Here is a 115,343-nt window from a genome sequence, read left to right on the forward strand (position 1 = left end):
TGTAGTTCATCAGATAAGAAACTCTTTAAAATTTGTCTCTTACAAAGACAGAAAAGAAATTGCAAAGGATTTAAAATCAGTATATCAAGCTGATACTGAGGATTTAGCCATTCAAAATCTTGAATATTTCAATGAAAAATGGGGCAAAAGATACCCTCATATTTATGATTTATGGAAAAGAAACTGGGATGAGCTTGCTACTTTTTTTAAGTATCCAAAAGAACTTAGAAAGCTTATTTATACAACAAATCCAATTGAATCTTTAAATTCTATCATAAAAAGAAAACAAAATCTAAAGGCTCATTCCCTTCAAAAGAAGCAGCTTTTAAAGTCCTTTTTACTTCAACACAGGAGGTTATGCAAAAATGGAAAAACAGTAGGATTAGAAACTGGTCGGAAATTTATCCTCAACTTGTGATATATTTCCAAGATATTTTAGTAAAATATCTTTAAAGTTTTAGTCTTTGGTTTTTATTTACACAGTTAATTTGATGGGCTCAAAAACTCCGCTTTTAAATATACCTGTCCGATTCCATCAACTCTGCAAGATACATGCCCAGGTACATCACACATTCTTATATTTTTTATAACTGTTCCTCTTTTTATAGTTTTTCCAGCGCCTTTTACATCCAAATCTTTTATAACTGTTACATTATCTCCATTTTTTAATTCATTTCCATTTGCATCTAAAATTTTTTCTTCTTTTTTATTAGCAATTGCCATTTCTTCATCTGTTAGATACATCATATCTGTTAAATCGTTTCTTCCAAGTATATTTAAAATTTTGTAACTCAAAATTTTTACAGCTGGAACTTCACTCCACATTGCATTATTTAAACAATTGAAGTGACTTTCATCATAATTTTCTGATTCTATTTGATTTCTACAGGTTTCGCAAAGTACAACATATCCGTCATTATTATCACTTTTAAAGACTTCGTATATAGAAAGGTTATTATCACTTTCACATAATTCACATTTATTGTTAGCTCTATTAAAGATTTCTTTTTCGTTCATTTATTTCCTTTTTTAAGCAAAATTATATCAAATCAGAACTAAATTAAATTATAAAACATAATTAGACTTAAAATTATTGTTACTACTAAAGTAAACAGGGTAAAAGCATTATTAAAAAACGTATTTTTATATTCTCCCATTATTTCTTTATTATTAGAAAGCATTAAAATTATTATAAGTAAAATCGGCAATAAAACACCGTCTAAAACCTGTGAATAATAAAGGGCGTCAACTACTGATAAAGGTGAAATAACAATAATATCTCCAAAAAGCATAGCACCTAAAAACACAATATAAAATCCTTTTGCGTCACTTACTTTATAATCCATTCCTTCACGCCATCCGAAAGCATCTGCTACAGCATAAGCAGTAGAACCTGCTAAAACCGGAATGGCAAGAAGTCCTGAGACAATTACGCCAATAGAAAATAGGGCAAAAGCATATTTCCCGGCTACCGGTTTTAAAGCTTCAGCTATACTTTGAATTGTATCTATATTGTTATGACCAAAAAGCATTACCGCTCCACTAATTATCATTGCATACGATAAAAGATTAGAATATATCATCCCAATAATTGTATCTATTGTAGCAGTTTTTGCTTGAACGACTGTTTTATGTTCTTCTTTTTCTTCTGCAGCTTGCCAAAATAATAAATAAGGGGAAATTGTAGTTCCTAAAAGCCCAAGTGCCGCTATAATCCAAGCTGTTTTCATTTCAATATGAGGAATAAAAGTATTTAAAAGAACTTCTTTAATGTTTGGATGGGCAATAATAGCATTTATAATATATACCGATAATATTAAAGTAAAACCAATAAGAACTTTTTTAATAGTTTTATACGAATGATAAATTACAAGATATCCAATAAATGCCGTTATTGGAATAAGAAAATAAAGTTGATTTTTACCTGTAATAATGCCTAAAATAGCAGCTAATGCGTCTAAATCTGCCCCTATTGTTAAAATATTAGCAACAGATAATATCAAAATCATAAATATTGTAACTTTTTTATTATAAAACGCATTTGTAAGTTCAGGTAAACTTTTACCCGTTACAAGAGCAATTCTTACAATTGTATTTTGAACACCAATCATCATAGGAGTTGATAATAAAAGTAGCCACAGCTGAGAAAATCCGGTAGTAGCTCCCACCATCGTATAAGTTACAATACCCGCAGGATCATCACCTGCGCCTCCTGTAATAATGCCAGGGCCTAATTCTTTAATTCTTTCACGGTTTTTTGCTATATCCGATTTGATTTTTTCTTTAAAATTTTCAAATTTAGACATATAGTTTTCCTAATTTTCAATATCTTTGTAATAATATTAGCATAGTTTTGTATATTTGTTTTGTATCTTTTACAAAAATAATAAAAAATTTAGAATAATTAAATATTTATAATTTTTATGTACTTTTATAGAAATAAAAATTTAATTTATTATTTAGTTAACATAATGTATATTCTCTTAAAAATTATTTTACAGCTTAATAAACCTCTGTGCATCTTTAAATGCACTGTTATCATCAGTGTTATTAAAATAAACAAAAGATTCATCTAAAAGTTTTAATTTAATACTTTTTAAAATATCATCAGGATAAGAGCCTACATATTTTCCGCTAAATCCGTGAAATCTTACATAATTAAAATCAGCAGTATACTCAAAAATAAAATCCTGATTAAAATCGTGCCAAACCAAACAAATATTAGCGTTCTTCATAATTTCATATACTTCATCGTTATACCAGGTTTTATTTCTGCATTCTATTGCATATTTTAAATTTTTATCCAAAGCATTTACAAAATTTAACAAAAGTTCTTTTTTATATTTTAAGCTCGGAGGAAGCTGAAAGAGAATCACCCCTAATTTATTTTCCAAAACAGAAACAACATCTAAAAACCCTTTTAATTTATCCGTATTTTTTAATCTTGATGTATGGGTTATTGTTTTATTTGCTTTAATCGAAATTTTAAAATCATTTTTTATTTTATATTTCCAGTTTTTTATTGTTGTAGTTTTAGGAAACCTGTAAAAAGTTGAATTAAGTTCAAGTGAATTAAAAAACTGTTTATAATAATCAAACCATTTAGAAGTTGGAAGCTCAGGGGGATAAAAATCCCCCTGCCAGTTACGGTAAAAATAACCGCTTGTTCCTGTATATACCATTACTTAACCATTATATGTACCAAATGCGGATAAAAAATCAGTATCAAAAGGGCAATAACCTGAAAAATAATAAAAGGAATTACACCTATATATAAATCCTTTGTCTGAATTTTATCCCCGGCTGCCCCTTTCAAATAAAACAGGCTGAATCCGAAAGGCGGTGTTAAAAAGGATGTCTGTAAGTTGACAGCTATAAGCAGTGCAAACCAAAGAGGGTCTATTCCAAACTGTTGAACAATAGGAATTAAGATAGGAATAACAATAAATGTAATTTCAACAAAATCTACAAAAAATCCTAAAATAAAAATAACCAGCATTGTAATTGCGACAAATATATCCGGATTTGAAATGTCCTGGGTAAAAAACTGTGTAATTAAATCCCCTGCCCCGCTTTCGTTAAATACCAATGAAAATGCCCTTGCGCCGATTAATATCATAAATACCATAGCGGTGGTTTTTACTGTTTCAACGCTTGAATATCTCAAAAGTTGCCAATTAAATGTTTTATATACAATTGCCAAAATAATTGAACCAAGAGCACCTATTGCCGCTGATTCCGTAGGTGTTGCAAAACCTGCAAATATGCTTCCCAATACTAAAATAATCAAAATAGAAGGGGCGATTAATGATTTTAGAGCATTAATTATTACTTTTGAATATTTTTCGTCTGTCTCAATGGCCGGAGCAATTTCAGGTTTTATAAAAGCCAGAATTAAAACATATATAATATAAAGTCCGACTATAATTAATCCCGGAATTACGGCCGCTTTAAATAAATCACCCACACTTATCTGCATAACCGCCCCTAAAATAATTAAAACAATGCTTGGAGGAATAATCTGACCAAGAGTACCGCTTGCCGCAATTACACCGCTTGCAAGACGTGGAGAATATCCGTGTCTAATCATTAAAGGAAGTGATATAACCGTCATCATCACGACGCTTGCACCTACAATTCCCGTAGATGCGGCTAAAATTGCACCGACCACGACAATTGCTATTGCAAGCCCTCCCCTTACGGGTCCAAATAATTTTCCAATTGATTCAAGCATATTTTCGGCAATTTTGCTTTTTTCCAAAATAAATCCCATAAAAATAAACAAAGGAACGGCCATAAGTGTAAAATTCTGCATAACACCGTATATTCTATAAGGCAAAAGTCCAAAAACGTCAAGTCCTATGTTTGGATCGATAAATGCAACAAAAATCGCACTTGCGCCAAAAGCAAAAGCAACTGGAATACCGAGCATTAATAAAACAAATGCCGCTGCAAAAAGAATTATACCTGTCATTTTACACCTTTTAATTTATAATATGCTTTTCTAAGTTCGGCTACACATTGTATTATTACCACTAAAAAAGCCCATATTATCGCCGATTTAATAATCCATCTGCAGCAAAGCCCGCCCGGGTCACCTGATTGTTCATGCATAGAATAACTCATTTGAACAAAAGGAATAGCTTCAATCACTATTAAAGTAGATAGGGGGATTACAAAAAAAATAATTGTAATTATTTGAATTACCGCCTTAATTTTTATCGGAAACTTGTCATAAAATATATCTACCCTTACGTGCTTATCTCTAGCTAAAGTATAAGCTATGGAAAAAAGAAATGTTATATCAAACAGATGCCATTCAAGCTCCTGCATAGCAATGCTTCCGCCATGCCACAATTTCCTTGCAATTACATCATAACTTACGATTAGAGCCATCGCTATAAGAGCAATTATAGAAATAATCATAAAAAATTTGCTTAAATTTTCAGCCATTAAATCAATTTTGGGAACAAAAGAAAGAATAATTACAGCTGTTGCTACACCGATAATACTTAAATCGATGTGATTACTTAAATTTAATAAAAAATCCATTTTTTTCCTTTAACTTTTAACTTTTCATTTTTAACTTTTAACTTTTATAGGTATTCGGGCAAATCATTGCTAAAAAGAATTAAATCCCCCGTTTTTGTAACATCAGCCAATATTTTTTCAAGATTATTTTTATCTTTAAGAATTATTTTTTTTATTGTTAAATTTTCACAAAGCGTTTTTCTGTTAGCTTCTCCCGTAATAATTGCAATATCAAAAACCTGATTAATTTTTTTTGCAATTTTTTCATTCATCTCTTTTGTGCCCTCTATAATTCCGGGGGTCACAATAATTTTTCTGCCTTTAAATTCTTTTACCAAATCATATGAGCTCAACATTCCTTCGATATTACCGTTAAAACTGTCATCAATAATAATTTTTCCACTTACTTCTATTTTTTGAAGTCTGTGGGGTACGCTTTCTAATTTTAGCACTTTGTTTTTTATTTTTTCAATATTTTTTATAAAATCCAATGCACAAAAAACAGCAAGTGTTACATTTACGGCATTGAATTCACCTAAAATTTGTGATTTAAAATGATGAAGTTCTCCGTTTATTTCAATATCCCATTCTATTCCATTTAGAGAGGATTTCACATTTTTAATTTTATTTTTTATTACGATTACTTTTTTATTGTTTACTTCTTCGTACGAAAAACCTTTTTTTAATTTTGGGGATTCAAATATTTCAAGTTTTGTTTTTTTAATATTTTCCATTGTTTTAAAATATTCTATATGCTGAGGCCCTATTTTTCCAAGAATCGAATATTCATTTTCCAAAAATGTCACTATCTCTTTAATATCTCCTTTTTCCCTTGCCCCGGCTTCAGCTATATAAATTCCCGTATTTTCAGGCAGATCTCTGTTTATATCTAAAACAATACCTTTTATTGTATTTACACTTCTCGGAGTTTTATAAGTTTTATAATCATTTTTTAATAACTGATATAAAAAATTTTTTATTGAAGTTTTTCCGTAACTTGCAGTTATTGTAATAATTGCCGGATTTATTTTATTTAATTTTTCTTTTGCCTTTCTTTTGTATGCTAAAAAAAGAATATATTCAATCAATTCAGAAAACATTACACTTAATATTAAAACACACAAAACACCGATACCCGGATTTATTTTAAGTTTATATATAAAAAGCAGATTTATTGTTTCAAGCAGCCCTAAAATTAAAAAAAATCTTTTTGCCCTTTTTGTAACATTTAAACCTTTGGTTCTTCTGGTCCATAAAAATACTGCGGGAATTAAACCGAAAAAAAGATATATCCAAAAAAATTTATAAGCTGCAATATAAGTAACAACAGGAACAATAAAATATATCAAATGCCAAAGAGGTTTATGAAAATGAAATATAATTCTTTTAACTTTATAGTTATACCATTGAAGCGTGGTAATTAAATAAAATCCCAAAACATAAGCAGTTATAAAATTAACAATCAATTCAAACATAGATTTCCTTAATATCTGATTTCAAAATCACTAAATTTAATTTCAGGTATTTCCTGATATTCGATATTCTCTACAATAGAATAAGGAGAGCCTTCCTTTAATATTTCTAAAAATTCTTTTAAACTTTTCTCATTTTCAATATTTGCAACTGCTTCAACCATTCCGTCAGGAAGATTTTTCACATATCCTTTAAATCCTCTCTTTCTTGCCCTCTCACTTACAAATTTTCTATACCAGACACCCTGAACCCTGCCTGAAATTAAAAATTTATAAGTCATTTATTTTCCTTTTGCCATTTGAATTTTGTTAATATACTGATAATCAATTATTATTTTTTCTTCCAAAGTTACACTTTTTGCAAGCATTTCCAATTTGTTTTCAAAATTGTCAAACAGATAATTAGCCATACTTCCAGGAATTGGATTTATTTCATTTAAATATATAATTCCGTCTTTCTCAAAAAAGTCACATCTAATCAGTGCGTTTTTAAAGGTGCTGTTGTAAATTTTTGTAAATTTTTCTTTTATTTTTATTTCGAAGTTTTGTTCAATATTACTTAACATAATATTTTTTCTACTGAAATCTAAATATTTTTTTTCAAAATCAAGATATTCTTTTTTTTCAACTTTTTCTATTTTTGAGAATATAAATTCTTCATCTGACAAAAAACCGGCAAGATTATATTCATTAATCCCTTCTATAAACGGCTCTGCTATAATTAAATCATCAAATTCCCTTGCAACATCGAACGCATAATCAAGTTCATTCTGATTTTTTGCAACGCCGACCCCTATGCTGCTGCCAAGTCTTGCCGGTTTTACAATTACAGGAAAATTAAACTTTGTCTTTGGCGAATTTATTATTTCATATTCAATTACTTCGACACCTATTTCTTTAGCATAAGCTTTAGTTAAAACTTTGTTATAACTTATTGCACTTGCCTCAATATTCGGAGATATGGCTTTTATACCAAAGAATTCAAGCATTGCCGGTATTTTCCCGTCTTCACCGTCTCGCCCGTGTACAAGATTAATCACAATATCAAAACTCAATTTTTCTTCTTTTTTCAAAAATCCTTTTTTGTAAAAAAATCCGCCCTTTTTTATTTCCAATTTTTGTGATTTTTTATATTCACCGCTTGCAAAAAACTTACTTTTCATATTTTCTTTTTCTATTAAGTAAAAATCTCTTGTCTGATCTATAAAAACGAATTTTAGATTATTGTTTTTTATTTTCTCTTTCAGTGTTATTGCACTTACAATTGAAATTTCATGTTCAAAACTCTGCCCTCCGAATATAATAAGAAAAGTCATTTATTTTACTCCTTTGCTAAGTCTTTTAAGTCCTTCTTTAATCATTTCTTCAACACTGCCGCCTTCTATCCCGTTAAGTGCTTTTAAAATATCTTTTTTATTAAAGCCCAAATTTTCAAGGGCTGTTAAAGCCTGATTAAAAACGGGATTTACATTTTCTATTTCAAATTCGCTCATTTCCATTAATATTCTTTTAGCACTCTTAGGGCCTATTCCAGGGACTTTTTTAAGTGCTTCGATATTTTTGGTTGAAATTATATCCATAAAAGTTTCGGGAGTGTAGGTTGAGCAGATTGCAAGAGCTACTTTTGGGCCGACTCCGTTTAATTTTATAAGCCGCTCAAAAAGTTTTTTTTCATTTTTATCTGAAAACCCATATAAGCTGTATTCGTTTTCTTTGATAATTTCAGTAATATAATATATTCCGTCTGATGCATTTGAAAAAGTCAGCATACTGACATTCAGTTCATAAATTACCCCGTTTACTTCCAAAAAAATTTTACCGCCCTCTTTTTCAAAAATCCTGCCCTTAAGAGCCGCTATCATTATTTTCCTTTATTTTTATTTTTACTATTTTTTTTATATTTCCAAAATCTTTAAGTTTAAATCCGCAAACTCCTTCGTTGCCTTTAGTGTCATATGTCAGTTTTATCGGGGGTTCTACAAAATCAAATTCTATTCTGTTATAAGGTGTCCACGGGCTTAAAGAAATAATTTTTGCATATATTATGGCATTTTGTAATTTATCGATTGTTTCTTCCATCTCTTTTATTTCCTGTTTTAATCCCTCGATTTTTTCTTTTAATTCAACCGTTTTTTGTTTAAAAGAATTAAATTCTTTTAATTTTTTTATTATAGCGGGTGAAGTTTTTATACCTTTTGTTTTATTTTGTAAGTATAATTTTTTCAGTTCATCAACAGAACTTTTATTTTCTTTCAAAACCCTTAATCTTTTATTATATACTTCTATATTTATTCTTAAATCCCTTTTTATTTCTTCCAGTTTTTTTTGTAATTTGTCTGTATCAATGTTTTCACCCAATACCTCGGCAGGAGAAATAATTAATTTATTTTCACTTCCTTTTAAAGTATGTATTTTAATCTCTTCCAATGCATAACATTTTAAATGGGAACCCAAAATTTCTATTTCTACTTTTTTAGCAAAAATTTCCCCTCCCACCACCTGGGAAATTACCGCCTTATTGGCTCTTACTATTCCGTTTTCAAGCCTTGTTATTTTTATTTCATCTGCTTCAACATATCCTTTATGAATATTTATTTCACCTTTTTGGGTATAAATTTTACTCTTTTGATGAGTCTGCCCCATTATTTTTAAATCTTTACATTTAATCAATGCGGAATTTCCGACGTTTCCCCTTACAATTAATGTTGTTGTTTCAACCGTGGTGTTGTCCCCTATGGCCTCTTTGAGCGCATCAGATTCTTTTACGTCAATTTTAATATCACTTTCTTTGGCACCTGTAACATCACCTGTTTTTATATTAATCTGTTTTATCTCCATTTCATCTTTTATTATGAACACTCCGGAATCATTATACAAATATCCGTTTTTTAATGCTATAAAAACTATTTTTTCATTATCTTCCTCTTTTTTTATTGTTTTTTGATCATATCCAATACTCGGAATTTCAAAATCTTTAACTTTTTCGGCCAAAATTATTTTTCCCCTGCAGTTTCTGCCGTTTTTACCAGGTTTGGGTTTTTTTATCTCTATTAAAACCTCTCCTTCTTTTACTGGATAAATAAGCTCTTTTTTTACAGCAGTTTCATTCTTTTTATAATGATAAACCACTTCTCCCTGAACAGTGGGAATTTCATCTATCCCTTTACATAACAATATTTCTTCTTCACTTTCCAAAGAACCTATTATCCTTAATTTTGCAACTATTTTTTCAACCGATTCATCCATTTTTTCATCAAACAAATCTATTAATAAAGAGTTTTTTATTTTTTTCTTGTTAAGTTCGGCTTTAAATTTTTCAAGCAGAATGTCACTGTATACAATAAGTGATTTTGGCGAAAGAATAAATTTTGCTTCGGTAAATTTTTCATTTATTTCCATTTTCCCTGTTAATTCAAAGTCACTTACTTCATATTTTATTATTTTTATCTCATACACCTGCTTTATCTCGTTTTTTTCATTTCTCAAAAAGTTTTCGTTTTTAAGTAACATTTTTGAATTTTCATCAATTTCTATAAACTCATGGTCGTTTTCTGTTTTTATAAAAGTTTTAACTTCCATTACTTCAAAATCAAGATTTGAAAGAGGAATATTGTATTTGGAGGAAATTTTGGCAAGAGTGTCATTAACATTTTCAGTTCTTACAACCAGAGGCAAAACTTGTATCTCTTTTTTTCCCACATTTTCTTTTTTAAAAAAATCAAACAGACCCACATTAGACCTTTTTTGATATAATACCGCTTATGATTAAAGCAATAATTATAAATTTTTTAGGTATTTTCAATTCGAGAATTCTCGGATTTATCAGGGATTTGCTGAGTGCCTCTATACTCGGGGCAAATATGTATTCCGATATCTTTTTTGTCGCTTTCAAATTTCCCAACCTTTTTAGAAGAATTTTTGCCGAAGGAGCCTTCAGCCAAAGTTTTCTGCCGACATTTGCAAAAACTAAAAACAAAGCACGGTTTGCATATGTAATTTTTATCAAGTTTTTTATAATTATACTTATTTTAAGCCTGTTTGTAACTATTTTCAGAGATTTTGTCACCGATATTTTAGCATACGGTTTTAGCAATGAGGCAAAAAAAATAGCTTCCCCTCTTATTGCCGTTAATTTTTGGTATTTGGATTTTATATTTGTAGTAACTTTTCTTGCGAGTTTACTTCAATATAAAAATCATTTTGCGGTTAGTGCTTTTTCAACCGCTCTTCTTAATATTTCGTTGATAGCGGCTTTAATCATTTCAAAAAATCTGCCTAAAAAAGAGATTATCTGGTATTTAAGTTTCGGAGTTTTAATAGGAGGATTTGCCCAGTTAATAGCTCATTTGATAATGGCCAAAAAGAAAAAAATTTTAAGACTGCTTCTTATCGGATGTAAAAGAGAGGAAAAAATTGACATAAGTGAATTCAAAAGACATTTTTTACCTTCTGTATTTGGAAATTCCACCGCACATATTTCAGCATTTTTGGATACATGGCTTGCCACTTTTTTAGTATCCGGAAGTATAAGTTATTTATATTATGCAAACAGACTTTTTCAGCTTCCTTTTGCTCTGTTTGTTATTGCAACTTCAACTGTGTTTTTCCCAAAAATCACTAAACTTTTACATAGTAAAAAAGAGGATAAAGCAATTGCGATGATGAAAAAAATATTTTGGATACTTCTTTATTTACTAATACTCGCAACAATTGTGGGAATAATGGATTCAAAAGATATTGTTAAAGTTTTATTTGAAAGAGGTGCATTTACAAGTAAAGATACTTTTTTTACAGCAAATGTTTTAATTATGTATTTAATAGGACTTATTCCTTATGGAATTAGCAAACTTTTTTCAAGTTATCTATATGCTGTGCATAAACATTTAAAAGCGGCAAAAATTTCTGCTATTGCACTTGGAGGAAATATTATTTTTTCAATTATTTTAATTTTTCCACTTAAAGTTTACGGCTTAGCTCTTGCAAGTTCATTATCCGGGTTTATTATGCTTTATTTATACATAAAAGAGTTTTCATTTAAACTTTTTTTTAAGTTTTTTGAAAAAAAGTATTTGCTTTATTTGATATTATCTGTAATAGCAAGTATAATTGCTGCTATAATTTTTAAAAAAATTCTTTTATTATTTTAAAGGAGCAAAATGAAAATATATGATTCACATTTAAAAGAAAAAGTTGAATTTAAACCAATAAAAAATAATGAAGTTAGAATTTATGTATGTGGTCCCACAGTATATGATGATGCACACTTAGGACATGCTAGAAGTTCCATCAGTTTTGATTTATTAAGAAGAACTCTTTTAACACTTGGATACAAAGTAACTTTTGTAAAAAATTTTACTGATATTGACGATAAAATCATAAATAAAATGAAAGCCACTTCTAAGAGTTTAAAAGAATTAACCGAATATTACATAAATTCTTATTTGAGAGACATGGATGAGCTTAATATACTAAGAGCGGATATAGAGCCAAAAGCGACCGAAACACTTGAAGAAATGTTTGATTTGATTGAAAAGCTTGTAAAAAACGGATGTACCTATACACTTCCTAACGGGGATATATATTTTGATACATCCAAAGACCCCCAATACTGTTCTCTTTCGAACAAATGCCAGGACAGTGAAGAAAATATTCAAAGAATAAAAACCGAAGGCAAAAAAAACCCAAGAGATTTTGCCCTGTGGAAAGCATGCAAAGGAGAAGATGATGTCTGTTTTGATTCTCCTTTCGGTAAAGGAAGACCCGGATGGCATTTGGAATGCTCCGCTATGATTAAAAAACATATTGCTTATCCTGAGGGTGAATATCAGATTGATTTACACGGAGGGGGAGCGGATCTGTTTTTTCCCCATCATGAAAACGAAGAAGCGCAGAGCTGGTGCGCATACAATCAGCATTTGGCAAAATACTGGATGCACAACGGTTTTGTAACAATTAACGGTGAAAAAATGAGCAAATCTCTTGGAAACAGTTTCTTTGTAAAAGACGCCCTAAAGCATTATCCCGGGGAAGTTTTAAGATTTTATTTGATGAGTACTCACTACAGGGCACCTCTTAATTTCTCTGAAGAGGATTTAATTGCCAGCAAAAAAAGACTGGATAAATTATACAGACTTAAAAAAAGGGTTTACGCAATAGTTAAAAAACAAAAAGATGAAGAGTTTGAAAAAAATCTGCTTCTTGCAATGGAGGACGATTTAAATATTTCAAAAGCCCTGGCTGCTATAGACGAATTTGTTAAGCTCTCAAATGAAAAACTGGATAAAAATCCAAAAGATAAAACATTAAAACAAAAAATTATAAGCAATATTGATTTTATTGATAAACTCCTCGGTGTCGGCGGAAGCGATGCTTATAAATATTTTCAAAGTGGCATAGATGAAAATTTAAAAACAAAAATTGAAGAATTAATTCAAAAAAGGGAATATGCCAGAAAAAACAGAGATTTTACCCTTGCCGATAAAATAAGAGATCAACTAAATAAATTGGATATTCAAATCCAGGATACTCCAAACGGAACTGTCTGGGAAAAAAATTAACAATGGAGAATGGATAATGGAAAATGGAAAATTATTTGATATGATAAAGCCTTTAATTTATAGAACCGACCCGGAATTTGCACATGATGCAGTTGAGGCAATTTTCAAAACTGCAAGACGCTGCCCTCTTTTTTTTAATCCTTTAACAAAAAGAAATTTTATTGATAACCCTATATTAAATCAAAAAATATGGGATTTGGAATTTAAAAACCCCGTAGGTGTTGCGGCGGGATTTGACAAAAATGCAACTATGGTTTCAGCCTGGCCCGCACTTGGTTTCGGATGGGGAGAAATCGGTGCTGTAACACCTCTGCCACAGCCTGGCAATGAAAAACCCCGTTCATGGAGGCATGTCGAACATGAGGCGGTTCAAAACGCTTTCGGATTTAACAACGAAGGAGTTGAAGTTATAAAAAAAAGACTTTCCAAGATATATCCTTTTATTTTACCGATAGCGGCAAATATAGGCAAAAATAAAACCACACCTGAAGATAAGGCGATAGAGGATTATAAAATTTTGGTAAAAGAACTTAAAGATGTAGTCGATTTTTTTGTAATCAATATTTCATCTCCAAACACGCCAAATCTCAGGAATTTATTAAACGAAGAATTTATAAATAATATTTTTAATGAATTAAAACCGCTTACTAAAAAACCGATTCTTATTAAATTTTCTCCGGATATGGAAGATGCTGATATTGTAAATCTGGCAAACATAAGCGTGGAAGCCGGGGCTGATGGTATAATTGCCACAAACACCACAATAAATTACGATATTATAAATTCCCCTATAAAAAGAGGTGGAATTTCTGGAAAACCGCTGGCAAAAAGAAGTTTTGAGGTTTTAAGAATTATTGCAAACGAAGTTTTTGGAAAAGTACCAATTATCAGTGTGGGAGGCATAGACAGTGCCGAAGAAGCCTATAAAAGAATAAGAATGGGAGCAAGTCTTCTTCAGATTTATACGGCAATAATTTACAAAGGCCCCGGAATTGTAAGGGAAATAAATAAAGGATTGATTGAACTTTTGAAAAAAGACGGGTTCAATCATATTTCTGAAGCAACAGGTATAGATATTCCAAAAAAAATTAAAGGATAAAAATGCTTCCAAAATTTTATTCTCATAAATTAAAAAACGATTTGGAAATTATAGCAATACCTTGCAACAAAGGAAGTAATGTAATTACAAGCAATATATTTTATAAAGTCGGAAGCAGAAACGAAGTTTTGGGAAAAACGGGAATAGCCCATATGTTGGAACATATGAATTTTAAATCAAGCAAAAATTTAAAAGAAGGCGAATTTGATAAAATTGTAAAATCCATAGGAGGTGTAGATAACGCTTCGACAGGTTTTGATTATACACATTATTATATTAAAACGTCTTCAAATTATCTTGACAAAACATTTTTCCTTTTCAGTGAAGTCATGCAAAATTTGAATTTAAATGATGATGAATTTCAAAGAGAAAGAAAAGTTGTTTATGAAGAAAGACTCTGGAGGGTCGATAATAATCCGGTGGGATATCTTTATTTCAGACTTTTTAACAATGCATTTGTTTATCATCCGTATCACTGGACACCTATCGGTTTTAAAGAAGATATATTAAGCTGGACAATAGACGATATAAGAGATTTTCATTCAACATATTACCAGCCTAAAAACGCTGTTTTACTTGTTGCGGGAGACATTACACCAAAAAGCGTATTTAAAGAAGCGCAAAAATATTTTTCAAAAATAGAAAATACAAAAGAAATTCCAAGTTTTCATTATAAAGAACCGGAACTTGACGGAGACAAATTTATTGAAATAAAAAGACAAACCGAAGTAAATATCGTAGCCCTTGCTTTTCATATACCTGAATTTAATCATAAAGACCAGATAATTTTAAGTGCATATTCAGAAATATTAAGCGGGGGGAAAAGTGCTGTTTTAAAAGAAAAACTTCAATATAAAAAAGAATTGGTCAGTGAAATATATGCATATAATATGGAGCTGATTGATAAAGGCATATTTTTAACCCTGGCTGTCTGTAACCCTGGGGTTAATCCTCAAAAGGTCGTTAAAGAAATTAAAAAAATTTTATTAAATACAAAACCGACTAAAAAACTCTTAAACAAAATAAAAAACGCCACAAAACTCGATTTTATAACATCTATGGAAAGCAGCGGCGGAATTAGTAATATATTTGGAGATTATTTTGCAAAAGGGGACATCAATCCTCTTCTTAATTATGAAGAAAATATATCCAAATTAAATATTAAAGATTTCGAAGAAATAAAAAAATATTTTGAAAAAGGGGTTAGTGTTATTTTACATTCTTAATTATCAATATATTTATCAACTATAACTCTATTTTTCCCACTCTTTTTTGCCATATACATTAATTTATCTGCTTTTTCTATTAAATTTTTTACAGGCACTCTATTTTTTAATTTTACAAAAAGGCCTCCAATGCTAATTGTTACGTTTATTGTAAAATTTTCAAAATTAATTTCTTTAGAAGCTACAGCTTCTCTAATTTCTTCCAATTTATTTTTTAAAGTATTGATATCTTTTATTGCGGAAAAAACAATAACAAATTCTTCTCCTCCATATCTGAATAAATAATCTGAAAGTCTTATTTTGTTTTTAACAGTATTTGCAACATTTTTTAATACTTCATCACCAGCTAAATGGCCATAAGTATCATTTACTTTTTTAAAATTATCAATATCAATAAAAGCTATTGCAAAGGGTTTTTGTGATACAATAGAGACATCTTCGATACCTAAAATTAAATTTTCCAAACTTGCTCTTGTTAACGTTTTTGTAAGAGGGTCTAATTTTAATTTTTTAATTTCCATTGCAGTTATATTTGTTATCAAAAAAGATAAAAACATTAAAGAATTTTTTATAAATTCGTTATATTTTTCAATTAATAACAAATAATTTTCTTCCTCTTTTAAAACAACTATTTGTTCAATTATTTCATTTAAATCATTTAAAAGTTTTAAAATTTTTTCTTTTTTATATTTTTTATCAATTGTTTCTATTCTGTTTTCAATATTTGCCAAAAAAACTTTTTCCTGGAATTTATTATCACTGTCAGTTAAATAGTTTAAAAAGTTTTCAGTCAAATTTAAAAAATAATTTACATATTTAAAAAGTTCCCTATCACTGTTTTTTAATGTATTTAAAATATAATCACTAAACAAAATTTTTTCTCTGTCAATATAATCTTGCAAATAACTAAGTGCCGAATAATTCCTAAGTAAATTAAAAAAATTGTTTGTTTGTATAAAAAGTTTTTCAATATCACAAAAATCAAATTTATCTCTATTTTTAAAAATATTTTTTAAAAAAGAAAGCTCCAAAAAATTTACATTTTCTAAATATGTATAATAATCTATTCCAAAACGGTCCAGTTTTTTTACGAATGTTTTTATTCTATCTTTTATTTCTTCATTTTTTTCATTTAAAAAAAACTCAAAATTTATTTCTAAATTATTTTTATATTCCTCTATCAAAAGCAAAAAATCTTTATTATTAAAAAATCTTTTAGTGTAATAGTCACTTTTTAATTTTTCAATTAAATTATCATAAGCTTTTTCTAATAATTGATTAAAATAAATTTTTAGATTGTTCTTATCCATATCAGTACTTATAAATAGCTGTTTAACAAAGCGCTTCCGACCCTTATCATATTGCTCCCCTCTTCTATTGCTATTTCGAAATCATTGCTCATACCCATTGAGCATATTTTTGCCCCGTATGGCATTAATTTTTCAAAAATATTATAAGTCAGTTTAAAACTTTTTCTAATCTCTTTTTCATCATCGCTGTGAGCACCTATTGTCATAATGCCTTTAAGCTCTATATTTTTTAAATTTTCTTTAATTTTTAAATATGTTTCAATTGCTTTTTCAGGTTCTAAGCCGTGTTTTGTAGGCTCCCCTGAAGAATTAATTTCAAGCAGGCACTTAACAGGTTTTTCAGCTCTTTTATCAATTGCTTCGGCTAATTCATAAGAATTAATTGACTGAATCATAAAAGGGTCAAGTGAAAGTAGTTTATTAATTTTATTTTTTTGTAAATTACCTATAAAATGCCATTCAATTGGGTATTCTTCTAAAGCTTTTACTTTTTTTTCCATATCCTGTACTCTATTTTCTCCAAACGCTCTTTGTCCTTCGTTATATAATTTAAGAAGTGGTTCAATTTTATCCGTATATTTTGTAACGGCTACAATCTGAACAATTAAATGCTCGCTTCTTTTGAGCCTTGCAGCTTCAACTTTTTGTATCAATTCATCCAATGTCATTATTTCTCCTTAATGAACTATTCTCATAATATCGTTAAATATTCCAATTATCATAAGAGCGCCTAAAACAGCCCAGCCTCCTATTGTGAGTTTTATCATAATTTCTTCGCTTATTTCTTTTTTAAACAAGGCCTCATATAAATTGAACATAATATGACCACCGTCAAGTGCCGGAATAGGCAGCAAATTTAAAACTCCCAGATTCACACTCAAAAGCGCCGTTAAAAACAGAAGGGGAATTATTCCCATATTTGCAACTTTAGCCGTCACATCCACTATTCCTATCGGTCCGCTTATTGTATTTAACCCTATCGCACCGGTTATCAGTTTTTCAATACTTTTGAAAATAAGCCCTGCATCATTTAAAAATTTTTGCCATGCAACAACAGGGGCTTTTATTATAGAATAATGAATTTTTATAATTTTCCCGCTGGGGGAGATTCCTATAATTTTTCTTTTTACAGGTTCGTTAAAAATATTTTTAGTAAAAATTATTTTGGGCTGAATAGTTAACATAATAATTTTACTATTTCTTTTTACTTCCAAATTAACTTTATCACTGTTTTGTATCAACACCGGAATTTCATCCCACGATTTTATTTTTACCCCGTTTACTTCAATAATTTTATCACCTTTTTTCAATACATAAAAAGCCGGTGTGTCTTTCATTACATTTCCAACCACAGGTGCAAGTTTTGGCCATCCTGCAACTGCAACAGACAAATAAATCAAATAAGCAAGCAGAAAATTAAACCCAGGCCCGCCCAAAAGAATTAAAATTCTCTGCCATGGATTTTTAGAAGTGTATGAATCCGGATCATTTGATTTCAAAGCCGGATTTGAATCATCCTGACCTTTCATCTGAACATAACCGCCCAAAGGAACAGCACTTAAACACCAGTTGGTTTCCCCTATTTTTTTACAAATCAGTTTTTTCCCAAATCCTATGGAAAAAACTTCAACTTTTACACCTACTAATTTTGCCATTAAAAAATGACCAAATTCATGAAAAAATATTAAAAAAGATAATATAAGTAAAGCACTAATCATTTTGATTCTTTATATATGCTAAAACATAATCCATTCCGCTGTATAATGTTAATATGACGGCAATCCAAAGCAATAAATTCGCAAAAGGCCAGTTCATAATTAAAAAGCCTATTGCAATCATTTGAAAAACTGTTTTTATTTTTCCAGCAAATGAGGCTTTTACACTCATCCCTTCTTCAACCATAGCAATTCTAAGACCTGTAATAAAAAATTCTCTAAGAAGTATTAAATATATTGCCCAGGAATTTGCCCTGTGTAAAAACAACAAGCCTAAAAAAGCACCCAAAACAAGCATTTTATCGGCAAGAGGGTCTAATATTTCACCAAGTTTGCTGACCGCATTAAAATTTCTTGCAATAAAACCGTCAAAAAAATCGGTTATGGAAGCGACAACAAACAAAAGAGCTGCAAAATAATCAAACCAGCTTGAATCAATTTCACTGAATAAATTTCTGTTTACTAAAAAGAAATACATTAAAAGAGCTAAAAAAACTCTTGAAAAAGCCAGTAAATTCGGGATATGTTTAAATTTTTTTTCCCATCTCAGATTTTTTTGAAAATTTATATTATCTTCCGTAATCAACCTATTTTCCCTCCAAACGTTGTGCCTCCGTCAACAATAACGGTTTCTCCTGTTATCCAGCTTGCCTCATCACTGCATAAGAAATAGACAATTCCGGCCAAATCTTCGGGTGTTCCCATTCTGTTAAGAGGACTTCTTATTTCTACCGCTTTTTTTACCTCTTCATAATTCGGAAATGCCCTAAGAGCATCTGTATCAATCGGTCCGCCGCTAACGGCATTTACTCTTATGCCCCATTCTCCAAGCTCTGCGGCAGCGTATTTTACCATGGTTTCAACCGCCGCTTTGCTCGAACCGTGTCCTGCATAATTGGGGGTATAAACCAAATTTCCGGTTGAACTGAGAGTTATTATACTCCCCCCTCTTTCTTTCATTCTTTTTGCCGCTTCCTGGGCACCGACCACAAAAGCGTTAACAGTTGCAGTAAAAATATTACAAATTCCTTTTGGCTTTAATCTCATAAAAGGTCCGAAACCTCCGACAACCGCCCTTCCGCTGATAATCGCATTTGATACAAAGAAATCCACTCTATCAAAATCTTCATCAATTTCTTTAAATAAATCCTTATATGTCTCAGGTTCAAGTATATTTAATTTATATGCTTTAGCTTTAATTTTATATTTTTCACTCCACTCATTCGCTAAATTCTCTGCAATTTCTTTATTTGAATTGTATGTAAAAGCTATATTTATATTTTCTTTAGCAAACCTTTCGGCAATAGCTTTTCCTATACCCCTTGTTCCTCCACTAATTACTAAAGTTTTTTTATTCAAATCATCTCCTTAACATAATATTTTTACTATAAATACTTTTTAATTACTTCTTTAATTTTTGCCTGTGATTCTTTAGAAGGTGATGTTAAAGGCAGTCTGTATTCAAGAGATGGAATAAGCCCTGCTTCATACATTGCAAATTTTATAGGAATTGGATTACTTTCAATAAATAAAACCTTGTTAAGTTCGTAAAGTTCCTCATTTATTTCTCTGGATTTTTCATATTCATCTTTTAAGGCAAGATGGATAAGTTTTGAAATTTTATCAGGAAGCAAATTTGATGTTACAGATATGCATCCGCTTCCCCCTGTTGCCATAATGGGATAATTTATTGCATCTTCCCCGCTTATTACGCTTATACCTGATTTCGTTTTCAAGGCCACTACATTTTCAATTTTTCCAGTTGCCTCTTTAATTGCCACAATGTTTTCAACATCATTAAACAGTTTTACAGCCGTGTCAACTTCGATATTAGAGCAGGTTCTGCCCGGAACATTATATAAAATCACAGGAATAGAAATACTGTTTGCCAGTTCTTTATAATGCTCATAAAGACCTTTTTGGGTAGGCTTGTTATAATAAGGGGCTACACTCAAAATTGCATCAGCTCCTTTACTTTCAGCAAATTTAGCTAAATCTATCGCTTCATGAGTGGAATTGCTTCCCGCCCCTGCTATTACTTTTGCCCTACCTTTACACACTTCAACCGCTATTTCAATACATCTTTTGTGTTCATCATGTGTTAAAGTGGCACTCTCCCCTGTGGTACCCACAGGTACAACACAGTCTATTCCGTTAACTATCTGCCTTTCAATCAGTTTTGCATAAGTTTCTTCATCAACTTTTCCGTTTTTTAACGGAGTGATTAAAGCAGTCATTGCGCCTTGCATTTTATTCCTTTTTTTTGCAATTATATCAAACTTTATCAATGACTAAATGGTAAAATATATAAGAATAACTACAAAGCTAAAAATATAACAGCTTCAGAGCTTCATTTTGCTAATGCACCGCTCAAATTTTGCTAAAAATTGCAAACGCAAGCGCCCTTACGGGTTGAGTGCAATTTTTTAAACGCAAAATTTTCGCTAAATTCCGCTACGCTGTCATATTTTTATTTTTTCGTTATTTAGTCAGTGCCCAAACTTTATTCATATCTTAATGTTTCAAGCACATCGGTTTTACTGGCCTTAAGCGCAGGATAAAATGATGCAAAAAGGACAATTACAAAAGCTCCAAAAATAATCAAATTAAAATCTGTAAAACTGAGATTAATCGGTAATTTACTGACCCCGTAAACATCTGCCGGAAGTTTGATTATATCAAATGTCTTCAAAACCCAAATACCAACTCCTCCTACCAAAGCCCCGCTTATTATACCTATAAGCCCTACAATAAGTCCAAGTCTTAAAAAAACAGCTTTAATCTCTTTTTTTCCGGCACCCAGACTCATCATTAAAGCAATTTCTTTTCTTTTACTCATAATCATCATAAGAAGTGAACTGATAATATTAAGTGAAGCCACAATAATTATAAGCATTAACACTAAAAACAAAGCTCTTTTTTCCATTTTTAAAGCTGCAAAAAAATTCCCATTTTGTTGCCACCAACCTATTATACCGATTCCGGGAGGCAAGATTTTTTTTATTTTCTCTATATCCTTAAAAGGGTTTGGAGAATAAATATGAATGCCACTGTAAAAATTCTGATGTAATATTCTTTTAAGACCTTCTATATTCATATAAGCAATTCCTTTGTCATATGCCACAAGGCCGCTGTTAAAATAAGATATTACTTTAACTTTTTTTATAATCGGAGATATTCCAAAACCCATAGGAGTTATTTTTGAAAAAATCATTATAATTTTTTCACCTTTACTTATACCAAGGTCAGAAAAAAGCCTTTTTCCAAGTACTACATCAAAAAGTCCTGTTTTATCAATTCCATTTATAGCATTTTTAAAAATATAATTAATATTTGCTTCTTTTTTAAAATCCACACCATAAAGAAGCACCCCGTTTAAATTGCTACCGTTTTGAACAACTGCCGATGTTTCGATATATGGGGAATATTTAAACTCAGGAAAGTGTTTTTTTAAAAGTTTTAATGTTGAATCATCAACATTCACTAATGATGAATAAACGGTTATGGGATAATTCATAACTTTCAGTTTTTTTTCAAACTCCCTGTCCATTCCGTTCATAATCCCCATAGCTATCATTAAAGTCGCAACACCTGTTAAAATCCCAAGAAAAGCTAAAATAAAACTTATATATATAAAAGGATGCTTTTTATCAAATCTTAAATATCTTTTAATTATAAAATTAACAAATTTTTTATTCACTTTCTCTCACCACTCACTACTCACCACTCACTACTCACTATTTAAAATCTCGGGCTTTTTCCACAGCAGTCTTTATATTTTTTACCGCTTCCGCAGGGGCAGGGGTCATTTCTTTTTACCTTTTTTTTAGCCTGTTTGGCCTCAAATTCAGCTTTAAGTTTTTTGGTCTCTTCATCTAATTCGTTTAATATTTCATCAACATCTTTTTCTTCCATATTTTCAGGTATTTCAGGTATTTTATTTAAAATATCTTCAACCTTTTTACCTTCCACTGCTTTTATAAATTCTGCGATATCAGGGTCAATTTCAGGCATTTGGTATTCAATTTGAAGATTGTGCAGTAATTTGGAACTTTCAACTTTTATTCTTTGAATTAATTCTTCAAACAAGGTAAAACTCTCTTTTTTATATTCAACAAGAGGATCTTTTTGATTATATCCTCTAAGCCCTATTCCTGTTTTTAATATATCCATCATATATAAATGGTCTCTCCAGCTTTCATCAAGTACCTGAAGTAATACCTGTCTTAAAATCCTTTGCCTGTCTTCTTTGCTTGCTTCTTTAAATTTTTCTTCGAATTTGTTTTGTAGTTTTTCTGTTATATAATTTTTTAATGAATCATAATCTTTATTTTTAAGCTCTTCCAAAGAAAAATCAATTCCCGTATATTCTTTCAAATGAGAAATCAAATTTTCATAATTGATGTCGTCTTCCTGCATTTCCGGAAAAACTTCACTCTCATTTAAAATATATTCTACAAAATCCTCTCTCATTTCTTTTATTTTATTTTCAATATCAAAATTTGTATCAAGTATCTGGTCTCTGAATTTATAAATAACTTTTCTCTGTTCATTTGCGACATCATCATATTTTAAAATGTGCTTTCTTGCTTCAAAATGCATACTTTCAACTTTTTTCTGAGCATTTTCTATGGCACGGGAGACTAATTTGCTGTCAATATGCTCACCTCTCTCAATACCGAGTCTTTCCATAATTCTTTTTATTCTGTCACTTCCGAAAATTCTAAGTAAATCATCTTCAAGTGAAAGATAAAACTGGCTTGCCCCCGGGTCTCCCTGACGTCCTGAACGGCCTCTGAGCTGATTGTCAATTCTTCTGCTTTCATGTCTTTCGGTGCCTATAATATATAATCCTCCGAGTTTTTTCACCTCATCGTCTATTTTGATATCAACTCCCCTACCTGCCATATTTGTAGCAACGGTAACGGCCCCCTTTCTACCTGCCTGTGCAATAATTTCAGCTTCTTTTTCATGATGTTTTGCATTAAGCACAGTATGAGGTATTTTTTCTTTTTTCAAGAGCCTGCTTAAATATTCGCTCTTTTCTACGCTTGTAGTTCCTACAAGTACGGGCTGACCTTTTGTATGAAGTTTTTTTATTGTTTTTACAACGGATTCAAATTTTTCTTCTGCCGTTTTATAAACCAAATCGTTTAAATCTTTTCTGATTACCGGCATATTAGTCGGTATTGAAATAACCTCAAGTCCGTAAATTTCTATAAACTCGGTGGCTTCTGTCTGGGCTGTTCCTGTCATGCCTGCCAGTTTTTCATAAAGCCTGAAATAATTTTGATATGTGGTTTCCGCAAATGTTTGTGATTCTTCCTGTATTTCCACACCCTCTTTTGCTTCAAGAGCCTGATGAAGCCCTTCGCTAAATCTTCTGCCTTCGGCAATTCTTCCTGTAAATTCGTCAACTATTAACACCTCGCCTTTTCTTACAATATAATCTTTTCCGTTTTGAAAAAGATAATTAGCCTTTAGGGCCTGGTCAAGATGATGGGCCAGAATGGCATTCTCAGGAGTATATAAATTTTCCACTCCGAAAAGTCTCTCAGCTTCCCTTATTCCCTCTTCCGTAAGTAATACAACCTTGTCTTTTTCATCAACTTTAAAATGCTTATCTTTTACCATTTTTTTGGCAACCTCGTCTGCTTTTAAATAATCTTCAACCCTTTTATTAGCCGGTCCTGAAATAATAAGAGGGGTTCTTGCCTCATCGATTAAAATGGAATCAACCTCATCCACTATGGCATAAAAATGTCCTCTTTGGACTTTATCGTTTATATCAAAAGCCATATTGTCTCTTAAATAATCAAATCCGAATTCCGAATTGGTGCCGTAAGTAACATCACATTCATAGGCCTTTTTTCTTTCACTTTCCTCCATTCCTGAAATTACAACACCTGTAGTTAATCCGAAAAATGAATAAAGCTCTCCCATCTGGGTGGCGTCCCTTTTTGCCAGATAATCATTTACGGTTACCACATGAACTCCCCTTCCAAGCATTGCATTAAGCACAACGGGAAGAGTGGCCACAAGGGTTTTACCCTCCCCTGTTTTCATTTCGGCAATTCTTCCTTCATGCAATACCATTCCCCCTACAAGCTGCACATCGAAATGTCTCATATTAAGTACTCTTTTACTTGCCTCCCGCACCATTGCAAATACATCATTTAAATATTTATCAAGCACAATATTTTTATCTTCTTTTTCCACCTCTTTTAACGCATTTTCTCTTATTTTATTAAATTCGTTTTTTATTTCTTCATCACTCATCTTTTGATATTTATCTTCTAATGCATTTATATCTTTTACTCTTTTAAAATATTTTTTTAGTTCCCTGTCGTTTTTTGTACCGAATATTTTCCTGAACACATGTTTTACCATTAAAAAAGCCTTTGCAAAGTTTTTTGTTATAATAACATATTCTTAAGTGAAAAGTTAAAAATGAAAAGTGAAAAATTAAAGGTGTTTTTATGAAATACATTTTTATCTCTTTTTTATTAATTTGTAATTTATTTTCCTTAAATTTACCAAAAGAATTTAAAGCCAAATTCACCCAGTATATATATTCTAAAGACAAAAAACTGACTTATAAAGGAATAGTTATACTTAAAAACAATGAAATTTACTGGAAATACACATATCCTAATATTAAAGAGATATGGATTAAAGATAAAGTTTATATTTATGAGCCTGATTTAATGCAGGTTACTATTTCAAAAAAAGCGAAATTAAATCTTTTTAAGATATTAAAAAATGCTAAAAAACTTGATAAAAATTTATATGTTGCAATTAATAACAAAAAAGAGATATATTTTATTTATGATAAAACTCTTAAAAAAGCATGGTATACGGATGATATCGGAAACAAGGTTGAAATTTATTTTAAAAAAACAAATAAAAACATTTCTATTCCACCGCTTAATTTTCCAAAAGATATTGATTTTATTTATCAGAATTAAGAAGCATTATATTCCTAAGCGATTTAATGTAACTTTTGGATAAATGCAGCATATTTATCATTATTGCGTTAATTTCGGCACTTACTTTTGAAGTTTTGGAAATCAGTTTGATTATATCGCTTGCCCTTTTATATGATTTGGCAATCTGGTCATATATATTTTCTATTTCCTCATACACATTTTCCCCGTTTAAATATTTTCTGAATAAAATTGTGGCTTTTAAAATCTGATATCTAATATTTTGTAAAAATTCTTCAAGCCCTTCTTCTTCATAAATTTTTTCAATATCTCCCAGCATATCTTTTATGGATTTTACAGCGGTAGCTAGATACATTGTTTTTTTAAACAGTTTTACAATATTTTCATCCTGATTCAGCTGTGATATAAATTTATAAATTTCCCCTTCTATTTCCCTGATTTCATTATACAGTTTATTAAAATCGACATCAATTAATTCGCTGTTTTCTTCTAAAATTTTATCTATAGACTTATCTGTTTTAGAAGGAGGGACAAATATCGCAAGAAGAGCGAAATTGCTGACTTTTTTGGCAAGCCTGTTTATTTCTTTGTTCAAAGCGTCGAGAGCTAAATTTAAAATATTAATGTCAACTGCATTTATATACTTAACAACACTTCTTTTTTTATCTTTTATTATTTTTTTAAGTAATTTTGAATAAAAATCAATAAAAGGAAACCATATAATTACGCCCAAAACATTAAATAACGTATGAAAAAATGCTATTTTTAAAACATTGTCCAGCCCGTTCGTAAAATAAAGGGTAATTTCAACCAGATATTTAATAAAAATAAAAGCAACCACCCCTACACTTATATTAAATAAAACATGAGCTAAAGCAAGCCTTTTTTTATCTGAATTTCCTTCAATAGAACCTATTACAGCGGTAACAGTAGTACCAATATTCGCACCTATTACAAAAGCGGCTGCCATTTTAAAATCAACCACACCGCTAAAAAGCGCACTCTGGATTATTGCAATAGAAGCAGAACTTGATTGAATAATTCCTGTTATTATAAAACCGACCAGTAAAAAAACAATTAAAGGATAATTCTTAAATTCGTTTATATCAATATTTTTAGAAAAACCCTCCATTGCATCTTTCATAATTTCAAGTCCGTAAAACAAAAGTCCTACAGCAAACACTAAAAGCAAAATTCTTTTTATTTTTTCATTTTCTATCAAAATACTAAATCCGCCAAGACCAATAAAAAAATAAAAAAGAGGTGTTAAATTAACTTCAAATCCAAAAACAGCAACTATCCATGCTGTAAATGTCGTCCCTATATTCGCCCCGAAAATCACTGCAACAGCATTTTCCAGATTAATTAACCCGACACCGATTAAAGAAAGAATTATTAAAGTTATAAAAGACGAGCTTTGAAAAAGAGCTGTAAAAAATATTGAAGAAAAAAACGCTTTTATTTTACCGCCTGTGAGTTTATTAATAATTTCTTTAAAGGATTTTGATGAAAGTTTTCTTAAAATATCTTCAAACAGATATATTCCGAATAAAAAAAGTCCAAGACCTGCCAGAGCCTGAAGCATCAGAAATACTTTAAAAATTTTATATGAATAATTCCATTACTTGCAATTATGCATTTATCTTCAAACATATTATATTCGCTTCCTTTTTCATTACTAACCTTGCCTCCGGCTTCACTTAAAATAATAATCCCTGCACTTACATCCCAGGGCTTCAGATTTGTTTCATAATATCCGTCAAATTTCCCTTCAGCCACATAACATAAATCTAAAGCCGCACTTCCAAATCGTCTAATATCCTGGCATTTTGGCAAAATTTTTGAGAGTTTTTCAATCACCCAGTTTAAATCATCCCTGTTTTCAGCACCCGAATATGGAAAACCTGTTGCAATCAATGCCCTCCCAAAATCACTGAATTTACTGACTTCTATTTTTTTACCGTTTTTATATGCGCCGCCTCCAGCCTCGGCATAAAAAAGTTCATCCAAAACAGGATTATAAACAATACCGAATCTTGGTTTTTTTTCTTCATAAACGCCCACACTTATTGCACAGTGAGGAATTTGATGAAAAAAATTGGTAGTTCCGTCAATCGGATCTATTATTATTGAATTGTTAAACTCTTCTTTTGTCGATTCTTCCGCAATAATGGAATAATTAAATTTTGAAAATTTTTCTTTTAAAAACTCTTCTATTTTTATATCGTAATTTGTAACTAAATCTTTTTTACCTTTTAGACTTACTTCTTTAGCCGAATAAAACCCTTTTTTAAATATCTCTCCCGCCTCTTTTATTATTTGAATAAATTTTTCCATAAGAAACCTTTTTAAGAAATTATACAGTTTTTACTATAAAACTTAAAAATATTACTTATTTTAATTTATTCATTACCAATTTAAAAACCATTGCCATTAAACTGACCCAAAAAAGCCCAAGTCCAATTCCTGCTATTACATCACTTAGATAATGAACATTTAAATAAACTCTTGTAAATGAAATTAACAGAGGATAAATTATACACAAAATAAGCAGTATTTTTTTATTCACTTTATCTTTAAAAATTAAATATAAACTAAAAGCAAGTGCTGTACTTAATGTGGCGTGACCTGATGGGAAAGAATAACCTCCTACTTCTATTAAATAATGCGGGGGCCTCGGTCTTTTTACTATATTTTTAATAATTTCAAATAATACCGCCGCACCTGAAACTGACGAAATAAAGAACAAAGCTTTATAATATAATTTTTTAAAAATTAAAAATAAAACTATTAAAATTATAATCATCGTAACTTCCAAAGGATTATCAAGAGATGTTATAAAAATCATTATTTTATTAAGTAAAGGATTGTAAATTTCATGAATATGTGAACTTATGTAAAAATCCCATTTTGTAATTAATTCCAAATCGGTTACATCTTCAAGCATTTTAAAAAAAAGATAAAGCCCGAAAATGTTTAAAATTAAAAGTTTTGTATCTTCTTTTTGAAAAAATTTTTGATAATGTTTGTAAAATTTATATATAAAATAAGCAATAATTGTGGCGGCTAAAACCCCAAGACCGAAATATTTTCCATAAATTTCAAATATATCGCCTAAGAAATATCCGCCCAAAATAAAAACAGACGCCCAGAAAACTCCTGTTAAAATATTTGCAAGAACAAATTTTTTAAAATTAGCCTTATTTGCACCGGCTAAAAATGGGACAATCCAGCGGGTTATACTGGTAGTCCTTCCTATAAAGAGGGCTTTAATTAAATTATCGTTTATTAAAAATTTTATTTTGTTATATTTTTGGGGTGTAATTTTTAATTTTTTAGCATGACTTTTTATATATTCTTCTCCTAATTTCCTGCCTAAATAAAACCCTATTATATCACCTATAAGCAAGCCTAAAAATGCAGTTAAAATAGCTATTTTTAAATCTACAATCCCTTTGTATGCGAAAATCCCTAAAATAACAGTATAAGTTTCCATTGGAAAAAACATTCCCAAAACCGGCAGGGATTCAATAATTGAACCGACAAATAAAACACTAAGCAGTATTAAATTAACTGTATCTTTTGGGAAAACAGACATGTAATTAAAAAATTGTTCAATAAGCTGATGCAGATTCATTTCTGATTTCCTTTAATTTATTTAAATTGAAATGTGTAAATAAAATTAATTGGATAATATAAACAAAAACACCAAAAAGGGGAATTAAAAATAAAGCAGCCAAAATAAATGATAAAACCAAAATAGAAAATTTATATCTTTTTTTAATAGTAAAATATTCTTTTTTATCAGCTATCATCGCTAGTGAATCATAAAAAAGGGGTTCTTTAATTAAAATTACCCATAAAATAAGATGTACCAACATATTTAATCCAGGTACAAACATTAAAGGCAGTGCAATAATAAACAATATAATAAATATAATATTATATTTTAATGAAACAACAACACTTCCTATAAATCTTCCAAAGCCGTTTGTTTTTAGATGATAATATTTTTCATTTATTCTCTCAACAATTTTATCTGCTATAATACCTGCAATCATAACAGATGTTATAATTAAAAGCTCATAATAAAGCAGTATTCCACCTATTGCTTCAACCAAATTGGCTATAAAATTATTAGTTCCTATAAAAGGAATATGAGAAATTATAAAAAGTATAAAATTATGTATTTGAGTGTGAAACACAAAAAACACAACTCCCCAAAAAAATGCCGCAATAATTATTGGAATAAGCGAAGTTAATAATATTTTTTTATCAAACAAATCTTTTATAGATTTTATAAATATTTCAATCATAAATCTCCTTTGTACCTTATTTTTAAAATATTAATAGTTTATACTGAAATGAAAATGAAATTTTTTTCATTATCATTTCATTGGCTCTATTTATAATAAACAAAAAAAAGGTAAAAAATGAAAAAAGCGCTTTTTGCAATAAGTTCACTTGGACTTGGACATGCAACAAGAACACTTCCTGTTATAAAACATTTTGCAAAAGAGTATAAAATTGATATTATAAGCTATGCAAATGCTTTGAATTTCTTAAAAGAGGAACTAAAAGAATATAATAATATTAATTTTATTGAAATTGAGGATTACCCTCCGCTTGAAAGAGGTGATGGAATTTGTTATTACCTTTATTTAATACAAGATTTGATAAAAACAAATTTAATAATAAAAAAAGAAAACAATTTTGTAAAAACCTCTTCGCAAAATTATGATTTTATTTTCAGTGACGGAAGATACGGAATTTATTCAAAAGAAATACCATCGTTTTTACTTTCTCATCAAATATCATTTGCAGTTGATAATTTTTTTAAATATTTTAAATTTTTAAGTGATATAGGTAATATTTTATATTTCAGGAATTTTAATACAGTTTTTATACCTGATTTTGAAGATATCAAATTTTCATTAGCCGGCAGACTTTCCCACAATTATCTAACCAAATTTTTTAATCATAAATACATAGGTATACTCTCTTCTTATAAAAAAATGGACTTGGAAAAAGACATAGACTATCTGTTTGTTATAAGCGGATATCTGTTAGAGAAAAAAGAACATTTTATATCAAAACTTATTGAAGAAGCTAAAAAACTTGAAGGTAAAAAGGTTTTTGTTTTAGGTGATCTTACAAAAAATGAAATTAGACAAATAAAAGAGCATAATATAACAATTTATCCAAATGTAACTAAAGAACTTAGACTTGAACTTTTCAACAGAGCTAAAAAAATAATTTCAAGAACAGGCTATACAACTATTATGGATTTGGTTGAAATTGAAAAAAAAGCAATTCTGTTTCCTACAAAAAACTCATCCGAACAGGAATATCTGGCCAGATATCATAAACATAAAGGATATTTTGTTATTGGAGATGAAGATAATTTTGATTTAACAGAACTTGACGCACAGACTCAAAACATAAAACCTTTTGATTTTCCATCAAAAACAAAAGAAGCCATTAATTTAATAGATAAAACCGTTAAATCGTATTTTAAAAAAAATTTTTTTTCAATTATTATCCCAGTGCATAATGAAGAAAAATATCTGCCAAAAGTTTTTGAAAAATTATCAGAAATTGAATATGAAAATTACGAAATTATTGCAGTTGAAAACGGCTCAACAGATAACAGCTATAAACTTTTAAAAGAATACGAACAAAAAAATAATAAATTTAAAGTTTATAAAAGCAAAAAAGGCATATCTATTGCAAAAAACGAAGGTTTGAAACATATTTCTCAAAACAGCGATTATGTTATTTTTTTAGACTGCGACACATATTTTGAAAAAGATTTTTTAAATGAGCTTAATAATTTTTTAAATAAAAACAGTAATAAACCTTATTATATAGGAACCACTTCAATAAAACCGTCTGATAGTAATTCAATTTATGATAAATTATGGTTTAAAATTTTTGACATTTTTCATAAATTTACTAAAACTTCATATTCTATTCAAATTGCAAAAAGCGATATTGCTAAAAAAATCGGGTTTGATGAAGAACTTAATTTTTCCGAAGATTTAAAATTTATAAAATATTTATTGATCTACGGTGATTTTTTCTTTGTAAATACAGATAAAGTTTATTCATCAACAAGACGTTTTATAAAAAACGGATATTTTAAAACTGTTTTTGAATGGATTTTACAGGCAGTTATGCCTAAAAGCAAAAAAAGAAATAAAGAATATACAATTTACAGATGAGCGAATTAATAAATCATTTTATAAAAATATTAATTGAATACAAAGAAATAGCGTATTTTATTTTATTTTTCGGTTCTATGCTTGAGACCGTTATAGGTTTTTCGTTTTTTATTTACGGAGAAATTGTTTTTTTAAGCGGCGCAATTTTGGCCGGAATGGGAATACTAAATATCTGGATTGTAACATTTGTTTTATATCTTGGAGGGATAGTTGGAGATAATATAAGCTATTTTTTAGGCAGAAAATATGGAATGCAGTTATACTTTTTAAATATTTTATAAACAAAAAAAATTATAAAAAAGGTCTGAAAATATTCAGGCGTTATGGAGCTTTTAGTGCATTTATGGGAAGGCTTTTAGGACCTCTTTCATGGGTGACGCCTTTTATTTTAGGTGTTTATAAACTTGATTATAAAAAATTTCTTCCTTTTGAAACAGCAGGAGTGATAATAGGTATAGGCCAGTTTATTATAATAGGCTATCTTTTCGGCAGACATTTTGAAAAAATTCTGAGCTTTGTTTCAGGATATTTTATATTTGTTGTTTTTATCTTATTGATTTGTCTGTTATTATTTTATTATTTAAAAAAAATAAAATTTTTTCATAATTTAAAAAAACATAAAAATATTTAATCAAATATTTAACAACACATTCTACAGTTTTTTTAATTATTTCCACAATAATTTATTTTTCTTTTCTCTTTTTTATATTTTTTATTAACCAGCCGCATAAAACACATTACAACCCCCATCCGTATAATACTAAATTACTTAAAAAAATAAAATCTTGCAAAAATCTCGGTACATATTACATTGATAATCCAAAACATATAATACAGCCTATAAATATTATTTTAATCTCTAAATTATCTTTAAGTGAAATTCTAAATCATGACTGGATAAAAAACGATATTTTCGGTCATAATCATATCTCTTTTAGAGAATATATTAATCTTTTAAAAGATAAAGTACCGCCAGTAAGTTCATTATATTTTTTAGGTGTGTCTCAAAATTTTGCTTATCAGTATAAAAGTAATTCACTTTCTAAAAGAGAGCATATAAGATTTTGGATTTTTAAAGATAAAAACAGTTCATTTAAAAAATATTATGCAACAATTTCATTTGATAACGGATATGATTTTACTTTTTATCATTATTTTTTCACTCCTATTCATAAAATATCTAAAAATATCGATAAAAGCAGGGATTTTTTCTATAAATATCTAAAATCAAGAAAAGATTTAAATGTTAGTTGTAAATATATTCAGACAAAATGCAAAATAAAAGAGATAAAAGGCGACAATGAAGCAAGTGAAGAGCAGATGTTTTATACAGACGGTAAAATTTTGGAGTGTAATATAAAATGAAACAGATATTTATCCACGCAGATGACTATGGCAATACAAAACATATATCAGAAGTTATATGTAAATGTATAGATGAGGGGGTATTAAATTCTGTAAGTATTATTGTAAACAGTGATGCATTAGATTATTCACTGCAATTAATTAAAAATAAAAACATCAGAAAAGTGCTTCATCTAAACATCACAGAAGGCAAACAGCTTTCAAAACAAAATTTTCATTATTTAACCGATAACAAAGGATGTTTTTTTAGAAGTTGGCAAAGACTTTTTTTTGAATACTATTTTTTATGGAATGAAGATAAAAGAAAAGCTATAAAAGAGGAGATAAAAGAAGAGTTTAAAAATCAGATAATATTGTATTGTCAAAAGCTAAATACAAAAGATATAAATATTGATTCTCATCAGCATTTTCACACAATCCCTTTTATTACAGATATTTTAATTGAATTAAAAAATGAAATGGATATAAAGATTTTAAATATAAGAGTTCCCAAAAGTGATTTCGTAATATCTATTAGTTCATTTGATGATTTGGTAAAATATTTGGGAATACCTGTTTTTGTATTTTTGTTATTAAATAAATTATCAAACAAAATGATTAAAAAATTTCAAAAAGAAAATATAAAACATAATGATAAATTCGTTAATACCCTGTTTTGTGGAGATATGAAACTGAAAACTATCAAAAAAGAGATAAATAATGCAAAAAATTCCAATAATATAGAAATATTACTTCATCCCGGATATATTTCAGAAGAAGAAGCGAAAGAATTTGAAGAGAATCAGTTCAAAAAATGGTATCTGCATAAAAACAGAAAAAAAGAGAAAAATTTATTGTTGTCTAAAGAGTTACAAATTTTTGTAAATAGCTTTAGATACAATTTATAATTTATTTACTTTTAGAAAATTTTTTACAATTTCTTCACAAATAATTACTCCTTTTTCATCTTTTTTAACGTTTTTTATTACAAAATTTATATTTAATTTATTTTGCAACTATAAAATTTTATAAAAAATTTTTGTTTAAAGGATAGCAAAATGAATTTAATTAACAAAAATAATTCATTAAAATTTACCTTTATTAAAACGCTTTTTATACCGGCTTTTACGTTTAATAACTTGCATGCATTTAATTACTCACAAACAATGTCAAAACATTATAAAGTCAAAGATTATGTAGTAGAAAAATTTTTATCGCCTGTTTTAATGGATAAAAGTATTTTAAAAATAAGAACATATTATACAAAAAAAGCTCCTTATTTACATATTCACACTATTTTTGTAAAAGAAAACTTTCATAATTTAGGACTATATAATTGGAATAATAGATTTCATTCTTATATAAATATATTAGATAATAAACCATTAATTCTAAAACCCAAAACAATATACTTGATATCAAAAATTAATTTTACAAATAAAAATGATGACATTCCTGATTTAAGAAATTTTACAACCAAAAAATTAAAAAATTATTTAATTCATTCTAAATTTTTATATCATTCTATATCTTATAAAAATTTTCTTTTTTATAGAAATATAATTAGAAAATTAATCAATGATAGATTAATATACCTAAAAAACAAAGAGTTTATATTTTTGGTAGATAGAGGAATTCAAAAAGCCTTTATTTTTAATTATAACAAAAAATATAATAATATTAGCTATATAGGCTCTTCAAAAGTATCAACAGGAAATCCGAGATTAAACAGCAGAAATGACAGATATTTTCAAACACCCATTATGATTATCAATAGAAAAAAATATCTCAGAGGTGACTGGAAGACAGATAAAACAAATTTTCAAGAATATGGAGCAAAAAATAATAGAATTTTTTATTTGGGAAAACACAATATACCTATAGATGATAATTCGCATATTTTTAGAGAAGTGCATTTGGCAATACATTCTACAAATCCTATAGATACTAAATTATTGGGTCACAAAGCTTCAAGGGGATGTATTAGAATTAGTTCTAATTTGGACAAAATATTAAATAAAAGCGGTATTATTGATGGTAAAAAAGGTAAATATGTAATTGTGATAGATTCTTCATTGAAATTAAAAGATAATATCAAACTGATTAAAAAATTTAGATAATATTTATTTCGTTTCTCTTTGAGAATGATTTATTCATCAAAGAGAAACGATTTTTGAAAATGCTTTTAATGCAGTTATTTGATTTTGCGTCTGCGCCACCACAATATTATCATAACAAAAATAATAATAAAAGGAACACCTATAGCTACAGGTAATATTCTTGATGGGACAACTGTTTTTTTAGGTGCTACATAAAAATGCACAATACTACTTGTTAATGGTTTGTTGCTATCAGGCAAAACAGCTGTAACAAAAAGTCCGTAATGACCTGAATTAATCAAACGAATAGTCCAGTTAGTTTGATATACCCCTTTAATAGGTAAACTGGAGATATGAACAGCCTTTTGTGCAGCCCAATCTTCCAAATCTACAGGATGTTCTTTCCCTTTATCTAAATTTACCAATGATAAATAAAGAACCACACCTTTTAGCTCACTTTTTGAGTTATTTGTAATAGTGGAATAAAATGTTGGTTTATCCCCCATTTGTAATGTTTTAGACAATTTTTCCGCTTTAAAATCAATAGAAACACTTTGAGCATACAGGGAAAATGACATAATTAAAAGAAATAAAATAATTTTTTTCATAATAATCTCTCCTTTTTAGTGGTTTTAACGACAATAACAATAGATACAATTGCATATATTAGAATAATTCCCATTCGGATTGCCTGAACAGAAAATGGTTCACTATCAATAATTACAGAATCTAATATATTTATCGCATCACCAAACGGATTTACATAATCCATAATTTTACCAAGCCCTGCTTTTCTCATTACCGGGGAAATAAGTAACGGAGTAGATGAAATAAGCACTATAGCAAGCATAATCATCAAACTGTTTTTCATACTGTTTATAAATTGAGATATTAAAATAGCAACAGATGTATAAATAATACTAAGCATCCAACCAATAAAAAAAAGATATACAAGTCCAACCACAACATTTTGCCCGCTACTTCCAACAGCTACAAAATATGGTAATCCTATAAAAAACAGTAAAAAGTAAAGAAATGATGAAAAAGCAAGCTTAGAAAGAATAATCTGTTTAGCGTCAATAGGGGTTATTAGTAATGTTTCAAGTGTTCTGCGCTCTCTTTCACCTGCAATAGCATCACTGCCGTAAACGGAAGATATAAGCATCATTAAAGCCAGTACAATTCCGCTTATCATATATAATGCCTGTGCATTGTCTAAAAGACTCAATTCCGTATTGGTAACCAAAAGTATAGAAAAGAGAGACAGTATAACAGATACCGCTAAGAAATAAAAAAGACCCTTTACTGAAAAAAACAGTTCCCCAAACTCTTTTTTAATTAAAGTTTTTGAAAAAGACATCATTTTACACCCCCTGTTACTTTAAAATAAAGATACTCCAAAGAACCTTCCAAAGCAATTGCTTGATTGATTTTTATACCTTTACTTAATAAATTTTTTAAAGCGGTATCAGGAGTAATATTGTTAATTTCACATTCTATCCATGACTCTTTTTTATTTATAAAATGAATATTTTCACTTTCACACTCTTTGGGGTTAAAATCCGCATCCGATATTTCATAACGAAATCTATAGTGCTTCTGTTGTGTGCGCTCATGTAAAGCACCCTCATATTGTAAAACACCATTAGCCAAAATTCCTATACGATTACATAAACGCTCAACATCATCCAATATATGTGTTGAAAGTATAACAGTAGTCTTGTTGTTACAATTAATCTTTAAAAGCAGATTATGAATTTCTCTGCGGCCTTTTGGGTCAAGTCCATTGGTCGGTTCATCAAGAATAAGAAGTTTAGGATTGTTTACTAAAGCCCTGGCAAGCCCCAGCCTTTTACGCATTCCCTGAGAATATTCACCAACAATTTTATTATCTTCAGGATCAAGACCGACACTTTCGAGTAAGCTCTTTATTTTTTGAGTGCTTGTATCAACACCATATAAATCTGCAAAAAACTGAAGATACTCTACATTTTTCATCCAGTTATATGCTTCAAAAAACTCAGGTAATGCATTAATCTCCTTACTTAACTTATGTATATTTTTTTCTAATGTTTCTCCATAAAGAAACACCTCTCCTTTTTCATATGGAAGCAAGCCAAGAATTACTCGAATGAGTGTACTTTTACCTGCTCCGTTTGGTCCAAGAAGACCATAAATTTCACCCTGCTTGATACTCATATTTAAACCTTTTAGAACTTCACTGATTCCGTAAGATTTATGTAAGTTTCTAATATTGATTGCATCCATAATATTTCCTTTTATATTTTAATCCTCAGCCGGTATTACATCCACTTTGCTAACAGTTAAATAAGCAACTACTGCTATGATAATGCTTAAGAATATAGTATTTACAACTCCTGCACTAATACCAAAACCTCCATCTACCGGTGCTTGAATTAATAAATCACCTAATGATGCTCCAACTGGTCTTGTAACTATAAATGCAAGCCAAAATGCTGTAACACCGTCTAACATTTTCATATAAAATAAAATACCAGCCAATACAAAAATACCGCCAAATAACATTAAAGAATTTAAGTAACCAAAATTTAAATGTTCAGATACAGTATCGCCTACAGCAGTTCCAAGTGCAAAAGTTATAAGAACTATAAGCCAGTAAAAAATCTCTCTTCTGTCATTTGTGATTTTATGAATAGAAAGAGTTCCTTCTTCTTTGTACCACAAATAAAATCCTGCCAACATAGCAATAGTAAATACCACATCAAGCGTAATTAAACTAACGCCTAATCCATCAACAAGTAAATCTGAGATTAAAGTCCCTTCAATACTCATCATAACTATCAAAAACCAGTATGCAGGTGCATAATATTTTTTTAATTTCAAATCCCAAATAACAGAACCTATTGTAATAACACCCATTAAAATAGTCGTTCCTACCAGTCCAACACCTAAATCCACATTAACAAAATCAGCAACAGTCTCTCCAACTGTTGTAGATAGTATTTTAACTATCCAGAAAAATACCGTTAAACCGGCAACTCTGTTAATTGTTGTACTTGCATTATTCATTTATTCACTCCTTGATTAGATTATTTTCAATAAAAGTTTACAAGGGTAAAATAAATCAAAAATAAATAATAATTTTTTTCATAAAATTACTGTTACTATAGTGCCTTTATTGAGTTGTGAAACAATTTGAAGATTACCGTCAATTAAATTTAAGAAGTTTTTAACAATAGAAAGCCCGAGTCCATAACCTTCTATTTTTTTATTTCTGCTTTCATCAGTTCTGTAAAATCTTTCTGTTATTTTATCTATTTTATCACCAGGTATTCCAATCCCTTCATCCTTAACAATAAAATATACTTTTTTATTTTTTAAATATAATGAAATGTAAATATTTTTCCCACTTGGAGTATATTTAACAGCATTATCAATAATATTTTTAAAAATAGTTTTAATTAAAAAGCAATTTGTTTCTTTTTCAATTTTTTCAAACTTCAATAATTCAATATTTATATTTTTTCTTTGAGCTGTTGAAGCATATTTTTCTATTACATCAAGTAAAATACTGTTAAAATCGCATATTGAAAATGTTTTTTTTACACTATATTTGTCATATTTTGTTATTAACAATAATTCGTTAATTATCGTTTCAATTTTTTGTATTTCAGTTTGTAATGTTTTTAAAGTATTTTTATAATATTCAATGTTTCTTTCTTTTTTTAACGCTAATTCAATGCTCATATCAATTACAGTTAAAGGAGTTTTAAGCTCATGAGAAACATCGCTATTGAATTTTTCAATTCTTTCAATACCGTTTTTTAATCTTTCTATCATATTATTAAAATTATCAACAAGTTCATCTATTTCTTTACCGTTATTTGAAAAATTTATATAAGAATTCAAATTATTTATATTTATTTTTCTTACTGTTTTATTAATTTGTTTTATAGGATTTAAAATTTTATTTAAAATATTATTTGCTAAAAAAATAAAAAGAATTAATAATAACACTTCAAGAAAAATTAAAATAGAGATAAAGCTTTCCATATTATCATCAAAATTATTCTTAGCAATTAAAATATAACGGTTATCATCTTTTAAAGCATAAAACACATCTTCATGACCATTTGTATGCAGGGCAAAAAAATTTTTTTTATTTTTTATACGAGTTAACAAAATTTTATCTTTTATTTCAAACTTCCCAAATTTATAAATTACTTTATTGTTTTTTACAATTAAAAAAGGATATTTAAATTTTCTGTTTTGATAGTTTTCAGAGTTTTCAATTTTTGATGCTTGTGTATATAATTCATTTTTGATATTTGAAATATTTTTTTGTTTTAAAAGGATATAAAAAGAAATTGTAAATATTGTAAATAATATAAATGAAACTAATCCAAAATACAACAGTATTTTTATTTTTATACTTTTATGTTTCAATTTTATAACCTAAACCTTTTATACTTTTTATAAAATTTTTACCAAGTTTTTTTCTTAAATGGTAAATTATTACAGGTACTAAATTACTTTCATTAATTTTTTCATTATTCCATAAATATTCTTCTATCATCATTTTAGAAACATAAGAGTTTTTTCTTTTTACAAGTAACATTAAAAGTTCGTATTCCTGTGCCGTCAAATCAATAATTGAAGATTTTTTTTTAACAATTTTCTTATCTGTATCAATAACAATATCTTTTATGCTAATAATATTTTGTCCGTTTAAAACCATTCTTCTATAAATAGCTTCTATTCTTGCCTGCAATTCCTGAAGGCTAAAAGGTTTGGGCAAATAATCATCAGCACCTGTTTTCAATCCTTTTATTTTATCTTCAATATCACCTTTTGCCGTAAGCATTATAACGGGTGTTGTAATATTTTTTTCTCTTAATGTTTTTAAAACATCAATACCGCTCTTTTCAGGCAGCATCCAATCTAAAATAATAACATCATATTGATTTAGTATTGCCAAATATTCACCATCTGCTCCATTTTGCGCAATATCAATAATAAAGCCTTCCTCCTTTAAATGTTCTTTTAATAAAGAGAGGATGTTTAAATCATCCTCTACAATTAAAATTTTCATTATTGTTTCCTAATTGTCATTATTGTCATTTCCGTTATCATTTTCACTTTCGTCACTGTTGTTGATATTTTCTTTATTGTCCATTTGATCAGAATCATCAACTTTATCAGAAACAACACTTAGTATTTTACCATTACCTGAGTCCACATATATATCTGTAGTTTTATTATTACTAAAAACTTCTGCTTTATACACTAAGTTTCCATCTATATCCTCAAGCTTAATACCAGTTATTTTACCGTTATGAAAACTGTTTTTAATTTTTTTAGCTACATCTAAAGCACCTATTTTTGCATCTTTTTTTTCACTGATTTCTGAACCTGCAATTTGAATGGAACTTTTTATTACTACATCTTTTCCACCATCATCATTTGTTTCAATGTCTCCCGCCATTGCTACACTTCCAACTAAACCTAATATTACCATACTTTTAACAAAATATGAATTTTTTTTCATGTCAAATCCTTTAATGTTTTTTTTATTGCAGCCAAATTATATATCTTCTAAATAAATCAAAAATAAAAAAATAATTTTTATTTGAGTTTTTCTTATAAACAAGAATCATTTAGCACTAATTTAATAGAATCTTTAAATTTCGTTAAAAAAAACAGAATATGAAGGCTTATTCCATTCAAAGTAGTAGCTTTTAAAATATTTTCCTTCAGTAGAGGAGGTTATTCAAAAATTTAAAAGCCCCAGAGCAAGAAATTATTATAATGAATGCTATTAGTATGAAGTTGATTGTCTGCTTTTAATATCATAAAAACAGACAATCGGAAAGTTTTAGAAATTATAAGTCAAATATAATCTATAGTTTTTAACTGGATTTTTATCATATTCAACATCTTCAAAGTGGAATTTTACTCCAAGACCTTTTAGAACATTTTTAAATTTATATGAAGCAATTAAATCATAAGCATTTAGATCTTTTCCACCGTTTAATGTTCCGTTTGAACCTACCATGTAATCAGTATATCTTCCCAAAAGCATTATTTTTTTAGCAAATTTATATTTTAAATTTAAAGATAAAGCATTTACATCTTTTTGATAATTTTCAAGACCTATGATGTCACCTGCGTATGCCCAATTTGATGAAATACCTACACCTGAGACCATACCTTTGTCCTTATTGGCTATCGTATAGCCTAAACTTGTAATAAAACCATTGTATTTTGTCGCCAATTTAAATCCTAAAAGATCTCCACTTACACTGTTATCATTGTCAACATTACTTGAGCCGTATTGGATTCCTGCAAGCATACCAAGACCGGCTGCTTTAAATTTATATTCAGCTTGAGCAAGAGCTACGGAGATATCACCCATATTATCACCTGTTTTGGCTATGGTTGCATTTTTTATTTTTAAATATTGTCCTGTTAGTTTTAAACCTTTTATAGTTTGATTTTGTACTAATGCAGTCCATATACCATCACCCAAAGTATACTTATATTTTGCTCCGTACATAAAAATCTTTTTATCGAATTTACCTACACCTCCCCCATTTGCACCTTTAAAGTTTGTTCTTGTTAAATATTTATCAACGTAACCGACAAATATTTTAGTTTTCGGCAACTCTTTTGTAGTAGCAGTATAACCTTCAAAAGATTCGTGGATTATTCTTGAACCGTTACCTGCAAGAAGAGGAGTTTGAATAAATTGTCTTCCTATTTTAAGCGAACTTTTTTTATATTTATATTTCAAATAAGCCTCTTCCAAGACAGCTCCCGGACCATAAAGATCTGCCTTATAAAAGTTTTTTGCTTCTGAGCTAGCCCAAGGGGAATCACTGCTTTGAAATCTAAAGCCGGCACTAAATCCATAAAAATCACCAGTTACATAATTTAGCATAACACCAAGACTCAAAATACTTTCTTTACCTTTTGAGCCTTTATCTACATTATAATTTATAGCTTTTAACTGGCCTTTAATTTTTCCATTTTTAAACGCATCACTTAAAGAGTCTCCCGCATTTGCACTCATAGCCAATGTTGCCAAAACCACTAAGCTTAAACTTATATTTTTTAATTTCATTTTTATACTCCTTTTACTTTTTTTATTTTTACTGGAATCGCATGTCTTGCATTTGAACCGCATACAAAGTCGCTTGCAGTTTGCATACCAGCAGTCGGATCTAAAAGACCAATCTTGTTTATGTCTACACCGCTTTTTCTTCTTATTATAGCTTTTATCGTTTTGCCATTTATAACAATATTTTCAGCTCCGCTAGCATCTCTTCCAAGGCCATGTTCAACACCTATGCATCCAGGCATTACCCCATTTCTGTATCTCAGATATCCCTTTACTTTTCCATATTCTGATGCAACTTCTACCAAATCACCAAGATTCAGACCAAACTCTTTGGCAGTTTTTGGATTTAGATCTATATATGTTGTAAATCTTATTTCGGCCAGATTATTGCTGTTTGCATCAGGAGTTGCCAACACATTTGATTTAAAAGAAAAAGCTGTTAACGGATACTTGTCTTTAGGATATATTTCGTCATATGTTTTTCCCCCAACTTGTCTTTGCTTAAAAAATTTGATAGTTCCGCTATATCTTTCACCTGTTAGTGAATTTCTTGTAGTACCAACTGTTTCATTATATATTTGTACAGGTTTTTTATATTGATGAGCGAGAAATTCACCTTTATAACTGTCTTCTACATCTTCATATCTTCCCCCTCTAGCCATCACATATGCTGTTTTTCTCCAGTTTTTTCCACAGATTCTTTTAAGTGAAGGGACATAATCTTCTATACCACTGAGCTTTATATCCTCATCAGTTGCATCTGGTACTGGTGTACCATCCATTGCAATATTTTCAAACGCCCTTAAATATATATCCTCAGCTTTATTTAACGGATACCAGTTACCATCATTTCCTTTTATGGCTTTTTCTCCAAAACCGGGAAGTTTTAACTTTTTACCAAGAGCTATCATAAAGCTAATCATTTCTATTGGTTCCCCGTTTTTAAAAGTAGCTTGTTTTGGCTTTACAACAGGAAACCTCAACGTATTACATTTAGTTAAATAACCATTCCATACATGCACAATTCCCCAAGTCTCATAAAGGACAGAATCCGGCACGATATAATCAGCATATTTGGATGTGTCATTTATAAATGGGTCAACTGCAATAAAAAGAGGAATAGATTTTTTTGGATCAGCTAAAAGCTCTTTCATTTTACTTTCTGAACCACTTGTCCCATATAAAAAGTCAGAACTATTAGTTATTAATACATCCAACTTATAAGGATAACCTTCGGCACTATTATTTAATATATGATGTGAAAGCTGGCTTGTAAATGGAAACCAATTCCCTTTTGCAGGATATGGATTTTCACCTTTGGCTAATTTATTTTTATACTCATTTGTTTTTTCATATGACATTCTTGCTCTATCTATTCTTGTAGCTTTTATATTCGGTTTTCCTTTATATGCAAAAAGATTATATTTTTTACCTATAAAATCTTTATAAGCTCCTCCGCCTGCACTCATTCCGCCTTTATAGTTTAAGCTTCCCACCATTGCACCTAACAACATTACAGCATAAGCTGTATAAAAACCTGTAGTATGCATTGTGCCTCCATGACAGTCAACACTTGCTTTTCTGCCATGAGTAACAAGTTTTTTCGCTACTTCCTGCATAGTTTCTATACTAACTCCGCACTCTTTGGAATACTCTTGCAAACTTAATTCATTTACATTTTCTTTTAACTCATTAAAAGAAGTTCTTACACTGTATGTTTTTCCTTTGTATTCAACACTGCCTTTAAAATCAAGCACTGCCTGAATCACATCATTTGAAGATTTTAAAGTATTGTCAGTTGCATCTAAAACCAAAGGAATTTTGCCATCTTTTAGTATTTTTCCAAACCCATCTTTATCTTGAATTATTAAATGTGCAGCATTTGTCCAGGAAACATCATTCAATGCTTTCATAGCTTTTGCTGAAGGCATAGATAGATATTTTTTATTATACATTTTATTATTTATAATAATTTGTAAAACTCCCATTACAAATGCCAAATCAGTTCCGGGCTTTATAGGTATCCAATGACTTCTTGTTCCGGCTGATATCATATCACTATTGCCTTGCATCGGAGATACTATAGTATAGTCTATATTGCCTTCACTTCTAGCACGAGCTAAAAGCTTACCTTGTCTTTTAAAAGGATTGCCTGCTTGCCCCGGAGGTGTTCCAATACTAAGCAGATACTCGGTATTTTCAAAATCAGGCTTTAAATGTGGATATTTTTTAAAATTACCAAGATATGCTGCTTCTCCGGCTCTCATGGATAAACCGCAAGTTGCACCATGACCCGCCCAATTACAGGTACCGAAAGATTTTAAAAATCTATTTACAACTACTTTAAATCTTCCTTCATGAGTAGTGCCAATAAAACATAACCCGTTTGATTTGGGTCCAAATACAGGCTCATCAGGATTGATAGGAGTTTTAATGTCTCTTACATCTTTCAATCCCTTCACATGTCCTTCTCCAAAAAGATTACCACCATTTACTATTTCATCTATAAGTTGCTCAATTTCAATCTCTTTCCATTTGTTTTCACCCCTTTTTCCAACTCTTTTTAAGGGTTTTAAAACTCTAAATTTATCATCTATTTTATCAAAGACTGCATTACCTCTGGCGCATACATTGGATCTATATTTTTCAAATTTACCATTTTGGGACAATATTTCATAACTTTCTTTTATACTTGTATTATACGGTAACCAAGGATCACTTGAGAGAAGATTATAAGGGTTGCCAAAAACTCTGAGTACTTTATCAGTTTTTTTATCTATTTTTACTCTAACACCGCACTGAGTTACACAACCTATACAAGTCGTGGGACAGATTTTAAAATCATCATTAGGCACGAACTGATCATTTACATAACTGTACTCTGGCTTGTAAGAATTTCCATAAATAGGATCTTTTGCTTTTTCACCATCCGTTGACATTGTCACAGCTTGTTTTAAAGTCTTTTTATAGCCCACAATAGAAGCAGAAGCTGCTACAGCAGATGTTCCAATTAAAAAATTTCTTCTTTTTTTATCCATTTTGCACTCCTTTATAACTATCTCTCATTTCTTCATCCCATGGAAAAATCACTGCAAATATTGAAATCGCTGCAATAACAAATGCAAAATTTGATGCAACTGACATTATGCTATCCGGTCCAAAAACTGGAGATATATACTCCATAAATCCGGGCACTGTTTTTGGTAGCTCTTGTCCTCCTATGACTAAAGTTTCCCTAAACATCCATCCTCCAACAGCTGAAGCAATTGCTGCTAATGAAACTAAAAATAGTGACTTTCTTAATAAAGTTAATCCTATAATTGCAGGTATAATATAACATATAATATATTCGCCAACTACCTTGCTTAAATGTAAATCAAAATATTTAAAAAGTATATATTTGTTTGATCCATTAAACGGCATTGCAAAACTTAACCAAAATACGTGTACAAGAAGTTCTATTAAAATAAACCAGGCTAAAAGGTTGGCAAGACTTTCGATCATCTTTCTGTCAACTTTCATTTTCTCTGAAAAGAATTTTTGAAAAATTATTAACAAAATAATCAAAACGCCTATACCTTCTACCAGCGCAGAAGTAAGAAATAAAACAGGCATCAATGGCGTATGCCATAATGGAACAGCATGAACAACTCCTATAATATAGCCGGTATAAATTTCCAAAGCCATAGCTAATGGAATACCCGCAGCAGCAAGAAAATATAAAATCTTATTATCCTTATTATCTATGTTTTGTGAAACTCTGCCCAAAGTTAAAATTTTATAAAACATTCTGCCTGCTGCACCAGAGTTTTCCATTCTTTTAAGAAAATATGGACGATAAAATGTCAGTATTGTTAAAATAATGAGTCCAGTATAAGACATAAGTATCAATACTCCCCATTTCATTGGTGATGTAGGAAAGTGTCCCCATCCATAAAGGAAAAAATTTATCAAACGGCCGGGTTGCTTTAAATCATCAATAAGATTCAATGGAGCCGCCACAATAAATGCAAATGCTATCAACAATGAAAATCCGGCAATGGGACGATACTTTTTTATACCAAATACAATAGCCAAGCTAAAAATAATAAAAGCAGCGGCTGAAGTACTCGTAAACCAAAAATAGTTAGGAATATCAAACCCCCAAGCTCTGTCAGGAGTAACTGAAGCTAATGTGGTTATTATTTGTGTTTCCATTTTACACTCCTTTTTCTGGATAAATAACCCATTCTTTTTCTAAAATTTTTAATTTAGAACGCACCCAATCATCAAGGACAGGCGTCGCATCCAAAACTTCTACAAGTCGATCATCCAAACCAATATAAAACACCTGGGGTTTATTGCCTTGTTCAGGTTTTAAAACATCGTGTGAATAAGTATTAAAAAGCTTTGAAACTTCTGAATTTTTATCATTCAAATCACCAAAAATTCTTGCTCCCCCCACACATGTTTCAACACATGCCGGTAATAGCCCTTTATCAACTCTTTGTGCACAAAAATTACATTTATCTACTACTTTTGTCTCTGTATTGATAAATCGTTTATCATAAGGACAAGCTTCTACACAGTATCCGCACCCCCAACAAACAGTATTATCAACGACAACAATTCCATCTTCTCGTTTAAATGTTGCTCCTGTTGGGCAAACACTTACACAAGAAGGCTCATCGCAATGATTACATAGTTGAGGCAAAAATCCTTTCCTAACATCTGGAAATTCTCCAATCTCCATCTCGGGAACATACGTTCTATGCTGTCCTTTAGGAACTTGATTTTCCACCATACATGCTGCTGTACAAGCTTGACAACCTATGCATTTTCTAAGATCTATAACCATTACAAAATGTTTACCTTTTTGACCAATATATTTTGGGTCATCTTTATCTCTACCAGGGATTTTTAAAGAAAAAGCATTTGCGTCAGATGCTGCTACCATAGCAACCGCTGTTGAAGCAATTCCTTTTTTAATAAAATCCCTTCTTGATTTTTCTTTAGGCATATTTACTCCTTTTTAAGAATTCAAACAATTATAAAACAAAAAAGGGGGAAAACAGGGGGAAAAATTAAATCATTATTAAAAAATTATAGTAAAAACTGCTCCCTTATCTTCATTTTTAACTTCAAGTTTTCCATTATTGTTTTTCTCAATAATAGTCTTTGTCATATATAATCCTATACCAATACCGCTTTTAGCGTGCTTTGTACTAAAGTATGGTTCAAAAATTTTATCTATAGGAATAACTTTTATTCCTCCTGCGTTATCCGAAATAAGAATTATTTTGTTTGAATTTTCTGTGAAAGTTTTTACATGTATTTTACCATTTCGTATACCTCTTTGAACAATTACATCTTTAGCATTAACAATGATATTTAAAACCGCTTGAGCCATTTCATTTGGATAACCGTTTAATGTAAAATCATCTTTTATTTCTATATCAAGCTTAATATTATTATTTTTCAGTGAAGCTATTATAAGTTTTTTTATTTTTTCTATAAGATTTGATACAAAAAAATTTCTAAAATCATCTATTGTTTTAGACATAAATGCAATTGCTTCATTTGCTTCTTGTATTTTTAACTTAAATTTTTCTTTTGTAAGATTGTTTCTTTCAGAATGAAGTTCCATACTTATTAGAATTAAAGACAGTTCAGTTAAAGGCTGCCTCCATTGGTGAGCTATATTTCCTATCATTTCACCCATACTGGCTAATTTACTTTGATGAAGTAATATTCTCTCTTTTTCATTTACTTCTCTCTCTTTTTTTAGCCTCTCTTTTATCTCCTTTTCCACTCTAATCTGTAAATTTTTATTTAACTTTTGCAACTCTTTTTGACTATTTACAAGTTTTGTATTTACTTCATCGAGTTGCCTTAAAATGATATCAAAACCATAATTTATAACTACAGCAGTAACTATAATAAATAATATTATTCCTATAACACCTTGTAAAATCGCTTTATTTAATATCATTCTCCAATTGGAAATATCCTGAAAAAAAATGATCTTAAAATCATTTTTTTTATTTATACCTCTTCCTTTAATGATATAAGTCAGATAATCTCTCTTTTTAAACTTAATCTCTTTAAAATTGGATAGTTTCTTATTTTTTATCAATTTTTTAACATAATCGTTTCCATGTAATGAAAAAATGAGGTTTTGCCCGTAACCGTCATAATATATATATGCATCCATATCTATAAGTTTTCTAATTTGAGATAGAAAATATCTGGGATCTATTACAAAAACAACATATCCTATTATATTGGAGTTTTTATCTCTTGCCTCAGACACGGTATGATAAAAAAACTTTCCCTCCCCATACCAAAAGCCGTCATATGGAAATTTTTTACCTTTGATATAAGGAAGTTTTAACTGTGCTTTTTGACCAAAATATGTCAAAAGTTTTCCATTATTATCATAAAAAGCAAAAGTTGTTAAGTATCTGTTCTCTTTTGTTATAATTTTCCATCTTGGAAGACTTAAATCATGCAACGCTTTTATATCTTTTTTTTCAAATGCTTTTTTTATCCCGTAAGAATTTATGTTGGCATATCCTCTTGTCGTATAAAACTTTCTTACTCTTTTTAATATTTCATTATAAACGTGCGTTACTTTTTTAAGCTCCATTTGCTGGTTGGCTTTGGCAAAATTCTTTATATCTATATATCGTATGGAAAAAAATATGACGGACAGGGTAATGATAACGAACAGGACAAGTATAATGGTTTTTGTTTTTACCGATACGGAGCTTGATAAATTTTTAAATTTCAAATATATATCCTATGCTGTATATATTTTTTATATTTTGGGAACCTATCTTTCTTCTAATCTCTTTAACAAGAGATTTGACAGCTTCTTTGCTTGGATATTCATATTCCCAAACATAATTGGAAATTTCATCAAAAGACACAACTTTATTTGCATTTTGAATCAAAAACTCCAAAAGTCTGCTTTCTTTTTTAGATAAGTTTATGTTTTTATTACCATAAGATACTGTTTTTTTTTGCAGGATTATAAATACAGCCATTTTTTAATTTTATGTTCATATTGTAATCAACTAGTTCTAAAGCTACTTTTTCCAATGCTTTTAAGAAATTATTTTTATCGAAAGGTTTTATTAAAAATTTTGTAATTTTAAGTTCAATTGCTCTCCACAAATAATTTTGTTCAGTATGAGCAGATAATATAATGACAGGAATTTTTTTTATTTTTTTTCTTATTTCTTTAACAGCATCTAATCCATCCATATTTGGCATACAAATATCAAATATTAAAACATCATAATTTCCAAAACTCATTTCCTCGACAGCTTCTTTGCCATTACAAACAGCTACCACCCTTTCAAAAAATATCTCTAAAATATCAATAACTTTATTTCGTATTCCATCTTCATCTTCCGCATATAAAACTTTTTTATCAGACAATATATTTAATATGTCAATATTATTTATTTTCATCTTTTAGCCCTCTAATGTATAATTTTATTTTTGATATAATTATACATAAAATTTAATAAAGAACTTCTGTATTTCTTTACTAAAAAACATCTTCTTCTGTACAATAAATCATTAAGTAAAATTAATATTTTTTTATAAAACATTAAATAAAACTTAGATGTTTGTTAGCTTTATAATATTCTCAATAAAAATTCCTATACCCATAATAATTGTAAAAACTGCAAAAATAAAACGCAATCTATTCTGATTGATTTTTTTAGCAAAATATGCACCGATAAATCCGCCTAAAGCACCTCCTATTGCAAAAACTGCACTTATATTATAATCAATTTCTCTGCCTTGAATTAAATAACTTAATAATCCAAAAACTCCAAACAAAAATATAATAAACAATGAAGTTGCAATAGCTTCTTTTATTTTTAAATTAGCTCCCATATATAATGCCGGTACAAGTAAAAATCCTCCTCCTACACCAAAAAAACCACTGGCAAAACCGGTTATAAAACCAAGAATTAATATCTTTTTATAATCAATTCCTGTTGTTTTTTTATTTATCTTTTGATTTTTTGGTTTGGTCATTTTAAAACCTATAAAAATCATTAATATTGCAAAACTAATTAAAAGATCAGGTCCTTTTAGAACTTTATTTGCCAATGAACCAAGATATATACTGATAATTCCTGGTGTTGCCATTAAAAATGCTATTTTAAAATTTACAAGAAACTCTTTAATATAAGAAAAAGAAGCGATAAGAGAGGTTATACCTACAGCTATAAGCGAAGTAATAATGGCTAAATGAATATCTTCCCCTACTAAATATACAAGTAAAGGAACAGCAATTATAGACCCTCCTCCACCTGTTAAACCTAAAGCAACTCCTGAGATTAAACCTCCTATTAATGCTAAAATAATATCAGTCATAAAGATTTCTTGATTTTATGCCACTACAAAATAAGTATAACCGGCTTTTCTATAAGCATTAATGGCTTGTAGTCCGCCTTCACTTGCAATTGATGTCCCTTCAGGCAAATCTTTACTATCTAATCCGAGTAAATGCATACTGTTTATACAAAAATTAAAATCTACTCCCTTAGCTGCAAATTCTTCAATTTTTTCTTTTAAATGCCCGTGTGCAAATGCAGGTAACACTGCCCCGCCAACAACTACAACCTTAATATCAACTTCTTCCATATTTGCATGTAACATATTGAATAAATGCACATAATGACTCGGTTCCAATAATTGCATTACCCATTTTTCTTGTTTCATAGTATTATCCTTTTTATGTATATTTTTTTTTATTTTGTTCAAACTTTTTACACTCCTCTTCTTCTTTTGGCAATCCTGTTTCAGGAGATAAACAAGGAGCATGGAATAGATATCCGCTCCACATTCCTTTTATAGTTTTTACAAATATAATTAACCAAAACACCATTAACTGTACGCTTAAAAGCATTCCGAAATATTCAAATGCATTTATGCCTGTTTCTTTCCAAAGTTGAAAAGTTGACGCTGTAAAAACTCCTACCGGGAAAGTAAATCCCCACCATCCCATATTAAAAGGCAGTCCTTCTTTGAAAAACTTTAATGTTATAAACCAAGCCATAAAAAACCACCATAATGCATATCCCCATATTAACAATCCCATAATTAATCCAAAATCGTATAAAAATGAAGATATTCCTTCTAAGCCTGTACCAGCTAATGCACTTTTAGCACTGTTTCCAAGCAAAAGCAATCCAAGTGCACCTGTTCCTAATGGTCCCAACGTCAGCCAGCTGGTAACAGCCATTGCTTTATCAGGAAGTTTATGAGTTGCAAGCCTTAAAAATAAAATCACCAATATTGAAAATGCCAATGGCACAGAAAACGTCCATAAAATGTAACTTAATATAAGCATAGTCTCACCCATAGAATTTGGAAAATATGGAGCCAACATTCCACCTGCAGATGCGGTAACTTCAGAAGCTACAATTGGTAAAAGCCATACAGCTGTCATATTTTCCAATTTATGTTCTTTTTGAACTGTAAACATTAAATAAGGCACTAACCATCCTACACCTACTGCTAAAATAACATCAATCCACCATAAATATAATGCTATATCCAAAGCTTTATCACCCATTATTGGTGGACCAAATATAGCAAATCCTTCTAATATTGGGACTAATGCCATAGGTATAGCTCCTAAAAACATAGATTGAACGGGGTGCTTTAACATAAGAGCAATAGCTTCAGGATATAAAATTATCCTGGCAATCATTAAAAATGAAAACAGTAAAAAGAAAAGAATATCGACTATCCAAAATCCAATACCAATTTGTGTTTGGCCGTAAAATATATTTGTATTTATATTATGTAATGTCAAAAAAGCAATACCGGTACCCATATTAAGAGTAAACCAGTTTGGTGTGAAGTCTCTAATTACTTCTGATAAGCCTTTATTTTGTAAAGGTTTTAAATTCATTTTCATATCCTTTTTTTTGTAATAATATATAAAATTTAATAATTAGTAAAATTAATTAAATTTAATGAAAAAATTATTGTTTTTAATAAATAAGATATTTTAATTTTATATTTTAAAAAACAACCTCTACTTTGGTGTCTTTATTTACTTCAGAGCTGATAATAATTTTTCCGTTATAAAATTCAACAATTTTTTTGACAATCGAAAGCCCGAGTCCAAAACCTTCTGTTTTTTTGTTTCTGCTTTTTTCAATTCTGTAAAATTCATCTGTTATTTTTGAAATTTCTTCTTTTTTTATGCCTATTCCTTCATCTTCAACAATAAAATGAATGTTTGAATCTTGGTATAAAGATACATAAATATTTTTATTTTCAGGTGTATATTTAATTGCATTTTCTATAAGGTTTGAAAAAACTACATATATTAAATTTTTATCACCCGTAAAAAGCACTTTTTCAAAATTTTCAATATGAAGTTTTAAATTTTTCTCTTTTAATTTACCCTCAAATCTTTCTAATACCTGCAATAACACATCATCAAGTTCTATTAACTTATTATTTTGATTATTTAAATTTTTTGTAAGTAAAAGTAACGAATTTATTATTTTTTGCAAATTTGAAATTTCATTATTTATTTTTTTTAATGCATTTTTATAATAATCAATATTTCTTTCTTTTCTTAAAGCTAAATCAATTTCACCTTTTATTATTGTCAAAGGAGTTTTAAGTTCATGTGAAACGTCGGAATTAAACCTTTCTATTTTTTTAGCTCCTTCATTTAATCTTTTTATCATTTCATTGAACGCAAGGGCTAAATTTTGAAGTTCTGTATAATTTTTAGGTATAGGCAGAGTTTCATTTAAATTTTGAATAGTGATTTTTTTTGCAAGTTCGGTTGTTTTTTCAACGGGCTCTAATATTTTATTAATCATTTTATTTGCAAAAAACAAAAGAATTATAATTAAAAGAGGGTCTAATACTAAAAGTGTATCTTCTAAATTTTCAACTTTATCAATAATATTCTTTTTTATTAAAATAATTTTATCCTCACCGTTTTTATAGACAAAAACAGCTCTTAATTTTTCTCCCTCATCTATAACTTGAAAAGTTTTATTAAAATCAATATTTTTATCAAAATTTTTGCTTTTAAAAATAATTTTGTTATTTTGATAAATTAAAACTTCAAGATTTGTAAGCTTTTCGTTATAAGAAAAATTTTTTAAGTGATTTTCAATATAAACTGCTTCTTTATAAAGCCTGTTTTTAATTGATTCTTTAATGGATTTATTAAAAAAATATACAGCCAAAAAGCTGAAAATAAAAATAATAATAATTAAAACTGCCCCAAACCATAACAGTATTTTTATTTTTAAAGAATTAAACTTCAAGCCTGTATCCTAAACCTCTGTAATTTTTGATAATATCCCCTACTTTTTTTCTAAGATGATACATTGTAACGGCAATTACATTATTATCAATATATTCTTTTTCTCTCCATAGTTCATCTTTTATTTTTTCATTTGATATATAAGCATTTTTGTTTTTTATCATAAATAAAAGAAGTTCATACTCTTTTGCGGTAAGCTTAATAATTTTATTGTCTTTTTTAACTTCCTTAGTATTTAAATCTATTTCCAAATCTTTAATTTTTAATATATTTTGATATGTTTTTAAATTTCTTCTGATAAGTGCTTCTATTCTGACTAATAATTCTTCAAATTCAAAAGGCTTTGTTAAATAATCATCTGCCCCGCTTTTAAAACCTTTTATTTTATCACTGAGTTCACCTTTAGCAGTAAGCATTAAAATCGGGGTATTTATTTTTTCTTTTCTCAAATGCTCAATTATTTCAATTCCTGACATTTTAGGCAACATCCAGTCTATAATAATCAAATCATAATTATTAATTTCTGCCAAATATTCCCCTTCTTCCCCGTCAAGGGCAAAATCTACTTTTTTACCTTCTTCTTCAAGCCCCCTTTTTAAAAAAGAAACAATTTTTTCATCATCTTCAACCAAAAGAATTTTCATTTTTAGCCTTTTGATATTTATAATAAATAAAAATAATTACTGCTAATATTACCAGTGTAATGGCAGTGATTTCTCTTAAATATTTATGAATAAGCTCCTGGTTTTGACCTATAAAATATCCAAGTCCCACTAAAACCAAAATCCAAATAAGACTTCCTAGTGCTGTAAAAAAACTAAAAATAATTCCGTTCATATTAGCAAGTCCTGCAGGAAAAGAAATATACTGCCTCACACCCGGTATCAGTCTTCCGGAAAAAGTGGAAATATGACCGTGTTTTTCAAAAAAATAATCAAGTTTATTTAGTTTTTCTTTGCTTATGAATTTTTCTAAAAATTTTCTGCCAAACTTACTTGCCAATAAATAATTAAACCACGCTCCGCTGAGCGAGCCTAAAACTCCTGAAATAATAACCAAAAACAGATTCATATCCCCCTTGTAAGCCAGATACCCGGCAGGTATCATAACAACTTCACTTGGAAAGGGAAAAAAAGAGCTCTCTAAAAACATTAATATAAAAATTCCAATATATCCCCAATTTCCGATGGTTGTAACTAAAAAATGAACTATTGCTTCCACATTTTCCTCCAAAAACTTTTAAATTTTTCTTTATAAGGTTTTATAAAAAAAGCAATTTTTTCTTTAAGCTGTTTGAATTTTTCTTTTAATTCTAAAAACAGAGGATTTTTTTCTATCTTTTCATACAGAAAATATCCAAACTGAATAATTTTATATTTCATAAGCCTGTCTTTATTTCTTTTAAAAATATCAACACTCGGAATATAAATAATTATTTTTAAAATATAAAACAGACTTCCTGTAATTACAAAGCCCTTGGCAGCTAAAAAAACACCTATTGTAGCCGAGGTTTCAGCAAGAATTACTATAAATACAAAAGAAAAAAGCAAAACCAAATCATTGCTGTTTTCAATAAATCGCATTATTCTTTCATAAAAATGAAAATTTTTTATAAATAAAAGAAGCTTTTTTGCCGAATTTACAACTACTTCTTCAAATAAAAACCATAAAAAGAAAAAAAGATATTCTAAAAACTTTTTTATTTTCTTAATTTTTAACTCCTAAAATTTTATTCCATATAAAAATAGCAATGTCATTTAATTTCTGCAATTTTTCTTTTAATGAATAAATTATTATTGCAGAAATTAATCCAACGAAAAATCCTCCAATTATATCAAAAGGCCAGTGAACACCAACATACACCCTTGCAATTCCACAAAGAAGAGCCAATAAAAACGCAAAAATTCCTATAATTCTTGTAGATTTGAACATCAAAAGCATAAATGCAATTGAAAAAGTTAGTGTTGCATGGTCTGATGGAAAAGAGTTTTCTGGCTTATGATGAATTAGCAGCGTTCCTATATGAACCATAAAAGGTCTTGGATGAAAATAAATAAGAGTAATTATTTGATTAAGTAAAAGTCCCATCATTGCGGAATAAAAAGCAAATAATGATTCATTTTTTCTTTTACTAAACCATAGATAAATTAAAATAATTGCAAAAATAAATGGTGTTGTTTTAGCACTTAAAATCATAATTTCATCTAACAGATGATTATATCCCGCTAAAGAATTAATATCTAAAAACCATTCTTTATTAAGCCCCATTATATTCCCTTTTTAAGGAATTATAATGGGGAAAATGAAAAAAGAATGAAAATATATTTTAATTCATAACTAAAACTCTATAATAAAAATATTTTGTCCATCTTCATATCTGTAATCTAATTTCATATTATGAAACTTCAAAATTGAAAAAACTATATACAACCCTAACCCCATTCCGTGATTATGCGTTTTTATATCATTATGAAAGGGATTAAAATAACTTTTTAAAGGTTTTGGAAGTCTATTCCCTTTTGAAATAAACAATAGCCGGTTTTTAACCTGTTTAATAATTATTTTATGGTCTTTTGAATATTTTAAACCGTTATCAATAAGATTCTTTAAAGCCAAAGACAAAAGTTCTATATCTCCTTTTATTTTAGTATTCTCATCTATTGAAACTGTTATATTTTCAATCTCTTTTTTTTCAAGTAGATATACAGAAAAAGCTTTTTCTGATAGCTCTTTTAATGTAAAAGTAGTTTTATTTAAATGATAATTTTTTGAAATAACCTGTTCCGCTTTTGCAAAATCGTTAATTAAATAATTTAATTTGTCAAATATTTTAATTAAACGTTTTTTTTGTTTTTCATCATTTACCAACTCACTTACTATTTTTCCTTTTGCAATAGGGGTTTTAAGCTCATGCATTATTGTTCTCAAAAACAGATTGCGCGAATTAAGCAATAACTCTTTTTCTCTTATATTTTTAATTATTAAAAAATATATAAAAATTAATATAATTAAAAACATAAAAAAAACCGCATATAAAAAATAACCCGTTTTTCGTATATTAGAAGGTTTTTGTACACAAATTTCAAAAAAAGGTGTTCTAATAAAAAGATAAATTTTATCTTTATAAAAAAAGAGATTAAAATTTCTTCTGTGAATTTTAAAATTATATTTTTTTAAAAATTTTCTACAATTTTTTACCTGTTTAAATCCAATACTATTCAATAATTCCAAACTTTCTTTATAATTTAATCTATTCTTGTGTATATATCTTATTATAGGTGTATATTGCCTGATAGTTTTTATATAGTTTTTATGCTTTATCTCTTTTTGAATAAAAAAAAAGCCTGTTGATATAACAATTAAAATTATTATAAAAAAAATACGTAATTTATTTTCTAAAGAAAGATTAATTTTCATTCGCTAAGCCTGTATCCCATACCTCTTATTGAAAAGATATATTTGGGATTTTTTGCATTGTCATTTAATTTTTTTCTAAGTCTTCCGATAATTACATCCAGGCTTTTACCGTAAAGGTCGTTTAAAGTTTCACAATTTTCAATGATATATTCTCTTGAGAGTGTGGTGTTTTTGTTTTTAATTAAAACGAGTAATACTTCATATTCCGCATATGTTAAATTCAGTATTTTATCTTTAAATTTTACAACCTGTTTTTTTTCATCGTAATCAAACAAACTTTTTTTAATAATTTCTTTCTTTTTGTTTCTTCTTAAAAGACTCATGATAACAGCATACATTTCTTTTGGGTCGTACGGTTTTGGAAGATAATAATCAGCCCCTCTCTCCAGCCCCAAAACTTTATCGGCAACATCGCTTCTTGCACTTGAAATAATTATAGGAATATTGCTTTTTTTCCTTATTTCTTTACAAACTTCCAAACCGTCAATTCCGGGAAGAGTCAAATCCAAAATCACTAAATCATAATTTGAAAAATTAGTAACAAGGCCCATATAAGGGTCTTGGTAATTTGTTATTTTAATATTGTATTTTTCTAAAAGCTCCCCTAAAAATTCTGCAAATTCAGGGTCATCTTCTATCATTAAAACATTTATCATTTTAATCTGCACTGTTTTAATTTTCTCATTTCAAGCATCAGTTTTAACTGCTCTTTTTGATTATCGTTTAACACGTTATAAATTTTTTCAATAAGTTCTGCCTGGCGTTTTATGGCATTTTCTCTTCTGTTTTCCAAAATCTGAATAAATTTGCTTTTATTAAAAGATGTTTTTGTAAATGCATCACTTACATTTTCACTGTTGCATCTTGCATTTTTTATAATATCTCTTATTTTCATTCTTTGCTCTTTTGATAAATCGAGTTTCATAACCATTGCTATAACAGAATTGCCTCTTTTATGTTTTTTACCGTCTTTTATATTATGCTTTGGAGGCATCGGTTGCATTTGATTTTGCATACTTTGAGGTCCAAATGCAAAAGCTGATGAGGTAATTAAAGCTACTGCCAACACTGAAATTAGTTTTTTTGTTTTCATTGAAAACTCCTTTTTATTTTTTTTGCAAAAAAATTATAACCCTTTAAAGTAAATAAAAAATAAATAGAAAGTAAATGAAAGTAAACAAGAGAAAAATTATACGTTATATCCTAATTCCCTTGCCACCCTTTTTATATTCTCAAGCCTTTTCTCAATTGGAGGATGAGAAGCAAATAATTCCATAAATCCCACAATTCCAAATGCTTTCATTTCAGCAGGAAGCGCAATTTTTTCTTTTGGAATCTCTCCAAGTTTTGCTAAGGCATAATAAATTCCCTCCGGCCCGTCTATTTTTACTGCCCCGGCATCGGCTTTATATTCCCTGTATCTGCTAAACCACATGGCGATTATTGTGGCAAATATGCTTAAAACCATCTCAAGTGCAAATGAAATTGCCATATATGTAAAAGGATTTACATTTCCTTCCTCATCTTTCGGTGCAACAATATTTGCTATCAGGCGTGAAATAAAAAACACAATCGAATTCAACACACCCTGGACTAATGTCATTGTTATCATATCCCCGTTTTTGATGTGATTTATTTCATGTGCTAATACGCCTTCAATTTCTTTTGTGTCCAGCATATCAAAAAGGCTTGTTGAAACAGCTACAAGTGCATTGCTTTTAGAAGGGCCTGTTGCAAACGCATTCGGAGGACCATCAAATATCCCGACTTCCGGCATAGGAATACCGGCGTTCCCTGCAAGTTTTGCAACGGTGTCAACAAGCCACTTTTCAGCTTCATTTGAAGGAGTTTCAATAACCCTGACACCCGCACTCATTTTTGCAAGCCATTTAGATAGCATTAGTGAAATTATACTGCCGCTAAATCCAACAATTACCGCCAAAACTGCAAGTCCGCTCACAGTTCCTGGGTCTAACCTGATGTGAAAAACAGCTTCTATGATAAATATTGTTAAATATATTGAAGCCATAACGGCAAGGTTCATAATAATAAGCATTAAAATTGCCATTTCTCCTCCTTAATTTTTTAAATTATACAAAAATTCAGTTAATTTTGGATGATTTTCTAATCATCAAATAATAGATAGTAACTGTAGGAATTGTAACATTTAAAACTGTTACTATTATCATTAAAATTCCAAGCTGCGAATAATCCTGAGGAACAATTATTTTCCCGTTTTGGACAATCTGTCTGCTGATTATAAAAATTTGATTCAAATACTTCGTGAGTATTCCCCCAGCCGTTAAAGCTAAATTCATAAGACTTGCCATAAGCGCAAACCATGTAGCCCTTTTCCCTTCGGGTGCATGTATTGCAATCAGTGTCAAAAGGGGTATCATACTAAGCTGATCAAACGGAGATTCAACAGCGGTATCTATAATTGCAACAGTTTTTGGAGCCAATCCCATTGCTTGGGGAATTCCATAATAAAGTCCGATTATAGGTAAAAACAGTATGGTGGTTACAATTGTAAGCCACAAAAGCGTGTAATGGGCAGGTTTTTTTGCTATAAAATCGCTGAAAAGCCACATTCCCAATATTGAAAGTATTGCACCTATTTGGGCAAGTGTACCGAAAAACGCTTTATTAAAATGCAATACATCTATTTCCCACCACTGAAGCCCCGGACCGACACTCGGCATTGCACGGTAAATAAAAATAACAATTGCCGTTTTTATAATAAATTTTCTTTTTATTTCATTTATATCTTTTAAAACCAGACTCAGCATATAACTTATAACAGCCAAACTTACAATAAAAATAATATCCTGGGAATGTTTAAAAAGAAAAGCCAATATTTTATTATCCCATTTTTGATATTCAGCATATCCCATTAAAACAACAAACACCGCAAAAATGAGCCCTCCGCACAAAATTTTACAGTTAATTGGACTCGGTTTTGCAACATCAAGTTTGACCAATGTAACTCCTGTAACCGAAATTAAAGGTATTAAAAGAGCAATTTCAAACACTTTTTCATAAGGAAGAATCTCGGCAATCCATCCGCTTAAGCCTGCCACCAAAACTGCAGCCAAAGATATTGCAAGTCTTCCTAAAATCTGAACATATGCGAGCTCTTCCTCCACTTTTTCTTCAGGCTGGTTTCTGTCCACAACCTCGGTGCTCATTGTATCCGCCACAACATCCTGAAGGACAAATCCTATAACACTTAAAAATGAAGCTATAATATAAACATTGTCTTTAGAGCTGAATTGTGCCCAGGAATGATTTCCAGCAAGTCCTATTAGCAAAATCGTTCCTGCTGCTATAAATCCAGCACCTATATACACATAAGCTCTTCTTTGTGAACCGAATATCGGAATACTGTCTACAAGTTGCCCGAAAACCATTTTTATAGTCCAGGGGACACTTAGCCAAACACCAAGGGAAATTAAAGCGGCAGCTGAAAGATGCAGCTGTTCTTTTACCCAGAAGGTCTCGGCAACCCCGCTTATACCGCTTGCTCCGTATGCAAAATAGACCATAAGTAGAGGTAAATATTTAATTTTAAAATGCTTTATAGGATTTAAAATGGATTTTTTTATTGCATCTTTTATATTTATCAACATTAGCCTTTTTTGACTATAATTATAATAAAAAAGGCAACATATGGTTAATGTAATTAAAGGTGATATAAGAGATTTTAAAGTGCTTAAATATTTGTAATCAAATAATTTTAATCAGATAACCGTTTTTGCCTGTTTTTTTGACCTCGTACATAATTTTATCCGCAGTTTTAATAAAATTTTCAAGTTTTAAATTTTTTGCAGGTTCCCTTACATAAACGGCTCCTATACTTACTCCTATTTTAAAATTATCTTTTATCTTAATATTATTGATTTTTTCTAAAAGAATATTTAAAAATTTTTCAAAATTTTCAAAATTAGACGGTATTGTAAAAATCAGAAATTCATCCCCTCCCAATCTGCAGTATGCATCGTTTGATCGTAAAAAGGTCTGTTTTACAATATCAGCAACTTTTTTTAATATTTCATCACCATATTTATGCCCAAAAGTGTCATTAATATTTTTAAAACCGTCTAAATCAAAAAAAATTAAAGCGAATGATAATTTTTCTCTTTTAGCAACGGAAAACAATTTTTCCACATCATACATAAATTTATACCTATTAGGCAACATTGTTAACATATCATAATGGGCAAGACCGGAAAGTTGCTTAGTGAATTTCAAGCCTATAAAATGATGAATTATAATAATAAACACAACAGATAATTGTATAAAAAAAGAAATTCTATTCTGTGTAAAAACAAAAGCGTTTATTAATAAAACAGTAATTAAAAAAAAGTGTTCGGCAATAATTCTATATTCAGATAATTTTATATTGAAATACATTGAAAATTTAAGCCCCCTCTTTTTCATAGAACAAAATTATTAATACCATATTAAAATTAAACTAATATTAAAAATTAAAGTTTATAAAAATAATATCAAAGACTTATTTTAACATAATAATATTACTCTAAATTTTTTATACCTTCAAAAGCAATATCTATCATTTTATCGATTTCATCTTTTTTTATAACATAAGGCGGCATAAAATATATTACATTTCCAAGAGGTCTAAGTAAAACTCCGTTTTTTAACCCGTATTCATATACTTTAAGGCCCATTCTCCTCTCCCATGGATAATCAATCATTTCTATTGCGCCAATCATCCCGGTCTGACGGATTTCTTTTACATTTTTTAATTTTTTAAATTCCTGCATTCTATCCCATATATATTTGCTTATCATTTCATTGTATTCTAAAATACTCAAATTTTCATTTTTCACTTTACACTTTTCACTTTTAACATCAAATTCCCATTTTTCATCATGGCAACTCTTCAAGTAGCCAGATGAGCAAAGCTCATTTTCCATTTTCCATTTTTCATTTTTCATTATAAGTTCCCATTCTCCATTACTTTCAATCCACTTTCCGTTCTCAAATATATCGAGTGTTGCATTGGCGGCCGCACACCCGAGGGCATTGGCAGTATATGAATGCGAATGTAAAAATGCTTTTAGTTCTTTATAATCACAGTAAAATGCGGAGTATATCTCATCTGTAGTAAGTACAACGCTTAAAGGCAGATAGCCACCTGTAAGCCCCTTGCTTAAGCACATAAAATCTGGCTTTATTCCGGCCTGCTCACAGGCAAACATGCTCCCGCTTCTACCAAACCCAACGGCAATTTCATCGGCAATAAAATGAATATTAAATTCTTCACACAGTTTTTTAAGCCCTTTTACAAAAGAAGGAGAATGCATTTTCATATAACCCGCACACTGTATAAGAGGCTCTATTATTAATGCACTTACTTTTTTATGATATTTTTCAAAAATTATTCTGGTTTTATCTAAAGCTTTTTTAGTTTCCTCTTCGCTTTTGTCTTTCGGAATCGGAACAGTCATGTTTTTTATTAAAATTTCTTTATATGTGTCTTTGTAAAGACCCACATCACCCACACTTAAAGCTCCTATTGTCTCACCGTGATAGGAATTCTCAAGAGAGAAAAAAAGAGGTCTGGTTTTACCTCTGTTTTTCCAGTAATGAAAGCTCATTTTTATGGCAACCTCCACGGCAGAGCTTCCGTTATCGGCATAAAAAACCTTATCAAACCCACTCAGTTTGCAAAGCCTTTCGCTGAGCCTTATGGCCTGGGGATGGGTAAATCCTGCAAAAATTACATGTTCAAGCGTTTCAAGCTGTTTTTGAATTTTTTTGTTAATATAATTATTGCTGTGGCCAAAAAGATTAACCCACCAGCTGCTTATGGCGTCAATATATCTGTTTCCTTCGAAATCCTCCAAATAAACACCCTCACCTTTTTTTATCGGTATTAACGGCAAAAATTCGTGATCTTTCATTTGAGTGCACGGATGCCAGTTGTATTTTAAGTCTTTTTTCATAATTTCTCTGTTTTTCATTAAAAATCCCTTTTTTCGGATGTTTTTTTTTATTATAATATCAAAAAACAAAAGGCAGTTAATGATTGAATGGATGCAGACACACAGAAAATGGCTGGTAATTACCATCTGGATAGCCACCATTGCTTTTATAGGGGCCGGATTTGTAGGATGGGGACAGTTTAATTTAAGCTCAAAATCTTCTACGGTTGCGGAAATAAACGGAAATACCAAAGTTAACATTCAGGATGTCCAGGAAATTTACAATAATCTTTTTATGGATTTAAATAAACAGCTTGGGGGAAAACTTGATGATGCAACAGCCGAAAAATTGGGTCTGAAACAGCAGGCTTTTAAAATGGCGCTTGAGCAGGGAATTCTGAGGGCGTATGCAAAAAATCTGGGACTTTATGTAACAGATGAAGAAGTGGCAAAAGCGATAATTGATACCTTCAAAAACACCAACACTTATAAAAAATATCTTCAAATTAACGGATTGAAAGCAAAAGAATTTGAAAATAATTTGAGAAAAAAACTTTTAATCCGAAAGCTTATGAGTGCATTACATTTAAAACCTTCAGATACAGAACTGCTGACACTCGCAAGCGCACTTTATAATGCAGACAATATTTCAATACAAATAATAAATAAAAATAATATAAAAGTGGATATAAGTGAAGATGAGTTAAGAGCTTTTTGGAAAAAAAACAAAGACAAATACAAAACACCCCCAATGTATAAAATTGCAATAGTCAAAACGCCTATCACCGGCGAAGTCAGCGAAAAAGAATTAAAAGATTATTATAAAAACAACAAAAATGATTTTAAAAACGAAAAAGGTGAAATATTGCCGTTTGAAAAAGCAAAAAGCCAGGTCAAACAGGCACTTTTGGCCCAAAAATCCAAAAGAGAAGCTATATTGGCTTATAAAAAACTTAAAGAAGGGGCAAACAATTATAAATTATACACATTGGGCATAAATAATAATTTAATTCCCCCGCAAAAAATGCAGGAACTTATTAAAACAGGATATTTAAAACCGTTTATAAAAAATAGTTTTTATATCAGCGCTTTATTAATAGAAGAAATAAAACCCTCCCCTATGCCGTATATAAAAGCAAGAGCTTATGTTTTAAAAGAATTATTGAACATAAAAACAAAAAAAGCACTTCTTCAAACAGCTAAAAACAGACTTAAAAACTTTAAAGGCAGGAATATAGGATATGTTACAAAATACGATGCCGTTAAAATAAAAGGTTTAAAACCTACTGAAGCTACAGAATTTTTATTTAATCTCTTTTTATCAAAAAAGCCTGAAGGATATTTTTTAATACCGTCCCAAAATCCTAAAAAAGCAGTTGTTTATAAAATTTTGGAACAAAAGTTGCTGGATAAAATTAAATTTGAAAAAAACAAAGCACAGGTTAAAATATTCGCGGATAATCTGATTAACACTCAGGCTATTCAGGATTTAATTAACGAATTAATGCAAAAATATCATATAAAAAGCTATGTAAAATAAAGGAATTAAATTGGCGATACTTGCTGTAGATGTGGGAAGTTCTAAAACAACGGCAATAATAGCTGAAAACAACGGTAATTTAACCGTCAGCGGTGTTGGAATATCTAAATCAAACGGTATAAAAAAAGGTATTATCACTAATATTGAAGAAGCCAGTAAAGCAATTAAAAATGCGGTAAACGATGCAAAAAGAGTTGCCGGCATAGAGCTTTCAAGTGCTGTAATATCTATATCCGGAGCATACACAAAAAGCATAAAAAGTTACGGCATAGTCAATGTTCCAAATAAAGAAGTAACATTAAAAGAAATTAACAGGGCAATCAACAGCGCAATGATAAATGCAGCTGTTCCGAGTGATTATGTTCCTATTCAGGCTATTCCGTATAATTTTAAATTGGACGATTCAAGTGAAATAGAAGATCCTATAGGAATGAGCGGAAGCAGGCTTGAAGTAACCCTTCATATTATAATAGCACAAAAAAGCGGACTTGATAATCTTAAAAAAACATTTAAATTGGCCGGTTTAAAAATTGATAAAATTGTTAATTCCGCTTATGCAAGCTCTCTTGCAGTTTTGAAAGAAGACGAAAAAGAACTGGGTGTGGGAGTTATAGATATAGGGGCTGCAACATGTGATATAGCCGTATTTGTAAATAAGGCGTTAAGTTACACCGATTATCTTCCGATAGGAAGCCATCATATAACCCACGATTTATCCATCGCACTTCATACAACACTAAAAGATGCGGAAAAAATTAAACTTGATTTTGAAGATTATGTAAATAATTCGGAGGATTTAATAGAAATATCTGTAATAGGAAACGAAAACGAAAAACAAAAAGCCTCTATTTCAACCATAACCCAGGTTATTTCCGCAAGGGTTGAAGAAACATTTCTTTTATTAAATAAAAAAATTGATGATTCGAAACTCAAGGACAAAATCGGTACAGGTATTGTTTTAACCGGGGGGTTTACAAATTTTTACAATGTAAAAGAAATTGCTTCAAACTTTTTTGACGGTTTGCCTGTAAGAATAGGATATCCCAAAGAAATAGAAGGTCTTGTAAAAAATTTAAAAACACCAGAATTTTCTACGGCAATCGGACTGCTGTTATATGCCAACGGGGGAAATAACAAATATGAAAAAGATTCAAATCAAAATTTCAACTCCCTGGATCTCGAAAAAACAAATAAAGTAGAAAGTGAAGAATTGTTTAACAAAAAAAATGAAAAAGATGAAAAACAAGAATTAGCCGATATTGTTAAAAAAGTAAACAAAAAAACAAATCCATTCAAAAAATTTATCAACTGGATAAATAATCTATTTTAAAGGGGAAAAAATGGAAAATGCGACTACCAATCTTTTCACAATAAAAGAAGAAATCGACGGACCAAAAATTAAAGTAATCGGTGTCGGCGGCGGTGGAAACAATATGATAAACTATATGGCGAACAGAGGGATAAAAGATGTTGAATTAATAGCTGCCAATACCGATATTCAGGCTTTAAAAACAAGCAAAGCCCATAAAAAAATACAGCTTGGTGTAAAACTTACAAACGGGCTGGGTGCTGGAATGAGGCCTGAAATAGGAGCAAAAGCTGCCGAAGAGAGTTTTGATGAAATAAAAGAAAGCCTTGAAGGGGCAGATTTAGTATTTATTTCAGCAGGAATGGGAGGCGGAACTGGTACAGGAGCAGCAAGTATCATTGCTAAAGCGGCAAAGGAATTAGGCGCCTTAACAGTAGGAGTTGTTACCAAACCTTTCAGATTTGAAGGCAACAGAAGAGGTAAATTGGCTGAAATCGGTACAAATGAGCTTAAAAAAGAGGCAAATTCAATAGTTGTAATACCCAATGACAAACTTTTAACAATAATAGACAGAAAAGTAGGAAGAAGAGAAGCATTCTCTCTTGTGGACGATGTATTGTTTAAAGCTGTTCATGGAATTTCAAATATGGTAATTTCATATGGTGAAAATGACATAAACGTTGACTTTAACGATTTAAAAACAGTAATGTCACATCAGGGATTGGCCCTTATGGGTGTGGGTGAGGACAAAGGTGAATCAGCCGCATTTAATTCCATAAAAAAAGCAATTGAATCTCCTTTACTTGATAACATTTCAATTGAAGGGGCTATGGGTGTGCTTGTTCATTTTACTATGCATGAGGATTATTCTCTTGATGAAATTTATGAGGGTATGAATATAATTGAAGAAAAAGCCCATGATGATGCCGATATAATTTTCGGTACTTCAACAGATAACTCATTGGCACCTGACGAAATAAAAGTGACTATTGTCGCAACAGGCTTTGAAAAAAATGATGCGGCAAATAAAGAAGATATCAAAAAAAATATTGAAACAATGTTGGTAGGAAAAGAAAAAGTAGTCGGCGGAATAGAACTTGATGTGGATGAGCTTGATATTCCGGCATATATGAGAAGAATGAAAGATTAAAAAATTAAATAAAAGGCTGATATCACATAATCAGCCGCAAATACCACAACAGAAGAAACAACAACAGCCCTTGTGGTACTGATCCCCACTCCTTTGGCACCCCCTCTTGTATGATAACCTATATATGTTGAAATTGCACTTATCAAATAGCCAAATACAATTCCCTTTGTAATACCTTCGTTAAAATCGCTTAATTCTCCAAACTGTCTTATTTTATCCAGATACGCATAACCGTTTACATCAAGAGAATATATGGAAATCAAATAAGACCCCACATTGGCCACCGCATCAAAAAACAAAATCAATAAAGGAAGTGAAATAATTGTAGCAATAATTCTTGGAACTATCAGGAAATGTCTGGAATCCACAGCCATTACATCAAGCGCGTCTATCTGCTCGGTTACTCTCATACTTCCAAGTTCCGCTGCATAAGCACTCATTCCCCTGCTTACCACCATTAATGCGGCAAATACAGGACCGAGTTCTTTAATTACAGATATAAATATTGTATAACCCATAAAATCATCTATCCCGAATTTATGAAACGCATCGTATAAATTTACAGCTTCAACAAGACCTGTAAAAAAACCGGTTAAAAAGATAACACCGATTGAGCCGTAACCGATAAATGTAATCTGATCCAACAAATTTTTAATTCTATACGGAGGTTTAAAAAAAAGAAAAAATATTTTTATTTGGAAAATAAAAAAATCGCCCAATATATTGATAAAATTTATTGTGTTTTTCCCGATATTATAAAAGAAGCGGTTTATCAATTAAGCCCTTTTTTGATAAAATTATAACAAAAAAGGAATAAAATGGCGGAAGAAAAAGAAAATCAGGAAATTGGGGAAGAAAAAAAAGAAAAAAGCGGAAGTAAATTATTATTAATTATTATTATTGCATTATTGCTGATATTATTGATTATAGGTGGATTGGTTGCATATTTTTTACTTACAAACACATCTGAGCAAAACACAAATCCGCAGACACAAGAAAAAACTCTAAAAAAGAAAGTCAGTGATATGGCTCAAATTGGTCCGATTTATCCGCTTGATCAGTTTATAGTAAATTTAGTAAGCAACAATGCAGACAGATATTTAAAATGCAAGGTTTCCCTGGAACTGGATTCACCGGATCTTCAAAACGAAATTGATAAAAAACTGCCCGCTGTAAGAGACACCATAATAAATATTCTTTCCAGTAAAACAGTAGAAGAAATTCAAACGGCAAAAGGAAAAGAAAAATTAAAAGAGGAAATTAAAAGAAAGCTGAATGAAATGCTTACAACAGGCGAAATCAGGCATGTTTATTTTACGGAGTTTGTTATTCAGTGATAGGCATAGATATTGTAGTAATTTCAAGAATTGAAAATATGATTGATAAATTCGGTAAAAAAGCAAAAGATAAATTTTTAAATGAAGAAGAACAGAAATTTTTTTTAACCCCCTCTTCCGTTGCGGGGGCATATGCGGCCAAAGAAGCATTTTCAAAGGCTATTGGAACGGGTATTGGAAAAGAGTGTAATTTCAAGGATATTATTATTCTAAAAAATTCAAAAAATAAGCCCTATTTTTCAGAAAAAACAATTAAAAAATTTAATTTAAAAAATGCCGACCTTTCAATTTCCCATGACGGAGGATTCGCCATCGCCGCTGTTATAATTTCCAGATAAATTTGATATAATTTCATTCCTGTCCCCGTAGCTCAGCCGGATAGAGCGCCACCCTGCGGAGGTGGAGGCCGTGCGTTCGAATCGCGCCGGGGACGCCAAGATTTTAGAATTTTACAAATAAATTATAATAATTAAATTTTTTTTCACAAAATACAAAATAATATTAAACTTTTATAATTTTCACAAAAATTTTTTAAAATATATCTCTCCTTCTTTTCCAATAAAATCATAATTTAAATTCATATAAAGTCTCCCGCTTAATGCTAAATGGGGTAATGGGATAAATTTTTTAGATTTTATAAATTTTTGATAAATTGGATCAGCAATTATATAATAAAATTCATCATTAAACTTTTTAAAACCCTCTTCAGTTTCTGTGAAACTGAAATTTTTATTTTCAAAAAAACAGCAGTTATTATTCAATAAATCATTTTTTATTGGGGAAGCGGCAAATGCTTCAATACCTAAATTTTTTTCAAAATATTCTTTTATACTCAAAGCTATAATTGGCTCGTGAATTATCAATACTTTTTTATTATTTACAGATTTTTTATTAATTAAATTTTTTATTGTTTCTCCCACAGGAAAACCTACAATATATGGGATATCAAAATTCTTATGCATATATTCAGCTAATTTTAATCCGCTTGAAGTAATTACAATATTCAGAGCTGCTTTTGAACTTTCAATTAAGTTTTCAAAATTTTTTTCCATTCCCCAGATACTGATGATTTTATAATTTAAATTTTTCAGTAAATTAATTAATGGATTTAAATGCGTATGATGCCCTATATCGAGATGTACAGCCCCGAGAATGTTTACAGTTTTTTCCTCTTTTTTTTGAGGTTTTAAAACAGTTTTAGCCAATTCTAAAAAAGCTCTTGAAGCGCCTTCACTATATGTTTCAGTTCCTTTTGTATTAATATAAAAAAGAGGGATATTTAATTCTTTTTGAATAGTTTCAGATAAACCGTTTAAATCAGTTCCTATAATTGCGGAAACAGGGGTGCCCATTAATACTAAAAATTTCGGTTTTAAGTTTTTTGCAACATTTATAATTCTATCGATAAATTTAGCATCATTTCCGAATACTGCATCCATTTCTAAAAGTCCCGCACCTACTAATTTTGTTTTATTTCTATACCATCTGTATTCATCTCCGATATTTATATGCCATGCACCTCCTGCCGGACCGTATGTAATCATCAATCCTCCAAGTTCATATAGTGCTGAAGCAACCCCAAAATATCCTGAAGCAAGAGGTAAAAGATTATCTATTAATTTCATATTTACTCCTATATAAGATAGTTATATTTATATATCCAATCATAATTGCTGATTGGATTTTTAATATTTTCTTGTATTGAATCTAATAAATTTTTTAAATTTTCATATCCGTAAAAAGAGTGTTGATATCTTGAAAGAGGGATATTGACAGCATTTTGGCAAAATATACCGGCATCAACCCCAAACGCTAATTCTATATCGTTAAAAAAATTTATATTTTCATTTAAATATGGATGTGAAACGTTATAAATATAGGTTTCAGGGGATATTTTAGACAATTCATTAATGTATTCTTTTTCATGAAGTTTTGGAGAATTTCTCAAAAAAACTGCTTTAACATTTCCTCCTAATTTTGTTAAAGCCAGTGCCAATTCCAAAGGATTGCCGTAAACACTGCTTCCAACAGCAATATTTTTATTTTTTATAAATTTGTTTTTACTTATTAAATTTTCATTATTTTTCTCTTTTATATTAATTTTTTTATTTGTTATTTCTTCAATTTTAGAATATTGTTTTTTTATTTCCAAAATATCGTAACTTACCGGTGCGAATATATAAGGAATATCTAACTCATTATACATTTTTTTTGCTAAAAGTAAGCCTAAAGGATGAATCACGATATTTAATGAAGCAGAAGATAATTTATACAAATCATGGACATTTTTAAGTGTAGGAATTTGATAGATATTTTCATAACCCAACTTTTTAAGAAAAACCAATAATTCTGAATCTTCTTTCAATGGTATAAAAGTTCCTAAAATATTAACACTGTTTTTATTTATTTCTGTTTTTTTATCTTTTAAAATATCAATTAAAGATTGATATGCCAATTCAAAAGGGGAAGGTTTTAATCCTATCGTTAAAGGTGCCATTACTGTATATATTATTTCAATATTTAATTTTTTTTTCATATTTTCAACTACATCTGTATAATCGCTTTCTAATAAATAATCGCAACATGTTCCCGCCAATATAAGTATTTCTGGCTTTTCTTTTTTTGAAATTTTTAAAATAGCTTCTTCCACTTTTGAAAAATGTTTTCCCATTATAATATCTATTTCGTCAATATTCAGCATATAAAAACGCCCGTAAAAGTTTCTTGCATGGGACATAAAAGAGGAGTGTCTAAGACAGGCCAAAGGTCCCACCATCAGGCAAATACTGTTAGGCAAAAGTAAAGTGGTTTCAACCACTCCCCATCCTGCAAGATTCGGACCCATGGACTCCAGGGGTGCAAAAGGAAAATTTTTTTCATTTAATTCAGAAATTTTAACTCTTGTCTGTTCAATAAGCATCTAAAATCCTTTTTGCAATTGAATAAAAATTTTTACTTATTTGAGCATTTTTGTCATATTCTATTACAGTTTTTCCTAAAAGTTCCGCCTTATTAATAGATTCATCCCTTGGTAAAACTCCCAATATATCAACATTCATTTCTTTTGCAAAATTTTGTACTTTTTCCAATTCATTAGGTATATTTCTTAAATTGACAATAATTCCCAATAAAGATGCATATCCTTTGTTTTTAAAATTTCTAACAGCTTTTATAATATTTTCTGCCGCAAAAAGAGACAGTTTTTCTCCGGATGTCACTACAATTACTTTTTCGGCATATCCTTTTCTCATTGGAACCGCAAAACCGCCGCATACAACGTCTCCCAAAACATCATAAAAAACAACTTCGGGTTTATATATTTCATAAGCATTCAATTCTTTTAAAAGTTCGAGTGCCGTTACAATACCTCTGCCCGCGCATCCTTGGCCGGGTGTTGGACCGCCAACTTCAAAAGTCACAGTATTTGCAAAACCTGTTTTTACTATTTCTTCGATTGATTTTGGCATACCATTTTCTTCAATATAACTAAGTATTGTTTTAGGAGGCACTCCTCCTAAAAGATTTATTGTAGAATCTGCTTTTGGATCGCAGCCTATTTGTATGACCCTTTTCCCCATTGTTGCAATAGCAGCGGATAAATTGGATGTAATTGTTGATTTTCCAATACCGCCTTTACCATATATTGCTATTTTTTTCATTGGTATTCCTTTATTTTTAATGAATTCCCTTTAGTTCTTGAAATTTTAATACCCGCTTTTGTAATTACATTTGTAGCTTCATTTATATCTACATAACGTTTTTTAGGTGCACATTGAAATTCAAATTCAATTTTTTTATTTTTACTTTCGAAAGAAGGGTTGCAATTTGGCATCAAAACGTTACATCCACCTTTAGTAAAACATAAAAATTGCCCATTTTCAGGATTAAGTGTTGCAACTGTATTTGCGGCTGCAATATGCGTGTTTTTAGTTACAATTCTTGTTAATGCAAAAACTCTCAACATAAGATTAAAATTTCCGGAAGAAAACTTTTTTAAAGGTGTTTGCGGATGCGGAATAAAAGGACCTATATTTATCATATCGGGTTGAAAATCCTGAAAAAACAGGATATCGTCTGCCAAATCATTGAAAGTTTGTTTTGGTAAACCCACAATATTGCCAGCTCCTACCTGGAAACCTGTTTTTCTTAAAAATTCTAACGCTTTTATTCTGTCTTTTAATTTTCTGCCGGGTCTCATTTTTTCATATAATTTTTCATTCATTGTTTCATGTTTCATTAAATACCTATCGGCTCCGGCATCTTTGAATGCTTTATAATCATCAAAAGACAACTCTCCCAAGCTCAATGTAATGGCTACATCATATTTTTTTTTGATTTGTCGGATAATGCTGCAGATTTTTTCTCTTGTAAAAAAAGGGTCTTCCCCTGATTGTAAAACTATGGTTTTTATCCCTTTTTGGGCAATTTCACCGGCTATTTTAATTATAGTTTCTTCATCCATCCTAAAACGTTTCATTTCTTTATTACTTTTTCTTAAACCGCAATATAAACAATCACTGATACAATAATTGGAAAAATGTATAACTCCCCTTATATGAGCTTCATTACCACAGTGTTTATTTCTGATTTCTGTTGCTCTTTCAAAAATTTTATTATCGTTTTTTATTAACGATAGAATAATTTCAGTTTTATTTAACATCATTTTTCAACTTTTTTCTTTCATTTTCAAACATCATTAAAGCAGCGGGGAAAGGGCTCAAAGTTCTCTTAATAACTCCCTGTAAAAAAGAAATCGCCATACCATAATTTGTAATAGGAACGTTAACTTCTTTTGCCATTTGTATGCGTGAAAGCATTCCTCTTCTATTTAATACACATCCGCCGCAATGGATAATAAGTTTATAATCCGATACATTATCAGGGTAATCTTTTCCGGCATAAACATCAATTTGCAAATCCCCCCCTACATACTGTTTAAGCCATCTTGGAATTTTAACCCTTCCTATGTCATCCTCCAAAGCATGATGAGTGCATGCTTCAGCTATTAAAACTTTATCTCCCGGCTTAAGAGCATCTATATGTGCGATGCCCCTGGCTTGTTCTAATAAATCTCCTTTATAACGGGAGAAAAGTATCGAAAAGGTTGTCGCTTTTATATCTTTTGGAATATCCGCAACCATTTTTAATACCCCCTGTGAGTCACATACTACAATATCGGGTTTTTGATTTAAAATAGACATTGCATATGAAAGTTCTCTTTCTTTAACAATCAGTGCCATGGAATCGTTATCCAAAGTGTCTCTTATAGTTTGAACCTGGGGAAGTATCAATCTGCCTTTAGGAGCTTCTAAATCAATAGGAACAACCAAAACAGCCAATCCCCCTGAGGGGATTAAATCACCTATTAACGCCGGCGGTTGTAAAAAATCAGATGGGCAAATATCAATAATGTGTTTTTTTAAAGCATTAATATATTTTTCTTTATTATCACTGTCTAAACTTGAAACTTTAATAATGTTTTTTCCAAAAATTGATTCAAGTTTATTTATAAATTCATCCGAAGGCTTTTGTAAATCGATTTTATTAATAACAGCAATTAAAGGAATTTTTTTTTCTTTTATTATCTGAATTATATTTTCTTCATAATCAGTCCATTTATCAGGCTCTAAAATTAATAAACAAATATCAGTTTTTTTAAGAACATTTAAAGTTTTTTCTATTCTTAAGTTTCCCAAAACTGAATTATCATCAAATCCAGCTGTATCTAAAAAAACAACCGGTCCTATTGGCAATAATTCCATTGTTTTTTCGACAATATCTGTTGTAGTTCCGGCAACAGGGGAAACAATCGAAATATTTTGTCCTGTAATCATATTTAAAAAAGACGATTTTCCGACATTTGTTCTTCCAAAAACACCGATATGTAATCTTAAACCTTTAGGTGTTGATATCATTAAACAGCTCCTTTAATTTATTCTTATCATATCCAAGAGAATTAAGATTTTCAGGAAAAAATAATTCAAGAATTTTTTCGCCAAATCTATTTTTTAAAAATTCTTTTATATTCGTTATGTTTTTATTTTGTATTTCTTTTACAATTTTTAATGTTTTCTCATAACCTATCAAAGGGAGTAAAACGGTTAAAATTGAAAAACTTTCTTCAAAATATTTATTACATATTTTTTCATTTGCTTTAATTTCTTTAATATGTTCTTTCAAGTTTACAGTTATATTCAAAAGCAGTTTTAAAGATTCTATAAAACTAAATGCTATTAAAGGCATAAATTCAACAATTTGAAAAGATGACAAAGAAACACAGTCTCTTATTACATTAAAATCGGATTTAACTTTTATTGCTGTTTGTATTGCAGATTCAAGTATTACGGGATTTATTTTGCCAGGCATTATAGAAGAACCGGCTTGAACTGGCTTTAATTTTATTTCTTTTAAAAAATTCATAAGACGGATATCATTAGAAATTTTAAATAAATTTGAAGAATAAGCATCAAGAATACCTACAACTTCCACAATATCATCTGCAAAAGCGGTTACACTTACAGGATTTTCAGCACGGGAAATATTTAATCCAGTTAAATCTCTTAAAATTTCAATAACCAAAAAAATATATTCCCTAGGGGCGGTTAAACCCGTTCCTATTGCAGTAGAACCAATATTTAAGACCCTTATTCTCTCTTTGCATTTCCATATTCTCCATCTGTCTCTGGATATAGCTTCGGCAAAAGCCGAAAATTCCCTGCCGAGAGTAAAAGGGACTGCTTCTTGAAGTTCTGTCCTCCCGATTTTTAAAATGGAAGCAAATTCTTTTTCTTTTTTTTGTAGAATATTTTGAAAATCTGCTATAACTTCGCTTAATTTTTCCAATAAAAAAAGCGCCGCTATTTTTAATGCGCTTGGATATGTGTCATTGGTTGATTGATGAAGATTTACATGTTCAAGCGGATGTATCGGATAATGTTTACCTTTTGGATATCCTAATATTTCATTTGCCCTGTTAGCTATCACTTCATTTATATTCATATTTGTTGATGTGCCAGCGCCACCTTGCAATGCGTCCACTATAAAATCTTCCTGAAATTTTCCATCGATTATTTCGTCACAGGCATTACATATTGCATTAGCATATTCTTTGCTGAGATAATTTAATTTAGCATTTGTTGTTGCACAGGCTTTTTTAACCAATGCATATGCTTTAATCAACTCATTTGGCACTTTATATCCGGATATTTGAAAATTATTATAGGCTCTTGCGGTATTTATACCGTAATATCTATCAGATGGAATCTTTACTACACCTAAACTGTCTTTTTCTTCTCTAAACAACTAAGTAACCTCCGTGATTTTACTTGAAATAAAAAGAGCTGAACAGCTCTTTTTATTGTTTTATAGAGTTGATTTGAACTAAATCGTCTTCAACCCATTTAGGGGAATGATGTTCGGCGGCATCAAAAGGCATATAACCGCTGTCCAGTCTCCACATTGCTTTAAAATCTTCCATATTTATTATTGAAAGAGGCAAATGAACAAACGTTACAAGGGCTGTAGTTATTATAGAACCCCAAACATGGAAATAAAAGAAATAAAGCATAAGTTCTTTGCCAAGCCCTTGTTTTGCAAAATAAAGCGCCCATCCTGTTACTATCAATCCGAAAATCATAAATATAAAAATTAAATAAGCGACTTTTTGTCCAGCATTATATTTTCCTTGTGGAGCAGTTTTTTCAGGACCGAAAGGAATACCGAACATTCTGGGATATCCGCCTAAATTTTTAAACCATGCAAATGTGTCTTTATCCCATTGTAATAAATTTTTCATTATAATATAAAACCTGTCCGGTGCTATTAAAATAAAAGAAATAAAATTCAAAGTAAAAACAATTGCCGTCCAGATGTGAACTTCCATTAAAAACTTAGCACTTTCACCTGATGCCCATTTAAAATATACAGCCATTCCGGTAAAGGCCAATATATACCATGTAATTGCATTGATGTTATGAAACATTTTTTCATAAACAGGAAATCTCAATACCCTTTCATTTTCAGCAAGCATGTTTTCCTCCTTTTAAATTTAAGTTGGTTCTAACAACATATCCTTTTGTATGTAAAAGTTCTTCTGATATTTCACTCATCGGATGGTTCGCAAATTTTTTATAAAATTCCTGAACAGTAGGATTTTCGTGAGAAGCTGCCAATCCTTTTTGCTGTAATCTTATATCATCTTTATATAAACCTGTTTGCCTCATTTTTATATATTTATTCCTTTTTTTGAAAAGATCTGTAATTACATAACCTCCAACAGCGATAACCGATACTATAACCCCTGTAACTTTAAGAAAAGTTCTTCTGTCTATTAAAGTGGTGGCAGGTTTTTCTTCATATTGATAAGATAATTTTTCATTCATTTTATTCTCCTTTTTTATTTTAAGCATTTAATCTTAAAGGTAATAACGGGTCTATCCATGAAGTACCCATTGGATTAACAGGCTGTCCTCCTCCGTCAATACAACCTCCGGGACAATTCATTACTTCAATTATATGGTAAGGTGAAGTGCCTTTTATTACATCTTTAACAATTTTATCAAGATGATTTTTTATCCCGTTAACTACAGCGGCTTTTACCACAATTGTTTTTCCGGATTTAAGAGTAATAGGAATTTCTGCTTCTCTTAATCCGTCAGTATGTCCCCTTACTTCATAAAAATCCCATTTGGGCGGTTCTTTTCCAGAGAGAATATAATAAACTGTTCTAAGAGCAGCTTCCGTAACGCCTCCGCTGTTACCAAATATTGTGGCAGCTCCCGTGTAAATTTCCGTTTCCGTTTCATTTTCTTTTTCCGGTAACTCAAGAGGATTGATTCCTTTCATTTTAAGTAATGTGGCTAAATCCCTTGTTGTAAGCACTGCATCTGTATCAGGGAATGGAGGGGTGTCTTCTGGAATATAACCTTTTTCTTTTAAAAATTTCCAAGAAGAGTTGAATTCCGGTCTGCTTGCTTCAAATATTTTAGCGGTACACGGCATTATTCCGACAGTGTAAACGTTTCTCGGATCCACTTTCCAAATGTCTAAAGCAGCCCAAGTTTTTGCAGAAGGACCTGCCATTTGCATAGGGGATTTTGCACCGGATATGTGAGGGATTAGTTCTGGATAATATATTTCTGCATATCTAACCCAACCCGAACAGCAAGATGTAAAATGTGGTAAAGGATGATTTGCCATTTCATTTAATTTTTCGCTTCTTTCTCCTAACAGCCAGTATTTTACTTTTGCTATAAATTCGCTTCCTTCTTCCATAATTGTTTGATCGGCCGCTAAATTGTTTTCATAAATTTTAAAACCAGCTTTTTTTAATGCATTATGAAGTTTTCCAACTGTTAAAGTACCGGGAGGTGCTCCAAATTCTTCGGCTATTGCCACACGGACCGAAGGGGCTATTACCGCCACAACAGTTTTTTCTTTATTTTCCAGATTTTTCATTACCTCTTCTACAAAACTTAATTGTTCTATTGCACCGAATGGGCAGTTAATTAAACATTGACCACAAGCAATGCATTTCATTTCATCAATTGAGTGGGCAACACCAATAGCACCGTTTATCGCATCTGCTGGACATACATGTCTGCAGGTGTCGCAGCCTACACAGCTTTGAGAATTTATTTTAATAATACCTTTTAATTCTCCCGCTCTGTATGTACCGGTTGCTATATTTACATAATTTTTCTCTGTAGGAGAAAAAATTTTAACCTTGGCTGTTTTTTTCATTAAAAACTCCTTTCATAAAAATTTTTAAGATTAATTTTCGTTAAATTATAATATTAATTCTTAAAAATAACTTAAAATTTAATTTTTCTTATATAAATTTAGGACTAAATTAAATTTTAATAGATAAATTCATATATAAAATGTGATTACAGAATAAATTAATGACTTTTAATTAAGGATTTTTTATATTTTTTCATATGTAGAAAATTGTTTTTTATTTAAGAAGTTATAACATAATATTATATTTAAAATATTCAAATTTTTATTATAAAAAAAATTAACAAATAAAATCAAAGCTAAAATAATCAATCTAAAAAATTTAGATTATTCTCAAAATTATGATTTATAAGTGTCTGTCACTTATTATACTAAAATTATTATTAATTGTAAATACTTTTTTCATTTATTCATTCTACATTATACATTTTAAATTTTTCATTATTTTGCCCGAGAGGGCGTTCACGTAGTGACTTTGGGCTCCGCCAAGTCACAGTGTGGGGATGGGAGCATCGGTTTAGGGGCGAGTCCATCTCGCCGCACACCCCGAAGCTACCGTCTCCCCTAAAAAAAAGGTTGTAGGGCCCCAAAATGTACGGGTAGCGCTCCTCCCAGGCATTAAAATTATAACAAAAACTTGAGCTTTTGTCAATCAAGATTTTTAAAGAACACTTTATAAGCAAAAAAGAAGTTATATTATAATTTTACCGTAATTTTACATTTTTTGCAAGCAGGACGCATTCTTTAATATAAGGATTTTGCGGAGTTAAAATAGAATTTTTGGTAAATTCCAAAAGAATTTTTTTTGTTTTATTTCCTATTGCAATAGGTAAAATATTTTCAAAATCATTAATTTTTGAAAAACATTTAACACTAGAAGGTGAAGTAAAAATTACAATAGCCGGTTTTTTAATAAAAACACCAGGGTCGTTACAGAGTGTTTCATAAACAATTATCTCTTTTAATTCATTATTTTTAAAAATATTCTTTTATATTGGAAACTATCTCTTTTGCCCTTAAAAAAAGAAATTTTTTATTTTTATATTTTTTATTTATCTCTTTTGCAAATTCATCCCCATAGGCATTAGATGAAACAAATTCAACTCTTCCTCCTAATTTTTCTATTTCTTTTGCAGTTGCTTTTCCTATTGCCAGACTTGGAAAATTTTTCCATTTATCAGTTAATTTATTTATCGCCCTCACCCCGTTTTTAGAAGTAAAAATCAGATAATCAATTCCATCAAAAGAAATAGAAGAGGATAGAAAATTTATTTTTATAACAGGATAATTTATTACCCCTTCATATTTATCATTATTTAATAAATAAATAGGTAATCTTAAATTTTTCACTTTTAACTTTTCATTTTTAATTTTTGATTTTACTCCCACTCAATTGTTGCAGGAGGTTTACTTGAAATGTCATAAACCACTCTGTTGATACCGTCGACTTCATTGATAATTCTTGTTGAAACCTTTTCTAAAAATTCATGCGGCAAATGGGAAAAAGTTGCCGTCATACCGTCAGTTGAGCTGACACATCTTAAGGCAACCGCATTATCATATGTCCTGTTATCTCCCATCACCCCGACGCTTTTTACATTAAGAAGTACTGCAAAAGCCTGCCAAACTTTATCATAAAGTCCCCATGCTTTTAACTCCTGAATCAAAACGGCATCAGCTTCCCTTAGAAGATTCAAATCTTTTTCATTAACTTCACCCATTATTCTAATAGCAAGTCCCGGCCCTGGAAAAGGATGACGGTAAACTAAACCTTTTGGAAGACCAAGTTCAAGTCCAAGTTTTCTGACTTCATCCTTAAAAAGCTCTCTTAAAGGCTCAATCAATTCAAATTTCATCCACTCGGGAAGTCCTCCTACATTATGATGTGATTTTATTGTTTTAGAAGGACCTTTTACCGAAACTGATTCAATTACGTCAGGATACAGAGTCCCCTGTGCTAAAAATTTTGCGTCTTTATGTTTTTTGGCCGCTTCTTCAAAAACCTCAATAAAAGTATGCCCTATTATTTTTCTTTTTTCTTCCGGATCGGTTACACCTTTGAGCCTTCCTAAAAACTTTTCCCTTGCATCAATAGTAATTAAAGGCACGTGCAACACATTTTTAAAAGCATGCTCGACTTCTTCTCTTTCGTTTTTTCTAAGAAGACCCGTATCTACAAAAATAGGAATTAATTTATCTCTAATGGCTTCATGTAAAAGTGCCGCGGTAACCGAACTGTCAACTCCGCCGCTTAATGCGCATATTACCTTGTTTTCCCCTACCTGCTCTTTAATCTTTTTGATTTGTTCTTTTGCAAAATGAGCCATATCCCATTTGCTTGTTACAGAGCAGACTTCCCTTGCAAAATTTTTTAAAATTTTACTTCCCTCTACACTGTGAGTTACTTCCGGGTGAAACTGAATTGCATAAATTTCTTTTTCTTCATTTACAATTGCAGCATATGGAGCATTTGAGGTATGGGCTATTCTTTTAAATCCGTTAGGCAGTTTTTCAACCCTGTCTGAGTGGCTCATCCAAACTATTGTAGGATTGCTTACATCTTTAAAAATTTTATGAGGTTCATCTATAAAAAGCTCTGCTTTACCATATTCGTGATGGTCGGCCCTAACTACCTCACCTCCGAAATCAACGGTTATAAGCTGCATTCCATAACAAATTCCTAAAATAGGAAGTCCTAAATCATATATTTCTTTATCAACTCTGTATGCATCTTTATCATAAACGCTTGCAGGACCGCCGCTAAAAATTATCCCTTTTGGTTTTTTTTCTTTTGCAGTTTTTAAGCCTTCATAATAAGGTACTATTTCGCTGTAAATTCCCTCTTCTCTCAGTCTTCTGGCTATTAACTGGGTATATTGACTTCCAAAATCAAGTATCAGTATTTCTACTTGCATTTATATCCTTTTTAATGAAATTGTAACAAAAAGAAAGGGAAAATTAATACCAGTGAAGAATTTCGAACTGAACATACCAGATGGCACAGCTTAGGAGATATCCGATTAATACAGCCCAACCATATTTTATATGTGTATTAAATGTATAAATCCCTCTCATTCTACCCATAACTCCAACACCGGCGGCACTTCCAAAACTGATTAAGCTTCCACCGATCCCGGCTGTCATTGTAACAAGCATCCACTGGGCTGCATCCATTGGAGGGTCGGCTTTTAAGATAGCCGCCATTACAGGAACGTTATCTATAATAGAACTTATAAATCCAACACCGATATTTCCCCATGTTGGGCCTATTATTTCATAAAGTTTGGTAACATAAAAAAGCCATCCAAGAAAATACAGCGCGCCTACCGCCGAAAGAATACCGAAAAAGAAAAGCAGTGTATCATGTTCTATTTTGGTCATATTAACAAACACATCTATTTTTTCTTTATATTTCCTTTTATGATAAAAACTGTAAATTTCCAATAATGCCAAACCGAACATCATTCCCCACATTGCCGGAAAATGCATCACTATGTGGCCAAATACCGCAATGGCAATGGTAAGAGCGCCTAAAAATATAATAACTTTTCCACCGTTTTTTATTTCAGCTTTAGGGGTGGTCAAAGCATCAAAATGAGGCTTGCCTTTTGGTACAAAAAGACTTAAAAGCCATGCACTTAAAAGCCATCCTATAAATACAGCCGGAAACAGTGCTAAAAAATCTATTATTTCACCTTTTCCTGCAGTCCAAGCCATAAGTGTCGTAATATCCCCGAAAGGAGACCATGCACCTCCGGCATTTGCAGCCACCACTATATTTATGGCACCTGGAACCAAAAAATTGATATTATGTTTATCTATAGTAATCAGTACTGTTGAAAGAATAAGCGCTGTAGTTAAATTATCGGCAAAAGGGCTTATCCAAAATGAAAGTGTTCCCGTTATCCAAAATATTTTTTTATAAGTATAGCCTCTTGAAATCAAACGGTATTTCAAAGCGTCAAACACACCTCTTTCTATCAGGCTTTCTATATATGTCATGGCAACCATTAAGAAAAAGAAAATCTCCGCTATTTCTTCAATCAGATGTTTAAGCTCTTCGTGCAGCGGTGAAGGGTCAAGATGGTTTAACCAAAAATATGTACCTATAAGCAAAAAAGAAAAAGTACCTATAAAAAGTGCCGGTTTTGATTTATTTATTTCAAATTTTTCTTCTGTTGCAATAAAATAATATCCAACAACAAAAATAGCCAAAACAGCTATTCCTACCCATGTATGAGTGTAATTTACAATTTCTTCATGCATTTTAATCCTTTCTGTAATGAGCCCCGAGAGACTCTTTTCTTTTAATAGCCGCTTTTATTATTTCCCTTGCCGTTAGAAATCTCAACTTTGTAAGCCGCCCGAGCTTATCAATATGTTTTTCAACGAAATCCAACGCCTCGCTTAAACCGTCTTTTGTTCTAATTATACCAACATTTTTCCACATTATTTCCCTTAACATATTTTTATATTTTTTATCATTTTCTTTAAATAATATTTCATCATTTATATCGAATATTCTTTCATCAGTTTTAAATCTGTTTTTTAATATATCCCTTGCGGCTTTTCTGCCGAATACAAAACATTCAAGCGTAGAATTGCTTGCAAGCCTGTTAGCACCGTGAACTCCCGTATTTGCCACTTCCCCGGCAGCATAAAGGTTTTTAAAATTTTTTATTTTAGCATTCACATCAACCACAATTCCACCCATAAAATAATGAAATGCAGGAGAAATAGGAATTTTTTCAAAAGGCACCTTTATATCATAATCCCTCAGTTTGTTAAAAATTGTAGGAAAACGGTTTTTAAAATATTCCTCCTCAAACATACTTACGTCCAAAAACACTTTATGGCCTTTTTGCTGATGCATAAAAATAGCTCTGCTTACAATATCTCTGCTTGCAAGCTCCCCTCTTTCATCATATTCAAACAAAAACCTTTTTCCTTCTTCGTCAACCACCCATGCACCTTCCCCTCTCAAGGCTTCAGTCAACAATAATTTTTGTGAAAATTTACTTTGAATAAATACAGTGGGATGAAACTGTGTAAATTCCATATCGTTTATTTCCATTCCTTTTTCTATTGCAATACCCTGAATATCTCCCGAAATGGTTCTTGCATTTGTGTCATATTTATATAAAGCGCCTATTCCCCCGCTTGCAAGTATTATATTGTTTGCATATACATTATATTTTTTATTGTTTTTAAGCAGACTCACTCCGTAACAGACACCGTCTTCTATTAACAAATCAAAAACTGAGGCATTATCTAGTAAATAGCTTTTGTCTTTTTTTATTAAAAATCTGTGCAGTTCCCTTCCTGTAGCGTCTCCGCCCGCATGATATACCCTCGGGACTGAATGTGCCGCTTCTCTTGTAACACCTTCGAATTTAAAGCCGTAATTTTTTAAATCCTCTTTTAATTTAAGAGACGAGCGCGATAAAATTTCAACCATTTCTTTATTGTTGTGAAAACTACCCGCCTTAATAGTATCTTCTATATGCAAAGCTACATCCTCTTTATCAAGAGCCATTGTAACTCCGCCCTGTGCATAGAAACTGTTTGCATCCCACACTTCTTTTTTTGTAATTATTAAAGTTGACAAATCAGAATTGTCATTTATATATTTTGCCGCCCAAAGTCCGGCGATTCCGCTTCCTATTATAACTACGTCAAATTTCATTTTATCTCCATAGTATTGTTTATTTCTATAATTTTAAGTTCACTTGAATTAATTTCTTTGGTTATATTTTGTTCTTTACCTGGCCAAACAGGGTCTGCCTTATAGCCACATCCTAAAAAAACAGATATAATTATAATATGAAAAAAGCAAAAGATATACTTAAACATTTATTTAATCCCTTTAATGATAAATTACAAGAAAAACGTTGTTTAAAAAAAATTATAGCACTAATGCCCCGTAAATACAATAAATATATAACTTCTTATTCTTTAAAAGGAGAGATTTTGTATATAAAAGTATCACATCCCGCTTTAAGGCAGGAGATTTTTTATAATAAAAATATAATTTTTTCTATTATAAAAACACTCCACAGGGCAAATCAGTGCAACAGTATAAATCCAAAAAAAATAGTTACATTTTATAAATACCAAAAACCTTTAACACCTCCAAAAGAAATAAAATTTTATATTAAAGAGGCGGGAAAATTTAAAATAAAAGCAAAAAAAGAAAATTTAAGAAAAAAATTTGAAGAAATAAAAAATTTAATAAACTCTAAACCCGGTTAAAGCTTTTTTTGCTTTGTTTATATCCGAAACTTTAAATGCAAAAGAACCTTTTCTATCCGAATTAACTGTATAACAATAATTTATATCAATACCGTTTTCATTTAATGTTGAAACAATTTTGTTTAGAGCCCCTATTTCATCATCAACTTCAACTATTAACACATCGCTAAGAGTTAGAGAAAAACCGCTTTTTTCTATTGCTTCGGTAGCTTTTACAACATCTTTTGTCAAAATTCTGAGTATTCCAAAATCACTTGCTTCAACCAGTGTAATAGCCTTAATACTGACATTCTCTTTTGCCAAAGCCTCGGTAATTTCTTTAAGCCTTCCTGTTTTCCTTTCCAAAAACACTGAAATCTGTTTCATTTTATTTCCTTTTATCTACTATTCTTTTTGCTTTACCCATACTTCTTTCTATGCTTTTTGGCTCAACCAGATGAACAATGGCATTAATGTATAAATTATTCAAAAGTGCCTGTTGGAGTTCTTTTTTAATTTTTTCAAGTTTTGCAACATCATCAAACATAATACGCTCATCAACTTCAACCATCAATTCCAACTTATCCAAATAACCTTTTTTATCCACAACTATCTGATAATTTAAACTGACCCCTTCAGTATTTGCTATTACATGCTCAACCTGGGAAGGAAACACATTTACGCCGTTTACTATCAGCATATCGTCTGCCCTTCCCCTTACACTCTCCATCCTTACAAACGTTCTGCCGCATGCACAAGGAGTTCTATCAAGTCTTGTAATATCGCCTGTTCTGTATCTTATTATCGGAAGTGCATGTTTGGTAAGAGTGGTTAAAACAAGTTCGCCCTCTTCACCCTCAGGTAAGACTTCCCCTGTTTTCGGGTCTATTATTTCAGGATAAAAATGGTCTTCGTTTATATGAAGCCCTTCTCCCATGTTACAGCTGCAGCTGACCCCGGGCCCGATTATTTCACTGAGTCCGTAAACCTCGTAATAATCTATCCGCCACGCTTTTGCAACTTCTTCCCTAAGTCCTTTGCTTGTCGGTTCCGCTCCGAAAAAACCGGCTCTAAGCTTATAATTTTTCCTAAATTCAGGCCCCTCTTTTTTGGCCTCTTCTGCCAAATGCAAAGCAAAACTAGGAGTTGCGCAAAGAATTGTAGCCCCAAAATCACGCATTAACATTAACTGTCTTTGGGTAAATCCACCGCTTGCAGGCACTATTGCAGCCCCGATTTTTTGAGCCGCTTCGTGAAATCCGAGTCCGCCTGTAAAAAGCCCGTATCCGTAAGCGTTATGAACTATATCTTTACTTGCGACATCCGCCATATAATAACATCTTATCATCACTTCGTTCCATACATCCATATCATGAGCTGTATATCCCACAACAGTAGGTTTTCCGGTAGTTCCGGAAGATGAATGAATTCTCACAACCTCACTCATCGGCACAGTAAAAAGTCCGAACGGATAATTGTCCCTTAAATCCTGTTTTTTAGTAAATGGAAGTTTTTGTATATCTTCAAGTGATTTTATATCATCAGGAGTTATGTTTAATTCATCAAATTTTTTCTTATAAAAAGGGCTTAGATAATAAACCCTGCTTACCACTTCTTTTAATCTTTTAAGCTGAACTTTTTCGATCTCTTCCCTGCCTGCACTTTCTATTTTATTATAAATCATTTTATCTCCTTTAAATCTTTTTTTGTTTTATAAACAGTTCCTTTAAAAAAAGCAATAATTTTATCTTTATTAGTTATTTTAACTTCATATGTGCCCAAACGGTTACTCTCGGCAATAAGTTTTGCCTCGGCAATTAATTCATCACCTTCTTTTGCAGCATTTATAAAAGATATGCTCGTATCGATTGCCAGGGCAATTTTCCCAAAAGAGTTGCTTGCCACGGCAAACGCAAAATCAGCCAGTGTAAAAATAGCTCCACCGTGACAAACACCTGCCAGATTCAAATGAAATGTGGATACTTTCATTTTTGCCTTTGCATATCCGTATTTTACATCTATTAGTCCAATGCCTATATTTTTGCCAAATTCGGCATTTTCATTAAAATATAATTTAATTTTCTCCATAATTCATCGCTTTATCCAATATTTCAAAATTAGCTTTGGCAAATTTTGGATTAATATCTTTTATGGCTTCTTTTACCTCATCTACGCTGAAAGGAAAATTTTTAACATTTTTTAATGCAACTCCCAGCATAAACACATTAAGCCCTTTAACATCAAACAGACCCTCTTCTGCCAGTCTGTTTGCATCTACAATATACTCATTTGCATCAATTTCAGGAAAATTATCTGCATTTACAACCAAATCCCCGCCTTTTTTTAAATATGGAAGATTTATAAGTGCTTCATCCCGATCAAGCCCAATTAATAAATCAGCCTGTCCGTAATCAATCAATGGATTATAAAATTCGCCTATTTTAATATGAGAACTCACACTTCCGCCTCTCTGACTCATCCCGTGATTTTCCGTTCCTAAAAATTTATACCCTTTTTTAGCGGCACAAATACTGAGTACCTTTACTAAAAATACAACGCCCTGCCCACCAAATCCTGCTAAAAGTATCTGATATTTCATTTATCCCTCCTTATGAAGGCATCCGTAGGACAGACCCCGCTGATACACACACCGCATCCGACACATAAAAGCGGGTCTATTTCTATTTTTCCCCTTTCATTATAAGCCATAGGAGGACATACAAACTGGGTGGTGCATACATCACACGCAACACATTTTTCTTCGTCCACTGTAGCAAAAATACCTTTTAAGTTTTCTTTTGCTTTTTCTTTATCCAACACACAGAATTGTCTGCTAATTACAACCAAAGGGACTTCAACATTTTCAAATTTTTTCTTTACATCTTTAAAAAAGTTTATGGTTTTATTAATATCAGGCTCGTAAAAATACTCCATTACCTCAGCACCACATCCCTCAGCAACTTTTTTTAAATCTACTTTCCCGGGGGCAGCCCTCTCAGGCGTAGCTTGTCTTCCCGTCATTGCAACGGTTGAATTATCCAAAATCACAAGTATAAATTTAGCTTTTTGATAAACTGCATTAATTAATGGCGCTACACCTGAGTGAAAAAACGTTGAATCACCTATTGTTGCAATTACCGTTTTTTCTTTATCGGCAATACTGAAGCCGTGCGCCATTGACACACTGGCCCCCATACATAAAACTGTATCGATTGCTTTTTGATTGATTCCAAGTGTATAACACCCTATGTCTGAAGGATATATCGATTTTTTAGACCGAAACACTTTTTTTATTGCAAAAAAGATATCTCTGTGGGGACATCCGGGACACAAATTCGGTTTTCTATGCTTCACTTCAAAATTCTGGGTAAATATAGGTTTATAAATATTTTCCCCATTATATAAACCTACATTTTTTAAAGCCTTTAAAACCCTCTCTTTTGTCATCTCGTCAATTGAATGCACATCATTTGTCATTTTTCCGTAAACATTATGGCTTCTAATTTCTTCTTCAATTACCGGATAGGTCTCTTCAATTACCAATACTTTTTCATATTTTTTAATTAAATCTTTAAGCTGATTTAACGGCAGAGGATAAGGCATATCAATTTTTAATATATCGATATCTAAATTTAATTCATCAATTACCTCTTTTACATATCCAAAAGCCGCTCCGCTAGAGATGAATAAATTTTTTGTACCTTTGAGCTTATTGATTTTTGGTTTTATAAATACCTCATAATTATATTTTTTAATTTTTTCTAATTTTTCTTCCCTCTCATATGCCTGAGCCAGTCTTCCAGCCCTTGGGACTGCAGCCCATCTTGATATATCCCTTTGGAAATTTCCTTCCTTCGCTTCAAATTTATGCTCTTTTAGTTCCACTATTTCCCTTGAATGTGAAACCCTCATTACGCTTCTTAGCATCACAGGTATTTGAAATTTTTTTGATAATTCACTTGCCTTTATCGTAAATTCATATGCTTCGGCAGGGGTTGCCGGATCGATAACGGGAATTCTTGCAAACCTAGCAAATTCACGGCTGTCCTGTTCTGTCTGGGATGAATGAAAACCGGGGTCGTCCGCAACAATTAAAACAAACCCGCCAATATTGCCTATAAAACTTGCGCTCATTAAGGCATCACTTGCCACATTAAGCCCTACCTGTTTCATTGTGGCAGCACTGTTCAGTCCTGCTATTGCACCGGAAAAAGCCACTTCAAATCCCACTTTTTCATTAGTCGCCCACTTTGCATAAACAGGCAGATTTTTAGAAATTTTTTCAAAAGTCGTTAATATTTCACTCGAGGGGGTACCGGGATACCCGCTTAGAATTTGAGTATTGCTGTGCATTAGTCCATATGCAATTGCCTCATTACCCATTAATGTCTGTTTCATTTTTTCCCTTTTATTTATCAATTTTTATAATAATATCAAAAAAGTTTAAATATCAATTAATTTTATATTAAAATTTAAAAAAAAAGGAAAAAAATGAGCCATTTTGATATAGGCGTCTGCTCAGCTTTTTGGCTGACAATACTAAGTGCCCTGCTTTGTGTGATTTACGGTTTGATTAATTGGAACAAAGGTGATGAGGAAAGCAATGAAATGCTTCTAAAAAAATGGGCCGATGAAGAAAAAGAGCTTAACGAGGAGTTACTATGAGCTTTTGGGAAATTGCACTAATTATTCTTTATCTGTTCGCTTTGACATATCTTGGATGGATGGGATATTCAAAAACAAAAAATTCAACAGATTATCTTTTAGCGGGCCGTGAGGCACATCCGTTTGTAATGTCTCTTAGTTACGGTGCCACATTTATCTCAACTGCTGCAATTGTCGGATTCGGCGGAGTGGCGGCATGGCTTGGAAATTCGCTTTTGTGGCTTACTTTTTTAAATATTTTTGTCGGAATTTTTATTGCTTTTGTATTTATAGGAAACCCCACAAGAAAAATGGGCTTAAGGCTCGACGCCCACACTTTTCCTGAGTTTTTGGGCAAAAGATATGATTCAAAATTTATTCAGATTTTTGCCGCACTTATAATTTTATTTTTTATGCCGTTATATGCCACGGCTGTTCTAATCGGAGGTGTTCAGTTTATCAGTATCTATTTTCATGTGGATTATCACATAGCATTATTAATATTTTCACTGATAATCACTGCTTATGTTTTAGCCGGCGGGCTTAAAGGGGTTATGTATACCGATGCCCTTCAGGGTTCAATAATGTTTTTAGCTATGATTGTTTTAATAGTAATGGTGTTTTATTCACTGGGGGGGAATAAACGAAGCATTCGCAAAACTTGATAACGTTTGGCAAATTACGGTAATAGACAAGCTTTCAAATACCGGTTTAAAAGATTTAGTTCCGGGAAGCGGCGATTTTATGATGAAATTATCTCAGATATGGGGATTTCAGGGCTGGAATAAAATGCCGTCATTTTTATCTCCTGGTTGGCTTTTTGTAATAACCACGATTACTCTTGGTGTCGGAATCGGAGTACTTGCCCAGCCACAGCTTATAGTGAGATTTATGACCGTAAAAAGCAAAAAAGAACTAAACAGGGCTGTATTAATAGGAGGGATTTTCATTTTGGCAATGACAGGTGTTATTTTTGTTGTGGGAAGTTTAAGCAATGCATGGTATTTTGAAAATTACGGAGGTAAAAACGCCCTTGAAGCGGCGGGGGCAATTGGAAAAGTAATCCCCCATTTTATAAATACGGCGATGCCGCACTGGTTTGGATTTATTTTCCTTTTTGCTCTTATCTCAGCAGCAATGTCCACTTTATCAAGTCAGTTTCACACAATGGGGACGGCTGTCGGCAGGGACATTTTTGAAACACTCGGGGCTGATAAAAACAAAACCACTTTATGGACAAAAATCGGAATTGTCATTGTTATTCTGTTTTCAGTATTTTTAGCTTTTAAATTTCAAAAGGCCCCGGCAATTATTGCGAGAAGTACGGCTATTTTCTTTGCACTTTGTGCATCTGTATTTTTACCTTCTTTTATTTTTGGACTTTTTTCAAAAAGAATCACTAAAACAGCGGCAATTTCAAGTATGTTTGTCGGATTTTTTGTATCTTTATTCTGGCTATTGTTTTGCCATTTCAAAGAAGCAAAAGCTTTGGGTATTGCCAAGGCGCTTTTTGGTGTAAATTCTATTTTGGGCCACAGCAAATGGGCTTTTGTAGATGCCATGGTTATCGCTCTTCCTCTTTCAACAATAACTTTAATAATAGTTACAATGATTACAAAACCTGACACAAAAACGATAAAAAAAGCTTTTGGCGTTAGAGGATAAAATCTTCCAGCTCTTCCTCTGTAATTTCACTCGGCATTCTTTTCATTAAAACAGAGGCGGCCAAAGATGTTGAAATTATAATTAATAACAGAGAAACATAAGTATTTACATCAATAATTTTAAATTCGAGTCCGAAAACACTTGCCACTATTCCAAATGTAAGTCTCATATTAAAAAAAAGCCCCGCAATTTTATAAACACTTTTTTTAAAAAACGGTTTTGTCGCAATTACGGTCGCCAGATATTTTGTGCCAAAAGCAATAATTCCAAGTATTATACTCAAAAATAAAATCTTAAAATTAATAACGTCAAGTTTAATTGAATAACCCGCTTTAAAAAAGAAAAAAGGAGCCACAAACCCAAATATTATAGCCCTTAATTTTTTTTCTATCATTTCATTTTCTTTTAAAAATTCAGAAAAAAATATTCCCAGGGCAAACGCTAAAACAGCTTCGTTAATATGTATCTCTTTTGAGAGAAAACCGATTGAAATTAAAATTGCAATAATAAACCTTATAGGAAATTCTATATGATTGCCTGTGTATCTGGCAAATAATTTTTCACCGAATTTAGGCAAAACAAACATTACTATTAACAGTACGCCTAAAAAAATAATATTCTGATAATTTATTCCTTCAAACAAAAAGCTCAGTGAAAACATACTGATTATATCCACAATCATAGCCCCGGCCAGAAGCGTCTGACCGGAATTAAGATGAAGCATATTTTTATCTTTCAAAAGCGGATACACGAGTGCCAGAGAGGTGGTGGAAAGCGCTATGCTTATTAGCAAAGACGCTTTAAGGGAATAAAGTAAAATAAATTTGCTAATCAGAAATATTGAAACAAACGGCAATAAAAAAGAAGACACCCCTATAAAAACGGCTTTTATAAAATTTTTCTTAAGAAGTTTTAAATCGCTCTCAAGCCCCGCAAAAAACATAAGCCCCAAAAGTCCCACGTTTGCCAGAAATTCCGCCCATTTTAAATCGCTCATATGGAAAAAATTAGCGGCTATACTTCCCGCTATAATTTCAAAAATAGCGGGGGAAAAACTAATCTCAAGTGCAATAATTCCGGCAATTATTATTAATGCCACTACCACCAGACTCTCTATTTCAAGCTTCATTTTAACCTTTTTTAGTATAATTTTATCAAAAAGGAGAATATTGCAAAAAAAAATAAAAAATTTACCGCCTAAACCGGGAGTTTATCAGTATTTTGATAAAAACGGCAAACTGTTATATGTGGGAAAAGCAAAAAACCTGAAAAAAAGAGTAAAAAGCTATTTTAGATTTAATCCTTTCAGAGCGGCGGATAATTTAGCCCCGAGAATATATAAAATGATAAATGAAGCTAAAAAACTAAATTATATTGTAGTTGAAAGTGAAAGCGACGCTTTAATTCTTGAAAATTCTTTAATTAAACAGTTAAAACCCAAATATAATATTCTTTTAAGGGATGATAAAACATATCCTTATATTTATGTGGATATGGATGAGCTTTTCCCGAGACTTGAAATAACAAGAAAAATAATAAAAGGCAAAAATATAAAATATTTCGGACCGTTCAGCAGCGGTGCGGGTGCGATTTTAAAAACAATATATGAAGAAATTCCCCTTGTTCAGTCAAAAAGCTGTTTGAAAAATAAAAAAGCATGCCTTTATCATCAGATAGGAAAATGTCTGGCGCCATGCGTTGGTAAGATTAACCCGGAAGAATATAAAAAATATATAAATAAAGCAATTGAACTAATCCATGACAAAGAAAAAATTCTAAATATTCTTTATAAAAAAATGGAAAAATTTGCAAAAAAATTACAGTTTGAAGAAGCGGCTGAAATCAGAGACAGAATAAAATCTATAGAAAATGCCGAAATTTATTCTAATGTAGATTTGGCAAAACTTGAAGATTTGGACATTTTTGTTGTAGAAACATTTAATAATAAGGCTGTAATAATCAGAATATTTGTAAGGGAGGGAAAAGTAGTCTCCGGCACTCACAATATAATAAATGCTCAAACTGAAATAGATAAAAATGAAACCTATAAAAGAGCTATTTTAGAATTTTATAACAGAGAAACTCCTTTTACATCCTCAAAAATTTTAGTGGGTGAAGATTTTGAGGAAAGAACTGCTTTAAGCAAATTTTTAAGTGAAAAATTCAAAAGAAAAATTTCAATAGTTACACCGACCACAAAAGAGAGAAAAAATTTAATAAATTTAGCTAAAATTAATGCAAATGAAATTATGAAAAACCAAAAAGAAAACAATATTCTATTTGAAATAAAAAAGCTGTTTAATTTACAAAACATACCATATAAAATAGAAGTATTCGACACTTCCCATATGCATGGAGAGGCAACAGTCGGGGCAATGGTGGTTTGGGAAAATGAAAAATTCAAAAAGTCTGAATACAGACACTATCATTTAGAAGGAAAAGACGAATATTCCCAAATGAGAGAGCTTTTAACAAGAAGGGCAAAAAGTTTTGATAAAACACCCCCGCCGGAGCTTTGGCTCATTGACGGGGGGCCTGCCCAGATAAATATAACAAAGGAAATAATTGACTCAACTGGTGCAAACATTGATATTTTAGGAATTGCAAAAGAAAAAATTGGTGCAAAAGCCCACAGGGCAAAAGGAGGAGCAAACGATAAAATATATTTTCATTGGAAAATGGATAACGGAGAATATAAAATCGAAAAAATAGAACTTAATGAAAATGACAAAAGGCTTATGTTTTTGCAGAATTTAAGGGATGAAGCGCACAGATTCGCAATAGAATTTCACAGAATTACCAAAAGAAAAAATGACACACAGATTGAACTTTTAAACATCAAAGGCATAGGAAAAGCAAAAATGACAAAACTGATAAACTATTTTGGAACATTTGAAAATATTAAAAACGCATCTTTAAAAGATTTGGAAAAGGTTTTAAATAAAAAAGATGCATTGATTATATATAATTTTTATAAAGAAAAAAAATGAAAACAGTGGCAATTGGAGGTTTTGACGGAATGCACATCGCACATCAGAAAATTTTAAAAAAAGTGGATTTTTTTATTGTTATAGAAAAAGGAAGCTCAATCACACCGGGGTTTGACAGATGCGAATATACTAATTTAGGGTGTGAATTTATGTTTTTGGAAAAAATAAAACATTTAAAACCTGTTGAATTTATAAAAATATTAAAAAAAATGAATGTAAAAAAAATTGTGGTTGGTGATGATTTTAAATTCGGCAAAAACAGAAGTGGAGATATTAATTTATTAAAAAAATATTTTGAAGTTGAGGTAATAAAAGAGATTAAAATAGAAGAAATCGGGGTGCATGCCCATATCATCAGAAACTTTATAAAAAACGATATAAAAAAAGCAAATAAATTTTTAGGAAGAAGTTATAAAATCAAAGGAACACCAATAAAAGGTCAGGGGCTTGGAAAAAAAGAGTTGGTCCCAACAATTAATATAGAACTCTTTAAGCCGTATGTAATTCCTAAAGAAGGGGTTTACATAACCAAAACAAATAATTTTCAATCGCTTACTTTTATTGGAAAGCGCTCAACCGATGGAAATTTTTCAATTGAGACGCATATAATTAGTGAAAATGTGAAAATAGTTAGTAGTGAAAATGGATTTATAGAAATTAAATTTATTGATTTTTTAAGGGAAAACAAAAAATTTGATACTTTATCTGATTTAAAAAGACAGATTTTAGAAGATATTGAAAATTTAAATAGCAGCTATTGCCAATGAAGTAGCAATAAGCAAAAATGTTGCTATTAACACCAAAATATCTACTTTCATTTTCACCTCCTTTGTTATTTTGCAATAAAAGGATAACAAGGTAAAATTACAAAAAGATAACAAAGGGCAAAATTGGCACTGATAGATTTATTAAATATAAGCAAAAAATTTGAAGCTCAAAAAATATTATGCAATATAGAATTTCATCTTGACGAGGGCGAAAGAGTAGCGCTTATAGGTAAAAACGGAAGCGGTAAATCTACTCTTATGAAAATAATTGACGCCACTGTAGAAGCCGATGAGGGAGAAATAATTACAAAAAACGGCATAAAAATAAAAAGATTAAAACAAACCCCAACATTTCCCACAGGTCTTAGTGTGAGAGAGGCCATCGAAAATGAACTTACCGAATTCAAAGAAGCTTATCAAAAATACATGCATTTTGCGCAAGCATTTGCAAAAAACCCGGATAACCCTCAAATTCAAATGGAAATGGACAAAATTTCAAAATTCCTTGATTTCCACAATGCCTGGAATTTGGATGACAGGATTGAGAGAATTTTACACGAATTTGATTTAAAAAAATATGAATTTAAAGATATATCACTTCTTAGCGGAGGAGAACAAAGAAGAGTTGCTCTTGCAAGTCTTTTGCTTCAAAAACCGGATGTTTTGCTTTTGGATGAACCGACCAACCATCTTGATGTGTATATGACTGAATTTTTGGAAGAAATGCTGCTTAAAGAAAAATATACCTTTTTAGTGGTAAGCCACGACAGATATTTTATAGACAGAGTCGCCTCAAGGGTAATAGAACTTGAAAACTGCCGCCTCAGAAGTTTCAAAGGCGGATATGCAAGTTATTTAAAGCAAAAAGAAGAACTTCTAAAAGCAAAAGAAAAAGAATTTGAAAACGAAATAAGACTTCTTAAAAGAGAAGAAGAATGGCTGAGCAGAGGGGTTAAAGCCAGACTTAAAAGAAACGAAGGCAGAAAAAAAAGGGTATTGGAACTTAAAGAAAAAGTAAAATACGACAAAATGGAAATAAGACAGATTGAAATGCAGCTAAAGCGGGAACTTTTGGCAAAAGAAGAAGATAAAATCAATAAAAAAAAGGTTATGTTCGAAATTGAAAATTTAAGCAAAAGCCTTGGAAATAAATTATTAATAAAAGATTTTAGCACAAGAATTTTACAAAAAGACAAAATTGCAATAGTCGGTAAAAACGGGAGCGGAAAATCTACGTTTTTAAAGCTTCTAACAAAAGAGGAAACACCCGATGAGGGAATAATAAAAATCGGGGAAAATGTAAAAATAGGTTATCTAGACCAGAGAAAATCAATGCTTAATGACAGCAAAGATTTAATAGAAACTTTTTGCCCAAAAGGAGGAGACAGGGTAAATGTCAGAGGCAGAAATATGCATGTCTACGGATATTTGAGAGAATTTTTATTTCCTCCGGAATATCTAACAAAAAAAATAGGTGTTTTAAGCGGGGGTGAGAAAACAAGAGTTGCGCTTGCACTTCTTTTTACCAAAGATTTTAATGTATTAATTTTAGACGAACCGACAAACGATTTGGATATTCCGACTATTAATATTTTGGAAGAATACCTAATGAATTATGAAGGAAGTGTAATTTTTGTAAGCCACGACAGATATTTTGTGGATAAAATTGCAAAAAAACTGTTTGTTTTCAAAGGAAACGGAATTGTGGAAGAGAGTTTCATACCTTATACGGAATTTCTCGAAATTGAAAAAGAGCTAAAATTAATCGAAAACGAAAAATTAAAAATAGAAAATAAAAAAAAAGAAAGGCCAAAAAGAAAACAGACAAAACTTTCTTACAAAGAACAGCGTGAGCTTGAAGAACTGCCTGTACTTTTAGAAGAGCTTGAAGCAAGCATTGCGGAAATTGAAGAATGTTTAAGCAATCCTGATTGTTATAATGAAAAAGGTCTTGTTAACCTAACCGGGGAATTGGAAGAGATTAAAAAACTTTATGATGAAAAAGTGGAAAGATATCTTGAACTCGAAGAAAAAAAAGAATCCCTTATACAAGGATAAAAAATGGATACAAAAAAAACTATCAAAAATTCTTATATTTTTCTTAAACATTTAAAAGAAGATATTTTGGATGAAATTACACTATATGCCGCAGCTATGAGTTTTTATACAATTTTTTCTCTTGTCCCTATTCTTCTTATCATTCTTTCTTTTATAGCAGGCTCTCCATTTTTTTCGGATATATATGATAAATTGGAAGGTTTTATATCTTCAAACCTGCTTCCTACAAATAAAGAAATAATCTCATCTTATCTTCAAAATTTTTTAACAAATTCATCCAAAATGGGAATAATCGGAGGTATTTATATAGTGGTAACATCCATTCTGTTTTTTAACAACTTCGAGGAAATAGTCTCAAAAATTTTTAAACAGAACAAAAAGAATATCTGGGAGAGAATAAAACTTTACTGGACAATGATTACGCTTTTTCCGATTCTTTTCGGAGTTGCTATGTATCTGTCTATAAAATTTCAGTTTTTTCTTGACAAATCCACTTTAACCTCATGGATAAAATTAGGGAAAATTCTTCCTTTTTTACTTATATGGATAACATTTTTTTTATCATATAAAATAGTTTTAATAAACGAAAAAACAACATCAACGCTAATTTCCTCATTTATTGTAACAATCGCCTTTTTTACAGCTAAAAACACATTTATTTATTATGTGTTAATCAATAAAACATATACATCTATTTACGGCTCCATTGCCACTTTAATGTTTGTGTTTTTATGGATTTATATTAACTGGATAATCTATATAGGCGGAATTTACTTAATTAAATATTTAGATATAATTACAGAAAAAAAGGAGAAATTATGGATATTTCAAAAATTAAACCAACCGAAGATGAAGCAGTAAATGCTGTTATAGAAATTCCACAAAGAAGCAATATAAAATATGAAATAGATAAAGTTAGCGGTGCCGTATGTTTAGACAGAATTCTTTACGGAAGCCAGTTTTATCCTGCAAATTACGGATTTATTCCCAATACTCTTGCAGATGACGGTGACCCGATTGATATATTGGTTCTCTCAACCGAAAGCGTTGTTCCGGGATGCGTTATTAAATCAAAGGTAATCGGTGTTTTAATAATGGAAGACGAAAACGGGCAGGATGAAAAAATAGTAGCCGTTCCTGTTACTAAACTGGACCCTCAAATGGCAAAAATTAATTCTTTGGAAGATTTGCCTGAAATTAAACTAAATCAAATCAAACATTTTTTTGAAACATATAAAGACCTTGAGCCTGGCAAATGGGTTAAAGTTACAGGCTTTGAAGGAAAAGAAAAAGCGATGGAGCTTATAAATAAAGCTATCCAAAACTATAACAAATAAACTCTTTTTCTCTTTTTTTGTTACCAATCTTCACAATATTTAATTGACTTGTCTATTCTTTTTTTTATTTTAACATCATTGATTTATATTTGCATTACAATAAATAAAAAAAGGAGTTTCAATGACAAGTGAAATTTATTATCCTCATAAAGAATTATTCAAAAACCCTGTTTTTAAAAGTATGGATGATTATAGAGAAATGGTGGAAAAATTTGAAAAAGATTTCGAAGGGACATGGGCAAAACTTGCAAAAGAAAAAATTACATGGTTTAAAGAGTTTGAACAGGTTCTGGATGAAAGCAACGCACCTTTTTACAAATGGTTTGTCGGAGGAAAATTAAATGTTACTTTTCAGTGCATAGACAGACACCTTGAAGATAAAAAAAACAAAGCCGCTATTATCTGGGAAGGCGACAACGGAGAAAATAAAACAATCACATATCTTCAGCTTTATAAAGAAGTTAATAAATTTGCTAATCTGTTAAAAAATTTCGGTGTTCAAAAAGGGGACAGGGTCGTAATTTATATGCCTATGATTCCGGAAGCCGCATATGCAATGCTTGCGTGTGCAAGAATAGGAGCAATTCACAGCGTAGTGTTCGGAGGATTTTCCGCAGAGGCATTGAAAGACAGAATCATAGATGCAAATGCCAAAATAGTGATAACAGCCGACGGGGCATTTAGAAAAGGGGCTCCTTATATGTTAAAACCTACCGTTGACAAAGCTCTTGAAGGAATAGATTTTGTAGAAAAAGTAATTGTAGTGGAAAGAAACAATGAAGATATAGATTGGATAGAGGGAAGAGATGTAAGCTATAATGAACTTATTCAAAATCAATCAAGCAAATGCGATCCGGAAGTGATGGACAGCGAAGATCCGTTGTTTTTACTTTATACATCAGGCTCAACTGGTAAACCGAAAGGTGTACAACACTCCCAGGCCGGATATATCCTCCACTCACAGCTTACAATGGAATGGGTATTTGACATCAAAGATAACGACACTTTCTGGTGTACAGCCGATATAGGATGGATTACAGGTCATACATACATAGTTTACGGACCTCTTGCGGCCGGGGCAACAACGGTTATGTTTGAGGGGGTTGCCACTTATCCGGATGCGGGAAGAGCCTGGAAAATGGTAGAAAATTATAAAATCAACCAATTTTACACAGCCCCTACGGCAATAAGACTTCTCCACAAAATCGGTGCGGATGAACCAAAAAAATACGATTTAAGCTCTCTTAGAATATTAGGAACCGTGGGAGAACCGATAGACCCTGCTGCATGGAAATGGTATTATGAAGTAGTAGGAAATAATAGATGTTCAATTGTTGATACATGGTGGCAGACGGAAACAGGAGGTCATATGATTTCCCCTCTTCCTGCGGCAACACCTATTAAACCGGGAAGTGCAACATTTCCTCTTCCTGGAATTTTTGCCGAAATTATAGATGAAAACGGTAATAAAATGCCTGAAAACGAAAAAGGTCTTTTATGTATAACCAAACCGTGGCCAAGTATGATAAGAACTATCTGGGGCGATCCTGAGAGATTTGTAAAAAGTTATTTCTCCACTGCCAAAAAGAACGGAAAAGCTGTATATTTCTCCGGAGACGGTGCAATTTATGATAAAGACGGTTATATCTGGATTACAGGAAGGGTGGACGATGTTATCAATGTCTCAGGACACAGACTCGGAACCGCAGAAATAGAAGATGCCGTTAAATTCCATCCTGAAGTTGCCGAAGTTGCGGTTGTAGGAAAACCCGACGAAATAAAAGGTGAAAGTGTATTCGCATATATTGTACTTAAAAATCCTGAAAATATTGCAGAAGAGCTTGAATTCATTAAAGAAGTAAATGAAATTATCAAAAGAGAAATAGGAGCCATTGCAACAGTTGACAATTTTGCATTTGTTCCGGGACTTCCAAAAACAAGAAGCGGTAAAGTTATGAGAAGAATACTCAGAGCCATTGCAAAAGGCGAAGAAATTACGCAGGATACTTCAACTCTTGAAAATCCTCAGGTTGTTGAAGAAATTATCGCAATAGTTAACAGCTGCGAACTTTAATTGGCAGGTTTTCCTGCTTTCTCAGCAATAATCATGGCAACCTGTGAAAAATTAAACAGTTTAACTTTTTCAACCTCAAAACCTGCTTTTTTTAATAAATCATTTAGTTCATTTACCGTATAAAAATTTTCAATGGATTTAGGCAGGTATTCATACGCCTCTTTGTTTTTAGTAATAATTCCCCCTATTTTAGGTAAAAATTTATTTGTGTAAAAATCTATACATTTTCTAAATTTTTTCTCTTTATCCGATTTTACAAATTCCAAAATTAAAAGTTTGCCGTTTTCTTTTAAAATTCTGTTAAATTCTCTCAGGGCTTTTTCAATTTCAAGCACATTTCTTATACCAAAAGAAATGGAAATAACGTCAACGGAACTGTTTTCACAGGGAACATCGGTTGCATATGAGTTATAAAAATTAATTTCCGGAAACCTTTTTTTCGCTACTTCAAGCATTCCTTTGCTTGGGTCCAAACCGCATATTTTCAGTTTTTTATTTTTAATCGTATTTTTCCATATATCAATCATATCGCCCGTACCGCAGGCAACATCCAGTATTTTTAAATTTTTTTTGTCAATTTTACTAACAGCTTCCTTTACCGCTTCTTTTCTCCATTTTTTATCAATCCCCAAACTTAATATTCTGTTTGCAACATCATATTTGGGAGCGATGGAATCAAACATTTCAACTATTTTTTTCTGCACAATTTCTCCTTAACAAATTCTCGGCAGCAGTTCACCTTTTGGAAGTTCAATATATCTGCTTGAACCCCATGGTGATTTTAATACAACTTTATTTCCCTGTGTTACTTTTCCTATAACAGAAGCGTTCGGATTAAATTTTTTTAATATTTCCTCGGCTTTTTCGGCATCTTTTTCACTTACGGCTACAATAAAGGTTCCTTCATTTGCCAAATCCATAGGTTCAAATCCAAAAATTTCACAAAGACCCGCAACATCATTACTGACAGGGATTTTTTCCTCATTTATTTCAATACCAATGTTACTTGCATTTGCCCATTCGTTCAAAACAGCGCTTAATCCGCCTCTTGTTGCATCACGCAAAGCTTTTATATCTATACCTTCATTTATAAGAGATTCTATTTCATTCCATAATATTTTACAGTCGGTTTTTGCTTCGGTATCCACACCGTATCTGTGGGCCATAATGATACTGCCGTGTTTTCCAATATCTCTGCTAACCAATACAATATCTCCGGGTGTAAGATTATGGGCTGAAATATTTTCTTTTTGTATATGCCCCACTCCGCTGGTGTTTATAAAAATTTTATCAACACTTCCGGCAGGAACGACTTTTGTATCACCGCAGACTATTTTCGCCCCTATTTTGTTCAACTCTTCACTCATTGTTTTAACAATTTTTTCGAGTGTTTCAAAATCTAAACCTTCTTCTATCATAAAACCGCAGCTTAAATATTCAGGTTTCGCACCCATCATAGCCAAGTCGTTACAGGTTCCGGCAACTGCAAGTTTTCCTATATTTCCTCCGTTAAAAAAAAGAGGGCTGACGGTAAAAGAATCTGTCGTAAAAGCTATTTTTCCGTCTGCATTTAAAACAGCTGCGTCTTCGGCACTTGTTAAAATATCGTTATTGAAATATTTATAAAAAAGTTCATTTATGAGTTTATTGGTTTCTTCTCCTCCTCCGCCGTATGCAAGAGTTATTTTATTCATTTTTATCTCCTTTATACTAATATTACAACTCACTGCTCACCACTCACCACTCACTACTCACCATTCACTATTTTCACCATTTTTAATTATCTTGCATATCTGTAATAAGCATTGCATGCGCCCTCATCACTTACCATACAGCTTCCGTAAGGGGTTGAAGGAGTACAGGCCTTGCCGAAAAGTTTACAGTCGGTCGGTTTTGCAAGACCTCTTAAAATTTTTCCACAGATACATAATTTATGGTCGTCAATAGGTTCATTTGGCAATACATTCGCATATATTTTTTCAGCATCAAACTCGGCATATTCATCTTTTAATTTAAGGGCGGAAAAAGGTATGTCTCCAAGCCCCCTCCATCTAAAAGTTTCCCTCACTTCCATAAACTCATCAATCATTTTTTGAGCCAGCACATTTCCATCCCAGGTAGTCGCTCTTTTATACTGATTTTCAACACGGGGTTTTTTTTCAAGTTTTTGTTTTAACAGCATTAAAATACTTTCCATTACATCAACCGGTTCAAACCCGGCAACAACAACAGGTGTATTATATTCATCCACTAAAAACTGATAACTTTTAGTCCCTATTATAACACTTACGTGACTGGGACCGATAAAAGCGTTAATTCTTGCTTCCCCGCTGTCCATAATGACCCTCATCGGAGGCGGAACCAAAACATGATTTATATGATAATAAATATTTTTAACTCCCTCATCAAAAGCTCTTTTCATAAGTGCGGCGGTCATAGGTGTTGTTGTCTCAAATCCTATTGCAAAAAAAACAACCTTTTTATCAGGATTTTCTTTTGCAATATTTAAAACATCAAAAGTGGAATGGAGTGCTCTTATATCATAACCCTCCGCCCTTGTTTTTGCAAGACTTGATTTGCTTCCCGGAACCCTTATCATATCCCCGAGAGTTGCAAGTATAACGTCCGGCTGTTTTGCCAAGGTGATTGCATGGTCTATTCTTTCTTTTGGCATTACACATACGGGGCATCCGGGACCGTGGATAAATTCTATATTTTCAGGCAAAAGCTGTTTTATTCCGTATTTCATGATGGTATGAGTATGTCCTCCGCAAATTTCCATAACCCTCATAGGCTCGTCAAGATCTTTGGCAAGCCTGTGGATTTCTTTACTTAAAGCTTTTATGGTGTTTGGGTCTCTGAATTTAAAATATAAATCTTTTAAACTGAGTTCACTCATTCTCAGCCTCCTCCGGTTTATATAAAAGCGGGCCTTCTTCTTTTACCAAATCTTCAGGTGCAATCGGATTTTCATCCCCCATCGAAGCTTCAGCCAGCTGTTTATACACTTCAATACTTTCAAGTGCAAATTTTTCATCAATTTTACTCATAGCATATCCGACATGAATTAATACATAGTCGCCCGGTTTTACCTCTTCCTGGATTAAATCAAGGCTTACTTTTCTTTTAACCCCCAATGTATCAACCTCAGCCATATTTTTTTCATCAACTTTTAAAACTTTACTCGGTATTGCCAAACACATATTTACTCCTCATTTTATATTTTTCTCATATTCAACATTCATAATTTAACATTCATAATTTACTTAAGTGCTCTTTTCTCTTTTCACTGATCCAGTTTATTATTTCATCAAGACCTTCACCTGTTTTATTGTTTAGCAGAACTACAGGCACTCCCGGTTTTAGTTTATCGGCGGCAACTTTTGCCTTCTCAATATCAAAATCAAAAAAATCAAGCATATCGCATTTTGTAATTACTACAATATCGGCCCTTCTGAACATAACAGGGTATTTTTCAATTTTATCGTCACCTTCCGGAACGCTGACAAACACCATATTATAATGTGCTCCCACATCATAACTCGCCGGACAGACCAAATTCCCCACATTTTCAATAAAAGCGATTTCTGTATCTTCATATGGAAAATGGGGCATAGCGTTTTTTACCATACCCGCGTCCAAATGGCAGGCTCTTCCTGTTTGTAATTGGAACGACCAGATACCTTTGTTTCTTATTCTGTCGGCATCCCTGCTTGTTTCCAAATCCCCTTCAATTACGGCAAATTTAAAAGGAAGTTTATCGGAAAGATTTTCAAGTGTCGTTGTTTTACCGCTTCCCGGGGAGCTCATCATATTAAAACATGTAATTTTGTGTTCATTGAATTTTTCCCTGATTTCATCAGCCATTGCATTATTTTTACTTAAAATTTTTTCTATAACTTTAACTTTATGATTCAACTGAGGATTGTTTTTAATATCTTCATTTATTAATTCCTCTTTATGATCATGCCTGTGTTCATGATGATGTTCATGCTCATGATTATGTTCATGCTCATGTGTTCCGCATCCGCATTCTGTACACATATTTACTCCTTTATAAATGATAATTCATTTTATTTTGTTGTATTATATCTTATATTTATTAAAAAAAAGTAAAAATAAACTTTTCTTATACAAAAAAAAGACTAAAAATGTAAATGATAATGAGAATGTGCAAAATTTTTGTGTTTATGTTTATGTTTGTGAATAAGATTGGCTTTTAATAAAACATCCAAATCTTTCATAAGTTCTTCCATATCTCCGTCATAAATAATTTTATGTTCCTCATTCATAACCACGGCCCTCTCGGTTGTTTCATAAGCCACACTCAAATCATGAGTAGCCAAAACAACGGTTTTATCAATTTCAAGCAAAAAATCTATAAACCAGCCTGTTGTTTTTGGATCCATGGCTGTTGTCGGCTCGTCCAAAAGTAAAATTTCAGGTTCGTAAGCTAAAATAGAAGCCAACATTACTTTTTGTTTTTCACCTCCGCTTAAATTAATCGGGGGTTTTTTAAGATATTTTTCTATTCCAAATTCTTTTGAAATATTAAACACCCTCTCTTCAATATCTTCAAATCCAAATTCTTTGAGTGAAAATGAAATTTCGTCAAATACAGTAGGGTTAAAAATCATCGAATCCGGATTTTGAAAAAGTATACCTATTTTTTTTCTTAATTGTTTGGATAATTTTTTATTTACTTTCTTACCTTCAAAAAAATAGTTTCCTTTTTTGGGGAAATAAAGAGCAGCCAAAATTCTAAGAAGTGTGGATTTGCCGCTTCCGTTGCATCCAAGTAAAGAAATTTTTTCATTTTTTTTAATTTTTAAATTTATATTATCAAGTACTTTTTCATCATAAAAAAATTCCACATTTTCAAGTTCAATAATATTTTCCATTTTACATTCTCCGTTATCCATTATCAAAAAATCCCCTTGCTTTCATAGCCAGCGTCCTTTCATTTGCATCATGTAATGCTTTATTTAAAAAAAATTCAAATGTTCTTGTTATAAATTTCGGATCTTTGTCTGTGAGTTTTAAAACCCTGCTTTTAAATGCCAATTTAAAATCTTCGAATGTTTTTTTATAAGAAAAAATCTGAGAGAGTGTAATTGTCGTTAAATATCCCAAATCTTTTGAAAAAGCCATAAACTGTACGGGAGAAATTATAGCAAAAAACCAGAAGACAAAATATGTAAGGGAATAAACTTTAAGATTGATATACAAAATATAGTGCCATGGAGAAAGATGTTTAATAAAAGCCATTATAATATAACCCAAACTGACACCTAAATTAAAAACAATAATTGATTTTATCACTCTTATATTAAGTTTTAAAATTTTTTTGAAAGAAACAATCCATAAGAACAGTATACCAACTGATATAAATTCAATATGCTTTAAACTAAGTAAAAGAAAAAAAGTCAGAATAAAAAATATTCTAACTATGAGTATTTTTTTTGGCAAAAAATTTTCCTATCAAATATAAGATTATAAAAACTACTGCGCTTCCAACTACCGCACTGACATAATATCCCAAAACATCATTTGTCCCCGGAAGAGAATAATCCGGAAGCAGAGGATGGGCCAACTGTGGAAAATTAGCCAGTCCTTTTGGAATAAATCCTAATACTTTTTGATAATAATCATTGTCCCATTCTCCAAAAGCGGGTGCACTTGTTAATAAGCCAACTGGAACAGCCGCAATCATAATAACCATTATAATCAAAGCAGTTTTAACTTTCTTATTCATGCCGCAACCTCCTGAGAATTTTTTTCTCTTCTTTTAAGAAAACTGTATACTATTTGAGTAAATACACCGTCAACTACACCGAAAACTCCCAAATGCGCAGCCATCATTGCAGGAATTGAAACACTAAGTCCAAATGGGAAATATAATGGATGTCCATTAGCAGTATGCCAGAAAATTGGCTGAATCCCAAGTATTATTGAATCTGACAAAGCAGCAACGTTAATTGATATATATCCAGCTAAAAACGGAGCAAATCTAGTTTTATCTTTTAACCATTGAAAAACATAATAACCAACAAATGCGGCAATAAAAGCCATATCAAACGAATTTACGGCCCAGGTGCTTATTCCCCCGTCCCCAAACACTACCGCCTGAGTCAACAAAACAAACGATACAGAAATAAAGGCAATCCACGGGTCAAACATAATAGCAATCAGGGCCGTTCCTATTGCGTGGCCGCTTGTTCCCCCCGGCACAGGAACATTAAACATCATAATTAAAAAGCTTAAAGCGCTTAATGTTCCAAGCAGAGGAAGAGTTTTTTCATCCAGTCTTTCTTTTAATTTTTTAAATCCGTATGCCCACAAAGGCACCATTACCGCATAACTCACAGCAACAGTTGTTGGTGAAAGATAACCATCAGGTATATGCATTTTAATCTCCTTTTAATTTTTTACAGTGAATTATAACTCATTATCTTAAAAAAAACTTAAATTATATTGGTTCTTGTATTGTTTCAGAACTAAAATTTATAAGCAATTTGTGCTTTTATGGCATTTGAATCTTCATCATTATTATCTGAGTTATATTTATCCAGACAAATTTCTGTGCTCATTGCTTTTGAAACATCATAATCTATATATAAATCAATTTCATTTGCTTTTTTATTTTGAAAATCAATATGGCCATAATTTGCTGATAAAGATAATTTGTCATTAACAGGGACTGAAATATTGGAATAAATTGTTTTTGCATCCTTATCAAAAATATGATTTCCCTCTTCTAATGGATTCATATTGTCATATACGTTTCTGTCTATTTTCATAGAGCCAAGCCCACCTTTTTTATCAGTTTTTATAAACCCTATATTTAAAGCAGCAACTTCAAAATCAACCCCGCCTTCAATATTAAAATAACTTCCGTTTGGTTTGTTTGTCATTTCGTTACTTTTGGAAAATACTAATTTGCCACTGTAAATATCTTTATCGGCATTTAAAGTAACGCCATACCAGTTAGCCAATGTAGGAGCATTGTAAAAATAAACATTTGTATTTAAAAAATCCTGTTTACATTCTACATCCAATAAATTCAACCCTTTTCCGTTATTTAAAGTGCTAAATGCTTTCAGTTCCTCATGATTGTTTGCCCTGCCGTGTCTGAATTCATGCAATATTGTATACTGAAAATTATCAATATTTCCGCTTAGTTTCAATTCTTCCTGAAACCCGTGTATCCATTGGTAAGTTTCTTTGTTTCTACCTGCTATAAATTTAAAATTTTTACCGTAATATGTAATATTTGCGGTATGAAGAATAGCTTTTGTAGAATTGTCAAAATCTCCGTCATGCAATTCGTTTATTTTGTCATTTGCCCTGAAACCTAAATTAATATTAAAATTATCAAATTTTGCGCTTCTATACATAAAACCAACTGAATACATACTGTAACCGCTGTCTTGCGCATTTTTATTATGATATCTTTCAAAATGCAAAGCAAAATCACCTTTAAACTTCCCGTTTTTAAGCGCATTATCAAATTCATTAGCGCATAATAATGTAGATAAAATCAGTGAACATGTTAAAATTTTTTTCACTAATACTCCTTTCATATTTGTAATATAAATACAAAATGAATTATAACTCACGTACTTAAGAGAAACTTAAATCACAATCATTCTTGTATATTTTCAAGCCTGTATTTAATAAATAATCACAGGATAATCTTTATAAAAACAGATATCAATATTAATTTCATAAATATCTTTTAAAATATTTTTATTAATTTCATTCTTTTTACACTGATATTTAATTATTCCGTTTTTCATAAATATCAGCTTATCCGAATATTTCAAAGAAAGATTTATATCATGTATAATAATTATAGTTATTAATTCTTTTTCTTTTGTAATTTTTTTTATAAAATTAAGAATTTCCAACTGATTTTTTAAATCAAGATTATTTGTGGGCTCGTCAAGCAATAATATTTTGCTCTCCTGTACAATAGCTCTCGCTATTGCAATTTTTTGAAATTCCCCTCCGCTTATTTCATTTATCTGTTTATTTTTTAATTCATTTAAATTCAGTTTTTCTATTATTTCATTTACTTTATCAATATCTTCTTTTTTGGGAAAGAACTTAAAATAAGGCTTTCTTCCAAGCATTAAATAATCATATGTATTCAAATCGGTAATATCGTTTTTTTGTGATACATAACCGATTGTTTTGGCAAACTCGTTTATTTTTAATTTGTTTAAGTTTTTCTCATTTAAATAAACAGTGCCTTTTAAAGGTTTTAATATTTTTGCTATATTTTTAAGCAATGTGGATTTCCCTGCTCCGTTCTTTCCTGAAATAGAAACAATTTCCCCTTTTTTAGCCTCAAAAGTAATATCTTGTAATATTTTTGAACTTTTATAAGAAAATTCAAGATTATTTATTTTTAATTTCATTTTAACCCCTGTGAAGTTTAAAGAGCAAATATAAAAACATAGGGGCACCTATAAAAGAAGTAAAAATTCCCACCGGAATAATCACAGGAGAAAGAACTGTTCTTGAAACATCATCCGCAATAAGCAATAAAACAGCACCTATAACGGCACTCAAAGGAAAAATATATTTAAAATTCGAATTATTTAATATTATTTTTGAAATATGGGGAGCTATTAAACCTATAAAACCTATAATTCCAAAATATGCCACACATATTGAAGTCAAGATTGTTACCAAAATTAAAGAAACAAACAATATTTTATTTTTATTAACCCCTATATTTTCTGATTCTTTTATATTAAGAGCATTAAAATCCCACGATTTTAAATAAAAAAATATAAAAAAAATTAAAAACACAGTTCCTAAAACAATTAATTCTTGAAAATTAGCTCTTCCCAAATCCCCGAAACTCCAGTTAATTATTGCAGAAAGCTGGGTTTCATCGGAAAAATACTGCAAAAACATACTACCTGAAGAAAAAAGGGCACTAAAGGCAACACCGGCCAAAATAAGCGATTCGGCTGCAAAATTTTTCATTATTCCAAAAAGCAGTATAAAAACCATAACACTCAGTGCGCCCAAAAAAGCACTTTCAATTAAAAACATATTATTAAAGAAAACAACCGCTATACTAACCCCAAACAGCGCCCCGTGGGAAATACCCAAAGTAAACGGAGACGCCAAAGGGTTTTTTAAAACTGTTTGCATAACAGTACCGGCAATTCCCAAACTTGCACCGCAAAGCAAGGCACTTAAAATTCTCGGAAGTCTTATATTAAAAAGGATAAAATGATTTTGATTATTTAAGAATAAATCTTTTAAAGATATACTGAAATCTCCTATTTTCAGGGATATAAAAGCTATCCCCAATAAAAGGAGAAAAAAGAAAAAAATTTTACTTTTCATTCATCTCCAATTTTTTAAATCCGCCAAAAAATTTAGCCATTTGTTTGTAGCACGCTTTTCCAAGTAAAAATTTATATAATTCGTCTGCTTTTTTTACAGGATTTACATCTTTAAATTTATCCGGAAATACGACTTTTCCTATATAATAAGTATCTGCATATGCAGTTGCTATGTTTGTCATATATAAATTATACGGAAGTATGCCATAAACCTCGTTATTTTTTACAGCCTTTAAATTTTTAAAATTACTCATTTCTTTTTTTACAATTTTAAAACCTGATTCGTCTAAGAATATAATATCCGGATTTGCTTTATATAAAGCCTCTTTAGAAATAAAAACCTGAGATTTTGCATTGGATTTAATTACATTATTTATTCCGATTAACTCAAAAGGAGGAAATTTTGGCATTGTAGAGGTTATACCGTGAATTCCTTTAAATGCAACAGCTCCGATATAAATTTTTTTATCTGTTTTTGACGCCCTTTTTCTCAAATCTTTGTCTGTTTCAGTTAAAAATTCTTTTAACTTCTCGGCTCTTTTTTCATTATGAATAATTTTTCCGATAAGATTTAAAGAATAAAACAGTTTATCATTTGCGAATGTTCCTATTTTTCCGTAACTTAATACAACTACCGGAATATTTGTTTTGTTTTGAATGTTATCAGCCTGAGAAGCGTTAATATATCCTGCAAAAATAACATCGGGTTTTAAAGCAATAATTTTTTCCAAATCAGGATTAGGATTTGGCCCGCCCATTCCGATTACCGGAAGTTTTAAAAGATTAGGATGTGTTAACATATAAGGTTTTTTAGAATAAAAAGGAGATTTTTCTTTTTTTTCAATACCAACAACTTTATCTCCGCCCTGCATATAAACAACCAGTCTCAAAGCACCGGGGCCTATGGCAATAACCCTTTTCACATTATCTGAAACGTTTACAACCCTACCCAGTGAATCTTTAACACTCAAAGCAAAAACTGATACAAAACAAACAGCAATTAATAAAATTTTTTTTAACATAACAAATCCTTTAAATAAATTGAACCAAAAAAAAGGAGGAATTTTCTAAGATGGTCAAAGAAATTATATAATACAAACTTAAAAATTACTTAAAAAAACTTTTTTCTTGTATAATTATAGAACAGATTTTTAAAAAGAAGAAAAAGAAGGAACTTTCTAAAAGGTTCAAGTGAATTATAATTCATTTTTATTAAATAAGAGTTAAAAGGTCTAAAAAATGAGCTGCATCTATTGTAATCATTATATTTTATACAAATTAAAAAACGGATATTACAAATGCGCAAAATGCAAAAGAAAATTTTCACCGAAAAAAATTGAGCGGAAAGCAAAAATATTAAAAGGATTTTTAGATGAATTAAATCCCACGGAAATTGCTGAAAAATATAATATTTCATACGCAACGGTGGTAAAAGAAATACAAAACATAAGAAAAATAGTTGTAAATATTTGTGAAGAGGAATTTTTAAAAAAGCAGGATTTAAAAGAGTTTAATGAATATTTATATATACCCAAAACAAACAGAAAAAATAAAAATTCCATTTATAAAGCGCAAAATTTTTTAACTATCGATTATGGAGGGAAAATATACAATATACTGCTAAGCGATATGCAAAAATACAAAAATTTAAGTTATGAGGAAATTAAATCTCTTCTAAGGCAATCGCAGTTGATTAAAATACAAAAACAGATTTTAATATATCAGTTTTGGGAATATTTTGAAACATTTATTACCAAATATAAAGGTATCAAGGAAAAAAATTTTATATATTATTTAAAAGAAGCCGAATTCAGATTTAACAATTTTAAACTAAGCGTAAGTGAACTCGTAAATTATGAGATTCATCTATAAATTCCAAACTCCGTATGCTGCCTGCCCAACGCTGATACCCCCGTCGTTAACGGGAATTTTCTGATTAAAATAAAAACCATCTACTAAAGATAACATGGTTTTATTTTGAAAAACACCGCCTGTCAATAATACAGGCAGATTATAATTTTTTGAAATCTTTTTTATTAAATTGGCAAGGGAGTTTAAAAAAACAGAAGAGATTAATTCAAAATTTCCCCTGTTTTTTGCCACAAATTCAATTAAAGGATAAAAATTTATTTTTTTATTGATTTTTAAATCAATATATTCTTTTATTAAAGGATTGTAATATTTTTCAATCAGCATTCCGGAAAACCCCTCATATTCATTTCTTTCTATCATTCCGCCTAAAAATGCGACCATATCAAATATTCTTCCTACAGATGAAGTTAGAGGAAAATTTCCGTTTTTTAAGGAAGAGGCCAATTTATAATTTGAATATTTTTTTCCAATTTCATCATTTAAAAGACTGACCGCCATATTAGCAGGATATTTAACAGCTTTTTCTCCCCCTATTAATTTAAAATATTTAAAATGATGTACTCTTTCAAAATTTTTTCTGTTTGCTATAAAAACTTCACCTCCCCAAATAGCCCCGTCGTCTCCGTATCCGGTCCCGTCCCATGCAAACACCAAAGCTTCATTTAAATCAAATTCAAAAAGCCCGCTTAATGCATGTGCGAAGTGATGTTGAATTTGAATAATTTCTTTTTTTTGATTTTTTGCCCATTTTGTAGATTCATAATACGGATGTTTATCACAGATTATAATATCTTCTTTAAAATCATAAAGTCTTCTAAAAGTCTCAATTGTCCTTTCAAAATACTCAATACTGTCAATTGTGCCTAAATCCCCAATATGAGGCGATAGTATCATTTTATTATTAAAGGCAAGGGTTATAGTATTTTTCTGATTAGCTCCAACTGCAAGTATATTTGGTTTTATATTTTGTTTAATACTAAATGATTTTGGAGCATATCCACGTGAGAGTCTCATAGTGATAAACTTATTTTTAACACTTTGTACAACCGAATCATCGCATGCGTTTACAATATCCCTGTTATAATCAAGTATATAATCTACAACATTTCCAAGTTTTTTAATTAACTCATCACTATCTCTTATAATTGGATCGTTGCTTATATTTGCACTTGTTGCCACAATTGGAAAATCAATAAAATCAAAAAGTAAAAAATGCACGGGGGTATAAGGCAAAAACACACCGTATTTACCGATATCCGGGGCAATACCGGTTAGCTCTTTTTTCTTTTTTACAATTACTATAGGTTTTTCTTTTGAAATAATTAATTTTTCATCATTTTCATTTATTTCACAGTATTTTTTTATACATTCAATATTCTTAAACATAATGGCAAAAGGTTTGGAAGGTCTTCTTTTTCTTTCTCTCAATTCCAAAACCGCTTTTTCGTTTGTCGCATCACATACTAAATGAAAACCTCCAAGTCCTTTTATTGCAACAATTTTCCCTTCTTTTATTTTTTTAGCAATAAACTCGATTTTTTCTATTTCTTTATTAAACTCAATTTCTCTATATTTTTCATTTTTAACTTTACACTTTACACTTAATTTTGGTCCGCAGTCATAACAGCTTATCGGCTGGGCATGATATCTTCTGTCCATCGGATTTGTATATTCCCTGTAACATTTTTCACACATTTTAAATTTTTTCATGGAAGTGTTTTTTCTGTCATAAGGAATATTTTCTATAATCGTATATCTAGGACCGCAGTTTGTGCAGTTAATAAACGGATACAAAAACCTTCTGTTGTTTTTATCATACATTTCTTTCAAACACTCGTCACATACACAGATGTCCGGAGATATGGATGTGGTTTTTGTTGTTTCTTTTGATTCTTTTATTATAAAATTTTTATATCCTTGAATGGGTAAAATTTCTTTTTGAATAGAATCAATTCTTGCAAGAGGAGGTAGATTTTTTTGCAGGGTATCTATAAATTTATCTTTGTTATTACCCTCTATTTCAATAACAACACCGTCAGAACTGTTTAAAACATATCCTCTGAGATTTAATTTTTTAGCAATTTTATATACTGTGGGTCTAAACCCTACACCCTGTACTATTCCGTTTATTTTATATCTTATTCTCATAAAATACCTTATTTAAAGAAGAAAAAAGGAGAAAAAATGAAAAAAGCGACTTACAAATAAAATTATACAAAAATGTTATTAAACTATCGTTAAGATTTTGAATTAATAACTGCATTTCCGTATGCTTCTATTGCACCGCTCATAGGAAGCGCTTTTGGCACAAAAACAGGATAGTTTTTAGAAATATAAGTATAAATTTTATTTAAAAATTCACCTTCAAACATGTCACCCGCCAAAACAGCTCCGCTTAGTACCATTTCTTTATTTAGAGTTTCATAAATATTATTCAAAAATTCCGCAAAACTCTCAACCACACCATAACTTAACAAGTAATCGTCAACACCGGCAAGCCTGAAGCTCATAGCGGTTCTGATTGCCCAGAGAGGATTTAAATTCCTCTCATCCATTTTATAATCAATTCTTGGACCTTTTTTAGTCATAGCAGAACTTGAAAATTCCATTATTTTTTCGGCAGCTTCGTCAATATTATCACTAAATCCCAAAACTATACCTATAAGGCCCCACAAATAATAAACCCCTTTTTTATCGGTGTTTAAATTTGCTTTCATTGCATTTAAAAACAAATCATTTCTTTTTTCCGAAAAATTCTTTACAAGTTTTTTGCCTGTATCGTTCATTGCGGCAATTGATGCAAAAATTTCTTCAAAAGAATTAAATTTAAACTCAAACGAAATATATTCAACAAGTCCGAATTTTGGAGAATTTAATAAAATTTTACTTTCATCGCTTTTATACAAAATATATCCAAGCGTAATTTTATCTTCTAAATTCCACATATCTACAACACCGTAAAAACCGGCAAGATATTTAGGATTTTCTTTTGCCTTAATTTCCGGAAAATTTACTTTTAAATCTAAAACAGTTTTTTCTTCTGTGGAATAAGCGGCATATTTATCATTAATTCCTGCAGAATTACCAAGTGATTTTTCAAATTTGGGAATCAACCCCCTGTCCCCTCTTACAGGGATAATTACATGCTCTTTTGTATCTGTTACAACAGCCAATATTTCTTCATCTTTTTTAACATCAAAATTAAAAAATTCAGCTTCCTTCACAGCTTTTAATCCTATAAGTTTAATATCGTTTTTAATTTCTTCGCATAAAAGTTCAAGTATCATATCATCAGGCAGTTTTACATAATATGCAGGAGTTGAAAGTCCAAACGTTTTTTTAAAATCTATATTGGTTTTTAATTTAATAAAAGGCTTTTCAATACTTGCCAAAGCCTTCGCATCTCCATCAAAGCTCATAAAATAATTTGCAACAGCACTTAAATCAACCGCCAATATTGCATCAACATTTTCTAAATTTGTTGTTAATTTATATTTACCGTTAAACGTACCAACAGAAACTTCACCGTCTTTTTTCAGTTTCTCGGCAATTTCTTCATAATATTTTTTTCTTTCGTTTTTATCATTTAATTTTTCATTATCAATTTTCAATTCTTCATTTAACTGATATCCGCATATTTCACAATGATGCATTGGATTATAATAATTTTTATTATTTACATCTTTTACCTCACTTAAACATCTCGGGCACGGAGGCAGGTTTCTTTTGGGAAATTCATTTGGTAAAAATTCACTAAATTCTTCTGTAACTTCCGCATTTAAAGAATTTAAAAAAATAGACATAGGAAGTTCATGGGCTAATTTTGAGGAATATTGCTCAATTTCTTTTTCACTACCTTTTACATATACATATAAATATTCATTTTCTTTTTTAATACCGATTGATAAATTTATCTCTTTTGCAACTCTTATAAAAAATCTCTCCAGCAAATCTCCACTCTGTTTTAAAATAAATTTTATAATCATATTTCATATCCTTTTAAAGCTTCCTCTGGCACTCCCTTTTTAAAAGATTCTTTTGCAATTTCTGTAAGTTTAATATTAGGATTTTTAATTTTTGCCTCAATTCCTAATTTATTGAGTTCAGTAATTAAAATCTTTTCCATTAATTTTGCGGCTTCCTGAACCTCGGGGGTTATACTAAAAGTGGTATCTTCACCGATTACATAAGGCACAACACCTATTATCTTTGTTTCAGGCAAATCACCCATTATATCAATCATTTGAAGGGTTTGAAGCATTTCAACCTCATGTGCGCTTCCCTGCCAGCTTACACATTCAGGAACAGCTCTGAAATCAAAGAAATAAACATCTCCTATTTTTGCCTCGTCAACATCCACACAGTCAAATACAAAAACCCTGTCATATTCAACAATTATAGGAATAAGCCTTTGTGCCAACGTTCCTCCGTCAATTATATCAATTTCATGAGGACCAA

Annotated in this window: 114 protein-coding genes, 1 tRNA gene and 1 pseudogene (1 of these 116 running past the window's edge); 28 read left to right on the forward strand and 88 right to left on the reverse strand. The window is 30.7% G+C overall.

Annotated elements, in window-relative coordinates:
* Nucleotides 1-418 (forward strand): IS256 family transposase (locus tag DZ67_RS0100005; RefSeq protein ID WP_024791659.1); only part of this gene is annotated, 418 nt, incomplete at its 5' end.
* Nucleotides 419-483: 65 nt separating this feature from the next.
* Here the strand turns inward: DZ67_RS0100005 and DZ67_RS0100010 are convergent.
* From DZ67_RS0100010 to DZ67_RS0100055, 10 genes are all read right to left on the reverse strand, one after another.
* Nucleotides 484-1,017 carry a PhnA domain-containing protein gene (locus tag DZ67_RS0100010; protein ID WP_024786668.1) on the reverse strand — a complete coding sequence of 178 codons (534 nt, stop codon included), beginning with the start codon at nucleotides 1,015-1,017 and terminating at the stop codon, nucleotides 484-486.
* Nucleotides 1,018-1,055: 38 nt separating this feature from the next.
* The gene (locus tag DZ67_RS0100015) at nucleotides 1,056-2,306 is read right to left on the reverse strand and encodes an Nramp family divalent metal transporter (RefSeq protein ID WP_024786669.1); all 1,251 of its coding nucleotides are present in this window, start codon (nucleotides 2,304-2,306) and stop codon (nucleotides 1,056-1,058) included.
* Nucleotides 2,307-2,495: 189 nt separating this feature from the next.
* Complete coding sequence (locus DZ67_RS09555) at nucleotides 2,496-3,182, reverse strand: DUF72 domain-containing protein (RefSeq protein WP_035906968.1); 687 nt, start codon at nucleotides 3,180-3,182, stop codon at nucleotides 2,496-2,498.
* Nucleotides 3,182-4,474, reverse strand: coding sequence for a TRAP transporter large permease (locus DZ67_RS0100025; protein WP_024786670.1), 1,293 nt, complete (start codon nucleotides 4,472-4,474; stop codon nucleotides 3,182-3,184). The genes DZ67_RS09555 and DZ67_RS0100025 overlap by 1 nt, the downstream gene beginning before the upstream one ends.
* A complete protein-coding gene (locus DZ67_RS0100030; RefSeq protein ID WP_024786671.1) occupies nucleotides 4,471-5,052 on the reverse strand; it encodes a TRAP transporter small permease subunit in 582 nt (193 codons plus the stop codon). Before DZ67_RS0100030 ends, DZ67_RS0100025 begins: the two co-directional genes overlap by 4 nt.
* A 44-nt stretch (nucleotides 5,053-5,096) precedes the next feature.
* Complete coding sequence (locus DZ67_RS0100035; RefSeq protein WP_024790453.1) at nucleotides 5,097-6,506, reverse strand: Mur ligase family protein; 1,410 nt, start codon at nucleotides 6,504-6,506, stop codon at nucleotides 5,097-5,099.
* A gap of 8 nt (nucleotides 6,507-6,514) precedes the next feature.
* Nucleotides 6,515-6,784: an acylphosphatase gene (locus DZ67_RS0100040; protein ID WP_024786672.1), complete on the reverse strand. Its 270-nt coding sequence runs from the start codon at nucleotides 6,782-6,784 to the stop codon at nucleotides 6,515-6,517.
* Complete coding sequence (locus DZ67_RS0100045; protein ID WP_024790454.1) at nucleotides 6,785-7,819, reverse strand: D-alanine--D-alanine ligase; 1,035 nt, start codon at nucleotides 7,817-7,819, stop codon at nucleotides 6,785-6,787.
* Entirely contained in the window at nucleotides 7,820-8,365 is a 546-nt protein-coding gene (gene ruvA, locus DZ67_RS0100050) for a Holliday junction branch migration protein RuvA (protein WP_024786674.1), read from the reverse strand.
* Nucleotides 8,349-10,235 carry a flagellar assembly protein A gene (locus tag DZ67_RS0100055; protein ID WP_024790455.1) on the reverse strand — a complete coding sequence of 629 codons (1,887 nt, stop codon included), beginning with the start codon at nucleotides 10,233-10,235 and terminating at the stop codon, nucleotides 8,349-8,351. Before DZ67_RS0100055 ends, ruvA begins: the two co-directional genes overlap by 17 nt.
* Before the next feature lie 29 nt (nucleotides 10,236-10,264).
* Here DZ67_RS0100055 and murJ point away from each other — a divergent pair, with 29 nt between their 5' ends.
* Genes murJ through DZ67_RS0100075 form a run of 4 tightly spaced genes read left to right on the forward strand, consistent with a single transcriptional unit; the run spans nucleotide 10,265 to nucleotide 15,385 of the window.
* Nucleotides 10,265-11,650: a murein biosynthesis integral membrane protein MurJ gene (gene murJ, locus DZ67_RS0100060; protein ID WP_024786676.1), complete on the forward strand. Its 1,386-nt coding sequence runs from the start codon at nucleotides 10,265-10,267 to the stop codon at nucleotides 11,648-11,650.
* A 9-nt stretch (nucleotides 11,651-11,659) separates the two neighbouring features.
* Nucleotides 11,660-13,060 (forward strand): cysteine--tRNA ligase, encoded by a 1,401-nt coding sequence (gene cysS, locus DZ67_RS0100065; RefSeq protein ID WP_024790456.1) that lies wholly within the window; start codon nucleotides 11,660-11,662, stop codon nucleotides 13,058-13,060.
* Nucleotides 13,061-13,076: 16 nt separating this feature from the next.
* Nucleotides 13,077-14,159: a quinone-dependent dihydroorotate dehydrogenase gene (locus tag DZ67_RS0100070; RefSeq protein WP_024786678.1), complete on the forward strand. Its 1,083-nt coding sequence runs from the start codon at nucleotides 13,077-13,079 to the stop codon at nucleotides 14,157-14,159.
* Between the two features lie 2 nt (nucleotides 14,160-14,161).
* Complete coding sequence (locus tag DZ67_RS0100075; protein WP_024790457.1) at nucleotides 14,162-15,385, forward strand: M16 family metallopeptidase; 1,224 nt, start codon at nucleotides 14,162-14,164, stop codon at nucleotides 15,383-15,385.
* Here the strand turns inward: DZ67_RS0100075 and DZ67_RS0100080 are convergent.
* The 8 genes from DZ67_RS0100080 to secA all read right to left on the reverse strand — a co-directional run bounded on the left by DZ67_RS0100080 (nucleotide 15,382) and on the right by secA (nucleotide 24,800).
* Nucleotides 15,382-16,695, reverse strand: coding sequence for a GGDEF domain-containing protein (locus DZ67_RS0100080; protein ID WP_024786680.1), 1,314 nt, complete (start codon nucleotides 16,693-16,695; stop codon nucleotides 15,382-15,384). The two genes, DZ67_RS0100075 and DZ67_RS0100080, sit on opposite strands and share 4 nt — an antisense overlap.
* Before the next feature lie 8 nt (nucleotides 16,696-16,703).
* Nucleotides 16,704-17,363 carry a YggS family pyridoxal phosphate-dependent enzyme gene (locus DZ67_RS0100085; RefSeq protein ID WP_024790458.1) on the reverse strand — a complete coding sequence of 220 codons (660 nt, stop codon included), beginning with the start codon at nucleotides 17,361-17,363 and terminating at the stop codon, nucleotides 16,704-16,706.
* Nucleotides 17,364-17,372: 9 nt separating this feature from the next.
* Entirely contained in the window at nucleotides 17,373-18,413 is a 1,041-nt protein-coding gene (gene rseP, locus DZ67_RS0100090) for an RIP metalloprotease RseP (protein ID WP_035906970.1), read from the reverse strand.
* Entirely contained in the window at nucleotides 18,406-18,996 is a 591-nt protein-coding gene (gene pgsA / locus DZ67_RS0100095; RefSeq protein ID WP_024786683.1) for a CDP-diacylglycerol--glycerol-3-phosphate 3-phosphatidyltransferase, read from the reverse strand. The genes rseP and pgsA overlap by 8 nt, the downstream gene beginning before the upstream one ends.
* Nucleotides 18,993-19,769, reverse strand: a complete 777-nt coding sequence (locus tag DZ67_RS0100100; protein ID WP_024786684.1) for an enoyl-ACP reductase — start codon at nucleotides 19,767-19,769, stop codon at nucleotides 18,993-18,995. Before DZ67_RS0100100 ends, pgsA begins: the two co-directional genes overlap by 4 nt.
* A gap of 26 nt (nucleotides 19,770-19,795) precedes the next feature.
* Entirely contained in the window at nucleotides 19,796-20,659 is an 864-nt protein-coding gene (gene dapA, locus DZ67_RS0100105) for a 4-hydroxy-tetrahydrodipicolinate synthase (protein WP_024786685.1), read from the reverse strand.
* 254 nt (nucleotides 20,660-20,913) lie between these two features.
* Nucleotides 20,914-22,110, reverse strand: a complete 1,197-nt coding sequence (locus DZ67_RS0100110; protein WP_024786686.1) for an ABC transporter permease — start codon at nucleotides 22,108-22,110, stop codon at nucleotides 20,914-20,916.
* A 41-nt stretch (nucleotides 22,111-22,151) separates the two neighbouring features.
* The gene (gene secA, locus DZ67_RS0100115; RefSeq protein ID WP_024790459.1) at nucleotides 22,152-24,800 is read right to left on the reverse strand and encodes a preprotein translocase subunit SecA; all 2,649 of its coding nucleotides are present in this window, start codon (nucleotides 24,798-24,800) and stop codon (nucleotides 22,152-22,154) included.
* An 89-nt stretch (nucleotides 24,801-24,889) separates the two neighbouring features.
* Here secA and lolA point away from each other — a divergent pair, with 89 nt between their 5' ends.
* Nucleotides 24,890-25,378 carry a LolA-like outer membrane lipoprotein chaperone gene (lolA, locus tag DZ67_RS0100120; protein WP_024786687.1) on the forward strand — a complete coding sequence of 163 codons (489 nt, stop codon included), beginning with the start codon at nucleotides 24,890-24,892 and terminating at the stop codon, nucleotides 25,376-25,378.
* Here the strand turns inward: lolA and DZ67_RS0100125 are convergent.
* Genes DZ67_RS0100125 through DZ67_RS0100140 form a run of 4 tightly spaced genes read right to left on the reverse strand, consistent with a single transcriptional unit; the run spans nucleotide 25,362 to nucleotide 29,673 of the window.
* Nucleotides 25,362-26,942: a Na/Pi cotransporter family protein gene (locus DZ67_RS0100125; RefSeq protein ID WP_024786688.1), complete on the reverse strand. Its 1,581-nt coding sequence runs from the start codon at nucleotides 26,940-26,942 to the stop codon at nucleotides 25,362-25,364. The genes lolA and DZ67_RS0100125 overlap by 17 nt on opposite strands.
* Nucleotides 26,942-27,694 carry an inositol monophosphatase family protein gene (locus tag DZ67_RS0100130; RefSeq protein WP_024788967.1) on the reverse strand — a complete coding sequence of 251 codons (753 nt, stop codon included), beginning with the start codon at nucleotides 27,692-27,694 and terminating at the stop codon, nucleotides 26,942-26,944. The genes DZ67_RS0100125 and DZ67_RS0100130 overlap by 1 nt, the downstream gene beginning before the upstream one ends.
* A gap of 55 nt (nucleotides 27,695-27,749) precedes the next feature.
* On the reverse strand, nucleotides 27,750-28,994 hold the full coding sequence (locus tag DZ67_RS0100135) for a bifunctional DedA family/phosphatase PAP2 family protein (protein WP_024786689.1): 1,245 nt from the start codon (nucleotides 28,992-28,994) through the stop codon (nucleotides 27,750-27,752).
* Nucleotides 28,972-29,673 carry an EI24 domain-containing protein gene (locus DZ67_RS0100140; RefSeq protein WP_024786690.1) on the reverse strand — a complete coding sequence of 234 codons (702 nt, stop codon included), beginning with the start codon at nucleotides 29,671-29,673 and terminating at the stop codon, nucleotides 28,972-28,974. The genes DZ67_RS0100135 and DZ67_RS0100140 overlap by 23 nt, the downstream gene beginning before the upstream one ends.
* A gap of 117 nt (nucleotides 29,674-29,790) precedes the next feature.
* On the opposite strand from DZ67_RS0100140, the gene DZ67_RS10165 reads away from it, so the two are divergent.
* The 6 genes from DZ67_RS10165 to DZ67_RS0100175 all read left to right on the forward strand — a co-directional run bounded on the left by DZ67_RS10165 (nucleotide 29,791) and on the right by DZ67_RS0100175 (nucleotide 35,045).
* Nucleotides 29,791-31,581: a glycosyltransferase gene (locus tag DZ67_RS10165; RefSeq protein WP_024786691.1), complete on the forward strand. Its 1,791-nt coding sequence runs from the start codon at nucleotides 29,791-29,793 to the stop codon at nucleotides 31,579-31,581.
* On the forward strand, nucleotides 31,578-31,862 hold the full coding sequence (locus DZ67_RS0100150) for a DedA family protein (protein WP_024786692.1): 285 nt from the start codon (nucleotides 31,578-31,580) through the stop codon (nucleotides 31,860-31,862). The genes DZ67_RS10165 and DZ67_RS0100150 overlap by 4 nt, the downstream gene beginning before the upstream one ends.
* A 62-nt stretch (nucleotides 31,863-31,924) precedes the next feature.
* Complete coding sequence (locus DZ67_RS0100155; protein ID WP_024788968.1) at nucleotides 31,925-32,212, forward strand: hypothetical protein; 288 nt, start codon at nucleotides 31,925-31,927, stop codon at nucleotides 32,210-32,212.
* Nucleotides 32,213-32,391: 179 nt separating this feature from the next.
* Nucleotides 32,392-32,946, forward strand: a complete 555-nt coding sequence (locus DZ67_RS10355) for an LssY C-terminal domain-containing protein (protein WP_255327390.1) — start codon at nucleotides 32,392-32,394, stop codon at nucleotides 32,944-32,946.
* Complete coding sequence (locus DZ67_RS0100165) at nucleotides 32,943-33,833, forward strand: ChbG/HpnK family deacetylase (protein WP_024786695.1); 891 nt, start codon at nucleotides 32,943-32,945, stop codon at nucleotides 33,831-33,833. The genes DZ67_RS10355 and DZ67_RS0100165 overlap by 4 nt, the downstream gene beginning before the upstream one ends.
* 150 nt (nucleotides 33,834-33,983) lie before the next feature.
* The gene (locus DZ67_RS0100175) at nucleotides 33,984-35,045 is read left to right on the forward strand and encodes a L,D-transpeptidase (RefSeq protein WP_024786696.1); all 1,062 of its coding nucleotides are present in this window, start codon (nucleotides 33,984-33,986) and stop codon (nucleotides 35,043-35,045) included.
* 74 nt (nucleotides 35,046-35,119) lie between these two features.
* Here the strand turns inward: DZ67_RS0100175 and DZ67_RS0100180 are convergent, their stop codons facing one another.
* The 29 genes from DZ67_RS0100180 to bioA form a co-directional block, all read right to left on the reverse strand.
* Nucleotides 35,120-35,632 carry a hypothetical protein gene (locus DZ67_RS0100180; RefSeq protein WP_024788970.1) on the reverse strand — a complete coding sequence of 171 codons (513 nt, stop codon included), beginning with the start codon at nucleotides 35,630-35,632 and terminating at the stop codon, nucleotides 35,120-35,122.
* On the reverse strand, nucleotides 35,629-36,387 hold the full coding sequence (locus DZ67_RS0100185; RefSeq protein WP_024786698.1) for an ABC transporter permease: 759 nt from the start codon (nucleotides 36,385-36,387) through the stop codon (nucleotides 35,629-35,631). Before DZ67_RS0100185 ends, DZ67_RS0100180 begins: the two co-directional genes overlap by 4 nt.
* Nucleotides 36,384-37,292 carry an ABC transporter ATP-binding protein gene (locus DZ67_RS0100190; RefSeq protein ID WP_024786699.1) on the reverse strand — a complete coding sequence of 303 codons (909 nt, stop codon included), beginning with the start codon at nucleotides 37,290-37,292 and terminating at the stop codon, nucleotides 36,384-36,386. Before DZ67_RS0100190 ends, DZ67_RS0100185 begins: the two co-directional genes overlap by 4 nt.
* An 18-nt stretch (nucleotides 37,293-37,310) precedes the next feature.
* Nucleotides 37,311-38,075, reverse strand: coding sequence for a COG4705 family protein (locus tag DZ67_RS0100195; protein ID WP_024788971.1), 765 nt, complete (start codon nucleotides 38,073-38,075; stop codon nucleotides 37,311-37,313).
* 78 nt (nucleotides 38,076-38,153) lie between these two features.
* Nucleotides 38,154-39,452 (reverse strand): sensor histidine kinase, encoded by a 1,299-nt coding sequence (locus tag DZ67_RS0100200; RefSeq protein WP_024786701.1) that lies wholly within the window; start codon nucleotides 39,450-39,452, stop codon nucleotides 38,154-38,156.
* Complete coding sequence (locus DZ67_RS0100205) at nucleotides 39,442-40,098, reverse strand: response regulator transcription factor (RefSeq protein ID WP_024786702.1); 657 nt, start codon at nucleotides 40,096-40,098, stop codon at nucleotides 39,442-39,444. The genes DZ67_RS0100200 and DZ67_RS0100205 overlap by 11 nt, the downstream gene beginning before the upstream one ends.
* Nucleotides 40,099-40,107: 9 nt before the next feature.
* Nucleotides 40,108-40,554: a PepSY domain-containing protein gene (locus tag DZ67_RS0100210; RefSeq protein ID WP_024786703.1), complete on the reverse strand. Its 447-nt coding sequence runs from the start codon at nucleotides 40,552-40,554 to the stop codon at nucleotides 40,108-40,110.
* Nucleotides 40,555-40,881: 327 nt separating this feature from the next.
* A complete protein-coding gene (locus tag DZ67_RS10175; protein ID WP_024786704.1) occupies nucleotides 40,882-42,129 on the reverse strand; it encodes an OprD family outer membrane porin in 1,248 nt (415 codons plus the stop codon).
* 2 nt (nucleotides 42,130-42,131) lie between these two features.
* Nucleotides 42,132-45,164, reverse strand: a complete 3,033-nt coding sequence (locus tag DZ67_RS0100220; protein WP_024786705.1) for a molybdopterin dinucleotide binding domain-containing protein — start codon at nucleotides 45,162-45,164, stop codon at nucleotides 42,132-42,134.
* Nucleotides 45,157-46,323 (reverse strand): NrfD/PsrC family molybdoenzyme membrane anchor subunit, encoded by a 1,167-nt coding sequence (gene nrfD / locus DZ67_RS0100225; RefSeq protein ID WP_024786706.1) that lies wholly within the window; start codon nucleotides 46,321-46,323, stop codon nucleotides 45,157-45,159. Before nrfD ends, DZ67_RS0100220 begins: the two co-directional genes overlap by 8 nt.
* Before the next feature lies 1 nt (nucleotide 46,324).
* Complete coding sequence (gene dsrO / locus DZ67_RS0100230; RefSeq protein ID WP_024786707.1) at nucleotides 46,325-47,125, reverse strand: sulfate reduction electron transfer complex DsrMKJOP subunit DsrO; 801 nt, start codon at nucleotides 47,123-47,125, stop codon at nucleotides 46,325-46,327.
* A 75-nt stretch (nucleotides 47,126-47,200) separates the two neighbouring features.
* Complete coding sequence (locus tag DZ67_RS10180) at nucleotides 47,201-48,754, reverse strand: cache domain-containing protein (RefSeq protein ID WP_024786708.1); 1,554 nt, start codon at nucleotides 48,752-48,754, stop codon at nucleotides 47,201-47,203.
* Between the two features lie 133 nt (nucleotides 48,755-48,887).
* The gene (locus DZ67_RS10660; protein ID WP_201767400.1) at nucleotides 48,888-49,070 is read right to left on the reverse strand and encodes a helix-turn-helix domain-containing protein; all 183 of its coding nucleotides are present in this window, start codon (nucleotides 49,068-49,070) and stop codon (nucleotides 48,888-48,890) included.
* Nucleotides 49,071-49,107: 37 nt separating this feature from the next.
* Nucleotides 49,108-49,584: a response regulator gene (locus DZ67_RS09580; protein WP_201767401.1), complete on the reverse strand. Its 477-nt coding sequence runs from the start codon at nucleotides 49,582-49,584 to the stop codon at nucleotides 49,108-49,110.
* Between the two features lie 153 nt (nucleotides 49,585-49,737).
* Nucleotides 49,738-50,505 (reverse strand): sulfite exporter TauE/SafE family protein, encoded by a 768-nt coding sequence (locus DZ67_RS0100245; RefSeq protein WP_024788972.1) that lies wholly within the window; start codon nucleotides 50,503-50,505, stop codon nucleotides 49,738-49,740.
* 15 nt (nucleotides 50,506-50,520) lie between these two features.
* Entirely contained in the window at nucleotides 50,521-50,853 is a 333-nt protein-coding gene (locus DZ67_RS0100250; RefSeq protein ID WP_162147141.1) for a DsrE family protein, read from the reverse strand.
* 13 nt (nucleotides 50,854-50,866) lie between these two features.
* Nucleotides 50,867-52,051 (reverse strand): TDT family transporter, encoded by a 1,185-nt coding sequence (locus tag DZ67_RS0100255; RefSeq protein ID WP_201767402.1) that lies wholly within the window; start codon nucleotides 52,049-52,051, stop codon nucleotides 50,867-50,869.
* A 112-nt stretch (nucleotides 52,052-52,163) separates the two neighbouring features.
* Nucleotides 52,164-53,438, reverse strand: coding sequence for a HAMP domain-containing sensor histidine kinase (locus DZ67_RS0100260; RefSeq protein ID WP_024788973.1), 1,275 nt, complete (start codon nucleotides 53,436-53,438; stop codon nucleotides 52,164-52,166).
* Complete coding sequence (locus tag DZ67_RS0100265) at nucleotides 53,428-54,081, reverse strand: response regulator transcription factor (protein WP_024786713.1); 654 nt, start codon at nucleotides 54,079-54,081, stop codon at nucleotides 53,428-53,430. Before DZ67_RS0100265 ends, DZ67_RS0100260 begins: the two co-directional genes overlap by 11 nt.
* On the reverse strand, nucleotides 54,062-54,658 hold the full coding sequence (locus DZ67_RS0100270) for a DedA family protein (RefSeq protein ID WP_024786714.1): 597 nt from the start codon (nucleotides 54,656-54,658) through the stop codon (nucleotides 54,062-54,064). Before DZ67_RS0100270 ends, DZ67_RS0100265 begins: the two co-directional genes overlap by 20 nt.
* A complete protein-coding gene (locus DZ67_RS0100275; RefSeq protein ID WP_024786715.1) occupies nucleotides 54,646-55,020 on the reverse strand; it encodes a hypothetical protein in 375 nt (124 codons plus the stop codon). The genes DZ67_RS0100270 and DZ67_RS0100275 overlap by 13 nt, the downstream gene beginning before the upstream one ends.
* A 124-nt stretch (nucleotides 55,021-55,144) precedes the next feature.
* On the reverse strand, nucleotides 55,145-55,705 hold the full coding sequence (locus DZ67_RS0100280) for an undecaprenyl-diphosphatase (RefSeq protein WP_024788974.1): 561 nt from the start codon (nucleotides 55,703-55,705) through the stop codon (nucleotides 55,145-55,147).
* Nucleotides 55,706-55,774: 69 nt separating this feature from the next.
* Nucleotides 55,775-56,854 carry an ArsS family sensor histidine kinase gene (locus DZ67_RS10615; protein ID WP_024788975.1) on the reverse strand — a complete coding sequence of 360 codons (1,080 nt, stop codon included), beginning with the start codon at nucleotides 56,852-56,854 and terminating at the stop codon, nucleotides 55,775-55,777.
* Entirely contained in the window at nucleotides 56,851-57,510 is a 660-nt protein-coding gene (locus tag DZ67_RS0100290; protein WP_024791661.1) for a response regulator transcription factor, read from the reverse strand. Before DZ67_RS0100290 ends, DZ67_RS10615 begins: the two co-directional genes overlap by 4 nt.
* Nucleotides 57,507-57,947 carry a Spy/CpxP family protein refolding chaperone gene (locus DZ67_RS09585; RefSeq protein WP_024788977.1) on the reverse strand — a complete coding sequence of 147 codons (441 nt, stop codon included), beginning with the start codon at nucleotides 57,945-57,947 and terminating at the stop codon, nucleotides 57,507-57,509. The genes DZ67_RS0100290 and DZ67_RS09585 overlap by 4 nt, the downstream gene beginning before the upstream one ends.
* Before the next feature lie 96 nt (nucleotides 57,948-58,043).
* A complete protein-coding gene (gene htpX, locus DZ67_RS0100300; RefSeq protein WP_024788978.1) occupies nucleotides 58,044-58,922 on the reverse strand; it encodes a protease HtpX in 879 nt (292 codons plus the stop codon).
* A 34-nt stretch (nucleotides 58,923-58,956) separates the two neighbouring features.
* Nucleotides 58,957-60,483, reverse strand: coding sequence for a hypothetical protein (locus DZ67_RS0100305; RefSeq protein WP_236619992.1), 1,527 nt, complete (start codon nucleotides 60,481-60,483; stop codon nucleotides 58,957-58,959).
* A gap of 97 nt (nucleotides 60,484-60,580) precedes the next feature.
* Entirely contained in the window at nucleotides 60,581-61,267 is a 687-nt protein-coding gene (locus DZ67_RS09590; RefSeq protein ID WP_024788980.1) for a GGDEF domain-containing protein, read from the reverse strand.
* Nucleotides 61,268-61,389: 122 nt separating this feature from the next.
* On the reverse strand, nucleotides 61,390-62,844 hold the full coding sequence (bioA, locus tag DZ67_RS0100315) for an adenosylmethionine--8-amino-7-oxononanoate transaminase (RefSeq protein ID WP_024788981.1): 1,455 nt from the start codon (nucleotides 62,842-62,844) through the stop codon (nucleotides 61,390-61,392).
* A gap of 61 nt (nucleotides 62,845-62,905) precedes the next feature.
* Here bioA and DZ67_RS0100320 point away from each other — a divergent pair, with 61 nt between their 5' ends.
* Genes DZ67_RS0100320 through ftsZ form a run of 3 tightly spaced genes read left to right on the forward strand, consistent with a single transcriptional unit; the run spans nucleotide 62,906 to nucleotide 66,804 of the window.
* The gene (locus DZ67_RS0100320; protein WP_024788982.1) at nucleotides 62,906-64,345 is read left to right on the forward strand and encodes a peptidylprolyl isomerase; all 1,440 of its coding nucleotides are present in this window, start codon (nucleotides 62,906-62,908) and stop codon (nucleotides 64,343-64,345) included.
* Nucleotides 64,346-64,355: 10 nt separating this feature from the next.
* Nucleotides 64,356-65,675: a cell division protein FtsA gene (gene ftsA, locus DZ67_RS0100325; protein WP_024786725.1), complete on the forward strand. Its 1,320-nt coding sequence runs from the start codon at nucleotides 64,356-64,358 to the stop codon at nucleotides 65,673-65,675.
* Between the two features lie 10 nt (nucleotides 65,676-65,685).
* The gene (gene ftsZ, locus DZ67_RS0100330; protein ID WP_024790477.1) at nucleotides 65,686-66,804 is read left to right on the forward strand and encodes a cell division protein FtsZ; all 1,119 of its coding nucleotides are present in this window, start codon (nucleotides 65,686-65,688) and stop codon (nucleotides 66,802-66,804) included.
* On the opposite strand, the gene DZ67_RS0100335 is transcribed toward ftsZ, so the two are convergent.
* A complete protein-coding gene (locus DZ67_RS0100335; protein ID WP_035002980.1) occupies nucleotides 66,801-67,580 on the reverse strand; it encodes an MlaE family ABC transporter permease in 780 nt (259 codons plus the stop codon). The two genes, ftsZ and DZ67_RS0100335, sit on opposite strands and share 4 nt — an antisense overlap.
* A 42-nt stretch (nucleotides 67,581-67,622) precedes the next feature.
* On the opposite strand from DZ67_RS0100335, the gene fliL reads away from it, so the two are divergent.
* From fliL to DZ67_RS0100350, 3 genes are all read left to right on the forward strand, one after another.
* A complete protein-coding gene (gene fliL, locus DZ67_RS0100340; RefSeq protein WP_024786727.1) occupies nucleotides 67,623-68,141 on the forward strand; it encodes a flagellar basal body-associated protein FliL in 519 nt (172 codons plus the stop codon).
* Nucleotides 68,138-68,479: a holo-ACP synthase gene (gene acpS / locus DZ67_RS0100345; RefSeq protein ID WP_024788986.1), complete on the forward strand. Its 342-nt coding sequence runs from the start codon at nucleotides 68,138-68,140 to the stop codon at nucleotides 68,477-68,479. Before fliL ends, acpS begins: the two co-directional genes overlap by 4 nt.
* A 21-nt stretch (nucleotides 68,480-68,500) precedes the next feature.
* Nucleotides 68,501-68,577 (forward strand) — tRNA-Arg (locus DZ67_RS0100350).
* A gap of 82 nt (nucleotides 68,578-68,659) precedes the next feature.
* On the opposite strand, the gene DZ67_RS0100355 is transcribed toward DZ67_RS0100350, so the two are convergent.
* The 14 genes from DZ67_RS0100355 to DZ67_RS10620 form a co-directional block, all read right to left on the reverse strand.
* Complete coding sequence (locus tag DZ67_RS0100355) at nucleotides 68,660-69,766, reverse strand: nitrogenase component 1 (RefSeq protein ID WP_024786729.1); 1,107 nt, start codon at nucleotides 69,764-69,766, stop codon at nucleotides 68,660-68,662.
* A gap of 8 nt (nucleotides 69,767-69,774) precedes the next feature.
* A complete protein-coding gene (locus DZ67_RS0100360) occupies nucleotides 69,775-71,061 on the reverse strand; it encodes a nitrogenase component 1 (RefSeq protein ID WP_024786730.1) in 1,287 nt (428 codons plus the stop codon).
* The gene (locus tag DZ67_RS0100365) at nucleotides 71,051-71,800 is read right to left on the reverse strand and encodes a nucleotide-binding protein (protein ID WP_024786731.1); all 750 of its coding nucleotides are present in this window, start codon (nucleotides 71,798-71,800) and stop codon (nucleotides 71,051-71,053) included. Before DZ67_RS0100365 ends, DZ67_RS0100360 begins: the two co-directional genes overlap by 11 nt.
* Nucleotides 71,797-72,804 carry a [FeFe] hydrogenase H-cluster radical SAM maturase HydE gene (gene hydE, locus DZ67_RS0100370; RefSeq protein WP_024786732.1) on the reverse strand — a complete coding sequence of 336 codons (1,008 nt, stop codon included), beginning with the start codon at nucleotides 72,802-72,804 and terminating at the stop codon, nucleotides 71,797-71,799. The genes DZ67_RS0100365 and hydE overlap by 4 nt, the downstream gene beginning before the upstream one ends.
* A complete protein-coding gene (gene hydF, locus DZ67_RS0100375; RefSeq protein WP_024791663.1) occupies nucleotides 72,791-74,056 on the reverse strand; it encodes a [FeFe] hydrogenase H-cluster maturation GTPase HydF in 1,266 nt (421 codons plus the stop codon). Before hydF ends, hydE begins: the two co-directional genes overlap by 14 nt.
* The gene (locus DZ67_RS0100380) at nucleotides 74,040-75,443 is read right to left on the reverse strand and encodes an aspartate ammonia-lyase (RefSeq protein ID WP_024786734.1); all 1,404 of its coding nucleotides are present in this window, start codon (nucleotides 75,441-75,443) and stop codon (nucleotides 74,040-74,042) included. The genes hydF and DZ67_RS0100380 overlap by 17 nt, the downstream gene beginning before the upstream one ends.
* 52 nt (nucleotides 75,444-75,495) lie before the next feature.
* Complete coding sequence (locus DZ67_RS0100385) at nucleotides 75,496-76,170, reverse strand: cytochrome b/b6 domain-containing protein (RefSeq protein ID WP_024786735.1); 675 nt, start codon at nucleotides 76,168-76,170, stop codon at nucleotides 75,496-75,498.
* Nucleotides 76,160-76,522, reverse strand: coding sequence for an iron hydrogenase small subunit (locus DZ67_RS0100390; RefSeq protein WP_024786736.1), 363 nt, complete (start codon nucleotides 76,520-76,522; stop codon nucleotides 76,160-76,162). Before DZ67_RS0100390 ends, DZ67_RS0100385 begins: the two co-directional genes overlap by 11 nt.
* 19 nt (nucleotides 76,523-76,541) lie before the next feature.
* The gene (locus tag DZ67_RS0100395; protein WP_024786737.1) at nucleotides 76,542-77,882 is read right to left on the reverse strand and encodes a [Fe-Fe] hydrogenase large subunit C-terminal domain-containing protein; all 1,341 of its coding nucleotides are present in this window, start codon (nucleotides 77,880-77,882) and stop codon (nucleotides 76,542-76,544) included.
* Between the two features lie 972 nt (nucleotides 77,883-78,854).
* Nucleotides 78,855-79,229 (reverse strand): uroporphyrinogen-III synthase, encoded by a 375-nt coding sequence (locus DZ67_RS10770; protein WP_236619993.1) that lies wholly within the window; start codon nucleotides 79,227-79,229, stop codon nucleotides 78,855-78,857.
* A 29-nt stretch (nucleotides 79,230-79,258) separates the two neighbouring features.
* A complete protein-coding gene (guaA, locus tag DZ67_RS0100405) occupies nucleotides 79,259-80,794 on the reverse strand; it encodes a glutamine-hydrolyzing GMP synthase (protein WP_024791664.1) in 1,536 nt (511 codons plus the stop codon).
* A gap of 43 nt (nucleotides 80,795-80,837) precedes the next feature.
* On the reverse strand, nucleotides 80,838-82,145 hold the full coding sequence (nhaD, locus tag DZ67_RS0100410) for a sodium:proton antiporter NhaD (protein WP_024786740.1): 1,308 nt from the start codon (nucleotides 82,143-82,145) through the stop codon (nucleotides 80,838-80,840).
* A gap of 1 nt (nucleotide 82,146) precedes the next feature.
* Entirely contained in the window at nucleotides 82,147-83,565 is a 1,419-nt protein-coding gene (gene nadB / locus DZ67_RS0100415) for an L-aspartate oxidase (RefSeq protein ID WP_024791665.1), read from the reverse strand.
* Nucleotides 83,562-83,732 (reverse strand): hypothetical protein, encoded by a 171-nt coding sequence (locus DZ67_RS10620; protein ID WP_162147140.1) that lies wholly within the window; start codon nucleotides 83,730-83,732, stop codon nucleotides 83,562-83,564. The genes nadB and DZ67_RS10620 overlap by 4 nt, the downstream gene beginning before the upstream one ends.
* On the opposite strand from DZ67_RS10620, the gene DZ67_RS0100425 reads away from it, so the two are divergent.
* Nucleotides 83,703-84,131 (forward strand): DciA family protein, encoded by a 429-nt coding sequence (locus tag DZ67_RS0100425; RefSeq protein ID WP_024791666.1) that lies wholly within the window; start codon nucleotides 83,703-83,705, stop codon nucleotides 84,129-84,131. The two genes, DZ67_RS10620 and DZ67_RS0100425, sit on opposite strands and share 30 nt — an antisense overlap.
* Here the strand turns inward: DZ67_RS0100425 and DZ67_RS0100430 are convergent.
* The 5 genes from DZ67_RS0100430 to DZ67_RS0100450 are packed head-to-tail and all read right to left on the reverse strand — an operon-like array spanning nucleotide 84,108 to nucleotide 88,508.
* Entirely contained in the window at nucleotides 84,108-84,497 is a 390-nt protein-coding gene (locus tag DZ67_RS0100430; RefSeq protein WP_035906975.1) for a hypothetical protein, read from the reverse strand. The two genes, DZ67_RS0100425 and DZ67_RS0100430, sit on opposite strands and share 24 nt — an antisense overlap.
* Nucleotide 84,498: 1 nt before the next feature.
* The gene (locus tag DZ67_RS0100435) at nucleotides 84,499-85,794 is read right to left on the reverse strand and encodes a phenylacetate--CoA ligase family protein (RefSeq protein WP_024791668.1); all 1,296 of its coding nucleotides are present in this window, start codon (nucleotides 85,792-85,794) and stop codon (nucleotides 84,499-84,501) included.
* Nucleotides 85,791-86,198, reverse strand: a complete 408-nt coding sequence (locus DZ67_RS0100440; protein WP_024786745.1) for a PaaI family thioesterase — start codon at nucleotides 86,196-86,198, stop codon at nucleotides 85,791-85,793. The genes DZ67_RS0100435 and DZ67_RS0100440 overlap by 4 nt, the downstream gene beginning before the upstream one ends.
* Nucleotides 86,185-86,709 carry a 2-oxoacid:acceptor oxidoreductase family protein gene (locus DZ67_RS0100445; protein WP_024791669.1) on the reverse strand — a complete coding sequence of 175 codons (525 nt, stop codon included), beginning with the start codon at nucleotides 86,707-86,709 and terminating at the stop codon, nucleotides 86,185-86,187. The genes DZ67_RS0100440 and DZ67_RS0100445 overlap by 14 nt, the downstream gene beginning before the upstream one ends.
* Nucleotides 86,706-88,508, reverse strand: a complete 1,803-nt coding sequence (locus tag DZ67_RS0100450; protein ID WP_024791670.1) for a thiamine pyrophosphate-dependent enzyme — start codon at nucleotides 88,506-88,508, stop codon at nucleotides 86,706-86,708. The genes DZ67_RS0100445 and DZ67_RS0100450 overlap by 4 nt, the downstream gene beginning before the upstream one ends.
* Before the next feature lie 93 nt (nucleotides 88,509-88,601).
* On the opposite strand from DZ67_RS0100450, the gene DZ67_RS10635 reads away from it, so the two are divergent.
* Together DZ67_RS10635 and DZ67_RS11200 are read left to right on the forward strand one after the other, a co-directional pair.
* Entirely contained in the window at nucleotides 88,602-88,775 is a 174-nt protein-coding gene (locus DZ67_RS10635; RefSeq protein ID WP_173391317.1) for a symporter small accessory protein, read from the forward strand.
* A pseudogene (locus DZ67_RS11200) lies at nucleotides 88,772-90,419 on the forward strand (sodium:solute symporter family protein). Before DZ67_RS10635 ends, DZ67_RS11200 begins: the two are co-directional and overlap by 4 nt.
* Here DZ67_RS11200 and DZ67_RS09605 read toward each other — a convergent pair.
* Entirely contained in the window at nucleotides 90,409-91,548 is a 1,140-nt protein-coding gene (locus DZ67_RS09605) for a cation:proton antiporter (protein ID WP_024791671.1), read from the reverse strand. The pseudogene DZ67_RS11200 and the gene DZ67_RS09605 overlap by 11 nt on opposite strands.
* Nucleotides 91,549-91,588: 40 nt before the next feature.
* On the opposite strand from DZ67_RS09605, the gene uvrC reads away from it, so the two are divergent.
* The 6 genes from uvrC to acs all read left to right on the forward strand — a co-directional run bounded on the left by uvrC (nucleotide 91,589) and on the right by acs (nucleotide 99,645).
* Nucleotides 91,589-93,409: an excinuclease ABC subunit UvrC gene (uvrC, locus tag DZ67_RS0100470; protein ID WP_024791672.1), complete on the forward strand. Its 1,821-nt coding sequence runs from the start codon at nucleotides 91,589-91,591 to the stop codon at nucleotides 93,407-93,409.
* Complete coding sequence (locus DZ67_RS0100475) at nucleotides 93,406-94,176, forward strand: bifunctional riboflavin kinase/FAD synthetase (protein WP_024791673.1); 771 nt, start codon at nucleotides 93,406-93,408, stop codon at nucleotides 94,174-94,176. The genes uvrC and DZ67_RS0100475 overlap by 4 nt, the downstream gene beginning before the upstream one ends.
* Nucleotides 94,177-94,299: 123 nt before the next feature.
* Nucleotides 94,300-96,234 (forward strand): ribosomal protection-like ABC-F family protein, encoded by a 1,935-nt coding sequence (abc-f, locus tag DZ67_RS0100480; RefSeq protein WP_024791674.1) that lies wholly within the window; start codon nucleotides 94,300-94,302, stop codon nucleotides 96,232-96,234.
* A gap of 3 nt (nucleotides 96,235-96,237) precedes the next feature.
* On the forward strand, nucleotides 96,238-97,095 hold the full coding sequence (locus DZ67_RS0100485; protein WP_024786753.1) for a YihY family inner membrane protein: 858 nt from the start codon (nucleotides 96,238-96,240) through the stop codon (nucleotides 97,093-97,095).
* Nucleotides 97,053-97,571 (forward strand): inorganic diphosphatase, encoded by a 519-nt coding sequence (gene ppa, locus DZ67_RS0100490; RefSeq protein WP_024786754.1) that lies wholly within the window; start codon nucleotides 97,053-97,055, stop codon nucleotides 97,569-97,571. The genes DZ67_RS0100485 and ppa overlap by 43 nt, the downstream gene beginning before the upstream one ends.
* 121 nt (nucleotides 97,572-97,692) lie before the next feature.
* Nucleotides 97,693-99,645, forward strand: coding sequence for an acetate--CoA ligase (acs, locus tag DZ67_RS0100495; protein ID WP_024791675.1), 1,953 nt, complete (start codon nucleotides 97,693-97,695; stop codon nucleotides 99,643-99,645).
* On the opposite strand, the gene ubiE is transcribed toward acs, so the two are convergent.
* The 13 genes from ubiE to DZ67_RS0100560 all read right to left on the reverse strand — a co-directional run bounded on the left by ubiE (nucleotide 99,642) and on the right by DZ67_RS0100560 (nucleotide 110,035).
* Nucleotides 99,642-100,352, reverse strand: a complete 711-nt coding sequence (gene ubiE, locus DZ67_RS0100500; RefSeq protein WP_442911232.1) for a bifunctional demethylmenaquinone methyltransferase/2-methoxy-6-polyprenyl-1,4-benzoquinol methylase UbiE — start codon at nucleotides 100,350-100,352, stop codon at nucleotides 99,642-99,644. The two genes, acs and ubiE, sit on opposite strands and share 4 nt — an antisense overlap.
* 6 nt (nucleotides 100,353-100,358) lie before the next feature.
* Nucleotides 100,359-101,339, reverse strand: a complete 981-nt coding sequence (gene hypE, locus DZ67_RS0100505) for a hydrogenase expression/formation protein HypE (protein WP_024786757.1) — start codon at nucleotides 101,337-101,339, stop codon at nucleotides 100,359-100,361.
* Between the two features lie 86 nt (nucleotides 101,340-101,425).
* Complete coding sequence (gene hypD / locus DZ67_RS0100510; protein ID WP_024786758.1) at nucleotides 101,426-102,544, reverse strand: hydrogenase formation protein HypD; 1,119 nt, start codon at nucleotides 102,542-102,544, stop codon at nucleotides 101,426-101,428.
* The gene (locus DZ67_RS0100515) at nucleotides 102,537-102,848 is read right to left on the reverse strand and encodes a HypC/HybG/HupF family hydrogenase formation chaperone (protein WP_024786759.1); all 312 of its coding nucleotides are present in this window, start codon (nucleotides 102,846-102,848) and stop codon (nucleotides 102,537-102,539) included. The genes hypD and DZ67_RS0100515 overlap by 8 nt, the downstream gene beginning before the upstream one ends.
* Nucleotides 102,849-102,900: 52 nt before the next feature.
* Entirely contained in the window at nucleotides 102,901-103,689 is a 789-nt protein-coding gene (gene hypB, locus DZ67_RS0100520; RefSeq protein WP_024786760.1) for a hydrogenase nickel incorporation protein HypB, read from the reverse strand.
* A 101-nt stretch (nucleotides 103,690-103,790) separates the two neighbouring features.
* Complete coding sequence (locus tag DZ67_RS0100525; protein ID WP_236617324.1) at nucleotides 103,791-104,567, reverse strand: energy-coupling factor ABC transporter ATP-binding protein; 777 nt, start codon at nucleotides 104,565-104,567, stop codon at nucleotides 103,791-103,793.
* Nucleotides 104,560-104,928 (reverse strand): energy-coupling factor transporter transmembrane protein EcfT, encoded by a 369-nt coding sequence (locus DZ67_RS0100530; protein WP_236617325.1) that lies wholly within the window; start codon nucleotides 104,926-104,928, stop codon nucleotides 104,560-104,562. Before DZ67_RS0100530 ends, DZ67_RS0100525 begins: the two co-directional genes overlap by 8 nt.
* Nucleotides 104,929-105,088: 160 nt before the next feature.
* Nucleotides 105,089-105,400, reverse strand: coding sequence for a PDGLE domain-containing protein (locus DZ67_RS0100535; RefSeq protein WP_024786763.1), 312 nt, complete (start codon nucleotides 105,398-105,400; stop codon nucleotides 105,089-105,091).
* The gene (gene cbiM, locus DZ67_RS0100540) at nucleotides 105,397-106,053 is read right to left on the reverse strand and encodes a cobalt transporter CbiM (protein WP_024786764.1); all 657 of its coding nucleotides are present in this window, start codon (nucleotides 106,051-106,053) and stop codon (nucleotides 105,397-105,399) included. The genes DZ67_RS0100535 and cbiM overlap by 4 nt, the downstream gene beginning before the upstream one ends.
* Nucleotides 106,054-106,142: 89 nt before the next feature.
* The gene (locus DZ67_RS0100545; protein ID WP_024786765.1) at nucleotides 106,143-107,213 is read right to left on the reverse strand and encodes an Opr family porin; all 1,071 of its coding nucleotides are present in this window, start codon (nucleotides 107,211-107,213) and stop codon (nucleotides 106,143-106,145) included.
* Between the two features lie 105 nt (nucleotides 107,214-107,318).
* Nucleotides 107,319-108,068, reverse strand: coding sequence for an ABC transporter ATP-binding protein (locus DZ67_RS0100550; RefSeq protein WP_024790484.1), 750 nt, complete (start codon nucleotides 108,066-108,068; stop codon nucleotides 107,319-107,321).
* A gap of 1 nt (nucleotide 108,069) precedes the next feature.
* Complete coding sequence (locus DZ67_RS09610) at nucleotides 108,070-109,014, reverse strand: FecCD family ABC transporter permease (protein ID WP_035002992.1); 945 nt, start codon at nucleotides 109,012-109,014, stop codon at nucleotides 108,070-108,072.
* Nucleotides 109,004-110,035: an iron ABC transporter substrate-binding protein gene (locus DZ67_RS0100560; RefSeq protein WP_024786767.1), complete on the reverse strand. Its 1,032-nt coding sequence runs from the start codon at nucleotides 110,033-110,035 to the stop codon at nucleotides 109,004-109,006. The genes DZ67_RS09610 and DZ67_RS0100560 overlap by 11 nt, the downstream gene beginning before the upstream one ends.
* A gap of 217 nt (nucleotides 110,036-110,252) precedes the next feature.
* On the opposite strand from DZ67_RS0100560, the gene DZ67_RS0100565 reads away from it, so the two are divergent.
* Nucleotides 110,253-110,885 (forward strand): helix-turn-helix domain-containing protein, encoded by a 633-nt coding sequence (locus DZ67_RS0100565; protein ID WP_024789017.1) that lies wholly within the window; start codon nucleotides 110,253-110,255, stop codon nucleotides 110,883-110,885.
* Here the strand turns inward: DZ67_RS0100565 and hypF are convergent.
* The 3 genes from hypF to DZ67_RS0100580 form a co-directional block, all read right to left on the reverse strand.
* Nucleotides 110,880-113,033: a carbamoyltransferase HypF gene (gene hypF, locus DZ67_RS0100570; RefSeq protein ID WP_024786768.1), complete on the reverse strand. Its 2,154-nt coding sequence runs from the start codon at nucleotides 113,031-113,033 to the stop codon at nucleotides 110,880-110,882. The two genes, DZ67_RS0100565 and hypF, sit on opposite strands and share 6 nt — an antisense overlap.
* Before the next feature lie 89 nt (nucleotides 113,034-113,122).
* Nucleotides 113,123-114,871, reverse strand: coding sequence for a hypothetical protein (locus DZ67_RS0100575; RefSeq protein ID WP_024791677.1), 1,749 nt, complete (start codon nucleotides 114,869-114,871; stop codon nucleotides 113,123-113,125).
* Nucleotides 114,868-115,343: the 3' portion of a HyaD/HybD family hydrogenase maturation endopeptidase gene (locus DZ67_RS0100580; RefSeq protein WP_024786769.1), read on the reverse strand. The gene runs 97 nt beyond the window's last position; only the last 476 of its 573 coding nucleotides appear in the window; its start codon lies beyond the right edge, outside the window; its stop codon occupies nucleotides 114,868-114,870. The genes DZ67_RS0100575 and DZ67_RS0100580 overlap by 4 nt, the downstream gene beginning before the upstream one ends.

It is taken from the genome of Lebetimonas sp. JS138, from assembly GCF_000523335.1.
In the GTDB taxonomy this organism is placed as follows: Bacteria; Campylobacterota; Campylobacteria; order Campylobacterales; family Nautiliaceae; genus Lebetimonas.

Bases quoted from the DNA above. Each gene is read 5' to 3' on its own strand.
- DZ67_RS0100320 (WP_024788982.1), top strand. From the start codon at position 62,906: ATGATTGAATGGATGCAGACACACAGAAAATGGCTGGTAATTACCATC.
- cbiM (WP_024786764.1), bottom strand. From the start codon at position 106,053: ATGCATATACCTGATGGTTATCTTTCACCAACAACTGTTGCTGTGAGT.
- hypB (WP_024786760.1), bottom strand. From the start codon at position 103,689: ATGTGTACAGAATGCGGATGCGGAACACATGAGCATGAACATAATCAT.
- DZ67_RS0100130 (WP_024788967.1), bottom strand. From the start codon at position 27,694: ATGGAAAAATTTATTCAAATAATAAAAGAGGCGGGAGAGATATTTAAA.
- DZ67_RS0100440 (WP_024786745.1), bottom strand. From the start codon at position 86,198: ATGGAGAAAATTAAATTATATTTTAATGAAAATGCCGAATTTGGCAAA.
- DZ67_RS0100165 (WP_024786695.1), top strand. From the start codon at position 32,943: ATGAAACAGATATTTATCCACGCAGATGACTATGGCAATACAAAACAT.
- DZ67_RS10175 (WP_024786704.1), bottom strand. From the start codon at position 42,129: ATGAAATTAAAAAATATAAGTTTAAGCTTAGTGGTTTTGGCAACATTG.
- DZ67_RS0100425 (WP_024791666.1), top strand. From the start codon at position 83,703: ATGAAAAAAGCAAAAGATATACTTAAACATTTATTTAATCCCTTTAAT.
- DZ67_RS0100045 (WP_024790454.1), bottom strand. From the start codon at position 7,819: ATGACTTTTCTTATTATATTCGGAGGGCAGAGTTTTGAACATGAAATT.
- DZ67_RS0100210 (WP_024786703.1), bottom strand. From the start codon at position 40,554: ATGAAAAAAAATTCATATTTTGTTAAAAGTATGGTAATATTAGGTTTA.
- DZ67_RS0100025 (WP_024786670.1), bottom strand. From the start codon at position 4,474: ATGACAGGTATAATTCTTTTTGCAGCGGCATTTGTTTTATTAATGCTC.
- DZ67_RS0100390 (WP_024786736.1), bottom strand. From the start codon at position 76,522: ATGAATGAAAAATTATCTTATCAATATGAAGAAAAACCTGCCACCACT.
- DZ67_RS0100040 (WP_024786672.1), bottom strand. From the start codon at position 6,784: ATGACTTATAAATTTTTAATTTCAGGCAGGGTTCAGGGTGTCTGGTAT.
- murJ (WP_024786676.1), top strand. From the start codon at position 10,265: ATGATTAAAGCAATAATTATAAATTTTTTAGGTATTTTCAATTCGAGA.
- DZ67_RS10165 (WP_024786691.1), top strand. From the start codon at position 29,791: ATGAAAAAAGCGCTTTTTGCAATAAGTTCACTTGGACTTGGACATGCA.
- ppa (WP_024786754.1), top strand. From the start codon at position 97,053: ATGGATATTTCAAAAATTAAACCAACCGAAGATGAAGCAGTAAATGCT.
- DZ67_RS0100155 (WP_024788968.1), top strand. From the start codon at position 31,925: ATGGGAAGGCTTTTAGGACCTCTTTCATGGGTGACGCCTTTTATTTTA.
- DZ67_RS0100070 (WP_024786678.1), top strand. From the start codon at position 13,077: ATGGAAAATGGAAAATTATTTGATATGATAAAGCCTTTAATTTATAGA.
- DZ67_RS09555 (WP_035906968.1), bottom strand. From the start codon at position 3,182: ATGGTATATACAGGAACAAGCGGTTATTTTTACCGTAACTGGCAGGGG.
- DZ67_RS0100360 (WP_024786730.1), bottom strand. From the start codon at position 71,061: ATGCTTATTGAACAGACAAGAGTTAAAATTTCTGAATTAAATGAAAAA.
- DZ67_RS0100475 (WP_024791673.1), top strand. From the start codon at position 93,406: ATGAAAACAGTGGCAATTGGAGGTTTTGACGGAATGCACATCGCACAT.
- DZ67_RS10620 (WP_162147140.1), bottom strand. From the start codon at position 83,732: ATGTTTAAGTATATCTTTTGCTTTTTTCATATTATAATTATATCTGTT.
- DZ67_RS10635 (WP_173391317.1), top strand. From the start codon at position 88,602: ATGAGCCATTTTGATATAGGCGTCTGCTCAGCTTTTTGGCTGACAATA.
- DZ67_RS0100305 (WP_236619992.1), bottom strand. From the start codon at position 60,483: ATGTTGATAAATATAAAAGATGCAATAAAAAAATCCATTTTAAATCCT.
- ruvA (WP_024786674.1), bottom strand. From the start codon at position 8,365: ATGATAGCGGCTCTTAAGGGCAGGATTTTTGAAAAAGAGGGCGGTAAA.
- DZ67_RS0100560 (WP_024786767.1), bottom strand. From the start codon at position 110,035: ATGTTAAAAAAAATTTTATTAATTGCTGTTTGTTTTGTATCAGTTTTT.
- DZ67_RS0100395 (WP_024786737.1), bottom strand. From the start codon at position 77,882: ATGAAAAAAACAGCCAAGGTTAAAATTTTTTCTCCTACAGAGAAAAAT.
- DZ67_RS0100250 (WP_162147141.1), bottom strand. From the start codon at position 50,853: ATGAAACAAGAAAAATGGGTAATGCAATTATTGGAACCGAGTCATTAT.
- hypD (WP_024786758.1), bottom strand. From the start codon at position 102,544: ATGAGTGAACTCAGTTTAAAAGATTTATATTTTAAATTCAGAGACCCA.
- nadB (WP_024791665.1), bottom strand. From the start codon at position 83,565: ATGAAATTTGACGTAGTTATAATAGGAAGCGGAATCGCCGGACTTTGG.
- DZ67_RS09585 (WP_024788977.1), bottom strand. From the start codon at position 57,947: ATGAAAACAAAAAAACTAATTTCAGTGTTGGCAGTAGCTTTAATTACC.
- DZ67_RS10180 (WP_024786708.1), bottom strand. From the start codon at position 48,754: ATGGAGCTTAAAAAAGTAACGCACGTTTATAATGAAATATTAAAAAGA.
- DZ67_RS0100085 (WP_024790458.1), bottom strand. From the start codon at position 17,363: ATGACATTGGATGAATTGATACAAAAAGTTGAAGCTGCAAGGCTCAAA.
- DZ67_RS0100535 (WP_024786763.1), bottom strand. From the start codon at position 105,400: ATGAATAAGAAAGTTAAAACTGCTTTGATTATAATGGTTATTATGATT.
- DZ67_RS0100525 (WP_236617324.1), bottom strand. From the start codon at position 104,567: ATGGATAACGGAGAATGTAAAATGGAAAATATTATTGAACTTGAAAAT.
- hydE (WP_024786732.1), bottom strand. From the start codon at position 72,804: ATGATGTTAAATAAAACTGAAATTATTCTATCGTTAATAAAAAACGAT.
- DZ67_RS0100485 (WP_024786753.1), top strand. From the start codon at position 96,238: ATGGATACAAAAAAAACTATCAAAAATTCTTATATTTTTCTTAAACAT.
- DZ67_RS0100135 (WP_024786689.1), bottom strand. From the start codon at position 28,994: ATGAATCTGCATCAGCTTATTGAACAATTTTTTAATTACATGTCTGTT.
- DZ67_RS0100150 (WP_024786692.1), top strand. From the start codon at position 31,578: ATGAGCGAATTAATAAATCATTTTATAAAAATATTAATTGAATACAAA.
- DZ67_RS10615 (WP_024788975.1), bottom strand. From the start codon at position 56,854: ATGAAAATTAATCTTTCTTTAGAAAATAAATTACGTATTTTTTTTATA.
- DZ67_RS09610 (WP_035002992.1), bottom strand. From the start codon at position 109,014: ATGAAAAGTAAAATTTTTTTCTTTTTTCTCCTTTTATTGGGGATAGCT.
- DZ67_RS0100515 (WP_024786759.1), bottom strand. From the start codon at position 102,848: ATGTGTTTGGCAATACCGAGTAAAGTTTTAAAAGTTGATGAAAAAAAT.
- ftsZ (WP_024790477.1), top strand. From the start codon at position 65,686: ATGGAAAATGCGACTACCAATCTTTTCACAATAAAAGAAGAAATCGAC.
- guaA (WP_024791664.1), bottom strand. From the start codon at position 80,794: ATGCAAGTAGAAATACTGATACTTGATTTTGGAAGTCAATATACCCAG.
- DZ67_RS0100290 (WP_024791661.1), bottom strand. From the start codon at position 57,510: ATGATAAATGTTTTAATGATAGAAGATGACCCTGAATTTGCAGAATTT.
- dapA (WP_024786685.1), bottom strand. From the start codon at position 20,659: ATGCAAGGCGCAATGACTGCTTTAATCACTCCGTTAAAAAACGGAAAA.
- DZ67_RS0100275 (WP_024786715.1), bottom strand. From the start codon at position 55,020: ATGCGATTTATTGAAAACAGCAATGATTTGGTTTTGCTTTTTTCTTTT.
- hydF (WP_024791663.1), bottom strand. From the start codon at position 74,056: ATGATATCAACACCTAAAGGTTTAAGATTACATATCGGTGTTTTTGGA.
- DZ67_RS0100280 (WP_024788974.1), bottom strand. From the start codon at position 55,705: ATGGGGCTTAATAAAGAATGGTTTTTAGATATTAATTCTTTAGCGGGA.
- DZ67_RS0100575 (WP_024791677.1), bottom strand. From the start codon at position 114,871: ATGATTATAAAATTTATTTTAAAACAGAGTGGAGATTTGCTGGAGAGA.
- DZ67_RS09605 (WP_024791671.1), bottom strand. From the start codon at position 91,548: ATGAAGCTTGAAATAGAGAGTCTGGTGGTAGTGGCATTAATAATAATT.
- DZ67_RS0100365 (WP_024786731.1), bottom strand. From the start codon at position 71,800: ATGAAAAAAATAGCAATATATGGTAAAGGCGGTATTGGAAAATCAACA.
- DZ67_RS0100010 (WP_024786668.1), bottom strand. From the start codon at position 1,017: ATGAACGAAAAAGAAATCTTTAATAGAGCTAACAATAAATGTGAATTA.
- DZ67_RS0100385 (WP_024786735.1), bottom strand. From the start codon at position 76,170: ATGCTTGCTGAAAATGAAAGGGTATTGAGATTTCCTGTTTATGAAAAA.
- DZ67_RS0100080 (WP_024786680.1), bottom strand. From the start codon at position 16,695: ATGGATAAGAACAATCTAAAAATTTATTTTAATCAATTATTAGAAAAA.
- DZ67_RS0100430 (WP_035906975.1), bottom strand. From the start codon at position 84,497: ATGAAACAGATTTCAGTGTTTTTGGAAAGGAAAACAGGAAGGCTTAAA.
- DZ67_RS0100140 (WP_024786690.1), bottom strand. From the start codon at position 29,673: ATGATTGAAATATTTATAAAATCTATAAAAGATTTGTTTGATAAAAAA.
- secA (WP_024790459.1), bottom strand. From the start codon at position 24,800: ATGGTAAAACATGTGTTCAGGAAAATATTCGGTACAAAAAACGACAGG.
- DZ67_RS0100445 (WP_024791669.1), bottom strand. From the start codon at position 86,709: ATGAAATATCAGATACTTTTAGCAGGATTTGGTGGGCAGGGCGTTGTA.
- DZ67_RS0100015 (WP_024786669.1), bottom strand. From the start codon at position 2,306: ATGTCTAAATTTGAAAATTTTAAAGAAAAAATCAAATCGGATATAGCA.
- DZ67_RS0100190 (WP_024786699.1), bottom strand. From the start codon at position 37,292: ATGGATGCAATCAATATTAGAAACTTACATAAATCTTACGGAATCAGT.
- lolA (WP_024786687.1), top strand. From the start codon at position 24,890: ATGAAATACATTTTTATCTCTTTTTTATTAATTTGTAATTTATTTTCC.
- DZ67_RS0100030 (WP_024786671.1), bottom strand. From the start codon at position 5,052: ATGGATTTTTTATTAAATTTAAGTAATCACATCGATTTAAGTATTATC.
- fliL (WP_024786727.1), top strand. From the start codon at position 67,623: ATGGCGGAAGAAAAAGAAAATCAGGAAATTGGGGAAGAAAAAAAAGAA.
- DZ67_RS0100565 (WP_024789017.1), top strand. From the start codon at position 110,253: ATGAGCTGCATCTATTGTAATCATTATATTTTATACAAATTAAAAAAC.
- hypF (WP_024786768.1), bottom strand. From the start codon at position 113,033: ATGAGAATAAGATATAAAATAAACGGAATAGTACAGGGTGTAGGGTTT.
- DZ67_RS0100265 (WP_024786713.1), bottom strand. From the start codon at position 54,081: ATGAAAATTCTTTTGGTTGAAGATGATGAAAAAATTGTTTCTTTTTTA.
- dsrO (WP_024786707.1), bottom strand. From the start codon at position 47,125: ATGCCTAAAGAAAAATCAAGAAGGGATTTTATTAAAAAAGGAATTGCT.
- htpX (WP_024788978.1), bottom strand. From the start codon at position 58,922: ATGGCAATTTTAATGCTTATTATTATGAACCTTGCCGTTATGGCTTCA.
- hypE (WP_024786757.1), bottom strand. From the start codon at position 101,339: ATGAATAAAATAACTCTTGCATACGGCGGAGGAGGAGAAGAAACCAAT.
- acs (WP_024791675.1), top strand. From the start codon at position 97,693: ATGACAAGTGAAATTTATTATCCTCATAAAGAATTATTCAAAAACCCT.
- DZ67_RS0100175 (WP_024786696.1), top strand. From the start codon at position 33,984: ATGAATTTAATTAACAAAAATAATTCATTAAAATTTACCTTTATTAAA.
- DZ67_RS0100185 (WP_024786698.1), bottom strand. From the start codon at position 36,387: ATGATGTCTTTTTCAAAAACTTTAATTAAAAAAGAGTTTGGGGAACTG.
- DZ67_RS0100205 (WP_024786702.1), bottom strand. From the start codon at position 40,098: ATGAAAATTTTAATTGTAGAGGATGATTTAAACATCCTCTCTTTATTA.
- DZ67_RS09580 (WP_201767401.1), bottom strand. From the start codon at position 49,584: ATGAAAATAAATAATATTGACATATTAAATATATTGTCTGATAAAAAA.
- DZ67_RS0100550 (WP_024790484.1), bottom strand. From the start codon at position 108,068: ATGAAATTAAAAATAAATAATCTTGAATTTTCTTATAAAAGTTCAAAA.
- DZ67_RS09590 (WP_024788980.1), bottom strand. From the start codon at position 61,267: ATGTATTTCAATATAAAATTATCTGAATATAGAATTATTGCCGAACAC.
- DZ67_RS0100450 (WP_024791670.1), bottom strand. From the start codon at position 88,508: ATGAAACAGACATTAATGGGTAATGAGGCAATTGCATATGGACTAATG.
- DZ67_RS0100075 (WP_024790457.1), top strand. From the start codon at position 14,162: ATGCTTCCAAAATTTTATTCTCATAAATTAAAAAACGATTTGGAAATT.
- DZ67_RS0100355 (WP_024786729.1), bottom strand. From the start codon at position 69,766: ATGAAATTAATAGATAATCTTTTACCTCTTGCTTCAGGATATTTTGGG.
- DZ67_RS0100220 (WP_024786705.1), bottom strand. From the start codon at position 45,164: ATGGATAAAAAAAGAAGAAATTTTTTAATTGGAACATCTGCTGTAGCA.
- bioA (WP_024788981.1), bottom strand. From the start codon at position 62,844: ATGAAAAACAGAGAAATTATGAAAAAAGACTTAAAATACAACTGGCAT.
- cysS (WP_024790456.1), top strand. From the start codon at position 11,660: ATGAAAATATATGATTCACATTTAAAAGAAAAAGTTGAATTTAAACCA.
- DZ67_RS0100180 (WP_024788970.1), bottom strand. From the start codon at position 35,632: ATGAAAAAAATTATTTTATTTCTTTTAATTATGTCATTTTCCCTGTAT.
- nrfD (WP_024786706.1), bottom strand. From the start codon at position 46,323: ATGGAAACACAAATAATAACCACATTAGCTTCAGTTACTCCTGACAGA.
- DZ67_RS0100125 (WP_024786688.1), bottom strand. From the start codon at position 26,942: ATGCTTCAGGCTCTGGCAGGTCTTGGACTTTTTTTATTCGGAATATAT.
- nhaD (WP_024786740.1), bottom strand. From the start codon at position 82,145: ATGCATGAAGAAATTGTAAATTACACTCATACATGGGTAGGAATAGCT.
- rseP (WP_035906970.1), bottom strand. From the start codon at position 18,413: ATGATTAGTGCTTTACTTATATTATCTTTTTTAATATTTTTTCATGAA.
- DZ67_RS0100035 (WP_024790453.1), bottom strand. From the start codon at position 6,506: ATGTTTGAATTGATTGTTAATTTTATAACTGCTTATGTTTTGGGATTT.
- DZ67_RS0100435 (WP_024791668.1), bottom strand. From the start codon at position 85,794: ATGATTTATAATAAAATAGAAAGTGCAGGCAGGGAAGAGATCGAAAAA.
- DZ67_RS0100195 (WP_024788971.1), bottom strand. From the start codon at position 38,075: ATGAATAATGCAAGTACAACAATTAACAGAGTTGCCGGTTTAACGGTA.
- DZ67_RS0100245 (WP_024788972.1), bottom strand. From the start codon at position 50,505: ATGACTGATATTATTTTAGCATTAATAGGAGGTTTAATCTCAGGAGTT.
- DZ67_RS0100255 (WP_201767402.1), bottom strand. From the start codon at position 52,051: ATGAATTTAAAACCTTTACAAAATAAAGGCTTATCAGAAGTAATTAGA.